An 86089-nucleotide genomic window follows, 5' to 3' on the forward strand; every position below is an offset into this window, starting at 1 on the left:
AAGAATCGAAAAACGGGGGAGCACTGGGGGACAGCTCCAGCAAGCAGTTGAAGCCAAACTCTTTTCCTTGCCTTCACACGGGAGGGGTCACAGGTTCAATCCCTGTCGCGCCCACCATTTTTCAAGGCAGATCCTGGAAATAGAGCAACGGCAGTGTCGTTCTGCCGCAAACGTTGTGGCCGCGACCCGGAGCGGGCAGCCGCATCGGTCACAGGCCGGTTGAAAACGGACGCGGCAGGCCTATCGTTCCAGGGACACTGACCGGACGCGGATGTGGACCTGCCGGATCGTACCGAACAGTTCTTCCCCGTTGCACTCGTTCCGCCGGTATCGTCCGCACACTTCCACGATCCGGGGGTGATCATCGTCTTGATCGACGATCGTCCGCAAGACAAACCTGAAACCCGACTTCTGGGCGCTTGCGTCTTCAAAGCATTGAAGGAAATGAGGGCGGTCTTCCGGATGGTAGTGCTTGGCGAGACGGACCAGGTTCACAGCCCCGGCCGTCGGCGGCATTCCCTGCAGAATGCAGGCATCGCGCGAAAAATAGGCAAGACCCTCGTCAAGATCGAAACGCCAGATGCCGTATTCTTCAAACTGGGCCAGGACATCAAGGAGATTGGCGTTGCGCAGTCCGACATCGCCCATCGACTGGGCATTCTCCCGTGTCGGCCTGATTTCGATTTTCAGGTGGTCGTGCCGGGGACTGGGATTGTTGCTGGACATTCTGCCGTTCAACCTCGTTGGTTATCGCAGGCCAGTTGAAACTGCGATTGCGGGCGAACAACGGCTCTCATTGAATTATCAAATGCTCATGAAAAGAGCAATTGCCGAATGTCCGGCCACGTCGGTGAAATGATCCGATCTTGACGTGTCCGGCGAGGCACCGGCCCCTTGGCGCACTGTCGCCGGGGGCATCGCGCCAAAGGCAGGCCCCCGGCCGGTCATCGACGCCTTCCGGCGGCGGCTGCGCAGCGATCGCTTTTATTTATTGCTTTATAAGCATTGTCACACGGACAAAACTATTGTCTGTATATTCACGCACCCACAAGCAAAGTGCCCGAAGCTTGGAGGTATGAAAATGAATGTTTCGGATGTCGAGGAACAAGTAGCTTCGATAGCAAGACTGACCGACGATCATGCCGCTGCGCATATGGCGGAAGAATTCCTTTACGAGCAAGTACTTAGAGCAATAGCCAACGGAATTTGCAAGGATCCCAGGGGATGCGCGCAAGCAGCGCTGGCTGTCGCTGAACTCGATTTCCCGCGCCTGTACGGCTAGAGCAATTCCAGCGAAAGTGGATCCCGGTTTCGCGTTCGGAATTGCGGCCAACAAGAGCAATTCCAGCGAAAGTGGATACCGGTTTCCCGTCCGGAATTGCGGCCAACAAGAGCAATTCCAGCGAAAGTGGGAAACGGTTTCGCGTCCGGAATTGCGCCTGACCTGCAGGATGGAGCATCGGAGCGTTTCGACGAAATGCAAAAATGCTCCGGCGGCCACCGAGGGTGAATGCCCTCACCACCGGAACCGACCGTCGCGAGGGGCAAGGACGGTCGAAGCCGGCCATTGCCTCTCCCGTCACACGGGAGTGCCTGTCAGTTTTTGCCAGGGTCCAGCCACTCTCCACCCGGCCGGCAGCGCCGGCAGGTGGCGGCAAGGCAGGCAATTGGGGGCCAGGCTGGCCGCCTGGCCGTTCGCTGAAAGGAGAGGCGCGGCGCTACTCCTGGAGGGATTCGATATAGTCGACCAGCGAGACCATCTTGGCCCGCACGCGCAACTCGGCGCCGTAGGGCGACCCCGTCTCGCCGATTTCCTGGGTGAAGACATCGCCCCAGATCGGCATCGGCCCGCCCGAATGCCCTCTCACACCTGTCCGTCCGTCGACAATGTGGAACACGTCGAGATAGGGAAAGACACCATGGTTGTTCTTGGTCAGGACCCGCAGGTTCGCAGGCTTGATCGTCAGGTATTGCGCAAAACCGCCATCGCCGAGCCCGGTGCTGCCATGGCACGTCTCGCAGGACGCGATGTAGAGTTCCTTGCCGAGAAGGTTTTCCTGGGCATGGGCAGCCGAAACCGCCGCGATCATTCCCAAAGTGCCGATGGCCACGCACGCCGCTTTTGCCTTGAAAGAACCAAGCATGTTTTCCTCCTGTGACGACCTGGACGTTCACGATCCCAGTCCTTGAAAAACCTGGCATTGACGGCCATCAATGAGCGGACCTGGGCGGTCCCGCACCGTTTCCGCATTGGAGGAGAGATGACGACAGCCCGGCTCGAACACACCAGGGCGGCAAGGCTGGGCATCATGCGCCCTGCCCCCGTCTTCGCGCCCGATGTCCTCGCGGCCCGTTTCATTGCGGCTCTTGTCCTCACGTTCTCCTGGCTGCTCGCCGCACCCGCCATCGCGCTTGCGGCCAAGGTGCCGCCGACATCGGTCACCGTCCTGACCCACAAGGAAAACGCGTCGATCGCCGCCGACACGCTCGTCATCCGGATCAGGGGGCCGATCCTGCCGCCGGTGACGCGGCGCTTCAACGAGGCGATGGCGTCCAGCGGTCCGGACCTGAAGACGGTGATCGTCGATATCGACAGTGACGGCGGCACGCTGGGCGAGGCGGAACGCCTGGCCGCAGCGCTGCACCCCCTGCGCGATCGATACGACCTGACGACCTATGTCCGCCATGGCGGGCATTGCCTGTCGGCCTGCGTTCTCGTTTTCCTCGAGGGCGAGAAACGGATCGCCGGAAGCGCCAGTTCATGGCTGTTCCACGGCGTCTGCCATCGCTATCGCGACCGCCCCTCCCCGAAGGAAACCCAGCGGTTCATCGACCTGATGATGCGATCCGGAATCAACAAGGACTTCGTCTGCCGGATGATCGAGAAGGGCTACTTTACCGATCCCGGAGATTTCTGGGCCAGCGGCTACGAGCTCTTCCATATCTACGATTCGAACATCATCACGCAGATGATCGAACCCTGGCAGCCGCGCTGAAGCAATTCCAGCAAAAGTGGTTTCCGGTTTTGCGTCCGGAATTGCGCGAGGAAAGAGCCAATTCCAGCAAAAGTGGCTCCCGGTCTTGCGTCCGGAATCGCGCGTGGAAAGAGCCAATTCCAGCAAAAGTGGTTTCCGGTTTTGCGTCCGGAATTGCGCGTGGAATGAGCCAATTCCAGCAAAAGTGGCTCCCGGTCTTGCGTCCGGTTCCCCCCGGGTCGGCACAGGGCGATGCCACGGCTGGCCACATCGCTTGCCGGGTCTATCCCACCCTGTAGCTTTTCTAAACTGGAGTCGTTGACGACAGTTTTTATAATCTTTACCAATTTTGTCTACTTTTAGAGGGGAACGCGGCTGGCACGGAAGCCCGGTGCCGGATCATGGCCGCCGTCTGCGACAGCGGACGGTCCGCCCCTTTTCGAGAGGGGTCCGGCCCTTTGCCGCGGCCCTTGGTTCCACCACCATGCAAAACAATCGGATGACCCCGGCCGGCATGGCGGGGCATCTTGAACGGAGAGACTGACGATGACATTCAAGAGCCTTCTTCTTGGCTCCGCGGCGGCGCTGGCTACCGTTTCCGGCGCCCGTGCTGCCGACGCGGTTGTCTACGAACCCGAACCGGTCGAATATGTGAAGGTCTGCGATGCCTACGGCGCGGGCTTCTTCTACATCCCCGGGACGGAGACCTGCCTGTCGATCAACGGCTATGTCTACTTCCAGGTCGGTGGCACCAGCGACCGCGACGGTGGCCTCGCCATCACCGACACGCCCGGCTACCACGGCTTCGGCTACGGCGGGTACAACGTGGCGACCCGCGGCCGCCTCAACATCGACGCCCGCTCGGACACCGAGTGGGGCACGCTGCGCAGTTTCGTCCGGCTGGAGGGAACGTGGGGTACCAATGCCGATGGCAACGTCGCCCTCAACCAGGCCTACCTCGAACTCGGCGGCCTGCGCATGGGCTACACCGAGTCGGCCTGGGTTGAGTCCATGAATGCCGGTGTCGCCGTCCTCGGTTCCCACTCGGACAGCGGCCTCTATTTCGCCAACCAGCTTCGCCACCAGGTCAACTACACCTTTTCGGCCAACGGCTTTGCCGCCACGCTCTCGCTCGAGCATGACGAAGGCCCGGCCGCGACGGACTGGGTTCCCGATGTTGTCGGCGTCCTGTCCTACAACGCCGGCTGGGGCGGTGCCTGGGCCAAGGTCGCCTACGACAACGACGACCTCATCCTGCCCGGCCGCCAGGGCGGCTGGTCCGCGCAACTCGGCATGCAGGTCAACATCCCCAACATGAACGGCTCGTCGCTGCGCCTGCTCGGCTTCTACGCCGACACGCCGAACGCCTATGCCGTGGGGTCCGAGTGGTCGGTCCTGGCCTCCTACAACCACGTCTTCACCGACACGTTCTCGGCCTCCGTCGGCTTCCAGTACTTCAACGACACCAACTATGCCCTGGCCGGCTCGCCGGATGCCTGGGCGGCCGAACTGTCGACGGTCTGGACCCCGGTCCAGAACTTCGAGGTCCGCACCGAGTCGGTCTACACCAAGGCGGACGGCCTTTCCGGCTCGCTGTCGAGCTTCGTGCGCTTCACCCGCTACTTCTGATCCCGGGCCCCACCCGTCTCGACGGCAAAAGAAAAGTGCCGGCCCGCGGGCCGGCACTCGGAACGGGGATCGCGATGCGGAGATTTCGTTCAGCCCGCCGCTTCGCGCGCTTCCTTCACCGCGTCCAGCGCCTTGAGCAGGTGCTCGTCGCGGCCGTAGACGTCGGAGAAGAAGCCGATGCTGCCGTCCTCTTCCGGCCAGGCCGTGAAATAGGCGACATAGACGGGGATCTTCACCGGCACCCGGCGGCTGGAATGCCCGTTCGCCAGTTCACGGCGGATCTCCGCGACGTTGGTCCCCAGCACTGCCGCCGCCATTTCACGCGGCTTCTGCAGGCGTACGCAGCCATGCGAGAAGGCACGGCTGTCCCGGTTGAACAGCGACTTGGACGGCGTGTCGTGCATGTAGATCGCATGCTTGTTGGGGAACAGGATCTTCAGTTCGCCCAGCGCATTGGCCTCGCCCGGCGTCTGCCGCACGTTGTAGGGAATGTTCGCGCCATAGGCGCCCCAGTCGATGCTCGACGACGGGATGTTCCGCCCCTTGGCATCCGTCACCTCGTAGCCGGCACGGTCGAGATAGCCCGGGTCGTTGAGCAGGCGCGGCAGCATCTCGTTGACGATGATCGACCGCGGCACGCCCCAGTAGGGGTTGAAATCGACCTGCTCGATCTCGTCATAGAAGAACGAGGTCTGGTTGGTCTTCTTGCCCACGACCACCCGCATCGACAGCTTCACGTCGTTGTTTTCGTAGTAGCGGACGATGAACTCCGGCTGGTTGATGAAGACGCGCCGCGCGCCGAGATCGTGCGGCAGCCAGCGCAGCCGCTCCAGCGCCAGCCGGATCTTCTCCATGCGCTCGACCTTGGACGCCGGGCTGATGGCAGCCACCGTGCGCGGGCCGATGATCCCGTCGGGATTGAGCCCCCTCGCCTTCTGCACCGCCTTGATGACCGGCACCAGGTCGTCGCTGTAGGTATCGCTCTTGCGCGCCTTCATGATGTCGAGCCCGTGCTCGGCCATGATGTCCGGATTGCCGTCGCGCCAGACGATCTCCATCAGCTTGCCGAATTCAGGGCTGCTGCCGCCGGGCCGCAGGAACAGCTTGCTGTCGACGACGACCTCGGCCTCGGTTTCCTTGCGGATACGCGCCATCGCGGCACGCAGCTTCTTGTATTCCGCGCCGTGCGGCGCCTTGTCGGCGAGCCAGGCGCCGGCATCGGTCGCGGCCGCCAGTTCGCCCAGCGCCTTGTCCGCGTCGAACGGCAGCACCGGCAGGTCATGGTAGCCGGACAGCTTGTCGGGATCGACCCGGCCCGACGCGACATCGCGCGAATAGCGCAGCACCCGCGCCGACAGCGTCATCTCGAAGCGGACCAGTTCCTTCAGCCGGCCCGCCATGTCGTTCATCGAGAAGGCCGCGTCCGGGGCAGTCACGGCATATTGCTGCGCGTCGAGCCCTTCGTCACCGGCACTGTCGAGAACCGCCAGCGCCGCCTGCGCCTTGGCATTGGGACCGAAACCGGTAACCCAGATGAAATCGGGGTGCTCCGCGTAATAGGCGGCGATCGCCTTGGCATCCGCCTTTTCCGCCGTCAGGTCGAAGCCCTCGAGCGCCGGGGCAGCCGCGGTGAAGCTGGCGCCACCCGGCAGCGTCATTCCCGGAACGGCCGCAGCGGCAGCGATGACCTTGGAAAAGTCCACCCGGACCGGTGAAACCGCCTGGTAGGAGAAGTAGCGCGGCGCCGAAACCTTCGGGATGGCAACGGTCCGCTTGGGCTTCACCGGCTCCTGCGGCACCTCCGGCCGGGCCTGCCACGGGCGCTGGCGGCCCCGGTCGAGATCCCGTTGCGGCCGGCGTGCGGACGTGTCGAAGCGGCCGCGAATCAGGTCGGACAGCCAGTTGGATTCCGCGTGGGCCTGGACCGGCGCGGCGACCGTGAAACCGGTCACCGACATGGCAAGCGCGAGAAAAAGGCGAGGAAAAATCGAGCGTTTCATCAATACAGGATCCTGGAGCGGGGCCCGGCGGCGCTTCGGGCGTATGTCATCGGCGACGGCACGCCGCCAGACGGACGGCTTTCCACAATGATACGGATTTGAATCAAATTCGTTAAGTCCGGCAAACGGAAAAGTCTTCCACCATGCTTAACGGGCGCGAAAAAGGCCGGCCCGCGGCGCGGACCGGCCAGTTTCCAAGTCCGGATATCCGGCCCGGGCGCGATCAGTGGGTCAGGCGCAGGGCCCGGATGTTCGTCGCGATATCCTGAAACGCCTTGTCGAGCGCCCCGGAATTGTTGGCATCGAAGAAATGCTGCGCCGTGCTGGCGCATTTCCGCATGATCTGCCGGGCAGTGGGCGTCACCGCGCTGCCGAAGGTCACCGTGTAGATCTCGGTGCCCTGCGTCTTTGCGAAGGCGCATGCCTTTTCGGTCCAGTCGTTGGCGCGCGCCACGTCTGTTCCCAGGTGATCGGGCGAGATGTCGAGCCGTGGCGACTGGAAGTTCTCGCCGTCGGTCATCAGCACGATCACCTTGCGGACCGGCTTCTTCGATGTCGCGATGTCCTCGCCCTCGGTGAACGGCGGCTGCGGCGAAAGCACCCGCTGGGCCCACATCACGCCGTCGGCGATGTAGGTGTTGTTCCTGGGCATCAGCACGTCGATCCCATTCAGGATCGCCGCGCGATCCGTGGTCAGCGGCTGAAGCGGGCGCGCACAGAGCACTTGCATGACGCCTGGAAACCGTGCCTTTTCCAGCCCGCTCGGATCGCTCGGCATGTCATCGGAGAGCGTCAGCATGTTCTGCAGCGTTCCGCGCGTTCCCACGCAGCCGTACCAGGTTCTGTAGACGGTGTAGTTGTAAGGCGTACAAACCTGCGTTTGGCCCCAGATCGGCGGACAATAGTCCTTGATGACGGTGACACCGTCCGTCACATATGCTTTCGGGTAGCACGTGTCGTAGCCGATAACCACGCTGACCGAGCGGCAGCCCGGCAAGCTATACTGCTTGGCGGTATCGTCCGGCACGTCCATCCATGGTTCCTTGCGATATTTCGCTGGCATGTTGACATACTGGTCGAAGGGAACCAGCCCGACCTTCACCGAGGTCCGGCCATCCGCCGCGTCGAACATCACGTTCGTGAAATTCGTCGCCGCCTTCTTGAGGCCATCGATCTTTCCGTCGGCGATCATGGAATAGGTCGTGTCGAGCGCCATGACCACCTCGAGCGCGATGCCCGAACCGATCTGGCTTGCCGAAAACACCTTCAGCGTCTGCGTGCCCGCGTTGACCAGGTGCATCAGGAGCGGATCGTAATTGCTCTGCGCCTCGATCTCGACCGCCTCCGCCCCGGTCTGGGGATCGGTCGTCTTTTCATACCGTGTCACCTCGACGGCGGCGAGCTTCGTGTTCGCCAGCAGGAATTGCTTCACCTCGCCCTGGTCGGGCAAGGCACCGTCCACCTCGTAACGCCGGGCGGCGAACAGCGCCGCCGCATCCGCCGCATTGTGCAACTCCGACGTATCCCGCGACATGGCCGCGTAGTCGAGCGCCAGCCCCATGAAGCCCGTCAGCGGCAGAACCATGAGCGCGAACGTCACCGCGATGTTCCCGCCGGACGACCGCAAGAATTCAAGACATTTCTTCATTTTAATCATCGATTGTATTCCGCACACATTACAACCTATGATGTCTTACGATGCGAAAGGTAAAGGTTTCGTTCCGCGCCGTGACTTGCCACTGGTCGGCCCCGAACAGGCCGGCGCTGCGTCGGGCGCACGCGGCACGGCCTGCCCGCTTCGTCCGTTCGGCGGACTGGATTTTGCTGCCTCTTGCGGTAAAGAGAGGCACCTGAACCCCGATTGCCAACGGAGCGCATGTCATGGCCGAGACCTTCACTGCCGATCTCTTCCCGCTTGCCAAGGACGAAACGCCCTGGCGCAAGCTGACCTCCGACTACGTCTCGGTTGACACGTTCAAGGGCCAGGAGGTTCTGACGGTCGATCCGGAAGGCCTGCGCCTGCTCTCCGAGACCGCCTTTGCCGACATCAACCACCTGCTCCGCCCGGGCCACCTGGCCCAGTTGGCGAAGATCCTGGAAGATCCCGAAGCCACCGAAAACGACCGTTTCGTCGCTTATGACCTGCTGAAGAACGCCAACATCGCCGCCGGCGGCGTGCTGCCCATGTGCCAGGACACCGGCACGGCCATCATCATGGGCAAGAAGGGCCGCCGCGTCTGGACCGAGGGCGGCGATGCCGAGGCGCTCGGCCAGGGCGTGCTGGATGCCTACGAGCGCAAGAACCTGCGCTATTCCCAGCTGGCGCCGCTGAAGATGTTCGAGGAAAAGAACACCAGGAACAACCTGCCGGCCCAGATCGACATCTACGAGGAAGGCGACGACGCCTACAAGTTCCTGTTCATGGCCAAGGGCGGCGGCTCGGCCAACAAGACCTTTCTCTACCAGGGCACGCCGTCGCTGCTGACCCATGACCGCATGATCGACTTCCTGAAGGAAAAGATCCTGACGCTCGGCACCGCCGCCTGCCCGCCCTACCACCTCGCCATCGTCATCGGCGGCACCTCGGCGGAGATGAACCTGAAGACCGTCAAGCTTGCCTCAGCGCGCTACCTGGACGGCCTGCCGACAGAGGGTTCGGAGACCGGCCACGCCTTCCGCGATCTCGAGATGGAAGCGGAAATCCACAAGCTGACCCAGCAAATGGGCGTCGGCGCGCAGTTCGGCGGCAAGTATTTCTGCCACGACGTGCGCGTCATCCGCCTGCCCCGCCACGGCGCCTCCCTTCCCATCGGGCTGGGCGTCTCCTGCTCGGCGGACCGCCAGGCGCTCGGCAAGATCACGAAGGACGGCATCTTCATCGAACAGCTCGAGAGCGACCCGTCGAAATACATGCCCGACATCGACGAGGGGGCTCTTTCCGATCACGTCGTGAAGATCGATCTCAACCGGCCGATGAGCGAGATCCTCGCCGAACTGACCAGGCACCCGGTGAAGACGCGCCTGTCGCTGACCGGGCCGATCATCGTCGCCCGCGACCTGGCCCACGCCAAGATCCGCGAACGGCTGGAAAACGGCGAACCCATGCCCGACTACTTCAAGGATCACCCGATCTACTACGCCGGCCCGGCCAAGACCCCGGAGGGCTATGCCTCCGGATCCTTCGGTCCGACCACCGCCGGGCGCATGGACAGCTACGTCGACCAGTTCCAGTCCTTCGGCGGCTCCATGGTCATGCTGGCCAAGGGCAACCGGTCCCGCCAGGTGCGCGATGCCTGCGGCCGCCATCACGGCTTCTACCTCGGATCCATCGGCGGCCCGGCCGCCCGCCTCGCCCAGGACTGCATCAAGAAGGTCGAGGTCGTGGAGTATCCCGAACTCGGCATGGAGGCGATCTGGCGCATCGAGGTCGTCGATTTCCCCGCCTTCATCGTGATCGACGACAAGGGCAACGACTTCTTCAAGGAGTTGAACCTGGGCTGAGGCGAGCCTGACAGGGCCCATGAACCAGCCATGAACGGGGGATTGCGCCCCCGTTCAGCCGGGCTGCGTCACTCTGGCTTCATCACCGAAGAGATGGAGACCGGTCATGTTGAACCCGCAGATTTCGCCGATCGTCGCCGCCGCCGCCCTGGCAGCCTCCCGCAGCCGCATCGGCGCCATGCCGCACGAGGGCAGTGTTCTGGCCAAGCGGGCCACGACGCATTACGCCTACAACGGCGCCGGCGACCGCATCATCGCCCGTGGCCGGTAGGAAAAGCGGAACGGCTCAGTGCACCCGCTTTTCCAGCCAGTTGCGCCAGCCTTCGCGCGTTCCGTTGAAGGCATTGAGGTCGATATGGTTGTCGACCCCGGAAGCCAGCCCCGTCCCGGTATATTGCCAGAAGGCGAAGTCGCGGCCCGGGTAGACGTTTTTCGGATGATCCGCCGTTGAGCGCAGCCAGAAGGAATGGCCGGTGAACTGGCCTTGCAGGTTGTCATCGTAGAAGTCCGGCGTGGTGTAGATCACCGGTTCCTGGCCGTAATGCCGTTCCAGCTTCTCCATGAAGACCTTCATTTTCGCCAGCACCACCGCGCGGGCCGGCCGCGTCGGACAGGTCTTGGAATGGGCATTCCATTCCACGTCGATCACCGGCGGCAGGGCGCCCTTCTCCTTCGGAACGTTCTGGATGAACCAGTCGGCCTGGACCTCGGCGACAGAGCACCAGTAGAAAAAGTGATAGGCGCCGCGCGGCACGCCGGCCCTGCCCGCCGCCTGCCAGTTCTTCAGGAAGCTCGGGTCGATGTGGTCGTCGCCCTCGGTCGACTTGATATAGGCGAAATTCGCCCCCTGCTTCTTCAGGCTCACCCAGTCGATGTCCCCCTGCCAGCGCGACACGTCCACGCCGTGCACCGGGTAGTCGTCCGGCTCGACCTTTCCGAAACTGACGGGCTTGGCATCTGAAAAGCGCGGCTTGCGGATGGTGCGGGTAATCGCCTTCACCACCTCGCGCGGCGCCGGTTCCGCCGACAGCGCCACCAGTTCGGCGCGGGTGCTGTCTGCCGGTTCCGCATGGGCGCCGGCGTTTGTCTCCACGGTCGGCGCGGCCGGAGCCGGCGCTTGCCCGACCGCGCGGGCCGGCACAGGTGCGCCGATCGACCCGGTGATCATGGACGAGGAATCCAGGGCGTCGACCCCGCCGGACGACGTGCAGCCGGAAACGAGAAACGCTGCCAGGGCAAGTCCGGCGACCGTGGAAAGCGGTTTCACGCCAGCAATCGCGCCAGAGGACCGGGATGGAGCCCCGGAGCGATTCGGCCGATGGCGGAACGGATCGAGGCAGACACTGGACGCGAAGATACGCACGCGGGCACCCGTTGATGTGAGCATTTCGCGGTCAGACAGAAAATGTCCGGCAACCGCGCAAATGCGGCAAAACACGCTCGTTCGGCCGTTTCGGGCCGGGCCTTACCCGGCAAGCGGGCAAACCGGGTAAAGGGCTAACGGGAAATGAATAACAAATCGCAAATGCCGCGCATCTCTTCCGCGCCTCCATCGTTCACCTGCGATCACGATCGTTCACGTTTTGTGATGAAGGGCATTGACTGTGCTGGCGAGCTTGGCGAGTTTGGGCCTCCACCGTCCCCCCAATTGTCTTGCCCCTGGACAGAACCATGCTGACCCGTTTCCTGACTGCTTTCGCCCTCGCCATCGGCCTTGCGGCCCCGGTTTCCTTTTCCGTGACGACACAGGCTCAGGCCGAATCCGGCTTCGCCAGTTTCATCCGCGGCGGCCAGCCGCGCGTGCGCCATGGCCGCTACGCCTCCGACAAGTCGCCGATCCCGCGCGAGACCGTCCGGTCCGACCTGCCGGCCAACACCATCCTGATCGACACCAGCGAACGCCGCCTCTACTACGGCCTCGGCAATGGCAAGGCGCTGAAATACGGCGTCGGCGTCGGCCGCGAGGGCTTCACCTGGCAGGGCCGTCACAGGATCACCCGCAAGGCCGAGTGGCCCGGCTGGACCCCGCCCAAGCAGATGATCGCCCGCGAGGCCCGCAAGGGCCGCAAACTGCCCGCCTACATGGAAGGCGGCCCGAACAATCCGCTCGGCGCGCGCGCCCTCTACATCGGCTCGACGCTCTATCGCATCCATGGCACGAACCAGCCCTGGACGATCGGCAAGGCCATGTCGTCGGGCTGCATCCGCATGGCCAATGACGACGTCGTCGATCTCTACAGCCGCGTCGACGTCGGCACCCGGGTGACCGTGCGCCACTGATCGCGGCCCCGCGGTTCCGCCACCGGACGTTTCCGCCGGCCCTGTGCCGGCGGTTTCGCGTTCAAGGGCGCATTCTCCCCAATCCGGAGCAATTTTGTTAACGCGCATGACCTAATGCAGCGTCATGCGTTCGATGATCATCCTCCTGTTCCGCTGGTTGCGCCTCGACAGGCCCGTCAACGTGCTGCTTTACACGTTGGCCTTCACCGCCTTCACCATCACGGTCACGGTCGCCTCGCTGACCATCGGCATGCTGTTCATCGCGCCGGACCTGCCCGGTTATGTCCTTGGCGGGGTCATCGGCATCGGAACGGCGATTTCCGGCTTCATCACCCTGCCGATCTCCTTCATCATCCTGTCCACCCTTCACCTCCAGCTCAAGACGTTGTCGGAGGTCCGCGCCACGGTCCGCTACGATTCGCTGACCGGCGCCCTGAACCGCTCCGCCTTCATGCGCTATGCCATCGGCAACTGGCGCGGCGGCGGAGCCTTCCTGATGGTGGACGCCGACCACTTCAAGCAGATCAACGACACCTATGGCCACGCGGCCGGCGACGAGGCGCTGAAACGGATTGCCGACACGCTCGTCGAACAGGTCGGCGAGACCGGTGAAGTCGGACGCCTCGGCGGCGAGGAATTCGCCATCTTCCTGCCCGGGCTCACGCTGGAGGAAGGGGAAACGCTGGCCGAAACGCTCCTCGAGGCCATGCGCCTGCAGGACCTGCCGGCGCTCCGGGGCGAGCGCCGGATCACGGTGTCCATCGGCGTTGTCGGCTGCGAGGGCAATGTCCGCATCGAGGACGTGATGAACCTCGCCGATGTCCTGCTCTACCAGGCCAAGCACAAGGGCCGCGACTGCGCCGTCTCGCCGCGCACGGTCACCCGCCCGGAGATCCTGCGCGACCTGCCCGCCTTCAGGGCGGCGTGACGCCCGCGCCTTGCCAGCGCCCGCGCCCGCACGTAGTTTCGTCCGGCTTTCAAAAACGTAGCCGGAGGAAATCGTGGGGATGAAACGCGGGATCAAGCAGATGATTGCCGAGGCCGATGCCGAGATCGTGGCGCTGAGCCCGGCCGAGGCCGCCGAGGCGGCACAGGATGAGAATGTCCTCCTCGTCGACATCCGCGACGTGCGCGAACTCCAGCGCGACGGCGTCGTTCCCGGTGCCTACCACGCGCCCCGCGGCATGCTGGAATTCTGGGTCGACCCGGAAAGCCCCTATCACAAGCCCGTCTTCGCATCCGGCAAGCGCTTCATCTTCTTCTGCGCCGGTGGCCTGCGCTCGGCCCTGACCACCAAGACCCTGCAGGACATGGGCCTGGACCCGGTCGCCCATGTCACCGGCGGATTCGGCGCCTGGCGGGAAGCAGGCCTTCCCATCGCCGAATACCAGAAAAAGCACTGAATCGATGCAAGAACCGGTCGATCGCCAGCAAAACCGGCGCATCGCAACATGTCGGAGTCGTAAATCGGGCCGCCTCTTGACCTGCGGCAAGGCATGCTGGCCGTCATCCGCTGATGATTTGAACGGATAATCATCGGATATGCATGAAATACGGAGAGGGAGGCACGGATGTACTCGAAAATTCTCGTCCCGGTGGACCTAGCGCACGCGGACAAGCTCGAGAAGTCACTGGAAACCGCGGCAAGACTGGCCCGGATGGAAAACGCCACGCTCGTCTACTGCGGCGTGACCGCGGGCACGCCGGGCGCCGTCGCGCACAATCCGGAAGAGTTCAAACAGAAGCTGTCGGATTTCGTGGCCGGACAGGCTGCCCGCACCGGCATCGAATCGACGGCGATTGCCATGACCAGCCACGACCCGGCCCGCGACCTCGACGACGCCCTGCTCGAAGCGATCCGCCAGTCCGGCGCCGATCTCGTCGTCATGGCCTCGCATGTGCCCGGCGTCGCCGATCACTTCTTCACGTCCAATGCCGGCTGGCTGGCGACCCATGCCAGCGTTTCTGTCATGGTCGTCCGCTAGCCGGCGGAATCGCGCAGGGCCCGCCCCGCGCCTGTGCTGCGGCGGGGCGCGCGCCTACCACATCGAGGACTTTGCCCGCTCCGGCCAGGCCGCGTCATAACCGGCACCGCCGGCGGCGCCGTTGCTGGCCGCCGCCAGCATCTCGCCCGCCGTCGGCAGGCTCGACGGATCCACCCGCGCCTCGTCGGCCCACAGGTTCGAACGCATCAGCGCCCGGGCACACTGGAAATAGACCTCGGCCACGTGGATGACGAGAACGCTGCGCGGCACCTTGCCGTCCACGGCGAAACGCGCGGTCAGCGCCCTGGCGACCGACACCTCCGCCCGCCCGTTGACCCGGAGCGTCGTGTCGGACCCGGGCACGAGGAACAGCAGACCGACGCGCCCGTCGGTCACGATGTTGGCGAGCGAATCGACGCGGTTGTTGCCCTGCCGGTCCGGCATCAGCAGCGTGCGCGGGTTCTCGATGGTCACGAAGCCGGGCCGGTCGCCGCGCGGCGAGCAGTCCAGCCCGCCCTCGCCCGCCGTTGCCAGCAACGCGAAGGGCGACGCCTTGATGAACGCGCCGTAGGCCTCGTTGACGTGGTCGAGAACCTTAGCCGTGGAGGCAAGGCCCGGCTCGCCGTAAAGCGCCTGCAGCTCTTCCAGCGACGTGATGATGCTCATGCGATGGTCTCCCTCGGCGGACGGATCGTTTCAGGAAAGGCTAAGCCGCCGGGAGGCATCCGTCTACCGTCGCGCCGGGTCGCGCGAGAGGCCCTTCTGCGCCAGTTCGTCCAGGTAGGCCTGCCATTTCTCGTCCATGGCGCGTCCGTGCTCCCGGAACCACGCCCAGGTGAAGATGCCCGTGTCGTGCATGTCGTCGAAGGCCACGCGGATGGCGTAGTTGCCCACCGGTACGATGGCCATGATTCCGACATCACGCTTGCCGGAAACCAGCTTGCGCTCGGACGGCGAATGCCCCTGGACCTCCGCGCTCGGCGACATGACCCGCATCATTTCGGCGCTGAACGCGTAGGCCGCGTCGTCGAATGTCACGGTCAGCGTGCGCTTGTCCTTTGACAACCGGATCTCGCTCGGTGCATCCATGGCGGCCCCCTGTCTGCCTGTTCGGCGGAAAATCTGCGCCCAGAAGTGAGGCGCTTTGCGCGAAAGAACAAGGCCCTGTCGCTCCCTCGCCCTTGAAAACCCGCCCCGGGTGGACAAAATGCGGGGAAAGAACATATGCGGCTGCCTGCCCGCGCGGAAACGCGGCGGTGAGCCGGAGGGAAGGAAGACCATGTCCGCCAACGACACCCAGATGATCGACCCGTTCGGCCGCGCCGTCACCTATCTGCGCGTCTCGGTTACCGACCGTTGCGATTTCCGCTGCACCTATTGCATGGCCGAGGACATGACCTTCCTGCCCAAGAAGGACCTGCTCTCGCTGGAGGAACTGGACCGGCTGTGCACGGCCTTCATCGACAAGGGCGTGCGCAAGCTGCGCCTGACCGGCGGCGAACCGCTGGTGCGCAAGAACATCATGCACCTGATCCGCCAGCTCTCCCGCCACCTCGGCACGGGCGCCCTGGACGAGCTGACGCTGACGACCAACGGCTCGCAGCTCGCCCGCTTCGCCGATGAACTGGCCGATTGCGGCGTGAAGCGCATCAATGTCTCGGTTGACACGCTGGATCGCGACAAGTTCCGCCAGATCACCCGCTGGGGCGATCTCGGCAAGGTGATGGAAGGCATCGAGGCCGCCGAGCGCGCCGGGTTGAAGATCAAGCTCAATGCCGTGGCGCTGAAGGGCTTCAACGACCGCGAGATCCCCGACATGCTGCGCTGGGCCCATGGCCGCGGCATGGACGTGACCCTGATCGAGACCATGCCGATGGGCGAGATCAGCGAGGACCGCACCGACCAGTACCTGCCGCTGTCGAAGTTGCGTGGCGAATTGGAAGAGCAGTTCACGCTGACCGACATCCCCTTCCGCACCGGCGGTCCGGCCCGCTATGTCGAGGTGAAGGAGACCGGCGGAAAGCTGGGCTTCATCACGCCGATGACGCACAATTTCTGCGAAAGCTGCAACCGCGTGCGCATCACCTGCACCGGAACGCTCTACATGTGCCTCGGCCAGGACGATGCCGCTGACCTGCGTGCCCCGCTGCGCGCCTCGGAAGGCAACGAGCTGCTGTCTGCCGCCATTGACGAGGCCATCGGCCGCAAGCCGAAGGGCCACGACTTCGTGATCGACCGGACGACGAGCCGTCCGGCCGTCTCGCGCCACATGAGCGTGACCGGCGGCTGATCCATCAGCCACGCCGTTCCGACGCATCAGTTTTCTGCGCTTTTCAAGCCGGCGCAACGGGTGTACCGGAGCGTTCAGGCTGACCGGACGGCAGGGGATCGCGTGGTGCGCCCCTCGGGGTCATGGCAGCGCCATGTCGGACAAACCCGGTGCCGCTCACGCCCAATGCCCGCGCCGCCCTGCTGATGACCCTGTCGATGGCCGCCTTCCTGGTCAACGACATGTGCACCAAGCTGGCATCCCAATCGGTCAACATGGGCCAGGTCATGCTGGTGCGCGGCTTCTTCGCGTCCGCCATGCTCGTCTGGCTTGCCCGCCGCAACGCGCCGGCCGCGCCCTGGCGGCGGCTGTCCCATCCCATGGCCGTGCTGCGCACCGCCGGCGACGTGCTGGCAACCGTCACCTATCTCATCGCGCTCGCCAACGCGCCGCTGGTCTCGGTCGCATCCCTGCTCCAGGCCCTGCCGCTCGCCATCACCATGGGCGCGGCGATCGTCTTCCGCGAACCGGTCGGCTGGCGCCGCTGGAGCGCGATCATCGTCGGCTTCGTCGGCGTGCTGATCATCCTGCGCCCGGGGTTCGGCGCCTTCTCTGTCTGGTCCGCGCTGGTGCTCGGCACCGTCTTCTTCTGCACGGTCCGCGACCTGGCCACCCGTGCCATCCCCGCCAATATCCCGTCGCTCCAGGTCTCGGCCTTCACCGCGGTCTCGGTCATGGTCACCGGCGGCGTGCTGATGTTCCCGATGGGCGGCTGGCAGGCGATGACGCCGGCCACGCTGGGCATTCTCGTGGCGGCAGCCGTCTTCGTCCTCATCGGCTACCAGGCGCTGACCCTTGCCATGCGCACCGGCGACCTGTCCTCGTCGGCGCCCTTCCGCTACACCGCGCTCGTCTGGGCGGCGCTGTTCGGCTACATGGTCTTCGGTGAAATTCCGGACGTCCCGACCGCCGTCGGCGCGCTCCTGATCATCGGGTCCGGGATCTTCACGATCTACCGCGAGCGCAAGCGCAAGGATGCAACGAACATCGTTGCCACCAGCACCGCGCGCGCCGGCGCGCGCGGCCTCTGAGACACGGCTTCAGGCAAAGCGCTTGGAATTGCGGAAGGCCTCCAGCGCGGTCCGGTCCGCCTCGATCTCGGCGAAGACGAAGTCGTGGAACGCCTTGACCTTCGGCGCGTCGAGCGTTTCCGGCAGGCAGCAGAAATAGAAGCTCGCCTGCGCCTTCATCATCAGGTCGAAGGGGGCGACCAGCCGCCCCGAAGCGATGTCGCGCTGCGCCAGGAACAGCCGTCCCAGCACCACGCCGGCGCCGTCGATGGCCGCTTCAAGCGCATGGTCGGCATGGGAGAAGCGCGGGCCGCGCGTGCTGTCGACGTTGTAGACCCGCATCCGCTTGAGCCAGTCGCCCCACCCGACGCTGCCCGGCAGGAATCCGGCCGAATCGTCGTGCAGAAGCGTCACCTTGCCCAGATCGTCCGGCGACGACATGCCGCCGATCTGTTCCAGCAGCCGCGGCGAGATGAGCGGCAGAACCGCTTCGTCGGTCAGCGGCTCGACGTGAAGCCCGGGATAGTTGCCGCCGCCGAAACGGATCGTCACGTCCACTTCCTCGGTGCGAAGGTCGGTCAGCTTGAGCCCGGCCGAAATCCGCAGCTCGATGTCCGGCCAGATCTCGATGAAGCGGTGAATGCGCGGCGACAGCCACTTCGACGCCGTCGCAGGTCCGGTGGAGACGGTCAGCACGTTGGGCGGCGTTTCGGGACGCAGCCGCGCCATGGTCGAATGCAGCCGTTCGAACGCATCGGAGATGCCCGGCGCGACACGTTCGCCGTGCTCCGTCAGTTCCACCGCCCGGTTGAGCCGCAGGAACAGCGGCGTCTGCAGGTAATCCTCCAGCTGCCGGATCTGGTAGGACAGCGCCGACGGCGTGACGTGCAGTTCTTCCGCCGCCTTCTGGAAGCTCATGTGGCGCGATGCCGCCTCAAAGGCACGCAACGCATTCAGGGGCGGCAGGCGATAGGCCATGGTTCACTTCAAATTTCCTGATCCGATTGAGGCAGATTACCCGTTTGCCGCCAACCCGGCAATCACCTAGTTTTCACGGTGTGTTCGCACGCTGGCCTCCCAAGCCATTGCCCCGCAGGAGAACCGCAATGCTCTACAATCCGATGACGAACCGGCTGATCGGCCCGAATGCCGTTGAATATTACACCCGCGAAGCCCGGCGCGAGCAGACCAGGGCCTTTGCCCACGCCCTCGACCGGGTCTTCGGCCGGCGCTGAAGCCGGTCCCTGTCCGCTCAACCAGCATTGCCGCCCGGGTCGCCCCGATCCGGGCGGCTTTTGTTGACGGGCTGCGGAAACGATTTTGGCGTGACGGTTCTCTTCAAGTGAGTTAAAGCGAAACCCATGACGTCGCTTGCAGAACCCGCCCCGGCCCCGGCGCCGCACATCATCATTCTCGTGCTCTGCGCGGCGGTCAGCCCGCTCGCCATCAACATCTTCATCCCGTCCATGCCCGGCATGGCGAAGGAATTCGGGGTTCCCTACGCGACGATCCAGCTCGGCCTGTCGCTCTACCTCGCCATGACCGCGGCGATCACCCTCGTCGCCGGTCCGCTCTCCGACCTGTTCGGCCGCCGGCCGATGATCATCGGCGGCTTCCTGCTCTTCGTTCTCGGCAGCGCCATGACGCTGCTGGCCGACAACGCGACGGTCTTCCTCGCCGGCCGCATCATCCAGGCGGCCTCGGCCACCGGCATGGTCCTGTCGCGTGCCATCGTCCGCGACCTCTACGACCGCGACATGGCCGCCTCCATGATCGGCTATGTCACCATGGGCATGGCGGTCGCGCCGATGGTCGGCCCGGCGATCGGCGGCCTCCTCGATGACCTCTACGGCTGGCGCGCCAGCTTCCTCTTTCTCGCCGTGCTGGGCACGCTGGCCACGCTCGTCGTCATGGCGCGCCTGCCGGAAACCAACTCGACCCGCGGCCAGCCGCTGTCGCGCCAGTTCGAGAGCTACGGCAGCCTGCTCTCCTCCGAGCCCTACTGGTATTTCGCGGGTTCCGGCGCCCTGGCCGCCTGCATCTTCTACGGGTTTCTCGGCGGCGGCCCGGTCATTGCCAGCCATCACCTCGCCATGACGCCGACCAGTTACGGCCTCTGGTTCGCCGCGACGGCCGTCGGCTACATGATCGGCAACTTCATCTCCGGGCGCCATTCCCGCCGCATCGGCGTCGCCCGCATGCTGCTTTTCGGCGCGTTGATTTCCCTGGTCGGCGCCCTGCTTCCCTTTGCCCTGCTCGGCTGGCTCGACCTGCGCCTGCCGGTCGCCCTTTTCGGCCCGACGATCCTGATCGGCATCGGCAACGGCATGACCATTCCCAACGCCACTGCGGCCGCCGTGTCCGTGCGCCCCGAAGCCGCCGGCGCGGCATCCGGCCTGATGGGCGCGATCCAGGTTGGTTTCGGCGCCCTCGCCTCGGTTCTCGCGGGGATCATGGCCGGCGACGGCAGCGGCATTTGGGGTTTCAGCGCGACGCTGGCCGCCTTCGCCCTCATCGCGTTTTTCCTTGCCTGGCGCGCCTGGCACCTGGCGCGCCATCCCGCCTGAGACGCGCGATGAGCGGAGACCGTCCCGAACAGGAAACGCCGCCGCCAGCGCCTTTGCCCGCCGGTCTCGTCCTCGCCGGCGGCCTCTCCCGGCGCATGGGCGGTGGCGACAAGGCGCTCGCCATGCTCGCCGGCCGCCCCATGCTGGCGCATGTCCTCGACCGGATCGGCACGCAGGCCCGGCCGCTCGCCATCAACGCCAACGGCGACCCGTCCCGCTTTGCCGCCTTCGCCCTGCCCGTCATCCCGGACACCATGGCCGGCCACCCCGGCCCGCTGGCGGGGATCCTCGCCGGGCTGGACTGGTGCGCCGCCCTGCGTCCCGCGCCGACCCGCCTGCTGACCGTCCCCGCCGACACGCCCTTCCTGCCGCGCGATCTCCTGGCCCGCCTGTCCGCGGCAGGCGAAGCGGACGTGGCGGCGATCGCGTCGTCGCAGGGGCGGACCCATCCCGTCGTCGGCCTCTGGCCCGTCACCGTGCGGGACCGGCTGGCCGCCTTTCTCGCCGACCCGGACAACCGCAGCGTCATGGCCTTCCTCGGCGGGTGCCCGCACCGGACCGTCGACTTTGCCGGACCCGGCGGCCAGGACCCCTTCGCCAATGTCAACACGCCGGACGACCTGCGCCGGGCGGAACGGCAGATCGCGGCGGGTGAATGACATGGCGCCACCGGTTTTCGGCATCGCCGGCTGGAAGAACGCGGGCAAGACCACGCTCACCACGCGCCTGATCGCCGATTTCGCCGCGCGCGGCCTGCGCGTCGCCGCCGTCAAGCACAGCCACCATGCGGCCATGGCCGGCGGCCCCGGCACCGACAGCGCGCGCCACCGGGCCGCCGGGGCCGCCGCCTCGGCACTGGTCTGGCCCGGCGGGTGGATGCTGGACGGAATGCGCCGTGGCGCCAGCGAGCCGATGCTCGACGAGGTCCTCGCCGCCCTGCCCGCCTGCGACCTCGTGCTGGTGGAGGGCTACAAGGGCGCGCCGCACGACAAGATCGAGACCCGCCGCGCAGACCAGCCGGACCCGCGCCGGCTCGAGGGCACCGTGCCCGGCGTCGTCGCGGTGGTCGCCGATCACGCCGTCGAAACGGCCCTGCCCCGTTTCCATTCCGACGACATCGCCGCTATCGCAGGTTTCATCCTCGAGAGGACCGGGTTGCGCCTTCCCTGAGGGAAGCCGGGCGGCGCCGCGCTTCTTGACCGGCCGTTCAAAAAACGCGGTTGCATTTGGCCGCCAAACCGGCTCACTATCAGGGTCAACGCGCCCACTGAAGGGCGCGGCACAGGCGGCCTCCCGGCTGCCGCAAAAGACAACCGCCAGAGAGGTTCAAGCATGTCCTTTTCCACCCGTTTCAAACTCGGTCTCGCCACGGCTGCCATCGCCCTCGCCATGGGCGCGGCCCATGCCGAAGACAGGATGAAGCTGAAGATCGGAACCGAAGGGGCCTACCCGCCCTTCAACAACCTGGAAGCCGACGGCACGCTGACCGGCTTCGACGTCGATATCGCCAAGGCGCTCTGCGACGAGATGAAGGCCGACTGCGAATTCGTCACCCAGGACTGGGACGGCATCATTCCCGCCCTCCAGGCCGGCAAGTTCGACGCCATCATCGCCTCCATGTCGATCACCGACGAGCGCAAGGAAAAGGTCGACTTCACCAACAAGTACTACAACACGCCGCCGGCCATCGTCGCGCCCAAGGACACCGACATCAAGGGTGTGACCAAGGAAGATCTCGCCGGCAAGGTGATCGGCGTGCAGGGGTCGACCACGCACTCCAACTATGCCGAGGCGACCTACACCGATTCCGACGTCAAGCTCTATCCGACCGCCGACGAGTACAAGCTCGACCTGGTCAACGGCCGTCTCGATGCCGTCAATGACGACATCATCGTGCTCAAGGAATTCCTGGCGACGCCGGAAGGCGCCTGCTGCAAGGTCGTCGGCACGATCAAGCCGGATCCCAAGATCCACGGCGAAGGCGCCGGCATCGCGGTGCGCAAGGGCGAAACGGAACTGGCCGAGAAGTTCAACAAGGCCATCGACGCCATTCGCGCCAACGGGAAGTACAAGGAAATCAACGACAAGTACTTCGACTTCGACGCCTACGGCGGCTGACCGGCAGGCATTCGCCGTCTGGAAACCGACCATGGCAGGCCAGCCGGACTGCCATGGTCCCTGAGGGGGCCGGCTGAGCATGGACAAAGTCGCCATATTGCTGTCCTGGGGCGACCAGGGATGGGCCGACGAGATCGCTTCCGGCGTCGTGGTCACGGTCGCGCTCGCGCTGGCCACGCTGCCGTTCGGCATGCTGCTCGGCTTCTTCATCGCGCTGGCCAAGCAGTCCCGCGAGCCGAGCCTGCGCCTGGCGGCGAACATCTACACCACGATCTTCCGCGGCCTGCCGGAACTCCTCACGCTGTTCCTGGTCTATTTCGGCGTGCAGATCGGCCTCACCCAGGCCCTGAAGGCAATCGGCTTCAGCGAGGGCATCGAGGTCAATTCCTTTGCCGCCGGCATGTTCGCGCTCGGCGTCGTCTTCTCCTCCTACGCGTCGGAAGTCTTCCTGTCCGCCTTCCGCGGCATTCCCCAGGGCCAGTATGAAGGCGGCTTCGCGGTCGGCCTGTCGTCGGGCCAGACGATGCGGCTCGTCGTCCTGCCGCAGCTCATCCGCATCGCCCTGCCGGGGCTCGCCAACCTCTGGCTGGTGCTGTTGAAGGACACGGCGCTGGTCTCCGTCGTCGGCCTGTCCGATATCCTGCGCCAGACCGGCATCGCCGCCCGCGTCTCGAAGGAAGCCTTCCTGTTCTACGGCATCGCTTGCCTGCTCTATCTGGTGCTGGCCATGATCTCGTCCATCGGCATCTCGGCCATCGAGCGCCGCGCGGCGCGGGGGAACGCCCGATGAGCATGGCCGCCGACACCACCCGCGTGGAACGCCCGCCCGCCCCGCCGAAACCCTGGACGCGCACGCGCATCATCGGCTGGCTGCTCGTTGCCTTCTGGGCGCTGGCCGGTCTCGGCTTCGTCATCTACCTCTACAACGCCTGGAACATCGACCTCGTCCAGAAATACGGCCCGCGCTACTGGTCCGGCCTCAAGACCACCATCGTGCTGGTCGGCCTGTCGCTGCTCGCCGGCGCCCTGCTTTCGGTTCCCGTCGCGCTGGCGCGCCTGTCGCGCAACCCGGTCGTCAACGGCATCGCCTACGCCTACGTCTACTTCTTCCGCGGCACGCCGCTGCTCGCCCAGGCCTTCCTCGTCTACTACGGCATCGGCCAGTTCTCCGCCGAACTGAAGGCCATCGGGCTCTGGGGCTTCTTCCGCGATGCCTGGAACTGCGCCTTCTTCGCCTTCACGCTGAACACCGCCGCCTACCAGGCCGAGATCCTGCGCGGCGCCATCCAGAGCGTGCCGAAGGGCCAGTGGGAGGGCGCCGACGCGCTCGGCATCCGGCGCTGGTACACTTTCCTGCGCATCATCCTGCCCCAGGCCCTCATCGTCGCGCTGCGGCCCTATGGCAACGAGATCATCCTGATGATCAAGGGATCGGCCATCGTCGCCATCATCACCGTCTACGACCTGATGGGCGAGACGCGCCGGGCCTATTCGCGCACCTTCGATTTCCAGACCTATCTCTGGGCCGCCGTCATCTACCTGCTGATCGTCGAGACCCTCCGCAACATCTGGGACCTGATCGAGAAGCGCCTGACCCGCCACCTGAAGCGCTAGAAGCAAGTCCAGCGAAAGTGGAAGCCGGTTTCGCGTCCGCAATTGCGAAAAGGCATCCGGTGAAAGGCTCGCGGTTTTCCGCCAGTCCGGACAATTCGATCCACGCCGGTTTGGCCGTCCGCCACAATGCCCGCCTGACCATTCGGGAGCGGGCATGGACTGGGAACCGGCAATCAGGCGAAACCGCGATGCGCTGCTGGCGGTTGTCGCATCGCTCCGGGCCATGGCGGCACAGGCAGGCGGCAACGTCCTTCCGCGTCTCGTCGTGCTTGCCATCCTGCGTATCCTTCGCCCGGCCGAATCGGCTGCGCGGCGGCTGATCGTCATCGTCGCGGCGGGGCTGAAGCAACGGAACCGGAGCGCACTCAAGCCGGGCCGGCCCTTGCCGGATTTTTCCCGCCTCCACGCCGGTTCGAGCGACCGGCCGCCGGTGTTTCCCCTGTTCGATCAGCCTTGGTCCCTGACCGCTCATCGCGAAAGACGGGGATCGGGCGGGGTTCCGCGCCTCTGGATGCCCGGGATGGACACACCGCCCGGCCTCCACCCGGCGACGGCCTGTCTGCAAGCCCGGCCCGAAGCCGGGGCCGCGCCTCTGCGGCGCCGGATCGCCGCCCTGCAGCACGCGCTGGAAACCCTGCCGGTGCAGGCCAGGCGGCTTCAACGCCTCATGAGGCAGCGCGACAGGGCGGTGGAGAAAAAGGCGAAGGCAGGTCGCTTGCCCGGCACGGCAGCCAATCCGCTGCCGCTCGGCCCCCTTCGTCCGGGCCGCCCGCCCGGTCACCGCGAACGGGCCCGCAACGAGGCCGATCTCATCCTGAAGGCGTGCCAGTCGCTGGCGCACTGGCGCCTGGGCGAAAGACGGCCGGACGCCCCGCCGTGATGCGCCGGGCCGAACCGCTCCGCAGGCATTTGACGCCGGCTTTCGCGGCCGGGCGGCAATTCCGCGCGCCTGCCGCCCTTCCCTCTGCCGCGCCCGCGCGCTAACAAACAGGCAAACGCAAAGAGGAAACGCGAAATGGCAAAAGTCGCATTCATCGGCCTCGGCGTCATGGGCTACCCCATGGCCGGCCACCTGAAGACCAAGGGCGGGCATGATGTCACCGTCTACAATCGCACCGCCGCGAAGGCCGAGAAATGGGTGGCCGAGTTTGGCGGCGCCCATGCGCCGACCCCGGCCGACGCCGCCAGGGACTGCGATTTCGTGTTCGCCTGTGTCGGCAATGACGATGACCTGCGCTCCGTGACCATCGGCGGGAACGGTGCCTTCTCCGCGATGAAGCCCGGCGCGGTCTTCATCGACAACACCACCGCCTCCGCCCACGTGGCCCGCGAACTCGCCGCTGCTGCCGCGGATGGCGGCTTCGGATTCATCGATGCGCCCGTGTCCGGCGGCCAGGCCGGGGCGGAGAACGGCGTGCTGACCGTCATGTGCGGCGGCGACGAGGAAACCTTCGCCCGCGCCCGGCCCGTGATCGACGCCTTTGCCCGCATGGTGGGCCTGATGGGACCGGCCGGTGCCGGCCAGCTGACCAAGATGGTCAACCAGATCTGCATCGCCGGCCTCGTCCAGGGACTGGCCGAAGGCGTGAACTTCGCCAAGAAGGCCGGGCTGGACGTCGAGAATGTCATCGACGTCATTTCCAAGGGCGCGGCCGGTTCCTGGCAGATGGAAAACCGCCACAAGACCATGAACCAGGGCAAGTACGACTTCGGCTTTGCCGTCGACTGGATGCGCAAGGACCTTGGCATCGTGCTGGAGGAAGGCAATGCCAATGGCGCCTCCCTGCCCGTCACGGCCCTGGTCGACCAGTTCTACAAGGACGTGCAGAACATGGGCGGCGGCCGCTGGGATACCTCCAGCCTGCTGGCCCGGCTGGACAAGTAGCGCCTGCCGCTGCCCTGCCGCGTTGATCCGCTCGCGACGGCGCAAAGGGTTTGACGCGGGCGCCGCCTTTGGCCAGACTTGCCGTCCATGATCAAAGGCGTATTGCTCGATCTCGCCGGCGTGGTCTACGAAGGGGACCACGTCATTGCCGGGGCTTCGGAGGCCGTCGCCCGCTTGCGCGGCGCCGGCCTTGCGGTGCGTTTCATCTCCAACACCACCCGCCAGCCGCTCTACGCCATCCTTGGCAGGCTGCATCGCCTCGGGCTCGACGTGAGCGACGCGGAGCTGCTCACGCCGGCCGTCGCCGCGCGGGGCTGGCTGGCGTCCAATGCCTGCTCGCCGCGCCTGCTCGTCCACCCGGACCTCGCCGAGGAATTCGACGGCCTGCCGGGCGACAGGGCACCGGCGGTCATCGTCGGCGATGCCGGAACCGCCTTCACCTACGATGCGCTCAACCGGGCCTTCCGCGAAATCGAGGCCGGCGCGGCCTTCCTGGCCCTCGCCCCGAACCGGGTCTTCCGCGATTCGGACGGGAAGTTGAGCCTCGATGCCGGCCCCTTCGTGAAGGCGCTGGAATTCGCCGCCGGCAGGCAGGCCATCGTGCTCGGCAAGCCATCGCCCGAGTTCTTCGCCCTTGCCCTCGATGACATGGACTGCGCGCCCGGTGACGCGGTCATGGTTGGCGACGACGCGGAGAACGATGTCGCCGGTGCGCTTGCGGCCGGGCTGGGCCAGGCAGTGCTGGTACGTACCGGCAAGTTCCGCCCCGGCGACGAGACCCGCTTCGAGCCGCGGCCGAGCCATGTCGCCGGCGATCTGGCAGCTGCGGCCGACTGGATCCTCGCCCGCAGCGGCGCGGCCGCGTCATGACGCTTGCGCGGTCGTCGACCGCCGCCGAGATCATCGCCGACCTGGCTTCGCTGGCAAACCCGGAGAACAAGGCCGGCATGGCCCGCTACGGCATCCGCACCGACCGGGCCTTCGGCGTCCCGAACGCGGTGCTGCGTCCGCTTGCCCGCCAGATCGGCCGCGATCATGCCCGCGCCCTGGAACTCTGGGAGTCCGGCTGGCGCGAGGCGCGCCTGCTGGCCGCCTTCACGGGCGAGAAGGACAAGCTGACACCCGACGAGGCATGGCACTGGGCGGCCGGCTTCGACAGCTGGGAGATCGTCGACAGTGCGACCGCGCTCTTCGCCGGGACGGAGGTCTGGCCCGATCTGGTAGCCGGCTTTGCTGCCGACGACCGCGAGTTCGTCCGCCGCGCCGGCTTTGCGACCCTCGTCTGGGCCTGCGTCCATCGCAAGAAGGAGCCGGACGCCACCTTCATCGCGTGGCTGCCGCTGGTCGAGGCACATGCCACGGACGGGCGCAATTTCGTCCGCAAGGCCGTCAACTGGGCGCTGCGGCAGATCGGCAAGCGGTCGCTGGCCTGCCATGCCCCGGCACTGGCCCTGGCCGAACGCCTGGCGGCAAGCGCGGACGCGACCGCGCGCTGGATCGGCAAGGACGCGGTCCGGGAACTGACCGCCGAGAAGACGCTGAAGCGCCTCGGAACCCGCGCGGCGAAACGCGTCAAGCCCGGGAAGCCCGCATGACCGGCGCCTGAGCCTTCATGCGAACGACCCGGGACGGATCGCTCCGTTCCGCTGCCTTATCGGCCGCCTTGTCCCCGTCCCGTCCGAACGGCCCTATGCTCTCACCGTGGCGCTGGTCCCGGCCAGGGGCGCAATGGGGCGGCCCGAGAAGCCACGACCCGCTCAGAACCCTTCGGCGGCTTCCTTGGTGATCTCGTTGAGCAGCGTGTTCACCGGGTCGCGGCCGGCACCCTCCGGGAGTTTGCGATGGCCGACGACCACCTTTCCGGGATTGTCGGCCGTCTCGTAGATGAACACCACGTAGGGGCAGTAGGCGATGTCGCCGATATCCTGTTCCATGACCTTGCGCGAGACCACCGCCGAGCAGAAGGTGAAGAACTCCGCGTCCTTGTACAGCGCCTTGGTGGCGCCGACGTCCCCGGCCGTGCGCTTCAGCATGTCGCCGATGAAGCCATGGTAATCGATCTTGAAGCCGCGGTTGACGATGGCGTCCTGGACCGCCTGCGCCGTGTCGGCAAACGCGTTGTCGGTCGTCATCGTGAAGACGTCGTCACCGGCTGCCAGCGCCGGCCCGGCAAGAACCGCCAGCATGGGGATGACGGCGGAAACGGCAAGCTTTCTCATGGCAGACCTCCCTGCGGAAAGAATTAGAAACATATGAAAATATGAATGTAAAACCGGTCAGGTCAAGTCACCTCGCCGGATCATCTTGGACTTTCGTACAATTTTGGCCACGCGCATTGAACGAAGGTCGAATCCGATGAATAATACTGCTCAAGCACTCCAAGAAGTGCACTATATTTCATAGGTCCAGACCCGAGGGAGGAAATCATGGACTTCAAAGCACTGGCGGCAAGTGCCGCTCTTTCCGTTGTCCTTTGCACCGGCGCCTTCGCGCAATCGGCTGAAGATCTCAAGATGGACGCCTCGACGCCGGGCGACATCCTCACCTACGGCATGGGCCAGGGCCAGCAGCGCTTCTCCCCGCTCGACCAGATCAACCGCGACACCGTGAAGCGCCTCGTCCCGGTCTGGAACTACTCGCTGAACGATTCCCGCGGTCAGGAGACCTTCCCGCTGGTGAAGGACGGCGTGATGTATGTCACGACCCACAATTCCACCGCCGCGATCGACGCCCACACCGGCAAGCAGATCTGGAAGACGATGGTGGAATACCCCGCCGAAACGCCGCGCGTGGCCTGCTGCGGCATCGTCAACCGCGGTGCGGCGCTCTACGAGGGCAAGCTCTTCCGCACCACGCTGGATGCCAACGTCGTGGCGCTGGACGCGGCCACCGGCAAGGAAGTGTGGAAGACCAATTCCATCGACTTCAAGACCGGCTACTCCATGACGGTCGCCCCGCTGATCGCCGACGGCGTGCTGATCGTCGGCGTGTCCGGTGGCGAGTATGGCGTCCGCGGCTACATCGAGGGCTACAATCCGGAAAACGGCGAGCGCCTGTGGCGCACCTACACCATTCCGGAGCCCGGCCAGCCCGGTTCGGAAACCTGGCCCAAGGACAGCGATGCCTGGAAGAACGGCGGCGGCCCCGCCTGGCTGACCGGCACCTTCGACCCGGAACTGGACACGGTCTACTGGGGCGTCGGCAATGCCGGCCCGTGGAACGCCAGCGTCCGCCCGGGCGACAACCTCTACACCGGCTCCATGCTGGCGCTGAACCCGAAGACCGGCGAGATCAAGTGGCACTACCAGTTCACGCCCAACGATCCGTTCGACTACGACGGCACCAACGAGCTGGTCATGGCCGACATGGACGGCAAGAAGGTCGTGATGCAGGCCAACCGCAACGGCTTCTTCTACGTCATCGACCGGACCAACGGGAAACTGCTCGCCGCCAACAAGTTCGTCGACCGGGTGGACTGGGCCGAGAAGATCGACCTCGAAACCGGCAAGCCGGTCCAGACGCAGCTGGCCGCGGACGCCCGTTCCGGCAAGCAGGTCGAGTACTGGCCGTCGGCCTTCGGCGGCAAGAACTGGTCGCCGATGTCCTACAATCCGGACATGAAGACCGCCTTTGCCAACACGCTCAACATCGGCATGAACTACAAGGCGGTCGAGCCGCAGTATCGTGCCGGCGTGTTCTACTTCGGCGCGGATTTCTCCTGGGCCTGGCCGGAGGGTGACCGCGGCTACCTGCGCGCCATCGACCCGATGACGGGCGCCACCAAGTGGAAGAACGGTACGGCCATCCCGCGCCTCGCGGGTGTCCTGTCCACCGGCGGCGGGCTTGTCTTCACCGGGCAGATGACCGGCGAATTCGAGGCCTTCAACTCCGAGACCGGCGACAGGCTCTGGCAGTTCCAGACCGGCTCCGGCATCGTCGGCCAGCCCGTCACCTGGGAGATGGATGGCCAGCAGTATGTCACCGTCGCATCCGGCGTGGGCGCCGTCTACGCGCTCTTCTCCGGCGACGAACGGCTGGCAAACATCCCCGCCGGCGGCTCCATCTGGACCTTCAAGCTGATGGGTGAATGACCCGATGAAGCGACTTGCTTGGGCAATCTGGCTTCTGGCGCTGCTTGCAGCGCCGGTTGCCGTGCTTGCAGCGGCCGATGGAACGGCCATACCGGACGTGTCGAAGGGGGCATCGCTGTACAAGCAGTTCTGCTCCCACTGCCACGGCATCAACATGGTCAATCCGGGCAATTCGTCCTTCGACCTGCGCAAGTTCCCGCAGGACCAGAAGGACCGGTTCGTCCACTCGGTCACCAAGGGCAAGGGCAACATGCCCGCCTGGGGCGACATCCTCCTGCCCGACGAACTGGAGAACCTCTGGCTCTACGTGGTCACCCGGGGCGGCAAGGAACCGCCGCCGGAGGGCACACTAGGCCAGGACGGACAGCCAGGGAGCGACAAGAAGGCATCCCTGGAAACGATAGAGGAAGGCAGGCTCACAGCCTGCCTTCCGTCCAATGGGGGGGCGCTTTCGCGCCGCCGCTACCAGGGTGGCGCGGGACTGGACTACGTTCTGTCGGAAGCCCTTGCCGCCAGGCTGGGGCTGACGCTTGAGGTCGTCTGGTACGAGAGCGAACCGGAGGAAGAGTCCGATCCCGTTCGCGAAACCTATGCCCTGCTCTCCAAGCCGGTCTGCGACATCGTCCCCGACCATCCGCTCTACGAATCCAACATCGGCGCTCCGCCCGCCGACCGTGCCGCGCCGCCACGCTGGAGCACCATGCCCCAGTTCTGGACGCAGGCCATGCAGGTGGACCTCGTGCCGGTTGCGGCCACCCGCCCCTATCGCCGCGCCGAACTGGGCATCGTCGTCGGTCCGAAGGCCGCAAACCGCACCATCGGTAAGCTCTCCGACCTGGCCGGCCTCACCGTTGGCGTCCAGCAGGGCACGCTCGGCGGCGTCATCCTGACCACGCAATTGCCGTCCGACATCAAGGCGAATTCCATCATGCTGCCGCCCGGCCCGCAATTTCTCTGGCGCATGGAAGAAGGCCGGTTCGACGCCACGCTGATCGATACCGGCGCCTTTGACAATCACAAGGTCCAGAACCGCATCACGAAGTTGCGCTTGACGGACTACCGCCACCCCATCGGCTTCAACATGGGCATTGCCTACCGGGAATCGGCCCGCGCGCTGGGCGCACGGCTCGATGCCGCGCTGAAGGCGCTCCTTGACGACGGCACGGTCGAGAAGATGGCCGAGGACACGGGCGTCACCTGGTCACCGCCGCGCGACCCGGTCGTTGCCCGCGCACTGACGACCAGCGACCTCTTCTCCATGCGCTGACGGGAACGGTCAGTCCTTGTCGAGCACCAGGTAGTCGAGCGGCAGTTCCGTCGTGTACTTGATCTGCTCCATCGCGAAGGATGACGACACGTCGCGGATCTCGATCTTGGCGATCAGGCGCTTGTAGAAGGCATCGTAGGCGGCGATGTCCGGCACGACGACGCGCAGCAAGTAATCCACGTCTCCGCTCATCCTGTAGAATTCCACGACCTCCGGGAATTCGGCGATGACTTCGGAAAAGCGCCGCAGCCATTCGTTGGAATGGGAATTGGTGCGAATCGAGACGAAAACAGTGACGCGTGCGTTGATCTTCTGCGGCTCCAGGATGGCGACACGCTTGCGGATCACCCCGTCTTCTTCCAGTTTCTGGATCCGCCGCCAGCACGGCGTCGTCGACAGACCGACCTTCTTGGCAATGTCGGCAACGGCCAGCGTGGCGTCTTCTTGCAGAAGACGCAGGATCTTTCTGTCGAGACGATCCATGGGAGACTCCTTGGAAATTCACTCCTCAATGCGCCTAAAACAACGCACCTTCAAGCAACCCTGTTCCAAGTTTTCCACGATCTATAGAATTACATGGCAACCAACCGCGATGGCGGCAGACAGCACTTCCCGGTCAGCCGATCACCAGGCGGCGCACCTCCGACCGCAGCACCGGCAGCAGGTCCCGCTCGAACCACGGGTTTCGCTTGAGCCATGCGGTGTTGCGCCAGGAGGGATGCGGCATCGCCAGCACCGCCGGCCCGCCCGGGCGGTTCCGGGTCGCGTCGAGAATGCGCTGCCAGTCGGCAACCGTCTCGGTCAGCGTGGCCTTCCGCAGGTCTCCCAGGTGCCATTTCTGCGCGTAGAGCCCGATGGCCAGCACCAGGTCGACCTGGTCCATCGACCCGATCAGGGCCGAGCGCCAGGCCGGGGCGCATTCCTTGCGCGGCGGCAGGTCACCGCCCTTGGCATCGAGACCGGGAAAGCAGAACCCCATCGGCGCGATGGCAACGCGCGCGGGATCGTAGAACGTGTCCCGCCCGATCCCCATCCAGTCGCGCAACCGGTCGCCGGAGGGATCGTTGAACGGTATGCCGCTGGCATGGACCCGCGTGCCCGGGGCCTGCCCCGCGATCAGCAGCCGCGCCGTGGCGGATTCCACGACCACCGGGCGCGGCTCGTGCGGGAGCGGCCTGCCCGCAGGCCGTTCCAGGCAGATGCGGCAGGCGCGGATGCGCGCTGCCACGTCCGCCGGGCTGTCCGGCCGCCGATCGGCCACGGCGTCAGGCGCCGTAGCTTGGGCGCGCCTTCATCGCCTCGTACCAGCGCGAGAAATTCGGCACGTCGTCGGGGATGGTGATGCGTGCCGGTTTCATGAAATCGGTGGCCACCGTCGCCGTGATGTCCGCGATCGAGTACCGGTCGCCGGCGATGAACTCGCGGCCGGCCAGTTCGCTGTCGAGCAGGCGGATGAAGTTGAGCGCCTTCGGCTTGTTGGCCTCGCCCCATTCCGCCACCTGCGGCACTTCCCAGGTCGCCATTGCCGGGTGGGTGTGCCGGAAGGCCTGGGCGACCGGCGCCAGGAAATGATGCTCGCAGCGCCGCTCCCACATCTCGATGATGGCGATGTCCAGCGGCGTCTTGCCCATCAGGTTGGGCTCCGGGTAGAGCGCCTCGAAGTAGCGGCAGATCGCCACCGATTCCGAGATCGCCGTTCCGTCGCCCAGTTCCAGCACCGGCAGCCGCTGCAGCGGGTTGCGCTTCGTCACCGCGTCGGACTTGTGGCCGAGCGCGCCCATGTCGACCGGCTCGAGCGGCACGTCGACGCCCTTTTCAGACAGGAAAATGCGCACGCGGCGCGGGTTGGGCGCCTTGCCGCCGTCGTAAAGCTTCATGTCAATCCTCCGGGAAAGCCGATTGTTATGATTCATCATTCTTGCCCGGCACCCTGCCCGCGGTCAAACAGGATTTGCCGGAGCCAGTTGACGAAAGTGCCGATGGCATCGTGCCGGCGCTCCCCGTGGTGGCCATGAAGCCGCCGCCACTCCTGCGGTCGCGTGAAGGTTCCCGCCCACAGGCCTTGGCGGGCCTCCCGGGCGGCAGCCTCCTCGTGCCGGTAGTCACCGTAGGCGACGGCCCAGCCGGCCGCGACCATGGCCCGGGAGAGGTCCTGACCGCCTGCCCGGCAGGTCGCGAGCAGGCGGCGATAGCGGTCGCGCTCCCAGCCGCTGCAATGAACCGGCGCGCTGCCCGCGATCCGCGCCAGGGCGGCGCTGGCCTCCTGTCCGCAGGCATACGGGCGCCCGTCCCTTTCGCAGGTCTGGTCGCGCTCCGGCGCATCGATGCCAAGCAGCCGCACCCGCTCGCCGGAAAACCGCAGCGTATCGCCATCCACGATCGCCGGACGGCCCTGGATGTCGAGCCGCGCGGCGCGCTCGCGGCCGGCGACCACCAGCGCCAGCAGGCCGAGCAGCGCGAACGCCAGCAGGATGTCGCGAAGGCGCCGCGATTTCGTCTCCCGATGCCGGGACCTGCGCCTTTTCATTAGGGTCCGTTAACCATTTGCGCATAATTTCCCGGAGCAAGTCTGCTTTTCCCCAAACCGGCCGAGGTCATGTCCGTCGCATTTTCCGACATTGCTGACAAGAACGTCCTCGACAAGCGCAAGGCCCATCGCAACTCCGAGGTGGCCAGGGCCGTGCGTTCGACCCGGGAAAAGCTCGCCACGCGTCCCGGCAACGTCAACTTCGACCGTGCGCTGCTGAAGATGCACGCCAATTCCGTGCTGGCGAGCAGCTTTTCCTTCCCCATCCTCATCGGCATCGTCACGGTCGCCGGGCTGGCCCTCAACATCGGCCTGCAGATGGTGATCTGGGGCCTGATGGCGATCCTGCTCTACGGCGGCGTGATCCTGACCGCCCGGAAGGTGCGCGCGACGCCGGAGGACCGCATCGACGTGCCCGTGGTGACGCGCCGTTTCCTCTTTGCCCACGCGATCGCCGGGCTGGGCTGGGCCGGTTTCGTCTTTCTGCCCTGCGAGACCTGCGGCCCCGACCAGGCGGCCATCATGCGGGCCGTCCTGCTCCTGCTGGCCATCGCCGCGACGGCGGTGATCGCCTGGGCGCTCAACGGGGCGCTGATCGCCTCTTTTGCCGCGCCGGTCGCACTCAATGCCTACATGAGCATTCTCGACTTCGACCCGGTGCGCATGTCCATGGGCGTGATGCTGATCGCCGCCCTGCCGTTCTTCGCCTATATCTCGCGGCACCTGCACCGCACGGCGGTCATGACCCTGTCGTTCCGCTCCGAGAACGATGCGCTGATCGCGGAGCTTGAAACCGCCAACGCGATCTCCGACGAGGCCCGCCGCCGCGCCGAGGAAGCCAACCTCGCCAAGTCCCGCTTCCTCGCCTCGATGAGCCACGAACTGCGCACGCCGCTCAACGCCATCCTCGGCTTCTCGGAGGTCATGGCCGGCGAGATGCTGGGGCCGCTGCGCAACGAGACCTACAAGGAATATGCGCGCGACATCCACGGCTCGGGCAAGCACCTGCTCGACCTCATCAACGAGATCCTGGATCTGTCGCGCATCGAGGCCGGACGGTACCAGATCAACGAGGAACCGGTCGCGCTGGTGGAGATCCTCGACGACTGCGTGCACATGCTGGACATGAAGATCCGCGCCAAGGACATCCGCATCGCGAAGCAGTATCATTCCGGCCTGCCCTTCGTCATGGCCGACGAACGGTCGGTCCGCCAGGTCGCGCTCAACCTCCTCTCGAACGCGGTCAAGTTCACGCCGCAGGCCGGCGAGATCGTCATCCGGGCCGGATGGACCCGCAGCGGCGGCCAGTACATGGCGATCATCGACAACGGGCCCGGCATTCCGGAAGAGGAAATCCCGGTCGTCCTGTCCGCCTTCGGCCAGGGCTCCATCGCCATCAAGAGCGCCGAACAGGGCACGGGCCTCGGATTGCCCATCGTCCAGGCGATCATGCAGATGCACGGCGGCCGTTTCGATCTGAAATCCAAGCTGCGCGTCGGGACCGAGGTCATCGCCACCTTCCCGGCCAAGCGCGTCCAGCCGGAGATGAACCAGGACAGGGAGAGCGCCTGATCCGGTCAGTGGGTCGGTACGGCAGCCGCATTCTTTTTCGCGGCCATGCCGGTCTGGCAGGCCAGTGCCGTGCGTACCAGGCCGGCACCAAGTGCAGCCGAAGCGCCCTCTCCGAGACCGATGCCGAAGTCGAGCAGCGGCTTCAGCCCGAGCCGACGCGCGGCGTCTGCCTCGCCCGGTTCGCCGGACAGGTCGGCCAGCACGCAATGGCCGGTCGCCAGCGGGTTGACCTTCCACAACACGGCGGCCGCGGCCAGCGGCGCAATGCCGCCAAGCACCACCGGAACACGTTCCATGCGAGCCGCGAGGATCGCCCCGGCCATGGCGGCAAACTCCCGCCCGCCGACACGGCGCAACGCCTCCAGCGGGTCGGCCAGGGCATCGCCATGCGTGGCGAAGGCCGCCTCGATGACGGCGCGGCGCGCCTGGCCTTCCGGCGTCGCCGGATCGCCCGCCCAGTCGGCAGGCTTGCCGCCGAACGCGCAGGCCATCAGGGCACCGGCCACCGCACCATTGCCGGCGCCGATGTCGCCGAGCGCCAGCAGGTCGACGCCGCCCATGATCGCTTCCATGCCGAAGGCCATCGTCGCGGCGCACTGGCGTTCGTCGAGCGCGGCCTCGACCGTGATGTCCCCGGTAGGATGCTCCAGGGCAAGATCGAGGATCTTGAGGCTGATGTTCTGGGCTTCGCAGACCTGGTTGACCATGCCGCCGCCGGCCGCGCACAGGTCGACCCGCCGCTGGGTTTCGGCCAGCGACCAGGGACCGCGGTTCGCGGCGACGAAGCCGTGGTTGCCGGCAAAGATCGCGGTCAGGGGCTTCATCACCGGCTGGCGCGCGTTTCCCCGCCATCCGGAATACCATTGCGCGATCGTGCCGATCCGTCCCAGTCCCTCGCCCGCCAGCAGCGCCTTGCGCGCTTCGCCGGCTTCCGCCAGCGCCTGCTTATCAGGATTTGGCAGGTTGCCGATCAGGGCGCGGAAATCGTCGAAGGGCGTGGTGTTGGCCATGAGGGTCGGTGCTCCAGGGACAGCGGATTTCGCACTTGCACATAGAGCATTTTTCCCGACGCGCAAAATACGACCTCCGTCGCCGCCTTGAAAAACGTGCCCCTCGAATCCATCATTATGAATGAGGCATGGCGCGACTGACCGGAAGGGTCGTCACGCAGTCTCGCACAGGCCCGAAAGCACCAGTGATGAACAGCATCCAGTCCCCTTGCATCCTCGTCTGCTCGATCGACCGCAAAACCGGCTACTGCTTCGGTTGCGGACGCACGATGACGGAGATCTCGAACTGGATCTTCATGTCGGATACCGATCGCGATGCCGTCATGGCCGATCTGCCCGCGCGGCTGGAAACCGTGGAACGGAAGCCCCGACGCGAGACCCGCCGGGCACGGATGGCCCGGGAGCGCTCCAGTCTGTCATGAGCCGCTTCGTCTGGGTTTTCATCGGCATCATCATCGCGACGCTGGTCTGGCTCCTGGTATCAGGCGAAAACGCCACGGTCTTCGGTCTCGACAATGACCGCTTCGCCCGCCTCGTCTACCTCGGGCTGCTGGGCACCGTGATTGGCGCTGCCGCGGTCGGTTCGAGCTTCCGCCTCGGCCATGCCGCACGCAATGTTGCGGTCTGGCTGCTGATCGCGCTGGCGCTCGTCGCGGGCTACCAGTACCGGTTCGAATTGCAGGACGTGGCAAGCGCCATCAGCGGCGGGCTCCTGCCGGGCAGCCCGATTGCGCTGTCCGGCGGCAACGGCAACGCGATCATGGTCATTCGGTCGGACACGGGCCATTTCGAGGTCGATGCCGAGGTCAACGGCAGGCCGGTCCGGTTCCTCGTCGACACCGGCGCGACCAGCACGGTCCTGACCGAAAGCGACGCGGCTTCCGTCGGTATCGATGTCGCGGCGCTGGCCTACACGATCCCGATCCAGACCGCCAACGGCACGGCGCGCGCCGCGCGGGCGCGCATCGACACGCTGGACATCGGCTCCATTCGCCGTCAGTCGCTGCCGGTGCTGGTGGCGGCCGACGGACAACTGGGACAGAGCCTGCTCGGCATGAATTTCCTCAACACGCTCGGCGGCCTCGACATCCGCCAGGACCGTCTCGTTCTGCACGACTGAACGGCGCAGCTCAGGCGAGGCTGTAGAAGAACCGGGCTGCGACGATCAGCATGAAGATGCCGAACGCGATTTCGAGCTGGCGCTTGCTTACCGCATGGGCGACGCGGACGCCGAGCGGCGCCGCCAGCATCGTCACCGGGATGATCATCGCCACGGCAATCCAGTTCACGAACCCGGTCGATCCGACCGGCAGGTTCGGGTCGCCCCAGCCGGCCCAGATGTAGCCGAGCATGCCCGGAACCGAGATCAGCACGCCGACCCCCGACGAGGTCGCCACGGCCTGGTGCATCGGCCGGCCGAAGACGGTCATGAACGTGTTGTTCAGCACACCGCCGCCAATGCCCATCAGCGTCGACAGGAAGCCCAGGATGAGGCCGATGATGGCCCGCACCGGGTTGCCGGGGATCTGCGAGCCGAGGCGCCAGTTCTCCCGGTTCAGGATCAGGCGCAGACCGACCAGGATGGCGATGCAGGCGAAGATGGCGCGCAATCCCGCGCTGGAAATCCCCGCGGCCACCAGCGAGGCCAGCACCACGCCGGCCGGGATGGGAACGAGAAAGCTCTTCAGCAGCGCCATGTCGACCGCGTTGCGCCGGAAATGAGCCTGGAAAGAGCGCAGCGACGTCGGCACGATGATGGCGAGCGACGTCCCGACCGCGATGTGCATGCGCACGCTGTCGTCCACGCCGAGGGCGCCGAGCGCCTGGTAGAACACCGGAACCATGACGGCGCCGCCACCGATTCCGAAAACCCCCGCAAGCACGCCGGCAATGCCGCCCACCGCCAGCGCCGCGACCGCGAAGGACAGGATTTCGGACAAAGGCAGATCGACCATGAGGCCCCCTCGTCGGCCGGAAAGGAAATGTGTTGCAGGTCCGCTAGCCGTTTCCGCCCGCCAAGTAAAGCTCAGGCGGCCGGCAGCCCGGCGCCCCGCCAGTCGACCGCGGCAAAGGCGGCCCTGAGCACCTCCGGCCCGGCCCCGGGCTTCACCGCCTCGGTGGACAGGATCTGCCGCCAGCGGCGGGACCCGGCCATGCCATGGAAAAGGCCGACCATGTGCCGCGTGACATGCGACATCCGGCCGCCGGCCGCCAGGTGCGCCGCGCAATAGTCAGCCATGGCATCGATCATTCCGGGATAGTCCGGCGCATCCGCCTCGCGCCCTTCCAGCAGGGCATCAACACCCCAGAGGAGATCGGGCTGCTGGTAGGCAGCACGTCCCAGCATCGCGCCGTCCACATGGTCGAGATGCCCCCTGGCTTCGTCGAGCGTCGCGATGCCGCCGTTGATGCCGACGAACCAGTCGCCATAGCGCGCCTTCAACCGGTAGACCCGGTCGTAGTCCAGCGGCGGAATATCCCGGTTCTCCTTCGGGCTCAGGCCTTGCAGCCACGCCTTGCGGGCATGGACCCAAAGTGCATCGGCCCCTGCCGCGTGCACCATGTCGGCCAGCCGGTCGAGTGCCACTTCCGGATCCTGGTCATCCACGCCGATCCGGCACTTGACCGTGACCGGGATCCGCACGGCGGCCTTCATCGCCGCCACCGACCGCGCGACCGTCTCCGGCTGCAGCATCAGGCAGGCGCCGAACGTGCCGGACTGCACCCGGTCGGACGGGCAACCGACATTCAGGTTGATCTCGTCGTAGCCGAAGTCCGCGCAGATGCGCGCCGCCTCGGCCAGTTTGCCGGACTCCGACCCGCCCAGTTGCAGCGCGACCGGATGTTCGCTCTTGTCGAACCCGAGCAGCCGCTCGCGCGGCCCGTGGATGGCGGCATCGGCAACCACCATTTCGGTGTAGAGCAGGGCCCGCTTCGTCAGCAGCCGGTGAAAGAAGCGGCAATGCCGGTCCGTCCAGTCCATCATCGGGGCAACCGCAAATCTATGTTGTTGATATTGCAAGCATTTTCCTTTAACTTCAGTGGACTAAAGGGAGAACGTGCACACACGTGTGCACTTTTTTTCTCACCTTTACGCAGCAATTTGAAGCTTCCCTGTGCACGTTTTGTGCACAAAAATCCAGAGCAGGTGGACCCGACCCATGGCTACCCTCACTAAGCTTCCTTCCGGCGCATGGCGCGCCCAGGTCCGTCGCAAGGGCCGTCATCTCTCCAAATCCTTTCGCCTGAAAAGCGAGGCTGAAGCCTGGGCGATCCAGGCCGAGCGCGCAATTCAACTCGACAAGAATCCGAATGGTCCTTCCATCAGTCCGAAGACCACATTCGGCGAGCTGATCGATCTCCACATCAGCGACCTGCATGAGGTGGGGCGACCATTGCTGCGTAGCAAGGCAAAATGCCTGGAGAAGCTGAAAGCCGACCTCGGATCAGAGCGGCTGAACAACCTGAATCGGGAACGATTGATTGCCTTCGGAAAGAGCCGCGCCAAGGAAGGCGCCGGGCCCGTCACGGTCGGCATGGATCTTGGCTACATCCGCACGATCCTGGTCCATGCATCGGCCGTTCATGGCATCGATACACCGACCGAAGATGTCACGCTGGCCCGCGTGGCTCTGCGACGTCTGGGCGTTGTCGGAAAAGGCATGGAACGCGATCGCCGGCCGACGCAAGACGAGCTGGATCGCATCATATCCTATCATGACAATAATCCACGACAGACGATCCCGGTCGGCCGCATCGTCAAGTTCGCTGTGGCAACGGCGATGCGCCAGGAAGAAATCTGTACGCTCCTGTGGAGCGACATTGACCTCAGGACATGCATGGCAACGGTGCGCAATCGCAAGGACCCGCGCCGCAAGCAAGGCAATCATCAACTCGTGCCACTGCTGGACGTGACCGGCTATGATGCGGTCGAAATACTGGAGGAGCAGCGCCGGCATGTTTCCCCCAAAGGACGCGTCTTTCCTTATAACGGACGATCACTTGGCACTGCTTTCCGCCGCGCCTGTCAGGATCTCGGCATCGATGACCTGCATTTCCATGATCTGCGCCACGAGGCGACAAGCCGTCTGTTCGAGGCAGGCTTCGACATTCCAGAAGTGTCGCTCGTCACCGGGCACAAGGATTGGAAAATGCTACGGCGCTATCTCAACCTCAAACCGCACCAGCTTCTGAGGCGCAAGGCGACAGCCGGGCGATATGGCAACCGATAGCGTCGCGCTTGTTCATGCTTCAACGAGAGCCGCTTGTTTTGGATCGTAGACAAAACGGCTGATCACGCCTTCCCGGATTTTCTCAACCGCGTCATCGATAACGAAGAGCGGAACGAGGAACCATTCACGCGGCACGACAGGGTTTCCAAAACGGTCCCTGATCTCAATATTCAGGCGTGCCGGTTCAAACACACGGTGGATCAGGTTCTCAAGCTTGGTCTGATTGATGTTATAGAGGACGTAGGTAGCGACAATCTCAACGTCAGCCATCAGGAAAGTTGGCTGGAGCCGCGCACCGGCGACGCGTTTGTCGACAGCCATGGTAGTAACACCGATCTTGTGGACCAGATCGCGGTTTTCAGCGACGAGCGGATGGTCTGACTTGCTGCGTAAGACATAGATCGTCCCGCTGGCCTCATCGCCATCCGCCGTCTGATTGGAAAAGAGTGGCCCGGCCGTTGGATCAGTGATGCGCCGCCCTGCTTCGTCCTTATTCAAGGCACGCTGAAGCGAACGCATCAGCATGTTGCTTTCGGTCCCATTGTCGAAAATCACGCGCAGGCGCGCGTCTGTCCGGCCGTGTTCGGTCGTCGTGATCTCTCCCATCTCGGCGACATAGGCTTTCTGCCCGCCAACGATGAAGAAGCGGCCTTGCTGAATTTCTGCCTTGAGCTCGAACGGTCTGGTTTCGCGGATCCCGCTGTCGAGCTCTTTCTGCACCTGATCAAACAGCGGCTTGAACGTGTCGAAATCTTCGCAGCGTTGCCGGTTTGCAATCTCCTCAGCTGCCTTCTTTTCCGCACTTGATCGGACATGCCGCAGCTCTGTGAGAGCGGACGCATCTGCATCAATGCCGAGTTCGGCGAGAAGTGCGTCATCATCCAGTTCATCAGCCGCAATTACGGGATCGGCCTTGGCTTCGCCTAACAGGCCCTGATGATCAAGCGGCTCGACAAGAACACGGCACTCTTCCTGCTCGCGAATACGATCGAGGCGCACCGCATAGAGGCGTTCGAAAATATCGCGACCGCCGCCATGCTGTGGTGGCCGGCCATGCTCTTCGACGAAACGTTGGATCTCCTCGAAGCCCGCGATGATCCGCTCTTCCCGCGGCGTACGGCTCGAAACGGTCTTGGTTTCGACTTCAACGCCAAGCTCGGCAAGCAGAGCATCATCATCATCGGTGAAGCCCTTAGCCATTGGCGGCCTCCTGCTTCATGCGCGCAAGGAAAGCTACACCTTCGGCCATGCGCTTTTCCCAGGCATCGGGAGATGTGATGGAGGGCAGACGGCCGCGTTCCTGCTTGAATTTGAGGGCGCGCTTTGCCAGATCGCGCGCCTCTTCCGGGGTCAGCTGGACCTTCTTTGCGGCGATGATCGATGCAACTTGCTTGAGGCTCTCCTCGCTCATCGTCTTGGCGAGGATCGCATAGGCTTCGCTGAAGGGATTGATCTGGTCAATCAGGTCGATATCGAGTTCACGGACGTCCATGGCAAACTTGCGCACGCCATCGATCAGCGCCGTATTGGCGCTCTTCTCATCGGTGTCGCTGGATAGTGCGATCTGTTTGGCCTTCTGGGTCAGGTTCAGCGCAGCTATGGCATTCTGGCGTACGGCTTCCTGATCACCATCATCAAGCTCGGGGTATTTGTCCTTGATGATTTTTCCAAGGCGGACCTGGGTAAGCTCTTGGGCGAGTGTTTCCCCTCCGACATGCTCACCGTCGAAGAGGCCCTTCTCCAAGGCGGTCTTGTCCTGGGCGAATGCTGCAATGACCTCGTTCAGGTCTTCCTTGCAAATGCGCTCGGCTTCCTTACTCTTCGGCTCAGACAGGCCCTTGATTTCAATCTGGAACTGGCCGGTACTTTCATTGAAGCCGACATTGCACTTGTCGGGATTATAGCCCCCTTCCCCATAGTCAAACCCTTCGACCGGTCCGCTCGCCTTGGCCTTGGGCGTGAAATTGAAACGCGGCGCCAGCACCTGTTCCATGAGGAGGCTGGCGGCGATCGCCTTCAGAGTGTCATTGACGGCCTCGGTGACAGCAGCTTCTGTCGCATCGGGCTCGGCGATCAGATTGGTGAAGCGGGCGTGCGTCTTTCCTGCGGCATCGCGGGTTGCCCGTCCGATGATCTGGACGATTTCGGTCAGGCTGGCTCGGTAGCCAACCGTGAGGGCATGCTCGCACCAGATCCAGTCAAAGCCCTCCTTGGCCATGCCAAGGGCGATGATGATGTCGACATAATCGCGATTGTTTTTCTGCGCGGGATCTTTCAGCGCTGCAGACACCTTCTCGCGCTTGGCGTCGTCATCGACCAGGTCCGCAATGCGCAGAACCTTGCCCTCCGCTGTCTTCACCAACTGAAAACCGGTCGCCGGATCAGTGCCCTGCCATTCGCCAAGCTCCTCGATGATGTGCTCGACTTCCCGGATCTTATCCTTGGTGCTCTCGCGTGAATTGACCGAGGGAATGTGGATAATGGTTTTCTCGGACGGATCGAGCACTTTGAGAATGTCGTCCGAATAGGCCCCCGAATAGAAAAAGTAGCCGATATCGAGTGATTTCAGATATTTGTAGCCGTTGAGCTGCTCGTAATAAGTGTATGTGACGGTTTCGAATTTCGCCTCATCATGAGGCATCAAAACCGGTTCCGCATCACCCCGGAAATACGAGCCGGTCATCGCGACGATGTGGACCTTGTCGCGAGCGATCAACTCGGTGAGCTGCGCGCCCAACTTGTTGTCGGGATTGGCCGAGACGTGATGGAATTCGTCCACAGCGATTAAACAATTGTCGAAAGCTTCGAGACCATATTTCTCAACCGCGTTGCGGAACGTCGCATGAGGGCAGACGAGGACCCGATCTTCCCCTTTCAGAAAAGCGCCAACCGATTCCGCCTTGCTGCCTTCTGAACCTGGCGCGTTACAAAGATTCCATCTTGGCTCGACATGCCAGTCAGCCCAGAACCCGAACTTGGTCAGCGGCTCATCGGCAAAGCTGGATCCGATCGATTTCTCCGGCACGGTGATGATGGCCTTGCGAAGGCCCTGATTGGCAAGCTTGTCGAGCGCGATGAACATGAGCGCGCGGCTCTTGCCAGAGGCTGGCGGCGATTTGATCAGAAGATACTGCTCGCCTCTTTTCTCATAGGCGCGCTCCTGCATCGGGCGCATCCCAAGCTCGTTGGACTTGGTGGATCTGCCGTTCTGAGCGTAAGTTACAGAGACTGACGGGACGGATTTCTTCGCTGTCATTTCTAGACCTCCGCCTTTCGCTTATCAGATGCTCCCGGCTTAGTTGCCATCTTCGTATACATCTCAAATAGCTTTTCCAGACGCTCCGTATCGTTCTTGAAGCGGCGGCCGATGTAGATGCGCTCAAGGATTTCGTCGTTGTGATCATGGGCGGCGCGCAGATCGGCGGGCATCTTTTCTGGGTCGTAGAGATCGGCGATGGTCGCTGGGAAATGCGCTTCACGCGCCAATAGAATGTCTTGAGCACTGCGAGTAAGGTCGGCCTTATTTTTCTCCGTCAGTTGCGGCATTGGAAAATTGTTCCAGCCAAGTGTGTTCGAGTAAGAAAAGTCGGTTCGCATACGAACACAGACGGCCCCGATCCAAGCCCAGTGGAGACGGGAAGCGATTACAGCTAAATTCCACAACGGAGCATCACAGAGCGCAAAATTCCTGTCTCCGACAATCGTATCTCGGTCAAAATAACCGACGGGAAGTACGTCTCTGTTCTCGGAACTGACGCGTGGAACAACGATACAACTGTCTTTACATATGCCCTGTATTTGCCGAAACTTGTGAGGGTATGCTGCATAGTCGCGCGTTGAGGCCGCAGTGCTCTCCAGGCGCATCCGTCGCACCCCCTCAACGCGAGCTTTCAGTTCCGGAATGGCGAGTGCGTCAGCGATGTCATCATCCTCGATCCAGATGCAATATCGTTGGATGCCATTGATCAGCTCTTGAGCTCCGACGAATTTTTTGACGAATACATCTGCTTGCGGAGCAGAGCCATTTAGTGATTGCTTTTCGGTTTCGTTAAGAAGAAGATTACCGCCATCGGTAGGCATGTTACCGCGTATCATATAACCGCGTTCATCAGCCGCCCTTGATATCGGCTCAACAATTATTCGCCTACCGGGAATGAGATAGGCATTAATATTGTTCACTTTTCGGACAGCCGTTTTACCTTCCGGATCAATGTGGAACAGACTTTTTGTACTGATTTCTTCTGATCCTACACCAACAATGACGACTGTAACCCCAGCATTGTGACTAGCGAGGTTAGCCCACTTAAACGAAGTGTGAGCAAAGTATATATCCATTCTCTTCTGGTAAATGAGAGGCCAAAGAATCGGAACCTGTTCACCTTGGCAGATGGAATTGGTGCTGACGAAGGCAAAAGTTCCTTCGGTACACTGAAAATAATCCGCCGCCAGTTTGAACCAGCAAGCTACAAGATCAAGTGAACGCCAAATTTTTGTGTGAGACTCAAAAACATGGCAAACGTCAGACTTTTGTTCCGCTGTCTGTTTTGAGCTGCCTACGTAGGGCGGATTCCCGCAAATATAGGTCTCGCCCCCCTCATTCTCGAAATCTATTTCCGACTGATTGAGTGGCGTATTGAATAGATCATCACCATGAATTTTGACACCTGTGCCAGTCGGGGGGCACACAGTAAGCCAATCGATTCTGAGTGCATTGCCGCAAGTAATCCAGTTCATGGCGTCAAGCGGTAGAAACTCCGCCAAAGCTTCCTGTTGGCCGCGATAAAGCACGTCACACTGATACTCGGCGATGATCAGCGCCAGTCGCGCGATCTCGGCCGGAAAGTCGCGCAATTCGATCCCGCGAAAATTGGTCAGCGGGATTTCTGTGCGCCGGTCGGCCTCGCCGCGCCTCTTGTTAATCTCGGCCTCGATCGCCCGCATCTGCTTGTAAGCGATGACAAGAAAATTGCCCGAGCCGCAGGCAGGGTCGAACACCCTGATCCGTGCCATGCGGTTGCGCAGGTTGAGGAGCTTGCGAGCGTTTTCGCCGGCCTCGTCCAACTTTTCGCGAAGATCATCGAGGAACAGCGGGTTCAGCACCTTCAGGATGTTCGGCACGGATGTGTAGTGCATACCGAGCGCGCCACGTTCCTCGTCATCGGCGACGGCCTGGATCATAGAGCCAAAGATATCGGGGTTGATCTTCGTCCAGTCGAGGCTGCCGATATGGATGAGATAGGTGCGCGCAATCTTCGAAAAGCGCGGCACGTCTGTGGAGCCGGAAAACAGCCCGCCATTCACATAGGGAAACTTCTCCGCCCAGCGGGGCAAGTTTGCCGCCACACGGTCTCTGGGCGGCGTATTCATCGCCCGGAAGAGTTCGCTGATCACTTCATGCGTATTTGAGGAATCGCTGGCACTCATCCGGCTGATGGTGCCGGTGAACAGATCCTCACCATTGAGGATGTCTGTATCCTCGGCGAAGAACAGAAAGATCAGCCGCGCCATGAAATGGTTCATGTCGTGGCGACGCTCAGCACTACCCCAATCGGGATTGTCCTTCAGCAACTCCACATAGAGCCGGTTCAGCCGGCCCGTCGCCTTGATGTCGAAGGCGCTCTCGCGGATTTGCTTGACGGTGGAAATGCCGGCCAGCGGCAGGAAAAAGCCGAAATGATCGGGGAAATCAGGATAATCACAGACTATGACCTCTCCGCTCGTGAGATCTTCGGCCTGGAAGACCTTGCCATCGGTCGCGAGGACGAATTTCGCCTTGGCCCTCGTCGTCGTCGGGCTTGCATTCAACGCGGCAAGCGCCTCGGTGACCGTCCCCTCCGGCGCGACTTTGATGTGGATATGATTGCGCTGCAGTACGCCGCCAGCATCAGAGCCATTCGACGCACCGGATTTCAGCTTCTTGATGGTCGTCGACTTGTTTCCGAACGCCTCCAGAAAGGCAAAGGGAAACTCTTCCGGGTCGAAAGGCTGCTCAGCCAGCCGTGATATGGCCTCTTCAATCTCGACAGCATTCATGGTGTAGACGCCTCCGGCGTATCGGATGACGGATACGGCCAGATCAGTGTCGCCAACTGGAACAGACGCCCTGCCCGCTCGGCTATGTCGGCTTCGTTCCAGGCGTCACGCTCGTCGGTGCGCAGCCAGGCATTCAGCCTCAGATCACTGTCTTCGATGATCTTCTTGCGTTTTTCATCGAACGGGCCATTGCTGACAGAGGTATTCAAGGCCTGGGTCAGCAATGTGAGATTGCCGACCGTATGAATGATCCGCATCCGAGCCGTTTCGGCCGTTTCGTCGTTCAGAAGGGCGATGGTTTCCGCATAAGGATAATCCTCTAGCGATCCCTTCTGTGGAAGGAGATGTTCGACCGTCAGATTGGTAGGGATGGAGACCGCCTCGTTCTTGGTGGTACGCAATTGCTCCTCAAGCGCGCGCAGAACCATGGCGCAGCGGTCGATGCGGGACTTCACATAGATTGGTTTCGTCAACCAACCGGCCTTGAATTCCTGGTCTGTTGGCCATTTTGCTGTCGGTTCGCTGGAGCGCAGAAGCTCGGCCCGTAGCGCATCAGCAATGTTCTCTCCCCCCTCGTCCGCACGTTTGAGCTTCACCAGAAGGCCCAGGAAGAAGCGGTTGTAATTCTTGTTGGTCCATTGACAGACGAAGCGGCGCACCAGCCAGGATTCAAGGTCGGTGAGGCAACGTTCGAGATCGGTACTGGAAAGCTTCGATTGGGGAAGGCCCGTCAAGAACAGCAAAGTTGGATAGACCGTGCTGGTGTCGAGGGATTTCAGGCGAGCGGCCAGTTTTGCCAGGCGAGAATTGCCCTCCGGCGCAACCAGTTTTCTGAACAGCGCGCTGTAGGTTTTGAGTTCGGAGAGAAACTCCTCAATCGATGATGACTGCTCATCCCGCCAGTCCTTGAATTCGCGGAACAGGCGCCCGATGGCGAGATCGGCTTCGGTCTTCATCACGAGGTAGTGGAAGATGAAAAGATCGATCCGCGGCCGCGTCAGGCGCCCCTGACGTTCCTGCACATGCCAAAAGCGGTCCTCGCCTGTAGTATCCGGACTCGCGAGTTTCAGATCATCGAAGTCGCGCCAATAGGTGTTATAGAGACGATCGGTATCCAATGTCGGCTGATTGGATGCCTGAAGGAAAATGAAGTTCCGGATCAGGTCCGATGGTAGCAATGGCTGGCCACGGGCGTTCAAAGTCTCGAAGATCACCTGCGGATCGTCGGAATCCTCCAATTCAATGACGACGAATTGCAAGGCGGTTCGCAACGCCTGGGCAATGCTGTGCAGCCGATCTTCCTGCTCCTCCTTACTGCCGCCCGCTTCGACATACGTGCTGATGGCATCGTGGAAGAAGAGATAGGCCTCCGCCATCCGCTTGAGCGGCGTGTTCTGGGTGTCATCGCGATCAAACTGGTCGCCGATCGCTGAAGGGCTTCCAGCCGTCATCACCTTTGAAAAGGTTTGACGATCGGCATTGGTGGGCCAGACCTTGAACCGTTCGTCGGAGGTTTCATCACGGACAGGATTCTTGGTGAGCCGGTCGAACGGTCCGTCACCCTCCGGGCTGCGGGCGTTTGCATAATCACGCAGAGCTGCAAGCAGAATCTGCAACGTCGTGAGACGCTGCTGCCCGTCGATGATCTCGGAGCGCGGCATGCTTCGTCCGACGATCTTGTTGACGTTGAGGACAACGGCACCAAGGAAATGCGTCTTTCCATTTTGATTGTAAGGGTCTTCGAGCGCTGCTTCCGCCTGCCGCTGAATATCTTCCCAGAGAGGCTCCCACTGTTCCTCGCGTGTCCAGACATAGGACCGCTGATAAAGTGGCACGACATAGCGGCGTTCCCGCTCAAACATTTCATGAACGGTCAGTTTGTCAGGCTTCATGGCAACTCTTTGGGTGTCGGTTTGGGTTTGTCGCTCGAATTGTGCTCGACATAACTGCGCATGAACTCCCGCAGGACCTGAGCAGCGGGCTTGTCCTGGGCACGACAGACATCAAGAAATCGCTGTCTGAGTGACCGATCAATGCGGATACGAAAGCCAACGTCTTTTTCCATTTGAAGAGTGTACACAATGGATACACCGGCAAACAGCTTTTCACAGGATTCATCCACGGCTATCTTCTATTGAAATTGAAATCAAATACACGCAATAGGACACAGAGGCCCAAAGGGTGGCTGGTAAGTTTCCCCCGTATCTGCCTTACACCCCCAAGGGGTCGAAGGGGATCGTCCTGCTCACCCGTGCAGAGCATGCGCTGCCTGGACGGGCTGAACTGAAACCTCGATCCCTGATTGGAATAAGCAGAAGGACCAAAGCCGCTCAATTCGGGCGCGGCGGAATATAGTCGTGTTTCGTGCCGCTGATTGCATTCATCAACGACTTCCATGTCCGAACCAGATCATGAGCGATCAGCGCGTCGGGCGCATCTGCTCCCCGGTCCATCGCTCTTGTGCCGATCTCGATGATCCTGTTTCGATGGTATGTGACATCGGTATAGAGCAACAGCACACCCGCTCGGTTGAACTGCTCCTCGCCCGCTTGCTTTCGCCTGATCTGCTCGTGATAGGCGCGGCACAACATGTCGAGGAATTCACGGGCCTCTGCCACATCGCGCCGTTCATCCTCGGTCATGCCGCAGCCTCGGGTGGTATGAACTTCGGCCTGTTGCCGTTCACTGCCGCCCAAAGCGACCGCCATGTCGAATCCATGAACAGCAGCTCAGCATTGGGCGGCTCTTTGCCCTCATCAAGGGCGTCAATAGCAATGCGCGCGATCTCGCGACGGTAATGCTCGCAATCGGCAAAGAGGACCATGACGGCTTTGGGCGATATCTCCGGAGCGCCAGAGGCGCGGCGGCGCCAAACCTCATGGTAGGCGCGCTGCATCATGACAAGGAAGTCGCGGGCTTCCCCTATGAGTGTCAGGTCGTGATCGGTCATGGCGCGATTCTAGCAAGGCCGGTGGCAATTCTGAATCCCTTGAAATCAGAAACCATTCAGACCGCCCCGCCCCGGCCATTTTCCATGAAGCCTGGGCGGAATTGGCGCTTTGGCCGGCTGGCCTTGGTCCGGCCGCATGAAATACGGGATCAGGATCCGGGCAACAACAATGCCGTCGCCGCGATAGCGAAAATAGATGTCGTGCTTGCGGGTTCGGAACCGCCAGAACGCAAAGCCATCGCAACTGTAGCGCCTGCTGATTCCTTTGCCATCAGCAATCATATCGATATAGGCCCGCGCGGCCCGCGCATCAGCTTCACCATAGGCTTGCGCCATCTGCCGCAGATCATCTTCTGCCTGGCGCGACAAGGCCACCCGGCCGCATAGCGCAGCCGTTTCCGCATCAGCGAAACCCTCTGCCAGGATTGCCGCGAAACGTGTGCTTCTTTCTGCGGGCGTGAGGGCATTCCAACGGTTTCGCTCGGCGTCGCCAGGAGCCGCGCGAGGCAGGATATCAGGTCCGATGGTCATGGAGTCCTTCCCCACGTTTCGGCCGCTAGTAAGGCACCGCACGCCAGTTTTCGAAATGCGGACTGTAGACGTCATCCAGCAATTCGCCAGCGATCTGTTCCACCGTCCAATGCGGCTCCTCGAAAGGCAATCCCAGACGCCGTGCGCCTAGAAAGGTGCGGTTGAGCGTGTCGGCCTTCAACCTGTCATAGGTATGTTCATCGATCTCAATCGTGAGCGTCACGGTTCTGGGTTTCTCGGTCATGGGTGTCCTTCGGCAAAATGAGAAAGCGCTCTTCCTCCCGCACAACCCGTTCCGCGCATCGACTTGTGATGGTCTGCGCGGCTCACGGGCGCCAGATCAATATGATCACCTGGCGCAATGGCCCTGCAAGAAGTCGATTGCGATACGCAATGAACCGATCCTATCGTACCAGTCGATCCCGGAAACCTACCCCTTTTCATGGCTACCGATATCGTCGGCTGCCAACAAAGGCTGTTTGCGCAATTCGCGCTCACCCTGGAGAATCCGGCGGCCAAGATCATCCTTCATCTTAGACATGGAGTCGCGCGCGGCGAGAATGGCGGCCAGCACCGACGCAACCGCAACGACCCAAAAAATGAGGTGCTGGTTTGTCATGAGGTGCGCTTTCGCATCGAAACCAAAAAGATAGCCGGACAGATAGCCGCTCGCCCCGATAACAAACACGGTCGCAATCGTCGTCGCGATGAGGACGCCTACACCAAGGAAGAAGCCGTAGAGGAATCTCATGACGGCGTTGAGCGCGGGCGATGTTGTGACAAGCTGGCGCGGCTCCAGCCGAGAAAGCGTGCGCCAATAGCAATCCTGAAGGTAGAAGCTGACGACGCCAAACACGAATCCGGCGAAGACGAAGATCGTGAGCCAGCCCGATCCGGATTGATCGGAGGAGAAAGAGGCCTTGCCGATCGGAATGCCCGTGGCGAGATCATGGATGATGGCGACGAAGACGATCCCGAAAATGATCATGACGACGATGGCCGCAGCCAGCCCGGACAGCCCCTCGGAACTGGTAAACTCCTCGTAGAAGGCCTCTCTGATATCCGCCGTCGAAAACATCGCGGCGGCGGCTCCGAGACCCATGACTGCAAAAACGCCAAACCAGAATAGCGGCGTGACGAGCGCGAACAAGCCAAGGCAGGTCAGGAAACCCCAAAAGAGATCGCTTTTGGCACTCGCACTGACATAGGAAAGACCACCGGGTGCAGTGAGCGCATCATAAGCGAATGGAGCGACCACGAAGAGCAGGAATCCAAAGAAGACGAACTTCTGCAGCGGATTGAAGTCGCTGAGGAGGTCAAGATCAGCTCCTCCACCGCCGCCGCCACGGGAACCATGAAGACGTTCCGCGGCCTCACTTGAACGACGAAGCCGCTCCCTTTCCTGTTGCTGCCGATGCTTTTCATGGCCGAGGTAACCGCCCCAACCTGGCGCGGACGAATCCCCCGACGATCCCCTCATATGATCCCAGTGAAAATTCGACATCGACAAGGCCTCCACAACGAAAGGGGTCCCTTTTGTCTAGGTTTCCATATTTCGACATTGTCGGGCTTGCCGGATCGGGTTTCCTGTGATTCCATTTACGCATACGTTTCCGGATCCGTTGTTTTCCGCGGGTTTCAAAAGGGACACCTTCTGATAGCTTATGAAGCGGGCTCAGACGGCAATTAAGTAATTGATATAATTTTATTTTTGCCTTGAGCCCGGCAAAACGGGGAGGCATACTTGAAGAATGAAAATCGGCTATGTCCGTGTATCGGATGATCAACAGCTTGAAACATTGCAGATCGATGCGTTGTTGGCGGCCGGATGCGAGGTAATCTACAGCGATCACGGCGTTTCCGGTTCTGCAGTTATGCGCAAGGGCCTGGATGCTGTATTGGCGGAATTGTCTGCCGGCGACACATTCATGGTCTGGAAGATTGATCGTCTTGGACGCTCGACCATCCACCTTTTATTGCTTCTCGACGGACTAAGACAGCGGGGGGTCGGTTTCGTATCGCTGACACAAGGCATTGATACGACAACCGCCGTCGGACGCATGGTCTACGGCCAATTAGCCGTTTTCGCGGAATTCGAGCGCGAACAGATCAGAGAGCGGACCCGCGCGGGGATGGCGGCAGCAAAGCGTCGGGGAAAGCATGTTGGCCGGCCGCCATTGCTGACCATCGGACAGGTTGATGCGGCAGTCTCTCGGCTCAATGCCCAGGAAAATACGATCACTGGAATGGCACGAGACTACGGCGTGGCACCTTTGACGCTCAGCCGGGCAATTAAGAAACGCCAGCAATCCCGCAAGCTTGGGAAGAACCTCGCCTAATTGTTTAATGGACAACTCCGGAAACCTTCATTCCACACTGGAGGGAAGCTTCGGCGACATTGCCGAATTCCCTGGCCAACTCCAGAACGTACCGACACTGTTGTGCCAACTTGCCGACGGCGTCACGCGGGATCGACTTCTTCCCTGTTGGTAATCGTCCCATGGGTCTTCCTCCTCCCCGCAAGACGCACGGTAAAAAAATTAAATGGACACACAGCCTTCCCAATCAGGCCTGTCTCCGGAGGTGACCAGGTTAAGTGGACACATGGAGGAAGTATGTTCTTGATTTTTCCGATTGAATGTAATCATCTTTGGAAAATTAGCATCGTGATATCGCGGGAGGTTTTTTAAATGCGGACACTCTCGTTTTCTTTTTTATTATCTATCCTAATTGTTTTCCCAGTTCGCCATGCATCTGCGGATTTGACCATCTGCAACAAGGCAGGACATACGATCAGCTTTGCAATTGTATCGGATTTTTGGAACAACTACTATCAGTCATACTTATACCGAGCTACAGGATGGCGCCATATCGGTGATGGTGTTTGCAGAAAAGTGGTCGAAAGCAGAGATCCAATCCAAGCATTTTTGTCTGTAAAAGCTATCCGCGATGACTACGAACCATATATGATCCCGACTGACGCAGTGAATTGGGATAACTTGCCCTGGAAAGAAGGCGTCTCCGGGATGGCAAAGTTTTTCTGCATTTCAAACAAGGATCCATTCAATTATGTGATCCGATATTTGTATCAGCTTGATTCTTGTCAAAAGAATCAGTACAAACAATTATTTAATATATTTATCGCGACCAAAAAGAATCAAAATCTTTCTTTAGACATCACATCACCGAAAGACCCCTAGTCTGAATCATAAATTTTTCCATCAGCATAAAACCATTCTTGGCTATCATAGCTAAAGATATACTTATCTTTTTCGACCTCCTTGCACTTAAGATAAGTGCACATAAAAAGATTTGTTTTTGTCCTTCTGATTTCGTCATCAATAAATTTTTGTATCGCCGACAGATCATTTTTTGAGATCTTTCGATTTCCCAAATTATCATAGCGCTTTGCTTTTTCAGTAGTATCACTTTTAGCACTCACACTAGGTTTTTGGACATCTTCCTTTTTATCATGCCGCTTCTTCGCCGAAGGGCATTTGGGCTGACCACAATTTTTCGTCGCAGCAACCATCTCGGAATATTTCGACGATGCACCTTCTACATCTAGATCTAAGACGTAAACCTCGGCTCCTAAATTCCCCAAAGAGATGGGAAGAAGCGGAAGTTTGCTGAGAGGCCCCAAACTCTTTATGTTGTAGTAGCCGTTTTCCTTCGTTGGCTTTCCTAAACCTGCCGCCTCGGAAATCTGCTCTACATTCAGCCAAAGCACTTTGAACGCGGGAGGGGTATCGTCAACTTCAGCATTTCCATCATTTGCAGGAACTCTTTGAAAATACAGATAGTAATATATTCCACTTGAACGGTCTTTAAATTGTGCAAGGACATATTTTTTGGAATCCTGTCCAGTTTGCTCTAAAAATATAATATCATCATATTCTTTAGTTTCGTAGACTGGACGATCTATATTCCTTTTTTTCCTAAGAATTCCATAGCGGTGAGTGAAAAATAATGCGACCTTATCTGGAAACAATTCTTCGGCATATTGATAGTCATTTTCAAACAAGGGGGTCTCGGAGCTCAAACATCCGGTAAGCGGCAACAATGAAGCGAACAACAAACTGGTTTGGATCAAACGGCGAAATGTTCTCATTATCTCGCTCTCATTGCATCTATTGCGCTTCGAGACTATCGACTTGGTTTTTTGATAGCAATCCTCTTCTGTATTGGATGCGCTACGCGTGATGACCTACCACGGATAATTTCCTCCATTTGGGATTAGAGTCCGGCCATGAATGTTCCGATTTGGCGGGAGAACGTCACATTTTATAATATCCCCGTATCTGCCTTACACCCCTTCCCTGCCAAGCCGGCTTGGTGCGGGTGGGATCGAAGGGGATCCTCTAGGGCAATGGCAGTTGACATTGCCCCGAAGCCGCGATCCCGAAAGGAGGGGCACGGCCTAAGCCGTGCCTTCTTGATCGCGCAACCAGTTGGCGGCCTGAGAGGCTTTGGAGGCGGCCGTGAAGACGGCCTTCTTGTCGTTCTTGAGAACGGTGAGCCAGTTCTTGATGTAGCAGGCATGGTCCGTGCGCGGCTCGGGCGTGATGCCGAGATCGCCGCACAGGAAGGCAGCGCCAAGTTCAGCGATCAGCTCTTCGACGGCATAGGCTTCATCACCGAAGCGGCCCGAGAGATCGCGGTCGAGGCGCGCCCCGTCGCCCGACCAATGGACCAGTTCATGAAACAGGGTCGAATAAAAGGCTTCGGCCGGCGTGGTGGTGTCGGTGCCGGTAAACCGGCGGCGTTCCGGCATGCGGATGATATCCTGTGAGGGAATAAAGCAGGCCTTGTCGCCGCCCTCGATGATGGTGGCTTTGGTGCCAGCGGCGAAGGCTTCTGCCCTAACGATCGGATCAAAGGCTGGTTGTTCGGGCAAGTCCTGTTCCAGGGTTTCGAAACCCTCGACCTGCGCGGCGTTGAAAACATGGCTGGCGCGGGCAAACAGGCGTTCCCCATTCGCGGTCTCGCCGGTTTCTTCGTCCTGCTGTTCAAAGGCAAGCGTCTTGTAAAAGACGACAAGCGAGGATTTTTCGCCCTTGCGGACCTGACATCCTTTCTCCTGCCACTGGCGATAGGTGCCCCAGAGATTGGAGGGGAAGTCATGGGCCTGGGCGGAGACCCAGAGGCTGATGATATTGACGCCGTTGTATGGGTTCTTGGACGCGACGTTGACCGGACGGGCAAAGCTGCCGCGTTTGTTCCTGATCCAGGGGAGTTGGAACTCACCTGCGGTTTCGAGTGCATCAATGATGCGATTGGTGATCTCCTGATGGACATCAAATTTCTGAGGGGTCTTGGACATGGCTGTCTCCTTCCTGCCGGTTTGACAGCCGCGACGCTCGCGGCCTGATGGCGTCCGGAGAGGCAGGCCAAAACAGCCCTTGCACCCCAAGCGGAGCGCCGGGGCGGGCGAAGCGAAAAGACGGCCTCTGGCCGTTGCAAGGGATGGGAGGGGCTGCCAGGACAGCCAGACAGGAAGGCCGCTACCGGCGCGGATCAAACACCGCCGGCATGGAGAAGCAGACGTGCCGCAAGAGCCCCTCCGGTAAGAATGTCGAAGAGATCAGTCTATTTGATGCGGGAGATGGTGGAGCGGGATACGCCCATGACGCGGGCAATTTCGGCATTGTCGATCCCGTCGCGTCGCATCTTCAAGGCCTGCTCGCGCTGATATTGTGTCAGCTTAAAGGGACGGCCCAGATGACGCCCTGCCTTTCGGGCACGCTCGCGGCCTTCGGATGTCCGTTCGCGGATGAGAGACCGCTCGAACTCGGCAAGACCGCCAAGAACAGTGAGAATGAGCCTGCCGGTCGGTGTAGTGGTGTCAGCCCATGAATCGGCAAGCGCCTTCAGCCGCGCGCCTCGTGTTTCGATCGTGTGGACGATATCGAGAAGATCCCGCGTCGATCGCGCCAGACGGTCCAGCCGCGTGACGACCAGGACATCGCTCTCAGAAAGATGTGCGAGCGCCTTGCGGAGTTCCGGCCGGTCAGATCGTGCCCCGCTAATCGTCTCCTTGAACACCTTGTCGCAGCCATGAGCCTTCAACTGCTCGATCTGGGCGTCGAGGGTCTGACCGGAGGTGGACACGCGTGCATAGCCGATCATCATGGGTCGAGCGCCCTCAAGAGAGCGTCCCAATCCTGGCCGCCGCCAAGGATGCGGATAATGAGGATATGATCGGCTTCGATCCGGTAGACGATATGATGCTGTCCGCTCGGGTGAATGCGCACCGGCGGCGTGAACTCGGCGCGCTCCCGCGCGATTTCCGGCATCGTCAAAAGCGTTTCGAAGGATTGCGCAAAGCTGTCGGTGTAGAGATCGGCCTGTCGCACCGACCAGGTTTCAGCCGTATAGAGCCAGATGGCTTCGAGGTCAGCGACGGCCTGTGGTGTAAGCCGGTATTGCGATGGCTTACTTGATGGCATGGCGTGCGTGCATACGTCCCTTGAAATCGGCGAAGTCGAACGGCTTGGCCTCGCCACTGGCCAGTCCCTCATCGATTGCCTGTTGAAGTGTTGCGATTGCGGCTTCGCGCTCCTGATCCTTTCGGATCAAATGTCGGACATAGTCGCTGGTATTGCTGAAGCGTCCATCCTTCAGACGCAACTCGACCCAATCTTTCATCGGGTCCGGCAGGGACACATTCATCGTTGCCATGGCATCGCCTCCTATAATTCAAGGATAGCGGAATTTGACAAATTTTGTCAACGAAATTGGCAATCTTTGCCATAACATCAATCATTTATGCACGCGAATTATGCACGATCCAACGGATTGAAATCATTGACTGAAATCCCGCGTACATAAGTCTTGATTTATGCGCGGCTTCAGTCTTGAAAGTGCTAATTCGTGTAACACTCATACGGGAGCTCTGCCGCATGGAGAAAGGCTGATTTCGGAGACGGGCATCGGCTATAAGGTCTAAATTACTAAAACAGTATCGGTCATTCCCATGAGAGCAAAACGGCAGGGAAATCTTGATGGGCTTTGTGGCGCCTATGCGATCGTCAACGCGATCAGCCAGGCACTTGATAGACCCGAATACATGGAAGAGCTTGCCGACCACTGGTTCCAGGCAGCTCTCCTTTCGCTTCCGAAGCGCGATTTTCCAGAAGTGATCTGGATTGGTACGAATCCTGGACAACTCCGCTTGATGGCAAATGGGGTTGTGAAGGCGATCCGGCGGGGTACCAATCGGGATTTGGAACTGGAGGTCGATCAGCCAATCAAGCGAAATACGTCGAAGACACTTGCTGAATATCTGTACAAGCTGGAAACCCTGCAAGGGCCTGCAACAGCGCTGATCCTCGGCATTGAATTCGCCCAGTCAACGGGCGGCGGGCACTGGACAGTACTGAAAAAAATTACCCCCTCGGAAGTCCATTTACTCGATTCTGATGGATTGCGAAAACTCAACCGGCAGGCGATCTCGCTCACCGGCAAGAAGGATCGGCTTGTCCCTAAGGAAACCTTGCGCATCCGGCTGACAAAGCTCGATGGGGAAGCGTTTTGATCTAACGAATGGTCTTCTTGATGACCGCAAGTGCGACGGACCCGCTGGGAAAGATCACGCTGGCGCTGGCAAAGGTCACAGAAGGCCCGAAAGGCCGGCAGAACACTTTTTCAGCATCCTATGAGAACAAGGCGCCGCGGGGTGACCGAGCGCCTTGATAATTTCTCACAAGCACGAGAGAGCCTTAGGCTGTCGGACGGCGGCCTTTTGCGCGGATGAACTGGCTTCCATGGCCCTGGCGCGACGTTCCATGATCTGAGCTGGTGTGGCACTGGACAGAACCGTCCCGGCTGTCAGTTCCACCTTGGAGCGAAACGTCTGGCCAAGCGTGTAGCCGCGGGTCTCGCTCAATTTGGAAGCGTCATCCTTGCTGAAGGGCGACGCCTGCTTGATGTTGGCAGCGACGACGTGGCGATCGGCGCCAATATTGACGAGGGCGACGCCCTGGCTGCGGATTTCGTCAAGCGTTTCCCGGGCAAGTTTTGTCGTCCGATCGGCAAACTGGATCGAGACTTGGAAGCCCTCGCCATCGATCCCGTAGCGATCGGCGATGCGAGAACGCTCCTCTTCTGACACAAGACGGATAAAACGAATGGTATCGACCGGAATAACCGTTCCGGAATTGATTTTGATAATATTAGTCATTGCAATACTCCAATAATTATGATTAAAAGCCTTCTTATATTTATGAAAAGACAATATGTCAATATTTATTGGAGGAAGAAATGATAGATCAAAATACAAACATGTTGATTGCTTATACGATCCGCGATGCCGGCGAAAGCAAGCATTGGGATCGGGTTGGCGCGGCTTTCGCACACAAGGACGGCCAAGGCTTTGACCTGGTTCTGGATGCGCTGCCGGTGAACGGACGCGTGACGCTGCGCGTGCCGAAAGAGAAATACGACGCAGCGGCTGAATAGCGCCGGATCTCACGCGTGTTTCGATGGAAGGCGGCTCTATCGCAAGCGTCGGCCATCCTCTTCCATATCGGCGGGTTTGACCGTATATCCGGCTTCCATCAGGGCGCTCAGCACGATGTGGCGCAGCGTCACCGCCTGGGTTGCGGCAGCGATCTTGAGTTCGCGGGCCAGATAATCGGGAATCTCGATGCTGAGCGGCTTGCGCGGTGCTTGGACCGGGCGCTCCTTGGCCGCCGGGATCGGCGCTTGCGGGGCGGCATCATCGGGCAGAATGGCAGACACGCTCAAGGACGGGATGCGCTTGCGCGTTGCCGTCTCGGCAAGCTTGCGGTCGACTTCATCGATCTCGACGGGCTGAAAGGGATTGGCATTCTCGCTCATGCGGCCCTCCCCTTGCCGGCCGGCGCGTCGGCGGCGATATGCTGGATCTCCTCGATCAGCCTTTCGATCTCGCGGGCGGCCTTTCCCTTTGGCTCGGCTTCGCTGGGGCTTTTGCCCGTCAGGAACATCTCCCGGTAGATGGCCCGCTCGACCAGGCCGGCCTTGAAGGTCGGCAGGCCGTGGCGCTTGATTTCGCGGTGCGCAAATAGGGTCACGCGGGTTGGCAGCGGAAACAGCTTGGTGAGCAAGACGCGGTAGCGCACCTTGTCGGCGCCGGCTTCGATGACGTCCTTGATGTCATCGACAATAACGAGCGCCTCGCGCAGGTCCGGCTCCGAGGCCTGTGCCGGTATGATGACGAGATCGGACCGCGCCATGGCCTTGAGCATCGTGGCTTCGCGGGTTCCGGCCAGATCGATCAGGATATGGTCGAAATCGCCACCGCCCGTTTTCTCACGAAAGGTCTGGGTAAAGGCATCCGGCTCGATGGCTTCGACCACAAGGCTGGCCAATGTGGACTTGCGGCCCCAGCGGGCAACGGTCTGGTTGAGATCGAGATCCAGCACCAGGACGCGAGCGCCATCCTGGGCCAGTTTTGCGGCGATGGCGGCACAACATGTCGATTTGCCAACCCCGCCTTTTGATGAAGCAAATGAGATAATCATGGTCTTACGCATGATCGTGCCAGAGTGGCAAAAACAATCAACAGCGCATTTGCCCAAATCAACACTTATCCAGATCAATATTTCTGGAGTCGCGAATTTGATGATTTGGACAAGTCTGTATAAATTGAATTACTGAAGATGACAGTTGCACACTTGCCGATCGACGCATTTGCTCAAGTGAGCAAATCCATATTTGCCTATGTGGGACAAGCCTATCGGCAACGCCGACGGACCTATTTTGTTTTCCAGAATGCTGATCGCCGCAAACGGGCCTGAGAGCCCTCTAGAGAGGCCTTTCCAGACTGATGCGGCGGGGCAAGCAAGAATGACGCTTCGCCCACCAGCGGCGGCGAAATCGCCGGCAAGACCGCTTTCGGCCACAACCCTTGCTCACCTGGCGCCCTGAATGTGGTGTCAGTCAGTCCTGGCAAGCAAACAGGCTGTCGCGGCTCTTGGAAACGCTGATCGGGCGGATTGGCTGTGCCGCCGTCAGACAGGCGCGGCGACCGAGCGGATCGCGCGAGGGAGGGTGAGGAAGCATTATGGCGCGTCCGGCAAGCCGGCGCGTCTATTTTCATAATGCCTGTGATCCGACGGTATGGGTGAGGCCGTCTCACCGTTCTAAGATTCATAATGTTCTAGATTCTTATTCAGGGCGGCTGAATCCCGCGCTGACTGCGGCTTGGCGGGGCCTATGGTGAGAAAATGGGCGGAGTAGGTGAGAAAACGGGCGGCTATCGGTGAGATATTGGGCGGGCTGCAGTGAGAAAATGGGCGGCCAAAGGTGAGGTATTGGGCGGCTGCGCCGGCGGCGGCTGTGGATAAGCCTGTGGGCAAGTCCAGGATTATCCCGCGTGCTCCGAATGGTGAGAAAATGGGCGGCCGACAGGCTGGGGATAAGTGAGAGCAGATTATCTATTTATAACCCTAAGATCATGTTTTTGTGTATCTTTTCTTCATGGAATCGAGCCGAATAGAGGATGGAACACGTTTAGGGACTGGCCCTGCAGAGCCTCGGGATGTCGCGACCCTGGCACTCAAGGTGACAGGCGATCCGTTGGATCCGGACACGGCAAGCTCCTTCATCAAGCCCGGCGAATTGGTTCATGCCGTCGAGATCACACCGCTCAACCGCTCGGAACTGGTGCTCTACAACCAGCTTCTGGCGCATGCCTGGAATGATATAGCCCCCGGAAAGATCTATTCGGTCGCCAAGGCGCGGCTCCGCGGCACGCATGAAAGCAATGATCGCCTGCATGACGCCTTTGACCGGCTGATGGGGGCATTTGCCAAGATCAAATATCGCGACCCTGCCACTGGCCTGGCAAAGACGGTGCGGATCAGCCTTCTTGGGCCCAATGCTGAGGAGGAAGGCGACCAGGGCCGGTTTCACTATACGCTAGACCCGATGCTGCTGAAGGTCCTGCAGACCAGCCGGACCTGGGCACGGCTGCGCTCGGAAATCCTTTACCTGCTGCGCTCGAAATATTCGATCCGGCTTTACGAGGCGATCGAGCAGCGCATCAACATGCGCCGCCAGCACGAGAGCTTCACCATCGATGGATTGCGCGAATTGCTGGGCGTGCCAAAAGACAAGCTGACGCGCTTTGCTGACCTGAACGGCCAATGTCTGAAGCCGGCGATCGCCGAGGTGAACCAGCTGACCGATTACGAAGTCGCAGCCGCGCTGAAGAAACGCGGCCGCCGGGTCGAGACCATTACCCTGACCTGGCTCAAGAAATGCCCGGAAGAGCGCGTCGCAGCGGCGCGGGAGCGGGCGCAATCGCGCATCGGCCGCGTGGCACGCCGCAAGGCCACGATCGAGACCATCACCTGACCGCCCAATTTCTCACTTTTGCCCTGCAAAACTTCGGCACAACTCGCCCGTTTAGCACATATTGCGCGACTGAACTGCCATTGGCGCCGCCTTTTTCGCCCCGCAGCCGCTCCACAACGAGCGGAGGGGCGGAAAAGCGCGCGCCCTGCCCTATTCCAGCTTGCGGGTCTTGCCTCTTGGCCGATGGCGCTTGCGCCGCTGACGATCGGCTGCTTCCAATTCGCGTACACGCTTTGCGATCCGATCATCCCGCTCGCTGCTCGATCGGGTTGTCTGTTCGGCGTCTTTCGAGTGGTCCGACCCGATCTCGGTCTGCTTGACGGTTTCGGATGGCCGAAGGATGTCTGCCGGCGCGTGTGGTCTGACCTGGCTCAGCGACGTGTCGGATGCAACCGGGCCGCCACCCATTTTCCGGGACAGCCGCTCCAGTTGATGGCGCTCGCCGGCCGTCCGGGCCGAATTCGGGTCGGCAGCTTTTCGCTGCTTGGCAGCGACTTTTGGTAACGCCTTGGCGGCCGCAAAATTGCGCCCCGTTTCGGCTTGCCCCCGAACAGCAAAATTCGTTCGGGCACGCGAGGCGGCGGCATCGGACCGGCCGGAGCGTGCCCGCGCAGCGATGCGCTCTTCATCGCGGCGGCGCTCGGCGGCATGGCGGGCTTCCAAGCGCCGCCATAATTCGCCGGTCTTGTCACGCGCCTGCTTGTGTCGCTGGTCGATAAGGCCGGTGAGTTTGTCTTCGGCGCGGATCATTTGGCCAATGGCCCGGCGCTCGATGAAACGCCGCGGCGAAAGCAGCGCCGCCACCTTGGCAAACAGGCTTGGAATGGCCTGGGGCCCATGCCGGTTTGTGGCCTTATCGAGGGCTGCCTGGCGTGCCTCGCGGTGCTTGCGCAAGGCATCGAGATCCCTGCCCGGGCCGGCCCGCAGGCGGGCATCGATGCGCGCCAGAAAACGGGTCTGGCGCAGCGCAAAGTCGCGCAATTCCTTTTGCTGGCGATCAGCGCGCGCCTGCCGGATGGCCTCGTCGTCGAGATGGGCATGGGCCCTGAACCAGTCGTGATCGCCGCGTGGTGTCTGCTTGTGCCGGACATAGCGTCCCTTCGCCTGCGGATCGGCCTTGCGGCGCGCTGCCTTGTCGGCCCGCATGGCGTGGCGCTGTTCCCAGTTGAAAACCCGTTCATGGCACAGGATGAAACCGGTTTTCCGCTCGTGCTGCATGGCCCACCAGGACAGTTTCAGCCAGTCATTGCTGACCGAAGCATATTTGCCGTTGATGGGCGAGATGCGGTTGACGATCAGATGCACATGGGGATGCGCGGTGTCCGTATGCTGGACGATCAAGGCCTGGCGGTCCTCCAGCCCAAGGGCGGTGAGCACCTCGTCGGCGGCCTTGAGCATGTCGGCCCGGCTTGGTGTCCTGTCCTTGGTCGGATGCCAGGCAAGGCTGAGCGTATAGACCGGCTTGGACCCCTGACGGCCACGAAACGGATTGGCGCGCCGGACATAGTCGGCATAGCCCATGCCGGCCGCCTTGGCGGCGGCGGCAACGGCGGCCTGGCGGACATTATGGGCGTTGGCGGAAAGCCAGGACATGCAGCGCAGCGCCTTGTCCGGATCGGTGGTGGGCAAATTGCGGGTCGCGGTGAATCCCACCCGGGTAGCGGTCGCCGCTCCCTTGTCGTGCAGCATGTAGTCATTGGCGGCCGGACGCGCTTGCGCCTTGGCATCGCCGGCCTTGCGGATGTCATTGAGGTAATAGAGGCCGGCGCCGTGAAAGCTTGAACCGAGGCTGGCAACGCGCGGGATCATGACGGCAACAGGCGATCGAGCACCGCGTCGAGCCGGTCGAGCAGGCGCTCGAATTCATTCGGTTGGTGACCCGTCTGCAAGATGATGGGGGCGAGAAGCTGCAGAGACATGCCAATGCGGGTCAGCGCATCGATCAACTCAAAATCGGAGCCTCCGGTCTTGCGGTGATTGTCATTGACGCCGTCATGGCAAAGCTGAGCGCGGGCAAAATCGGATCCGGTCAGGCCGGCATCGGCCGCATTGATCAGGAAGCGCGCCTGTTCGCGCGGATTGACCCAGATGACGATACGCGCAGTGCGCGCCTCGCCGGGCGGCTTTGTGGGTCGTCCTGTTTTCGCTCTGTCTGTCATCCTACGTCGTCATACTCATGGGCCGCTGATTCACAGGCGCTCGATGTCACTCAAGCGACCAGCTCACGCTGGGGTGAATTTGATCCCGGCTGCGCCGGGTCAAAGAGGGGCGGCGGCACGAGGCCCCCCTTGCCAGAGTTTTTCGGCACCGAAAAACATATCTGGCTACTACAGGCGCAGAAACAAGCACAAAATAATCTGAATTTCCAGATTAAATTCATCAATTGCTTCATTTTTAATGAGAAATACTTGCCGTTATTAGCAATCACATCGAACAAACGGTGATAAAAAGGTGGTTCCAATGGCAGATGCGCAATCAAAAACACATGCCACCGCGCGCCCTGGAGCCCGCCTTAAGGCGGTGCGAAAGAGTAGCGTGCGGTGTCCATAAAGACGCCTGCAAAAAGGTCCGGCGCGACAGGCTTTTGGGAGAGGACGATGATGAACCAGGAACCCGCAACAGAAGAACGAACACCGCGGCCTCGCGATGTTCGTTGATCGGTTCACTCAGATGGACCCCGCGTCCTCAAGCGACGAAGGGCAGGATCTCGTCGACGGTCCACAGATCGGTCTCGGCGAGGAAGGCGGTGATGTCGTCGCCTTCGGCCCAGCTTCGTCCGGCAATGCGGCGGGCTTCATGGGGGGATCGTGCGGCGATCTGCATCTGGCAATCGTCAAGGGCATCGAGCGAAACGTGGAAAAGGCGTCTGGCGTGTTGGCTCTGTGTGTTGTTGCGTCTGTTGGTCATGATGTTTGTCTCCTTCATGGTTTTTTAAGTTGTGGCGGACCTCGTCCAGCCGATGCGCGTCCCGTAACGCGGCGCCGTGAGGCGCCTGGTCAAGGCACCGAAATGCTAGCGCGCCCGGCGGCTTAGCCGCCGGTAGGCTGCGCTTGTGTTTCGCAGGACTTCGACCAGAGCCGGCGCCGCGGTAAGCGTCATCGATTGGCTGGCGAGCGTTCGCGCGGCAACGGGCATGAAGGGGCACAATGACCGACGGCACGACAGACCATGCAAACGGAAGCGGATGGCTTTCATTGGCAGAGCGTGCCCAGGAGTGGCGAGGTCGGCGCGACCGGCACCCGAAGCCCGAACCTCGCGGGCGGGCTCCGGTGGAAAGAAATCATGGGCTGTCGGCAAAGGCCGTATCGAACGGCCGGAGAGCAGAGGCGATCGGCGCATCGGGATCGCTCCATCGCAGCCGACATGCGAGGCGGGTCTTGACCGTCGTCATGTGCCGCTGCCTTGGCCGGGATCAGCAGGCCGAAGCCGGTGCAGCGCAATCAGGACATCGATAAGCTGGACGGCGAGCGCAAGGCGCTCGCGCATCGGCAGAATGGTGCCGATGGCGAGATTGCGATTGTTCTCGACCGTCATCGCTTCGAGAGCGAGCGTTGCCTCATGGGAGAGCCCGAAACACTGATCGCTCAAGAGCTGCAAGTGATGGACGAGGGTCTGATCATTTGGACTCAGCATGGCGTCGCCTCTTCTTCGCTCCGATCGGACTCGCTGACAAAGGCGAAGCCGTTTTCGGCAGCGAGCTTTTCGAGCGCCGGCAGACAGGCGAGATAGACCTCGTCATTGGCAAAGCGGGCGACGGCTTCTGAGTACCAATTGTCGGTCTCGAAGAAGACATGGATGGGAAGGCGCTTCATTGCACACCGCCCTTCCCGGCGTAAGGCGCCGTCGACAGCCAGTGAAAGGTGGTCGTGACCTTGGGCACTTGATCCCAGACCATCCAGCAATAGCGATGGCGCCGCGTATAGGGACCGGCTTGGCCCGGATCCCCATTGGGATAGCAGACACAGTGATCAAGCGCGTAGATGCGGGCGGGTGGCCTGGCCAGATAGCTGAAATGGCGCGCCGGATCACACAGGCTCGACAGGTTGAGGAGCATGGCGACCTTGCCGCCGGTCTTGGCGGTGATGCTGAGCGCCTGGCGGACGAAGCGGTCGGCAAGCCCGCGGCCATAAGGCGGATTGGTCACGATATGCTTGGCGCGCGGGGTGTCGGATTTCAGGAAATCGCGACCGGCTTCACCATAGCCGTAATCGGCGAGATCCGTGGCGACAACCTCGTATCCGGCGGCTTCGCATTCGCGGGCGATCGCGCCGTCTCCGCAGGCAGGTTCCCAGATAGAGCCATCGAAGCGTTCGGCGGCAAGCAGCGCGCGGATCGCTTCAGGCGGGGTCGGATAGAATTCGAACGGCGCGCGGCGGTTCGAAATGCGTCCGTCCGCCCGGAAGGGCAGACGGCTTGAGTGGGCGAAGGCTGCTCTCATGCGAAACCTCGCTCTGAAGCGTCCTGGGCTTCGACTTCGGTGATGAAGAGCACGCCTTCGTGGCGGGTCAACTCGACGGGGATGTGATCGAAGCGGATGATGCCGCCGCCGGCCTTGCGTGGCCATACGGAGGCGACCTCCCGGGCGCTGCCCAGCTGGTCGTTGCCCTTCTCATCTTGTCCGATGATGCGGGCAAAGCTGATGCGATGCGTCGGACGATTGGTCTGGCGATTGTTTTTCATGGATTGTCTCCTTTGGTTTGAGAGTTGCGGGCTGAACCATTCAGCCCATGCGCTTGGACTTTGCAGACGTTTCAGCCGGGGACTGTCCTGCCCAACACGGTCGGGCGCCAGCCCGAGTGGTGCGGGCCGGGCATGGACAGAGCGGCACGCGGTCCGCGGCGCGTCTGCGACAAGCACATGGCAAAGGATGAATGGCGTTCGCTCCGCGCGAAAATCAGCATCGGGAGAGAAGCGAAAATACGCGCAAAGACGGGCAAACAGGCGTCATTGCCTCAATCGCGAGCGGCATCGATCGTGGATAGCGACAATGAACAGGAGCGCTTCCATGGGAGTATTCGACGACATTCCGCGCGGGGTTTCTGAGCGACGCGGCCGCGAACAGAGACTGGAAGATCAGGCCATGCCATCGGCGGGCTTCATGCCGTTGGCGCCCTTGCGCAACCCCAGGAGCTTGAGCTTCGAACCGGGCAAGATCTTGCTTGGGGCAAGCGAGGCGGAGATCGAAGTGAGGCGTCTGCCATCCGATGAGATCGATGCCCATGCGCTTGGCGGCAATCTGATCGGTGCGGGCGATGATCGCCATTGTGTGACGACGGCCGGCACGCGCGGCGGCAAGGGGCGTTCGGTGATCGTGCCGACCTTGTTAAGCTATGCCGGGTCGGTTGTGGTGTTCGACCCGAAGGGCGAATTGGCGAGCATTACCGCTCGCTATCGCGCCGAGACACTCGGCCAGGATGTCCATGTCCTCGATCCTTTTGGCGTGACGACGGGGCCGGCCGCGCGCATGCGGTCCCGCTATAATTTTCTTGCACCGCTCTCGCCAGACAATCCGAGCCTGATCGAGGATACCGGCCTTCTTTCCGATGGCTGTGTCGTACCTGCCGAAGGCGGCAAGGACCCGCATTGGGATGAAAGCGCGCGCAATATCATTGAGGGCTTGATCCAGCACGTCGTGACCTTTGACGGCTATCGAGAACGCCGCAGCCTGGCGACCGTTCGCGATCTCCTTGCCTTCAGGGATGAAGTGATCGCGACGGGAGGAAGTGCCAAGCCCGTCAATCGGTTGCGTGCAGAGATGGAGGCCAATGATGCGCTTGACGGTATCGTCGCAGACGCAGCCGAAGATTTCTTTTCCAAGCCGGATGATGAGCGCGGATCGGTCCTGTCGACGGCCCGGCGGCATCTGAAATTCCTGTCCTATCCGGCCATCCGGGAGAATGTCTCGGGCCATGATCTCGACCTGGCCGATATCAAGCGCAAGCCGACCACCGTCTATCTGTGCTTGCCGGCGATGCGCATGGGAACGTGTAATCGCTGGGTCCGGCTCTTCATCAATCAGACCCTTGCCGCCTTCGAACGCGAGCGCCGGAGACCGCCGATCCCGGTCCTGATGATCCTCGATGAATTTGCCGTGCTCGGCCACATGAAAACCGTCGAGGATGCGGCGGGACAGGTTGCCGGCTTTGGCGTCCGGCTCTGGCCGATCATCCAGGATCTGGGTCAGTTGAAGACGCTCTATCGCGATCGCTGGCAGAGCTTCATGGCCAATGCCGGGGTGCTGCAATTCTTTGCCAACAATGACGTGACGACGCTGGAATGGATCTCGAAGCGATTGGGCACGACCAGTCTGATTGTCGCCAACCAATCGGAAGTCGGCGATCAGGACCGCACCTCGACCGGCCGGATGGGACAGAACTGGTCGCTGCAGACACGCGAATTAATGACGCTGGAGGAAGTTGGCCGTTTCTTTGCCCGCGACGACCCGGAGCAGCGCCAGCTGGTGCTGATTGCCGGCAAGGACCCGATCATCTGCCAGCGGATCAAATATGATTCCCATGCCTATTTCAGGGGGCGGTTCGATGCGTCCGACCTCTAAGATCATCGTTGACGAGATTGCGCCGCGCAGGACGCGCATTGCGATCAGTTACCGGACGCCGGCCTGGAGCCGCGCCATGGCGGCATCGGCGCATGGCCTGCGCAATCTGATCTGGCTGGCCGGCTCGGTGCTCGCGATACGGGCCGCCTATGTCGGACAGATCGAGATGACCTGGCCCAAACAGATGGTCGTCGTCACGCTCGCTTCGACCGGCGCCTATGTGGTCGGAGAAGCGTTGCGACAGAGCTTGATCTGGTTCTGGGAGCGCGGCCACGGACCGCATGTCGCTGTCGTTGCGGACATCACACCTGATCGAATCGTGGTGGAGGATGGCAATCGGACGGTCGTGTTGGACCGGGTGGATTCGTTGACGGTAACGGCGCTGCCGCATCGCATGGGGCGCCGGGAAGAGCGCGACGAACGGCGCAAGGATCCCGATATCGGCTATGCCTATCGCGACGCGTTCGAGGTCTGGCTACAGATGGGGCACCGCTTCGAGCGCCTGGCCTCGGTCGCTAGCGAAGCCGATGCGCGCGCCATTGTCCGCCATGTCCAGGAGGCTGATGCCAGGGCGGTCCGAACGGCCCAGCAACAGGATGCGCTGCACCGCCGCGCACCGGTCTTCTAGAGGCCCGCCATGCAGGACAAACCATCGGGCAATCTGAGCTTTTTTCTTGCCGTGCTGTTCTTCATCCTGGCGTGGTGGATGGCGCCCGGCGACGGCGATCGTTATGACGGCAATGTTCTGATTGCGGGCCTGTTCGGCCTCGTCGGACTTGGCCATACGGCGCAGGGGTGGCGTCATGCGGTGCACCACCCCTCCCCGTTCCACTCTCCACTCGGCCGTCTTTTGTGGGCCTTGCGACCACGGGCCTGGATGGTGGCCTGGGCGATGATCGTCGCCGGCATCTGGATCTTCGGCAAGCCGCATATCCTGTTTGACTATCCGGTCGGCTATCCGGGCACCTGCACCTATCTGGGATGGGATGGTTTCAGACAGGTTGGCGGACAAGGCTTGGGGCCACGCGGGGGCTGTCCGCTCATTAGTATGCTTCCCTAGCTCGGGCAAGTGAACTCACAAGAAGAAAGCCGCAATAATTATTGCGCCCTTAAAGTTGCGGCATTTTTTTGGTCATGGTAATTCTGAGGCATGCCCCACCCGATCAATTCAGGCAAGAGCGCCATGGCGAAGACAAACGAGAGTGATGCGACATCCGATGAGGCAGCCAGTAGCGAAGAGATAAGGTCAAGGCTTCGCAGCCTGTCCGGGTGGTTCGAAACGCTTCCCCACCGTGATCTAATGATCTTCGCGGATACGATTTCCTATCTGATCCGGCATGGGGTGCCGGAAGCGCTCTTGGTCCGCTTGGCCGAAAAATACCAGGATCACTCGGGTCGTCAGCCACGGAGCAAGGCGATGGAGATGGTCAGGTCCGTTCATGCGCGCCTGGCGGCCCTGTTCAAAGTTCTCGATGGCGTCTCGCCCGTCGTGGCGAGCGTTGATGACGAGTTGCGTGTTCTGGAGGCGGTAGCCAAGGCGGAATTTCCAAAATCGAACCGTTTCATCATCGCCGCCGAGCTCGGTATGGCGCAGGGCGAGGCGCATGCCATCATCGCCCAGCTGCTGGATCTCGGGCTGCTGCGGATCGTGTCTATAGATGGCGTCTTGCAGCTCGCGCTGCCGAAATCGCGCCGCGGACTGGATACCTATGTTCGGAGCCGAAACGGCTTTGATCCGGTCCGCCACGGAAATTTGCTTCATAAAAGCTTTTACAGTAATAATAAGAAGATTGAATTACTTCAAAATGATAATCTAGATATTGAATATATGGAACATGATGAAATACTGGAATCGATTAAAAAACTCGATGCCAATCGCAAGACGCTGGTTGAAGCCTATCTGAAAGCCCTGACCGCGGATCAGAAGATTTCTGAAAACCTGATACCGACGACACCGCCGGGCGACCGATATTATGGTGGCCATAATGTCGACGGGCCGATCGTCGAGTTCATTCAGCTTGTCTATGGCCATCTTCTTGACGGTGTCAGCTTCGGACGCGTGGAACTGCGCGCTTGCGATCCAAAGGCATACAGTGCGCTGAACGCTCATGAGGCCCGGTATGGCAAGGTGCCGCTGGAGCGGTTGAACCTGCCCACTTTGGCAGAAAAGAACGATGCGCTCGTTGCGGGATTGACCAAGCAGCAGATTACGGCGGCCAGCACGGTCGCGCGATCGCGACGCGGACGTGAGCGCGAACCCGGAGCGTAGCGTTTCGTAAACCTGACAATATTTATGCCGGAATTTTTTTACCGACATAATTGACACTCTGAAAATAACACAGGAATATGGGCCTGCTGGTAGCCCCAGCGTGAGCGTAGCGCGCGCCATGCTCTCTGTTTCAACCGCCTGCCGCACCGATCGGCAGGCAAGCAGGGAGTTCCACCATCATGGCCTACACCCCTCCGGTCGACGATGCGGCCGAAACCCATGCGGCGCCCGGCGGCCTGCCGGAAAAGCCAAAGCGGTCTGTCGAACAAGTCGCGATCACCCTCCTCTCTCTTCTCGGCGCAGGCGCTTTTGCGCTTGCTCTGCCCAGTCTGATCAGTGATCGCGGCCCGGGCGGCTACGGCAAGATCATCGTGATTGCCCTCGGCGCCGGCCTGGTCTCGTTCACAATCAATTATCTCGCGCTCGAGACCGGGACCATTCAGGCGTCGCGAGGCTATCTGACGAGCCGCCTGTTCAGCCTGGTGTCGATCCTGTTTGTCGGCTCCTCACTCGCGTGCGCCACCTATGCCGGATTTTCCATCAGGGACGTGGAGGCACTCAGCCTCGCGCAGCATGCGCAGGTGGTTGGCAGCGTCGTCGCCGACCGCAATCGCCGGGCGGTCGAGGCCAACCAGACAGATGCCGGGCTGCAGACCATCGAATCAGGATTAAGCCAGCACCTGAACGGCGAACTGACGAACGCAACCATCAGCGGCAAGACGCCGGGACCGGGACCGATCACCCGGCTTCTGGAAGAAAAGCTTGCGCAGGCACGAGACATACGAGCGGCCAAACAGCAAGGCGAAGCAAGGCGCGTAGCCGCCGTTGCCACGATCAATCGGCTGATGACACGCTATCGCAACCTCTTGGCAGACCGCACGATCGATATCCATGAGCGCCGGCGCGATCTCCAGGGCATTCACATGGAAATCGCCCAGCAGATTGCGATCCTCGATGAAGCCCAGCCCGTCGCACTGATGAAAGCCTATGCCGATGAGCTCAAGCGCGGCGTCGACATCCCCGGCCGCCCAGAGGTCACGGCCCGACTGAATGCAATCCTTGCCGGCTATGGTGTGTCACTGAGCAACCTTCTGGATCATGACGCCGAAGCGCCAGCCCCCATGCCCAGGTATCCGAGCGAAGTCGGTGTCGTCGAAACATTGAACTACGTCGGTCATTTCTGGCCTCTCGCAGCGGTTGTCATCTGTATCGAACTCCTCGTTCCGGTCAGCGTCTGGCTCTATGCGAGCAATGGACACCATTGGGGCCGGTTTACGCGGGAGCATCAGCAGCAGGCTGCTGCGGACGGTCCGGCAACACAGATGCCAGCTGTCACACCGGCAGACACTGCGCCTGCACGTCCAACGGCATGGCGCAGCCATGACCTTGCCGATGACGCCTTGATTGGAGCGCATCCACACCCCCACGCGACACGGGCGCGGCAGGCCAATGGCCGCGCCGGCAAGACCGGGGCCTCCAGCGACAGGGAGGGGCATGATGATCGGTGATCTCGATATTCTCCCCAAGGCTCTGGTCCTGCCGGTGCTCGCCTATGGCGCCCTGTCCTGGATCCTGGGCGATGTGTTTTCGGACAGGATCGCCGCCCAGATCCATGTCCCGGCCTGCATCGCGGGCCGGACAGCCGGGATCGCCCGACCCGAATTCGATGTCGCGCGGCGTGAGGAGACGGCGCGTCAGATCCTGCGCGAGATGCTGAACGCGACCCCCGGCCTGTCTGACATTCCTGGCATCGAGGCGCTGTCGCGCCTCGCTACCGAGCCAGAGGCTGCGCGCATCTCCGCGTCGCTGCGCGATCGATGCGCATGCCTGGCCGAGGCGGCTCGAAAGGAGACGCGGACCGACCACGCGATCTGGGTCGCCACTCTGCGGTTCTATGAACCGTCGGGCGTCCGGAATTTCGAGGGGGTCATGGCCCGGATCGCCCAATCCGGCCTATGCGGGAGGGGCAGGCCATGAGCGATGCACCTATTTGCTGGCAGCGCGGCTCCTGCAGCGTGACGAGCGAAGCCGTCAGGACACGCTTTGTGTCGATCGCGCTCGCCGACATCGACCTGGTCCAATTGCGGCTGCCACTTGCCGCCGCAACGTTTGCCGGAGCAATCGGCACGTCGTTTCTGGCCCTGCGCTTCCGTGATGTTGCCACCGCGCCGGAGCTTCTCGCCCTGCTCGGCCTTGGCTGGGGCGCGGCGCTTCTGGGCATCGTCACGGCGCAGCTGAAGCTATCCAGCTACAGCATTCATGGCGTGACGATCCTGCTGCCGATCTGGCGGGCAATCGCCATGCGCCGGGCCATCGACGAGACGCTGAGCCGTCAGCGCCCCTCGCTCATCCACGACCACAGAAGGAGGACCGCATGAAACATCGCCATTTCCATCCGATCTGACGGCCTTTTCGAAATGTGACACTTGAAGGAGAACTCACCATGTCCGACTACCCTGCCCCATCAACCGGCAATTCTCCCAGGCCCGCAGCCCGCACAAGGCCCGAACATGAATGGCTGACGACACCGGAGGCCGCCCATTTCCTGCGTCTTTCGGCCCGCACGCTCGAACGGTTTCGTGTCGAGGGAACCGGACCGATCTATACCAAGGCCGGTCCCGGCAAGCGCTCACGCGTTCTCTATCATCGCGAAGCTCTGATCGCCTGGCTGACAGGCGCACAACATGAAAGCACTGCCGATTATGCCTGATCAAAACAGTGATACGGCCTCAGGGGAGCCGTCCAAATACGGCGCCCGCAGCAAGTCCGCTGCGGGCGCGTTCGATTGCGGATCATCCCTTCGGGAACGGATCATACCCGACTGTCTGGTCAAAGCGACAACAGGCTGGACCCCGAGGGAGTTATTCATATCAATGCCGAGCAGCACCCAAGAACCGGCAATGAAGGGTTGCTATTGATTGAAGGCCCGCTCGCCTTTCTTCAAGGCTCCACAGGCTTTCCAGCTTTTGCTCCTGGCATATCGCTTTGATTGCAAATCCAGGCGTGAAACCTCTGTGCAGTGATCGTTGGTTCCACCATCTTGGGAACGACCACATGATAGGCAAAGGACGTATCGAAAGCCTGTTCGAACGGATTGATAAGAATGCCCTTTTCAAGTTCGTCTCGTACCAGCCAGGATGCAAACAGAGACACGCCTATTCCATTGATCGTGGAACTCAACTGAAAATGGCGATCCTCAAGAATCATCTGTGATTGCTTCGTCTCAAGTGCCAGATGGTTGCCTGAGAGCCATTCTTCCCACATCCGCGTGTCGTCGACATGCAGGAGGGTACAGCCCAAGATATCGGAGGGTTGGCGGATGGGATGAGATTTCAGATAGGTCGGGCTGCACAGGACGACCAGTTTTTCTTTCCACAATCGGGTGACGTGAAAGCTGTCCCAGTTGCCACGGCCCCACTGAATTCCGAGGTCGGCAAAGCGCTCGGGATTGTTCATGCGCACATAACTGTTGTTGTGATTCTGGATCGACAGGTTCATGTCCGGATTGGCCTCGAGGAGGTGGCCCAGACGCGACGACAGCCAGCGGCTCGCAAACATCGGCAACAGGGCGATCCGGACCGAAGCGGGTGCATGGGCAATCCGGTCAAGGCCCGTCCTGATGGCGCCAAGCCCGCGCTCGACATGTTGCGCCAATTGCGTACCCTGCTCAGTCGGCTGAAGCCCGCTGGCGGTCCGGCGGAAAAGTGCGACCGAGAGATCCTCTTCCAATTTTTTTATGTGATAGCTGACAGAGCTTTGACTGATGTTGAGCAAACGTGCTGCGCGGGTGACATTTCCGGCATCGAAAACAACCATAAATACCTGAATTGAATATATGTTCCGGACAATCTCCATCGATTTGAACCGTTCCTTCGAACTCGACCGCTACAATTACATTATCGAATAATTCGAAATAGCCCAAGAATCTTTGAATTTTTCCTGAAATTTGTCAGCCGCTAGCCTTCCCTCGTCCGCATCGGGGGTGCGGCAGGGAGGAAACATGACGGTCGCTGTTCTGGAAGTGGACCAATTGTGCAAGTCGTTCGGAGGCGTACATGCCATCCGCAACCTGTCCTTCTCGGTAGCGGCCGGGGAAATCCTGGGGCTTATCGGGCCGAACGGATCGGGCAAGTCGACCACCGTGAACGCACTTGCCGGCGTGTTTCCGGTGACGTCTGGCACCATTCTGCTGGGTGGCGCCCACGTTCAGGATCTGCCCGAATATGAACGGGTCTCGATGGGGCTGGCGCGCACGTTCCAGACCGCGAGCGCCTTTTCGGAGTTCACGGTCCGGGAACAGGTCGCACTGGGTGGATCGGTGACGCTGAAATCGCACCCGGTCTCGTCGATCTTCGGCACCGGACGCCACCGGGAAGAGACCGAAGCCCTCGACGCCCGTGTTCGGGATATCCTGGAACTCACCGGGCTGGATTCTGTTGCGAACCAGACAATCGGCACGATCTCCTCGGCCCAGCAACGCTTTCTGATGATCGCCACCGCGCTGTCCGCCGGTCCAAGGATACTCCTTCTGGATGAACCAGCCGCAGGCCTTGTCTCAAGCGAGCGGCAAATGCTTTCTGACATGATCAAGGCAATCCGCGACCGGGGCATCTCCGTGCTGGTGATCGAGCATCACATGGCGCTGATCATGGAGGTTTGCGACAGGATCGTTGTGCTGAATTTCGGCTCCAAGATCGCCGAGGGCACGCCATCGGAAATCCGAAACAACCGGGCCGTCATCGATGCCTATCTGGGCGAGGCCGTCTGACATGCTGAACATCCGGGACCTAAAAGTCAGCTATGGCCCGATCGAGGTCATTCACGGCATCAGCCTCGACGTCAACGAAGGCGAATGCGTGGCCCTGATCGGCGCCAACGGAGCGGGAAAGTCGTCGACACTCAAGGCAATCTGCGGACTAGTCCCCGTCAGCGGCGGCAAGGTGACTTTCGAGGGACGTGACATCACCAACCTGAGCGGTCATGCCGTGGTCAAGGCGGGCATCACCATGTGCCCGGAAGGCCGCCAGGTCTTCCCGCAGATGAGCACGCTGAAGAACCTGCGGATGGGCGCCTACACCCGCAACGACGACGAACAGGACGCAGACCTCGAGCGGATGATGGGCATGTTCCCGATCCTGCGCGAACGGGCCCACCAGGCGGCGGGCACGCTGTCCGGCGGCGAGCAGGAAATGCTCGCCATCGCACGGGCTCTCATGGCGCGGCCGAAACTTTGCATTTTCGACGAGCCGTCGCTGGGGCTGGCGCCCAAGATCGTGGCCGATGTCGCCGCAACAATCGCGCGGATCAAGGAAACGGGCATGACCATTCTCCTGGTTGAACAGAACTCGCTCATGGCGCTTCGGCTTGCCGACAGGGCCTATCTGTTCGAGGCGGGAGAGATCGTTCTCAGCGGCACCGGGGAGGAGCTGCAATCGCATCCGGAGGTGGTCAAGGCATACCTAGGCCATTGAAAGACAATGCATATCTCAAGGGAGGAAATGCAATGAAACTTGGAGTTTCGTTCGTGACGGCGGCAATGATGCTCGCCGGTTCTGCCGCATTCGCGGCCGAGAAGACACTGGACATCGGAGTGTCCGATGCCCTTACCGGGGGGGCAGCGGTCTATGGCCTGCCACAGGCCAACGCAGTGAAAATGGCTGCCGACGAGATCAACGCCAAGGGCGGCATCAAGGTCGGCGAAGACAGCTACAAGCTCAATGTCATCGCCTATGACGACCAAGCCAATCCAACCGAGGCGACGAATGCGGTACGCAAGCTGATCGACCGGGATGGAGTCAAGTTCATCCTCGGCTTCTGCTGCTCCGGCGCAACTGGCGCCGTTGCCTCGTTCATCGCGAACGAGGATGCGGTGATGCTGGTCGGCAATGCCGCCGAACGGTCGATCACCACGCGGGAAATTCCGAACCTGGTGAGGACCCGCCCGCCTGCCGATTACACCGGCGCGGCGGCAGGAACCTTCGTGGCCCAGAAGGGGCACAAGAAGGTCGCCGTCCTTGGCGCGCTCGATGTCGGCTTCTACGCCAGCTATGTCGATGCCTTCGAAAAGGAACTGAACAAGGCCGGTGGCGAGATCATCACACGTGAATCCTTTGGCCTGAAGGATCGCGACATGACCCCTCAGCTCACGAAGATCCGCGAACTGAACCCGGACGCGATCCTGGTCGTCGGCTATGTCGAACCGGCCGCCTTCATATATCGTCAGGCGACGGAACTGGGCATCGACGTTCCACGCTACGGTTTCACGAGTGGAAGCGAGGAGCAGTTCCTGCGTGTCGCCACCTCCGAACAGATGGAAGGCGTCTGGGATCTTCGCCCGACCGAGCTTACCCTCTTGTCGGCCAGCGAGAACGGCAAGGCCTATCATGCCAACTACACGGCGAAATACGGGATCGCACCATCGCCAAGCTCGCCCTATGCCTATGACCAGACCTATGCCCTGAAACATGCACTCGAAGCGGCCGGCACGGTTGAGGATACGGCAGCTGTCGCAGCAGCCCTGCGGGAGCTTCCTGTGCCAGAGGAAGTGGTCATGCAGTACCTTCCGGTCGGCGGCAAGATGTTCGACGTCAATGGCCAGGCCTATACATCGAACGGTGCCTTCCAATGGCAGGGCGGCAACTGGGTTTTCGTTCAGGACCTGCCCTCCGATGCTGAGGCTTACTCCAAGTTCCTGAGCACGATCGACTGAGATCCTCCCGGCGGTGCGGAACCTTCGGGGACCGCGCCGCCAAATCCGCCGCGACCGCCGCAACCGTTTCCATGCGCCGCCACTGAGAGTTCGCCACATGATCGAGATCCTGCAACAGATCGTCAACGGCCTGGCGATCGGCGGCGTCTACGTCCTGATCGCCCTTGGCCTTACCACCGTGTTCGGCATCCTTGGCATCGCCCATTTCGCACATGGCTCGGTGTCGATGTTCGGCGGCTACCTGACGTTCTTTCTTGTTGCCTCGCTTGGCTTTCCATTGCTGCTGGCCATCCTGGTGGCCCTTCTCATCGGGCTTGTCCTCGGCGTCCTGATCGAATGGCTTGCCTACCGGCCGGTCCGGAACGCCAGCCATATCAATGCTTTCATCGTGGCCCTCGGCCTGACGATGATGGTCGAGGGGCTGAACCTTGAATTCTTCGGACACGAACAGGTCGTCATCCCGACGAACCTGTCGCGCATCTTCGATATCGGCGGTGTCACCATCCCCGAACTTCGGCTTTACGTGATCATGGCAGCCGCCCTTCTCATCGTTGCGATGACGCTCTTCGTCGAAAAGACCAAGACCGGACAGGCCATTCGAGCAGTGGCCGAAAACCGCGACGCGGCGATCCTCATGGGTGTCAACGTCAAGACAATTCCGATGATCGTCTTCTCCATTTCGACTGCGTTGGGCGTTTGCGCCGGCGTAATGGTGGGTTCCCTGTTCGCCATCGCCCCCGGAATAGGCCAATGGCTCGTGGTCAAGGGGTTCGCAGTTCTGATCCTGGGGGGGCTCGGCTCGATCCCGGGCGCGATTGTCGGCGGTCTCGTCCTCGGCGTGACCGAGGCCCTGGCGGCGGGCTTCATCTCGTCAGCCTACAAAGATGTGATCGCCTTCGTCGTGATGATTGCTGTGCTCTTGCTGCGCCCGCAGGGATTGATGGGGAAATCGTGATGACCTTCAGTGCCAAACACCTTGTCTATGGCGCGGCATTGATCGGTTTCGCGCTCTTGCCGCAACTGATCACGGTGAAATACTACCTTCACCTGAGCGTGCTCGCTCTCGTTTGGGTGATTGCCGCCCAGGGACAGAACCTCATCCAGGGCTATACCGGTTACGTCTCCATCGTGCAGGCCGGTTTCATGGGCATCGGTGCCTACAGCACGACGCTGCTGGGCCTCCATTACAACCTGCCGGTCTGGCTGACCATCCTGCTGGCGCCTGTCGTCTCGGCCCTCTTTGCCCTGTGCACCGGCTATCCGAGCCTGCGTGTGAAGGGCCACTACTTCGCGATCGTGACGCTCGCCTTCAACCTGGTCATCTTCATCGTTCTGATGAACTATTCCGAACTGACGGGCGGAGAGGCCGGGATCACGGGCATTCCGAAGCCGGGAAGCAAGGGGGGCTGGCTGAATTTCGCCAACCGAGAGGTCTACTACTATTTCGTCCTCATCATCGCCGTGTTGATGACCAGTCTCGCCGGCCTCATTGTCCGGTCCCGGATCGGCCAGGCCTTGCTGGCCATCCGCCAGAACGAGACACTGGTTGGCGCGATCGGCATAGCGGCCTGGAAATACAAGCTCTTCGCCTTCGTGGCCGCAGCCATGTACGCAGGCCTCGCCGGGGCGCTCTACGCCCATTATCAAAGCTTCATCAACCCGGACGTCTTCGGCCTGGCACAATCCCTGGATGCCATCCTGGCCGTGATCATCGGCGGCTCCGGCACCATTCTCGGTCCCGTTATCGGTGCCTTCGTGGTGGTCTTCCTGCCCGAATATCTGCGCTTCGCCGACAGTTTCCGGCTCATTCTCTACGGCCTTGTGCTGGTGCTGGCGACAATCTTCATGCCGCGCGGCATCGCCGGCGTGACGAGCGACCTCTGGACGCGTCTCACCAGAAGGGCCGCGTGATGACTGAGCGGAGCGCGTTTCTGGCCAGCGTCAAGGACTTTGCCAGGGAAACGGTCGCGCCCGCCGCGGCGCTCTGGTCGCAGGGCCGCGCCCCGGACGCGGGTGTTTTCCTTGCGGCTGCAAAACTGGGGCTGTTCGGCATCGAACTTCCGGTGCACGCGGGTGGCCTCGGCCTCGACTTCAAGCATAAGGCGGCGGCCTGCCGTATCCTCGCAGCGGCCGATTTCGGTTTCGCCATGGCGGTCGTCAACACGCACAATGTGGCACTGCGCCTTTTCCTGAGCGCGCCGGACCTGGCCAACGGGCATCTTGCCGCACTGCTCAGCGGTGAGACATGCGCCTGCACCGCCCTGACGGAGCCGGATGCGGGCACGGATGCAGCAGCGATGCGCACCCGCGCCTCGGAAACCGATGACGGCTGGGTCCTGAACGGCGAAAAGACTTGGATCGTCAACGGGCGGCGCGCCGGTCTTGCCATCGTCTTCGCCAAATGTGGCGACAGCGACGATCATCGCTCGATCGGCGCCTTCCTCGTCGATCTGACAGCACCGGGCGTCGAGCGCCACGCCATCGACTCCGCCTTCGCACAGACAAGCACCGGAACCGGCGGGTTCACCATGCGGGACGTCCGCCTTGCGCGCGGCAACCTGATCCTTCCCCCGGGCAAGGCTTTCCGTTCCATCCTTTCGGAAATCAACGGCGCCCGCGCCTATGTCGCGGCGATGTGCTGCGGCATGCTGGAGGCGGCCGTCGCAACGGTAGCGGCCCATGGGCACCGCCGCTTCAGTTTCGGCAAGCCACTTATGGAGCACCAAGCATGGCGGCTGGCCCTCGCGCAGGCCGGCACGGACCTCGATGCATCGGCGGCACTGACAGACAAGGCGATTGCCGCCATTCCCGGCGATCACTCCGTGCAGCGCCTCGCCGCCCAGGCCAAGATTCACGCCGTCCAGACCTGCCAGCAGCATCTGCCCGGGCTACTTCACGCCATGGGCGCGGAAGGTCTGCGTCCGGAACATTGCCTGGCCCGCCATCTCGCAGCCGTGCAGAGCGCTGCCCTGACCGATGGGGCCCAGACGCCCCTGCTTGAACGAGTATCCAAACTCTCATTCCCCTCCCAGCCAGCACTTGAGGATTGATCCATGCGTGTTTTCCAGATCGAAGGTGACTGGGGTTTTGACAACCTGCGCCTTGCCGAAAGGCCCGAACCGCAGGCCGGCGCCGGTCAGGTTGTCGTGCGCATGCGCATGGCGTCCCTCAACGCCCGCGACCTCATCGTGCCCGAACGAGGGTATGGCCGCGCCACGGGTGAATTGCCCCTGATACCGATCTCCGACGGCGTGGGCGAGGTCGTCGAGACCGGTGAAGGCGTGACCCGTGTGGCCGTCGGCGACCGGGTGTGTCCGACTTTTTTCCAGAACTGGATTTCCGGCGATCCGACGCCGGAGCGGTTCGCTTCGTCGCTGGGCGGACCGCTGGACGGCGTCATGGCCGAATACATGTGCCTGCCGCAGCAAGGCGTCGTGAAGGTCCCTGAATATCTGAGCGACGCCGAGGCGGCCAGCCTGCCATGCGCGGCGCTCACGGCATGGAGCGCGGTTGTGACCCATGGCAAGACCAGGGCCGGCGACAGACTGCTCGTACAGGGCACCGGTAGTGTAGCACTGTTCGCCCTTGCCTTTGCAAAACTCCACGGTGCACATGTCACTGTGATCTCTTCTAGCGACGAAAAGCTGGAAAGGGTCCGTGCCATGGGAGCCGATTCAACCATCAACTATGTCACCAGCGAGGATTGGGCCCGTTCCAGCCGCGAGATCACGGCCGACAGGGGCGGCTATGACAACATCATCGAGCTCGGCGGCGCCGGAACCCTGCCGCAATCCCTGCGCGCGGTGCGCCCGGGTGGAACCCTTTCAATGATCGGCGTTCTGTCGGGCCTGACCGTCGAGGCTTCACTCGGTCCGATCGTCGCGCGCCAGATCCGGCTTCAGGGCGTGACCGTCGGTCATCGCGACGGGTTCGACGCCATGCTCGCCGCGATGACACAACACCAGGTGCACCCGGTGATCGGAGAGGAATTCGCCTTCGACAACCTGAAGGAGGCAATGCGCCATCAGCGCGACGGGAATCATTTCGGCAAGACGATCATTCGGCACTGAATCCACGATGTCCATGACCCATCCATATCAGCCGCGCTGCCATGCGCTGAATGATCCGGAGGCAACCGCTTTCGTCATGTGCGCAACAGGCGAGGCCGTGTCGTTCGCAGCGCTGGAGCGGCGCGCAAATCAGGGCGCCCACTTGCTGCGCCGCGCCGGGATCATGCGTGGCGACCATATCGCCATCCTGATGGAAAACCGGCGTGAATTCCTGGAGGTCTGCTTTGCTGCCGACCGGTCCGGCGTCTACTACACCACGATCAGCACGCAGCTGACCGCTCCGGAGGTTCACTATATCCTGCGCGATTGCGGGGCGCGTGTCTTAATCATCTCCGACATGATGCGGGAACTGCTGGAAAAGCTTGCCCCCGATCTGGACGCCACCTGCACCGTCTTCGTCGTCGGCGATGCCACATTGGGGTTTCCTTCCTGGAACAGCACGGCGGCCGGGATGCCCGGGCAACCGGTTGCGGACGAGGCGCAGGGCCTCGACATGCTCTATTCTTCGGGAACCACCGGGCGGCCCAAAGGGATCAAATGGCCATTGCCGGATGACCTGCCGGGCGGGCGAACCATGCTGATAGACCTTTTGTCATCCCTTTTTCACTACAGTTCCGACACGCGTTATCTCAGCCCCGCGCCGCTCTATCACGCTGCGCCCCTGCGCCACTCCATGGTCACGATCAAGATGGGTGGCACCGTCCATGTCATGGACCGGTTCGATGCACTCGATGCGCTGCGCCAGATCGAAACATATCGCATCACGCACAGCCAGTGGGTGCCAACGATGTTCGTTCGCCTTCTCAAGCTGCCGCCGGAAGAGCGCGCCCGTTACGACCTGTCTTCAATGGAGATGGCCGTTCATGCCGCAGCCCCCTGCCCCATCGACATCAAGCGCCAGATGATCGATTGGTGGGGCGACATCATTCATGAATACTATGCCGGCACCGAGAACAACGGGTTCACAGCGATCACCACCAAGGAATGGCTTCGCCATCCGGGATCGGTTGGCAAAGCCAAGCTTGGAATCATCCATATCTGTGACGAAGCCGGGCGCGAGTTGCCGACCGGCGAGGAAGGCGAGATCTATTTCGAGAACGGCCACCAGTTCGTCTATCACAATGACCCGGAAAAGACGGACGCCTGCAGAAATCAGAAAGGCTGGACAACGCTGGGCGACATCGGCCGGCTCGACGAGGACGGATATCTCTACCTGACCGACCGCAAATCCTTCGTCATCATTTCCGGCGGCGTCAACATCTACCCCCAGGAGGCCGAGGACATCCTGCTCGGCCATCCTGCAGTTCTCGATGCGGCGGTCTTCGGTGTGCCCAACGAGGACTTCGGCGAGGAAGTGAAGGCTGTGGTGCAGCTCGTCCCCGGCCTGACTGGAACACCGACCCTTGCTGCCGAACTCATTGGTACGTGTAGGGAACGGCTGTCAGGCATCAAATGCCCGCGGAGCATTGATTTCCGCAATTCCCTTCCCCGTTCGGCCACGGGCAAGCTCTACAAACGCAGACTAAAGGCGGAATATTGGCCGATTGCAGACGCTGGCGCACGGGGCGCTGACAGATCGGAAAAACTCTAATCTTACCTCCAGGAACTTAACCCAGACAGGTTTGAGAAGCCCTTTCGTTCTGACGGGTTCGGGGCCGACAGTTGACTGACCGCTTACAGGTGCTTCCCTGTCAAATCGCACATTGACACAGACCACATGTTCTGCCCGGCTTCATCTCCGGTGAGTGCACAAATCAAGAAATATGCAACGGCCCGTCGAGGTCTGGATGTGAAGCCAGACAGGCGGCAGATCGCACGAATGGGACCATAGTACGCATAGAATAACATTGGTTCAGATTCTTCGCTTGATTAGAAAGCCTAATAGGGGATTAATTGATTCAGACACATAGACCAACTCGGGGGGATGGATCCATGAATATGTTCGCAAGCCTGTCATTGAGCACTTTATTTCAGCGTTGCATCTCGCGCTTTTCGATCGCGTTGGTTCTTCTGCCGCTTTATCAAGTGTCGGCATATGCCCAGTTCGGTGGCGGTGAGATCGCGGTACCGACCGATGCGGCGAGCGTTCAGATCGATGCCATCCACGGTCAAGTGGTGAATGCGGCTCGGTCGTTAGGACTTCCGGAGGCGGCTGGTCCAGAACAACCGATGGATCGCAGTACGTATGAAAAGCTGGAATACCCGCTGCGGCTGACACCACAGGCCAAGGGAAACTCCACATTTCACATTTCGAACTTCGTAGATTTGGATGAATCGGCTGGGTTGCAGGATTTTGTCTGCGGCTCACGGACTTACAACGGCCACAGAGGAACGGACAATTTTTTGTCGGTTGGTACGTGGTGGCGCATGGATCAGGGAACCCACGAGATCGTCGCGGCGACTGATGGCACAATCGTCGCGAAACATGATGGGGAGAATGATCGCACGTGCGGCCAACTGTCCAACGTGCCTAACAATCCGGCCAACTATGTCACGATCCTGCAGCCTGACGGACTGTACGCCTACTACTACCACATGAAGAACGGCTCGGTGACGCCAGCCGCTGTGGGGTCTACGGTCAAAGCTGGTGACTACCTTGGAAAGGTCGGTAGCTCGGGTTTTTCAACCGGGCCGCATCTGCATTTTGAATTGAGGACGCAGGCAGGCCAGACGGTGGATCCATTTTTCGGTTCGTGTACCGCTGCACCCAGCCTTTGGAAGCATCAGTGGCATGCGGAAAACGACTTTAGGATCACTGAGGTTTCGACCCATTCTGCACCGCCGCAATTCGCGACTTGCACTAATAATGTTGCCGGTACCGATACGACATTTTATAAAAGTAGCTTTAACGCTGGTGAAACCGTATATTTTATTGTTTATTTACGAGATTTATTTACAAGCGGCATAGATGTTTCGATTGAAGTATTATATCCGTCGGGAGCTCAAGCTTGGAACAGGCAATTTAATACAGGTTCAAGGAGTTGGGCATCGTCCTACTGGTACTTCTGGTATACACCGTCAAATGGTGCGCCAACGGGAAGATGGCGATATAAGATAACGGCAGGAACTCAATCGGCTGAAGGCGCCTTTTTTGTCGGCGCAACTCCTGAAAATGCCGAGTTATTCGCCGCGTCGCTTCCGGGCGGGCGAAGCATTCAAACGGGTACGACAGCGACTGCGTTTGTTAGCATTCTCAATTCCTCAAGCAACACCGCCTATGGTTGCGGCATCTACATGCAAACGCCAGTGGCTGGCGAGTTCTGGTTTCAGGAAACAAACCCGTCAACCAATATGTTGACTGGTACGCGCAACATGCATGTCGATATCCCTGCTGGCGCTGTCCAGACATTCGCCGTGGGGTACACGCCCGACGTTGGAACGAGTTCGACCGGAGTGACGACGTCCCTCCGCTACAAATGTGCCAATAGCGATGCTGCGCAGGTCTTCAAGGGTGTCAATACCCTTACGTTTTCTTTTGATGACAATCCTGTTCCCGATATCATTCCTATCGGCGTGACGCCGACGCAAGACGGCGTATTACGAACAGGAGGAGTGAACACACCTGCCTCGTGGTTTGCAGCAGCAGTCAACATCGGTAGCAGCGCGACGCTGAACGTCCGATCTCAACTCCCCCAGATCAATGGCGTTTCTTCGGCGATCTGCGAACTGGATACGGGCGGAAACTGCACCGGCCCGACCGGCAGCACCATTAGTGTCCAGTTCCAGCCTAACGTTCCAAAAACTTTCAAGATAACCGTGCAGTCATCGACACAAGTCCCATTTGATCCTGCGAATAACCGCTCTGCACTTAGGTTCGAGGACGCTGGCGGTTTAAGAGGCGAAACGAGTGTCGCGTTGACAACGGAATAAGAGAGCTTCGGCATCGTCACGAAAAATGCACTGACGATGATGCCTTTCAAGCTGAATTTTTAATGGAGGTATTGATGCACTCCGCCGAGTGGGAGGCTGCGGATCTACTCCTATAAAGTCAATCTCGAGGAGGGAAGCGTATGATGAGGGCAATCAGGCCCCCCCTAGCTATCATGCTATTATGTGTTCTGGGCTTCATGCCAGTTCAAGCTTATGCGTCATCGACGGGTTGGATGTCGTATAAAGAAGCGCTGCGTTACCGACCTTTCACTTCAAGAAAAATATACGCAACCAGTGTTCGGTGCAGAGAGGGGCTCAAAACAAAAACGGTTGAGCTGAAGTTCTCCACGAAACCGATCAACACAAGTACGAAGCCATTTCACAAATGGTGGATCGTTGCTGCGCGACAGGCCGATATTCGAAGAGCGATTTCCAGTATCCGGAAAAAAGACCACCCGGAATTGAAATGGCGGGTCGTCAGTAGCGATACCTATCGAGCATCGTCAGGAGAAAAATGGACATGCGCCGTAATCTATCGAGGACATGGGCCAGTATGAAAATTTCTATGATGGCCGCATCGGTTGGACAGAAGCCAATTCCTATGCTCGCCACCTTTTTCGCAATATGCATATCGGCAGCTTCGACCGCTCATGCTGCGCCAATAAATGCCACCTGTCGTGCCAAGTTCAATGATGGTTACACGGGCACACTAACTTTTAGAAACGGAACACCGGTATCTTATCGTTGTAGCTGTGGTTACAGAGCCCGAAACGTTCGAATGAGTGGCAATACGATTTATATCGATCGGGCCGTCTTCAAAGTAACAAGAGCGACTTCCAAAATTCTTAGTGGGTCATGGCGACTATACGGAAGGGAAGACCTGACATTCAGTTGCCGCTAGTTTTTTGAAGCAGAAGGCTATGGTGCCAGTGGCGATTTCTCGCCACTGGCACGTGTCAACATAAAGAGACATTGCATCTAACGGCAAGTCAACGTTGCGTGAGAAGGACGCGAACCCGACATATAAACACCTGCGTAATTTGAGCCTGTATCGACCCAGTGGAATCTGCACAGGTTAAGCCGCTAAAGCGAATGCCTGAGCGGGTGTTTTCATGTTCAGCGCCTGATGAGGACGCCGATTGTTGTAGAACGCGATCCAGTCTCCA

The 86089-nt window shown here is 61.4% G+C and carries 93 protein-coding genes; 51 read left to right on the forward strand and 42 right to left on the reverse strand.

Annotated elements, in window-relative coordinates; genetic code table 11:
- Nucleotides 1–273 precede the first annotated feature (273 nt).
- On the forward strand, nt 274–765 hold the full coding sequence (locus tag CSC94_RS24315) for a hypothetical protein (protein WP_133122967.1): 492 nt from the start codon (nt 274–276) through the stop codon (nt 763–765).
- Nucleotides 766–1081: 316 nt separating this feature from the next.
- Nucleotides 1082–1282, forward strand: coding sequence for a hypothetical protein (locus CSC94_RS24320; protein ID WP_133122970.1), 201 nt, complete (start codon nt 1082–1084; stop codon nt 1280–1282).
- A gap of 436 nt (nt 1283–1718) precedes the next feature.
- Here CSC94_RS24320 and CSC94_RS21490 read toward each other — a convergent pair whose 3' ends face one another.
- Complete coding sequence (locus tag CSC94_RS21490) at nt 1719–2144, reverse strand: c-type cytochrome (protein ID WP_099308439.1); 426 nt, start codon at nt 2142–2144, stop codon at nt 1719–1721.
- A gap of 117 nt (nt 2145–2261) precedes the next feature.
- Between CSC94_RS21490 and CSC94_RS21495 the strand changes: the two genes are divergently transcribed.
- Both CSC94_RS21495 and CSC94_RS21500 read left to right on the forward strand, forming a co-directional pair.
- Nucleotides 2262–2996, forward strand: a complete 735-nt coding sequence (locus CSC94_RS21495) for a S49 family peptidase domain-containing protein (RefSeq protein WP_133122972.1) — start codon at nt 2262–2264, stop codon at nt 2994–2996.
- 525 nt (nt 2997–3521) lie between these two features.
- Nucleotides 3522–4604 carry a porin gene (locus CSC94_RS21500; protein WP_099308441.1) on the forward strand — a complete coding sequence of 361 codons (1083 nt, stop codon included), beginning with the start codon at nt 3522–3524 and terminating at the stop codon, nt 4602–4604.
- A gap of 89 nt (nt 4605–4693) precedes the next feature.
- On the opposite strand, the gene CSC94_RS21505 is transcribed toward CSC94_RS21500, so the two are convergent.
- Nucleotides 4694–6604, reverse strand: coding sequence for a L,D-transpeptidase family protein (locus CSC94_RS21505; RefSeq protein ID WP_099308442.1), 1911 nt, complete (start codon nt 6602–6604; stop codon nt 4694–4696).
- A gap of 223 nt (nt 6605–6827) precedes the next feature.
- Complete coding sequence (locus CSC94_RS21510) at nt 6828–8204, reverse strand: pilus assembly protein TadG-related protein (RefSeq protein WP_165784548.1); 1377 nt, start codon at nt 8202–8204, stop codon at nt 6828–6830.
- A gap of 281 nt (nt 8205–8485) precedes the next feature.
- Here CSC94_RS21510 and CSC94_RS21515 point away from each other — a divergent pair, with 281 nt between their 5' ends.
- Together CSC94_RS21515 and CSC94_RS24710 are read left to right on the forward strand one after the other, a co-directional pair.
- Entirely contained in the window at nt 8486–10105 is a 1620-nt protein-coding gene (locus CSC94_RS21515; RefSeq protein ID WP_099308444.1) for a fumarate hydratase, read from the forward strand.
- 106 nt (nt 10106–10211) lie between these two features.
- On the forward strand, nt 10212–10376 hold the full coding sequence (locus tag CSC94_RS24710) for a hypothetical protein (RefSeq protein ID WP_165784549.1): 165 nt from the start codon (nt 10212–10214) through the stop codon (nt 10374–10376).
- A gap of 15 nt (nt 10377–10391) precedes the next feature.
- Here CSC94_RS24710 and CSC94_RS21520 read toward each other — a convergent pair whose 3' ends face one another.
- Nucleotides 10392–11372, reverse strand: a complete 981-nt coding sequence (locus CSC94_RS21520; RefSeq protein ID WP_245408456.1) for a glycoside hydrolase family 25 protein — start codon at nt 11370–11372, stop codon at nt 10392–10394.
- Nucleotides 11373–11776: 404 nt separating this feature from the next.
- On the opposite strand from CSC94_RS21520, the gene CSC94_RS21525 reads away from it, so the two are divergent.
- The 4 genes from CSC94_RS21525 to CSC94_RS21540 all read left to right on the forward strand — a co-directional run bounded on the left by CSC94_RS21525 (nt 11777) and on the right by CSC94_RS21540 (nt 14370).
- The gene (locus CSC94_RS21525; RefSeq protein WP_099308445.1) at nt 11777–12385 is read left to right on the forward strand and encodes a L,D-transpeptidase; all 609 of its coding nucleotides are present in this window, start codon (nt 11777–11779) and stop codon (nt 12383–12385) included.
- Nucleotides 12386–12509: 124 nt separating this feature from the next.
- Complete coding sequence (locus CSC94_RS21530; RefSeq protein WP_099308446.1) at nt 12510–13313, forward strand: GGDEF domain-containing protein; 804 nt, start codon at nt 12510–12512, stop codon at nt 13311–13313.
- A 79-nt stretch (nt 13314–13392) separates the two neighbouring features.
- Nucleotides 13393–13788 (forward strand): rhodanese-like domain-containing protein, encoded by a 396-nt coding sequence (locus CSC94_RS21535; RefSeq protein WP_099308447.1) that lies wholly within the window; start codon nt 13393–13395, stop codon nt 13786–13788.
- A 168-nt stretch (nt 13789–13956) separates the two neighbouring features.
- Nucleotides 13957–14370, forward strand: coding sequence for a universal stress protein (locus tag CSC94_RS21540; RefSeq protein WP_099308448.1), 414 nt, complete (start codon nt 13957–13959; stop codon nt 14368–14370).
- 54 nt (nt 14371–14424) lie between these two features.
- Here CSC94_RS21540 and CSC94_RS21545 read toward each other — a convergent pair whose 3' ends face one another.
- Together CSC94_RS21545 and CSC94_RS21550 are read right to left on the reverse strand one after the other, a co-directional pair.
- A complete protein-coding gene (locus CSC94_RS21545) occupies nt 14425–15036 on the reverse strand; it encodes a pyridoxamine 5'-phosphate oxidase family protein (protein ID WP_099308449.1) in 612 nt (203 codons plus the stop codon).
- A gap of 63 nt (nt 15037–15099) precedes the next feature.
- Nucleotides 15100–15459 carry a gamma-butyrobetaine hydroxylase family protein gene (locus CSC94_RS21550; protein WP_099308450.1) on the reverse strand — a complete coding sequence of 120 codons (360 nt, stop codon included), beginning with the start codon at nt 15457–15459 and terminating at the stop codon, nt 15100–15102.
- A 190-nt stretch (nt 15460–15649) separates the two neighbouring features.
- Here CSC94_RS21550 and moaA point away from each other — a divergent pair, with 190 nt between their 5' ends.
- Together moaA and CSC94_RS21560 are read left to right on the forward strand one after the other, a co-directional pair.
- Nucleotides 15650–16660 carry a GTP 3',8-cyclase MoaA gene (gene moaA / locus CSC94_RS21555; RefSeq protein ID WP_099308521.1) on the forward strand — a complete coding sequence of 337 codons (1011 nt, stop codon included), beginning with the start codon at nt 15650–15652 and terminating at the stop codon, nt 16658–16660.
- A gap of 149 nt (nt 16661–16809) precedes the next feature.
- A complete protein-coding gene (locus CSC94_RS21560) occupies nt 16810–17730 on the forward strand; it encodes a DMT family transporter (protein ID WP_099308451.1) in 921 nt (306 codons plus the stop codon).
- 9 nt (nt 17731–17739) lie between these two features.
- Here CSC94_RS21560 and CSC94_RS21565 read toward each other — a convergent pair whose 3' ends face one another.
- Nucleotides 17740–18687, reverse strand: coding sequence for a transcriptional regulator GcvA (locus CSC94_RS21565; protein ID WP_099308452.1), 948 nt, complete (start codon nt 18685–18687; stop codon nt 17740–17742).
- Between the two features lie 128 nt (nt 18688–18815).
- On the opposite strand from CSC94_RS21565, the gene CSC94_RS25195 reads away from it, so the two are divergent.
- From CSC94_RS25195 to CSC94_RS21615, 11 genes are all read left to right on the forward strand, one after another.
- A complete protein-coding gene (locus CSC94_RS25195) occupies nt 18816–18944 on the forward strand; it encodes a hypothetical protein (protein WP_280950005.1) in 129 nt (42 codons plus the stop codon).
- 126 nt (nt 18945–19070) lie between these two features.
- Nucleotides 19071–20276, forward strand: coding sequence for a multidrug effflux MFS transporter (locus tag CSC94_RS21570; RefSeq protein ID WP_099308453.1), 1206 nt, complete (start codon nt 19071–19073; stop codon nt 20274–20276).
- An 8-nt stretch (nt 20277–20284) separates the two neighbouring features.
- A complete protein-coding gene (gene mobA / locus CSC94_RS21575) occupies nt 20285–20935 on the forward strand; it encodes a molybdenum cofactor guanylyltransferase MobA (RefSeq protein ID WP_099308454.1) in 651 nt (216 codons plus the stop codon).
- Nucleotide 20936: 1 nt separating this feature from the next.
- Entirely contained in the window at nt 20937–21446 is a 510-nt protein-coding gene (mobB, locus tag CSC94_RS21580; RefSeq protein ID WP_099308455.1) for a molybdopterin-guanine dinucleotide biosynthesis protein B, read from the forward strand.
- A gap of 162 nt (nt 21447–21608) precedes the next feature.
- Entirely contained in the window at nt 21609–22394 is a 786-nt protein-coding gene (locus CSC94_RS21585) for an ABC transporter substrate-binding protein (RefSeq protein WP_099308456.1), read from the forward strand.
- A 79-nt stretch (nt 22395–22473) separates the two neighbouring features.
- Nucleotides 22474–23184 carry an ABC transporter permease gene (locus tag CSC94_RS21590; RefSeq protein WP_099308457.1) on the forward strand — a complete coding sequence of 237 codons (711 nt, stop codon included), beginning with the start codon at nt 22474–22476 and terminating at the stop codon, nt 23182–23184.
- Nucleotides 23181–24008 (forward strand): ABC transporter permease, encoded by an 828-nt coding sequence (locus CSC94_RS21595; protein ID WP_099308458.1) that lies wholly within the window; start codon nt 23181–23183, stop codon nt 24006–24008. Before CSC94_RS21590 ends, CSC94_RS21595 begins: the two co-directional genes overlap by 4 nt.
- A 154-nt stretch (nt 24009–24162) precedes the next feature.
- A complete protein-coding gene (locus tag CSC94_RS21600) occupies nt 24163–24888 on the forward strand; it encodes a hypothetical protein (protein WP_099308459.1) in 726 nt (241 codons plus the stop codon).
- Between the two features lie 84 nt (nt 24889–24972).
- A complete protein-coding gene (locus CSC94_RS21605; RefSeq protein ID WP_280950006.1) occupies nt 24973–25893 on the forward strand; it encodes an NAD(P)-dependent oxidoreductase in 921 nt (306 codons plus the stop codon).
- A gap of 87 nt (nt 25894–25980) precedes the next feature.
- Complete coding sequence (locus CSC94_RS21610; RefSeq protein WP_099308461.1) at nt 25981–26763, forward strand: TIGR01458 family HAD-type hydrolase; 783 nt, start codon at nt 25981–25983, stop codon at nt 26761–26763.
- Complete coding sequence (locus tag CSC94_RS21615; RefSeq protein WP_099308462.1) at nt 26760–27488, forward strand: DNA alkylation repair protein; 729 nt, start codon at nt 26760–26762, stop codon at nt 27486–27488. The genes CSC94_RS21610 and CSC94_RS21615 overlap by 4 nt, the downstream gene beginning before the upstream one ends.
- A 162-nt stretch (nt 27489–27650) precedes the next feature.
- On the opposite strand, the gene CSC94_RS21620 is transcribed toward CSC94_RS21615, so the two are convergent.
- On the reverse strand, nt 27651–28112 hold the full coding sequence (locus CSC94_RS21620) for a DUF302 domain-containing protein (protein ID WP_099308463.1): 462 nt from the start codon (nt 28110–28112) through the stop codon (nt 27651–27653).
- Nucleotides 28113–28319: 207 nt separating this feature from the next.
- On the opposite strand from CSC94_RS21620, the gene CSC94_RS21625 reads away from it, so the two are divergent.
- Nucleotides 28320–29984 carry a PQQ-dependent dehydrogenase, methanol/ethanol family gene (locus tag CSC94_RS21625; protein ID WP_099308464.1) on the forward strand — a complete coding sequence of 555 codons (1665 nt, stop codon included), beginning with the start codon at nt 28320–28322 and terminating at the stop codon, nt 29982–29984.
- 4 nt (nt 29985–29988) lie between these two features.
- The gene (locus CSC94_RS24715; RefSeq protein WP_165784551.1) at nt 29989–31251 is read left to right on the forward strand and encodes a c-type cytochrome; all 1263 of its coding nucleotides are present in this window, start codon (nt 29989–29991) and stop codon (nt 31249–31251) included.
- Nucleotides 31252–31260: 9 nt separating this feature from the next.
- Here CSC94_RS24715 and CSC94_RS21635 read toward each other — a convergent pair whose 3' ends face one another.
- From CSC94_RS21635 to CSC94_RS21650, 4 genes are all read right to left on the reverse strand, one after another.
- The gene (locus CSC94_RS21635; RefSeq protein ID WP_099308465.1) at nt 31261–31734 is read right to left on the reverse strand and encodes an Lrp/AsnC family transcriptional regulator; all 474 of its coding nucleotides are present in this window, start codon (nt 31732–31734) and stop codon (nt 31261–31263) included.
- 133 nt (nt 31735–31867) lie between these two features.
- A complete protein-coding gene (locus CSC94_RS21640; protein WP_342585970.1) occupies nt 31868–32479 on the reverse strand; it encodes a uracil-DNA glycosylase family protein in 612 nt (203 codons plus the stop codon).
- Between the two features lie 37 nt (nt 32480–32516).
- Nucleotides 32517–33128, reverse strand: a complete 612-nt coding sequence (locus CSC94_RS21645; protein WP_099308467.1) for a glutathione S-transferase — start codon at nt 33126–33128, stop codon at nt 32517–32519.
- Nucleotides 33129–33163: 35 nt separating this feature from the next.
- Nucleotides 33164–33778, reverse strand: coding sequence for a thermonuclease family protein (locus CSC94_RS21650; RefSeq protein WP_099308468.1), 615 nt, complete (start codon nt 33776–33778; stop codon nt 33164–33166).
- 69 nt (nt 33779–33847) lie between these two features.
- On the opposite strand from CSC94_RS21650, the gene CSC94_RS21655 reads away from it, so the two are divergent.
- Nucleotides 33848–35350: a sensor histidine kinase gene (locus CSC94_RS21655; protein WP_099308469.1), complete on the forward strand. Its 1503-nt coding sequence runs from the start codon at nt 33848–33850 to the stop codon at nt 35348–35350.
- Nucleotides 35351–35355: 5 nt separating this feature from the next.
- Here CSC94_RS21655 and CSC94_RS21660 read toward each other — a convergent pair whose 3' ends face one another.
- A complete protein-coding gene (locus tag CSC94_RS21660) occupies nt 35356–36360 on the reverse strand; it encodes a nicotinate-nucleotide--dimethylbenzimidazole phosphoribosyltransferase (protein WP_099308470.1) in 1005 nt (334 codons plus the stop codon).
- Nucleotides 36361–36548: 188 nt separating this feature from the next.
- On the opposite strand from CSC94_RS21660, the gene CSC94_RS21665 reads away from it, so the two are divergent.
- The gene (locus CSC94_RS21665; RefSeq protein ID WP_099308471.1) at nt 36549–36782 is read left to right on the forward strand and encodes a DUF1289 domain-containing protein; all 234 of its coding nucleotides are present in this window, start codon (nt 36549–36551) and stop codon (nt 36780–36782) included.
- The gene (locus CSC94_RS21670) at nt 36779–37480 is read left to right on the forward strand and encodes a TIGR02281 family clan AA aspartic protease (RefSeq protein ID WP_099308472.1); all 702 of its coding nucleotides are present in this window, start codon (nt 36779–36781) and stop codon (nt 37478–37480) included. Before CSC94_RS21665 ends, CSC94_RS21670 begins: the two co-directional genes overlap by 4 nt.
- A gap of 10 nt (nt 37481–37490) precedes the next feature.
- On the opposite strand, the gene CSC94_RS21675 is transcribed toward CSC94_RS21670, so the two are convergent.
- Both CSC94_RS21675 and dusA read right to left on the reverse strand, forming a co-directional pair.
- On the reverse strand, nt 37491–38315 hold the full coding sequence (locus CSC94_RS21675; protein ID WP_099308473.1) for a sulfite exporter TauE/SafE family protein: 825 nt from the start codon (nt 38313–38315) through the stop codon (nt 37491–37493).
- A 71-nt stretch (nt 38316–38386) separates the two neighbouring features.
- Entirely contained in the window at nt 38387–39382 is a 996-nt protein-coding gene (gene dusA, locus CSC94_RS21680) for a tRNA dihydrouridine(20/20a) synthase DusA (protein ID WP_099308474.1), read from the reverse strand.
- Nucleotides 39383–39521: 139 nt separating this feature from the next.
- Here dusA and CSC94_RS21685 point away from each other — a divergent pair, with 139 nt between their 5' ends.
- On the forward strand, nt 39522–40592 hold the full coding sequence (locus tag CSC94_RS21685) for an integrase (protein WP_099308475.1): 1071 nt from the start codon (nt 39522–39524) through the stop codon (nt 40590–40592).
- A gap of 12 nt (nt 40593–40604) precedes the next feature.
- Here CSC94_RS21685 and CSC94_RS21690 read toward each other — a convergent pair whose 3' ends face one another.
- The 10 genes from CSC94_RS21690 to CSC94_RS21735 all read right to left on the reverse strand — a co-directional run bounded on the left by CSC94_RS21690 (nt 40605) and on the right by CSC94_RS21735 (nt 51610).
- On the reverse strand, nt 40605–41792 hold the full coding sequence (locus CSC94_RS21690; protein WP_099308476.1) for a GIY-YIG nuclease family protein: 1188 nt from the start codon (nt 41790–41792) through the stop codon (nt 40605–40607).
- Nucleotides 41785–43848, reverse strand: a complete 2064-nt coding sequence (locus CSC94_RS21695) for a pseudomurein-binding repeat-containing protein (RefSeq protein ID WP_099308477.1) — start codon at nt 43846–43848, stop codon at nt 41785–41787. The genes CSC94_RS21690 and CSC94_RS21695 overlap by 8 nt, the downstream gene beginning before the upstream one ends.
- A 2-nt stretch (nt 43849–43850) precedes the next feature.
- The gene (locus tag CSC94_RS21700; RefSeq protein ID WP_099308478.1) at nt 43851–46625 is read right to left on the reverse strand and encodes a class I SAM-dependent DNA methyltransferase; all 2775 of its coding nucleotides are present in this window, start codon (nt 46623–46625) and stop codon (nt 43851–43853) included.
- Nucleotides 46622–48517 (reverse strand): DUF262 domain-containing protein, encoded by a 1896-nt coding sequence (locus tag CSC94_RS21705; protein ID WP_099308479.1) that lies wholly within the window; start codon nt 48515–48517, stop codon nt 46622–46624. The genes CSC94_RS21700 and CSC94_RS21705 overlap by 4 nt, the downstream gene beginning before the upstream one ends.
- Entirely contained in the window at nt 48514–48747 is a 234-nt protein-coding gene (locus CSC94_RS21710; protein WP_133122975.1) for a hypothetical protein, read from the reverse strand. The genes CSC94_RS21705 and CSC94_RS21710 overlap by 4 nt, the downstream gene beginning before the upstream one ends.
- Nucleotides 48748–48955: 208 nt before the next feature.
- A complete protein-coding gene (locus CSC94_RS21715; protein WP_099308481.1) occupies nt 48956–49267 on the reverse strand; it encodes a hypothetical protein in 312 nt (103 codons plus the stop codon).
- The gene (locus tag CSC94_RS21720; protein WP_099308482.1) at nt 49264–49575 is read right to left on the reverse strand and encodes a hypothetical protein; all 312 of its coding nucleotides are present in this window, start codon (nt 49573–49575) and stop codon (nt 49264–49266) included. The genes CSC94_RS21715 and CSC94_RS21720 overlap by 4 nt, the downstream gene beginning before the upstream one ends.
- A 45-nt stretch (nt 49576–49620) precedes the next feature.
- Nucleotides 49621–50106: a type II toxin-antitoxin system RelE/ParE family toxin gene (locus CSC94_RS21725; RefSeq protein WP_133122978.1), complete on the reverse strand. Its 486-nt coding sequence runs from the start codon at nt 50104–50106 to the stop codon at nt 49621–49623.
- A 25-nt stretch (nt 50107–50131) separates the two neighbouring features.
- Nucleotides 50132–50350 carry a hypothetical protein gene (locus CSC94_RS21730; RefSeq protein ID WP_099308484.1) on the reverse strand — a complete coding sequence of 73 codons (219 nt, stop codon included), beginning with the start codon at nt 50348–50350 and terminating at the stop codon, nt 50132–50134.
- 186 nt (nt 50351–50536) lie between these two features.
- Complete coding sequence (locus CSC94_RS21735) at nt 50537–51610, reverse strand: hypothetical protein (protein WP_133122980.1); 1074 nt, start codon at nt 51608–51610, stop codon at nt 50537–50539.
- Nucleotides 51611–51857: 247 nt separating this feature from the next.
- Here CSC94_RS21735 and CSC94_RS21740 point away from each other — a divergent pair, with 247 nt between their 5' ends.
- Nucleotides 51858–52445 (forward strand): recombinase family protein, encoded by a 588-nt coding sequence (locus tag CSC94_RS21740; protein ID WP_099308486.1) that lies wholly within the window; start codon nt 51858–51860, stop codon nt 52443–52445.
- Nucleotides 52446–52796: 351 nt separating this feature from the next.
- Nucleotides 52797–53306 carry a DUF1036 domain-containing protein gene (locus CSC94_RS24095; RefSeq protein WP_114647871.1) on the forward strand — a complete coding sequence of 170 codons (510 nt, stop codon included), beginning with the start codon at nt 52797–52799 and terminating at the stop codon, nt 53304–53306.
- On the opposite strand, the gene CSC94_RS24325 is transcribed toward CSC94_RS24095, so the two are convergent.
- The 5 genes from CSC94_RS24325 to CSC94_RS21760 form a co-directional block, all read right to left on the reverse strand.
- Nucleotides 53303–54217 carry a hypothetical protein gene (locus CSC94_RS24325; RefSeq protein WP_133122982.1) on the reverse strand — a complete coding sequence of 305 codons (915 nt, stop codon included), beginning with the start codon at nt 54215–54217 and terminating at the stop codon, nt 53303–53305. The two genes, CSC94_RS24095 and CSC94_RS24325, sit on opposite strands and share 4 nt — an antisense overlap.
- 309 nt (nt 54218–54526) lie before the next feature.
- Complete coding sequence (locus CSC94_RS21745; protein ID WP_099308487.1) at nt 54527–55429, reverse strand: ArdC family protein; 903 nt, start codon at nt 55427–55429, stop codon at nt 54527–54529.
- A 266-nt stretch (nt 55430–55695) separates the two neighbouring features.
- A complete protein-coding gene (locus CSC94_RS21750; RefSeq protein ID WP_099308488.1) occupies nt 55696–56238 on the reverse strand; it encodes a recombinase family protein in 543 nt (180 codons plus the stop codon).
- Nucleotides 56235–56555 (reverse strand): type II toxin-antitoxin system RelE/ParE family toxin, encoded by a 321-nt coding sequence (locus tag CSC94_RS21755; protein ID WP_099308489.1) that lies wholly within the window; start codon nt 56553–56555, stop codon nt 56235–56237. Before CSC94_RS21755 ends, CSC94_RS21750 begins: the two co-directional genes overlap by 4 nt.
- Complete coding sequence (locus CSC94_RS21760; RefSeq protein ID WP_099308490.1) at nt 56542–56787, reverse strand: type II toxin-antitoxin system ParD family antitoxin; 246 nt, start codon at nt 56785–56787, stop codon at nt 56542–56544. Before CSC94_RS21760 ends, CSC94_RS21755 begins: the two co-directional genes overlap by 14 nt.
- Nucleotides 56788–57082: 295 nt before the next feature.
- Between CSC94_RS21760 and CSC94_RS21765 the strand changes: the two genes are divergently transcribed.
- The gene (locus tag CSC94_RS21765) at nt 57083–57643 is read left to right on the forward strand and encodes a hypothetical protein (protein ID WP_133122984.1); all 561 of its coding nucleotides are present in this window, start codon (nt 57083–57085) and stop codon (nt 57641–57643) included.
- 165 nt (nt 57644–57808) lie between these two features.
- Here the strand turns inward: CSC94_RS21765 and CSC94_RS21770 are convergent, their stop codons facing one another.
- Nucleotides 57809–58288, reverse strand: coding sequence for a hypothetical protein (locus tag CSC94_RS21770; RefSeq protein ID WP_099308492.1), 480 nt, complete (start codon nt 58286–58288; stop codon nt 57809–57811).
- A gap of 80 nt (nt 58289–58368) precedes the next feature.
- On the opposite strand from CSC94_RS21770, the gene CSC94_RS21775 reads away from it, so the two are divergent.
- A complete protein-coding gene (locus CSC94_RS21775) occupies nt 58369–58566 on the forward strand; it encodes a hypothetical protein (protein WP_099308493.1) in 198 nt (65 codons plus the stop codon).
- A gap of 36 nt (nt 58567–58602) precedes the next feature.
- On the opposite strand, the gene CSC94_RS21780 is transcribed toward CSC94_RS21775, so the two are convergent.
- On the reverse strand, nt 58603–58947 hold the full coding sequence (locus tag CSC94_RS21780; RefSeq protein ID WP_099308494.1) for a hypothetical protein: 345 nt from the start codon (nt 58945–58947) through the stop codon (nt 58603–58605).
- Nucleotides 58944–59669: a ParA family protein gene (locus tag CSC94_RS21785; RefSeq protein WP_133122987.1), complete on the reverse strand. Its 726-nt coding sequence runs from the start codon at nt 59667–59669 to the stop codon at nt 58944–58946. Before CSC94_RS21785 ends, CSC94_RS21780 begins: the two co-directional genes overlap by 4 nt.
- Nucleotides 59670–60555: 886 nt before the next feature.
- Here CSC94_RS21785 and CSC94_RS21790 point away from each other — a divergent pair.
- The gene (locus CSC94_RS21790) at nt 60556–61449 is read left to right on the forward strand and encodes a replication initiation protein (protein ID WP_099308496.1); all 894 of its coding nucleotides are present in this window, start codon (nt 60556–60558) and stop codon (nt 61447–61449) included.
- Between the two features lie 150 nt (nt 61450–61599).
- Here the strand turns inward: CSC94_RS21790 and CSC94_RS21795 are convergent, their stop codons facing one another.
- The 7 genes from CSC94_RS21795 to CSC94_RS21820 form a co-directional block, all read right to left on the reverse strand.
- A complete protein-coding gene (locus CSC94_RS21795) occupies nt 61600–63138 on the reverse strand; it encodes a relaxase/mobilization nuclease domain-containing protein (protein WP_165784552.1) in 1539 nt (512 codons plus the stop codon).
- Nucleotides 63139–63254: 116 nt separating this feature from the next.
- A complete protein-coding gene (locus CSC94_RS21800) occupies nt 63255–63608 on the reverse strand; it encodes a hypothetical protein (RefSeq protein ID WP_099308498.1) in 354 nt (117 codons plus the stop codon).
- A gap of 526 nt (nt 63609–64134) precedes the next feature.
- Entirely contained in the window at nt 64135–64356 is a 222-nt protein-coding gene (locus tag CSC94_RS21805) for a hypothetical protein (RefSeq protein ID WP_133122989.1), read from the reverse strand.
- A 480-nt stretch (nt 64357–64836) separates the two neighbouring features.
- Nucleotides 64837–65082 carry a hypothetical protein gene (locus CSC94_RS24330; RefSeq protein WP_133122992.1) on the reverse strand — a complete coding sequence of 82 codons (246 nt, stop codon included), beginning with the start codon at nt 65080–65082 and terminating at the stop codon, nt 64837–64839.
- Nucleotides 65076–65261 (reverse strand): hypothetical protein, encoded by a 186-nt coding sequence (locus tag CSC94_RS21810; protein WP_099308500.1) that lies wholly within the window; start codon nt 65259–65261, stop codon nt 65076–65078. Before CSC94_RS21810 ends, CSC94_RS24330 begins: the two co-directional genes overlap by 7 nt.
- Nucleotides 65258–65887: a TRM11 family methyltransferase gene (locus CSC94_RS21815; protein ID WP_099308501.1), complete on the reverse strand. Its 630-nt coding sequence runs from the start codon at nt 65885–65887 to the stop codon at nt 65258–65260. The genes CSC94_RS21810 and CSC94_RS21815 overlap by 4 nt, the downstream gene beginning before the upstream one ends.
- Nucleotides 65884–66129, reverse strand: coding sequence for a hypothetical protein (locus CSC94_RS21820; protein WP_099308502.1), 246 nt, complete (start codon nt 66127–66129; stop codon nt 65884–65886). Before CSC94_RS21820 ends, CSC94_RS21815 begins: the two co-directional genes overlap by 4 nt.
- A gap of 325 nt (nt 66130–66454) precedes the next feature.
- Here CSC94_RS21820 and CSC94_RS21825 point away from each other — a divergent pair, with 325 nt between their 5' ends.
- From CSC94_RS21825 to CSC94_RS25225, 8 genes are all read left to right on the forward strand, one after another.
- Entirely contained in the window at nt 66455–68005 is a 1551-nt protein-coding gene (locus CSC94_RS21825; protein ID WP_099308503.1) for a type IV secretory system conjugative DNA transfer family protein, read from the forward strand.
- Nucleotides 67989–68633, forward strand: coding sequence for a hypothetical protein (locus CSC94_RS21830; RefSeq protein ID WP_099308504.1), 645 nt, complete (start codon nt 67989–67991; stop codon nt 68631–68633). The genes CSC94_RS21825 and CSC94_RS21830 overlap by 17 nt, the downstream gene beginning before the upstream one ends.
- Nucleotides 68634–68642: 9 nt before the next feature.
- Nucleotides 68643–69065, forward strand: coding sequence for a hypothetical protein (locus CSC94_RS21835; RefSeq protein WP_099308505.1), 423 nt, complete (start codon nt 68643–68645; stop codon nt 69063–69065).
- A gap of 123 nt (nt 69066–69188) precedes the next feature.
- Nucleotides 69189–70274, forward strand: a complete 1086-nt coding sequence (locus CSC94_RS24720) for a hypothetical protein (RefSeq protein WP_099308506.1) — start codon at nt 69189–69191, stop codon at nt 70272–70274.
- 179 nt (nt 70275–70453) lie between these two features.
- Nucleotides 70454–71782 carry a hypothetical protein gene (locus CSC94_RS21845; protein ID WP_099308507.1) on the forward strand — a complete coding sequence of 443 codons (1329 nt, stop codon included), beginning with the start codon at nt 70454–70456 and terminating at the stop codon, nt 71780–71782.
- The gene (locus CSC94_RS21850; protein WP_133122997.1) at nt 71769–72251 is read left to right on the forward strand and encodes a hypothetical protein; all 483 of its coding nucleotides are present in this window, start codon (nt 71769–71771) and stop codon (nt 72249–72251) included. Before CSC94_RS21845 ends, CSC94_RS21850 begins: the two co-directional genes overlap by 14 nt.
- Nucleotides 72248–72652 carry a hypothetical protein gene (locus CSC94_RS21855; protein WP_099308509.1) on the forward strand — a complete coding sequence of 135 codons (405 nt, stop codon included), beginning with the start codon at nt 72248–72250 and terminating at the stop codon, nt 72650–72652. The genes CSC94_RS21850 and CSC94_RS21855 overlap by 4 nt, the downstream gene beginning before the upstream one ends.
- Nucleotides 72653–72717: 65 nt before the next feature.
- Complete coding sequence (locus CSC94_RS25225) at nt 72718–72984, forward strand: helix-turn-helix domain-containing protein (RefSeq protein WP_099308510.1); 267 nt, start codon at nt 72718–72720, stop codon at nt 72982–72984.
- A gap of 230 nt (nt 72985–73214) precedes the next feature.
- Here CSC94_RS25225 and CSC94_RS21865 read toward each other — a convergent pair whose 3' ends face one another.
- A complete protein-coding gene (locus tag CSC94_RS21865) occupies nt 73215–74129 on the reverse strand; it encodes a LysR substrate-binding domain-containing protein (RefSeq protein WP_099308511.1) in 915 nt (304 codons plus the stop codon).
- Between the two features lie 145 nt (nt 74130–74274).
- Here CSC94_RS21865 and CSC94_RS21870 point away from each other — a divergent pair, with 145 nt between their 5' ends.
- The 9 genes from CSC94_RS21870 (at nt 74275) to CSC94_RS21910 (ending at nt 84923) form a co-directional block, all read left to right on the forward strand.
- A complete protein-coding gene (locus tag CSC94_RS21870) occupies nt 74275–75042 on the forward strand; it encodes an ABC transporter ATP-binding protein (RefSeq protein ID WP_099308512.1) in 768 nt (255 codons plus the stop codon).
- Between the two features lies 1 nt (nt 75043).
- On the forward strand, nt 75044–75745 hold the full coding sequence (locus tag CSC94_RS21875; RefSeq protein WP_099308513.1) for an ABC transporter ATP-binding protein: 702 nt from the start codon (nt 75044–75046) through the stop codon (nt 75743–75745).
- A gap of 32 nt (nt 75746–75777) precedes the next feature.
- On the forward strand, nt 75778–76983 hold the full coding sequence (locus CSC94_RS21880) for an ABC transporter substrate-binding protein (protein WP_099308514.1): 1206 nt from the start codon (nt 75778–75780) through the stop codon (nt 76981–76983).
- A gap of 97 nt (nt 76984–77080) precedes the next feature.
- On the forward strand, nt 77081–77938 hold the full coding sequence (locus CSC94_RS21885) for a branched-chain amino acid ABC transporter permease (protein ID WP_099308515.1): 858 nt from the start codon (nt 77081–77083) through the stop codon (nt 77936–77938).
- The gene (locus CSC94_RS21890) at nt 77938–78894 is read left to right on the forward strand and encodes a branched-chain amino acid ABC transporter permease (RefSeq protein WP_099308516.1); all 957 of its coding nucleotides are present in this window, start codon (nt 77938–77940) and stop codon (nt 78892–78894) included. Before CSC94_RS21885 ends, CSC94_RS21890 begins: the two co-directional genes overlap by 1 nt.
- A complete protein-coding gene (locus tag CSC94_RS21895) occupies nt 78894–80033 on the forward strand; it encodes an acyl-CoA dehydrogenase family protein (protein WP_099308517.1) in 1140 nt (379 codons plus the stop codon). The genes CSC94_RS21890 and CSC94_RS21895 overlap by 1 nt, the downstream gene beginning before the upstream one ends.
- 3 nt (nt 80034–80036) lie before the next feature.
- A complete protein-coding gene (locus tag CSC94_RS21900; RefSeq protein WP_099308518.1) occupies nt 80037–81053 on the forward strand; it encodes a zinc-dependent alcohol dehydrogenase family protein in 1017 nt (338 codons plus the stop codon).
- Between the two features lie 13 nt (nt 81054–81066).
- Entirely contained in the window at nt 81067–82644 is a 1578-nt protein-coding gene (locus CSC94_RS21905; protein WP_099308522.1) for an acyl-CoA synthetase, read from the forward strand.
- 341 nt (nt 82645–82985) lie between these two features.
- The gene (locus CSC94_RS21910; protein ID WP_099308519.1) at nt 82986–84923 is read left to right on the forward strand and encodes a M23 family metallopeptidase; all 1938 of its coding nucleotides are present in this window, start codon (nt 82986–82988) and stop codon (nt 84921–84923) included.
- Nucleotides 84924–85998: 1075 nt separating this feature from the next.
- On the opposite strand, the gene CSC94_RS25295 is transcribed toward CSC94_RS21910, so the two are convergent.
- A partial coding sequence (locus CSC94_RS25295) for an integrase core domain-containing protein (RefSeq protein WP_165784541.1) occupies nt 85999–86089 on the reverse strand: 91 nt, incomplete at its 5' end.

Origin of the sequence: Zhengella mangrovi (assembly GCF_002727065.1) — a bacterium.
Classification (GTDB): Bacteria; Pseudomonadota; Alphaproteobacteria; order Rhizobiales; family Rhizobiaceae; genus Zhengella; species Zhengella mangrovi.

Excerpts from the sequence above, each read along its gene's own strand:
- CSC94_RS24320 (WP_133122970.1), top strand. The coding sequence starts at position 1,082 with ATGAATGTTTCGGATGTCGAGGAACAAGTAGCTTCGATAGCAAGACTG.
- CSC94_RS21490 (WP_099308439.1), bottom strand. The coding sequence starts at position 2,144 with ATGCTTGGTTCTTTCAAGGCAAAAGCGGCGTGCGTGGCCATCGGCACT.
- CSC94_RS21495 (WP_133122972.1), top strand. The coding sequence starts at position 2,262 with ATGACGACAGCCCGGCTCGAACACACCAGGGCGGCAAGGCTGGGCATC.
- CSC94_RS21500 (WP_099308441.1), top strand. The coding sequence starts at position 3,522 with ATGACATTCAAGAGCCTTCTTCTTGGCTCCGCGGCGGCGCTGGCTACC.
- CSC94_RS21505 (WP_099308442.1), bottom strand. The coding sequence starts at position 6,604 with ATGAAACGCTCGATTTTTCCTCGCCTTTTTCTCGCGCTTGCCATGTCG.
- CSC94_RS21515 (WP_099308444.1), top strand. The coding sequence starts at position 8,486 with ATGGCCGAGACCTTCACTGCCGATCTCTTCCCGCTTGCCAAGGACGAA.
- CSC94_RS24710 (WP_165784549.1), top strand. The coding sequence starts at position 10,212 with ATGTTGAACCCGCAGATTTCGCCGATCGTCGCCGCCGCCGCCCTGGCA.
- CSC94_RS21525 (WP_099308445.1), top strand. The coding sequence starts at position 11,777 with ATGCTGACCCGTTTCCTGACTGCTTTCGCCCTCGCCATCGGCCTTGCG.
- CSC94_RS21530 (WP_099308446.1), top strand. The coding sequence starts at position 12,510 with ATGCGTTCGATGATCATCCTCCTGTTCCGCTGGTTGCGCCTCGACAGG.
- CSC94_RS21535 (WP_099308447.1), top strand. The coding sequence starts at position 13,393 with ATGAAACGCGGGATCAAGCAGATGATTGCCGAGGCCGATGCCGAGATC.
- CSC94_RS21540 (WP_099308448.1), top strand. The coding sequence starts at position 13,957 with ATGTACTCGAAAATTCTCGTCCCGGTGGACCTAGCGCACGCGGACAAG.
- CSC94_RS21545 (WP_099308449.1), bottom strand. The coding sequence starts at position 15,036 with ATGAGCATCATCACGTCGCTGGAAGAGCTGCAGGCGCTTTACGGCGAG.
- CSC94_RS21550 (WP_099308450.1), bottom strand. The coding sequence starts at position 15,459 with ATGGATGCACCGAGCGAGATCCGGTTGTCAAAGGACAAGCGCACGCTG.
- moaA (WP_099308521.1), top strand. The coding sequence starts at position 15,650 with ATGTCCGCCAACGACACCCAGATGATCGACCCGTTCGGCCGCGCCGTC.
- CSC94_RS21565 (WP_099308452.1), bottom strand. The coding sequence starts at position 18,687 with ATGGCCTATCGCCTGCCGCCCCTGAATGCGTTGCGTGCCTTTGAGGCG.
- CSC94_RS25195 (WP_280950005.1), top strand. The coding sequence starts at position 18,816 with ATGCTCTACAATCCGATGACGAACCGGCTGATCGGCCCGAATGCCGTT.
- CSC94_RS21570 (WP_099308453.1), top strand. The coding sequence starts at position 19,071 with ATGACGTCGCTTGCAGAACCCGCCCCGGCCCCGGCGCCGCACATCATC.
- mobA (WP_099308454.1), top strand. The coding sequence starts at position 20,285 with ATGAGCGGAGACCGTCCCGAACAGGAAACGCCGCCGCCAGCGCCTTTG.
- mobB (WP_099308455.1), top strand. The coding sequence starts at position 20,937 with ATGGCGCCACCGGTTTTCGGCATCGCCGGCTGGAAGAACGCGGGCAAG.
- CSC94_RS21585 (WP_099308456.1), top strand. The coding sequence starts at position 21,609 with ATGTCCTTTTCCACCCGTTTCAAACTCGGTCTCGCCACGGCTGCCATC.
- CSC94_RS21590 (WP_099308457.1), top strand. The coding sequence starts at position 22,474 with ATGGACAAAGTCGCCATATTGCTGTCCTGGGGCGACCAGGGATGGGCC.
- CSC94_RS21595 (WP_099308458.1), top strand. The coding sequence starts at position 23,181 with ATGAGCATGGCCGCCGACACCACCCGCGTGGAACGCCCGCCCGCCCCG.
- CSC94_RS21600 (WP_099308459.1), top strand. The coding sequence starts at position 24,163 with ATGGACTGGGAACCGGCAATCAGGCGAAACCGCGATGCGCTGCTGGCG.
- CSC94_RS21610 (WP_099308461.1), top strand. The coding sequence starts at position 25,981 with ATGATCAAAGGCGTATTGCTCGATCTCGCCGGCGTGGTCTACGAAGGG.
- CSC94_RS21615 (WP_099308462.1), top strand. The coding sequence starts at position 26,760 with ATGACGCTTGCGCGGTCGTCGACCGCCGCCGAGATCATCGCCGACCTG.
- CSC94_RS21620 (WP_099308463.1), bottom strand. The coding sequence starts at position 28,112 with ATGAGAAAGCTTGCCGTTTCCGCCGTCATCCCCATGCTGGCGGTTCTT.
- CSC94_RS21625 (WP_099308464.1), top strand. The coding sequence starts at position 28,320 with ATGGACTTCAAAGCACTGGCGGCAAGTGCCGCTCTTTCCGTTGTCCTT.
- CSC94_RS24715 (WP_165784551.1), top strand. The coding sequence starts at position 29,989 with ATGAAGCGACTTGCTTGGGCAATCTGGCTTCTGGCGCTGCTTGCAGCG.
- CSC94_RS21635 (WP_099308465.1), bottom strand. The coding sequence starts at position 31,734 with ATGGATCGTCTCGACAGAAAGATCCTGCGTCTTCTGCAAGAAGACGCC.
- CSC94_RS21645 (WP_099308467.1), bottom strand. The coding sequence starts at position 33,128 with ATGAAGCTTTACGACGGCGGCAAGGCGCCCAACCCGCGCCGCGTGCGC.
- CSC94_RS21650 (WP_099308468.1), bottom strand. The coding sequence starts at position 33,778 with ATGAAAAGGCGCAGGTCCCGGCATCGGGAGACGAAATCGCGGCGCCTT.
- CSC94_RS21655 (WP_099308469.1), top strand. The coding sequence starts at position 33,848 with ATGTCCGTCGCATTTTCCGACATTGCTGACAAGAACGTCCTCGACAAG.
- CSC94_RS21660 (WP_099308470.1), bottom strand. The coding sequence starts at position 36,360 with ATGGCCAACACCACGCCCTTCGACGATTTCCGCGCCCTGATCGGCAAC.
- CSC94_RS21665 (WP_099308471.1), top strand. The coding sequence starts at position 36,549 with ATGAACAGCATCCAGTCCCCTTGCATCCTCGTCTGCTCGATCGACCGC.
- CSC94_RS21670 (WP_099308472.1), top strand. The coding sequence starts at position 36,779 with ATGAGCCGCTTCGTCTGGGTTTTCATCGGCATCATCATCGCGACGCTG.
- CSC94_RS21675 (WP_099308473.1), bottom strand. The coding sequence starts at position 38,315 with ATGGTCGATCTGCCTTTGTCCGAAATCCTGTCCTTCGCGGTCGCGGCG.
- CSC94_RS21685 (WP_099308475.1), top strand. The coding sequence starts at position 39,522 with ATGGCTACCCTCACTAAGCTTCCTTCCGGCGCATGGCGCGCCCAGGTC.
- CSC94_RS21690 (WP_099308476.1), bottom strand. The coding sequence starts at position 41,792 with ATGGCTAAGGGCTTCACCGATGATGATGATGCTCTGCTTGCCGAGCTT.
- CSC94_RS21695 (WP_099308477.1), bottom strand. The coding sequence starts at position 43,848 with ATGACAGCGAAGAAATCCGTCCCGTCAGTCTCTGTAACTTACGCTCAG.
- CSC94_RS21700 (WP_099308478.1), bottom strand. The coding sequence starts at position 46,625 with ATGAATGCTGTCGAGATTGAAGAGGCCATATCACGGCTGGCTGAGCAG.
- CSC94_RS21705 (WP_099308479.1), bottom strand. The coding sequence starts at position 48,517 with ATGAAGCCTGACAAACTGACCGTTCATGAAATGTTTGAGCGGGAACGC.
- CSC94_RS21715 (WP_099308481.1), bottom strand. The coding sequence starts at position 49,267 with ATGACCGAGGATGAACGGCGCGATGTGGCAGAGGCCCGTGAATTCCTC.
- CSC94_RS21720 (WP_099308482.1), bottom strand. The coding sequence starts at position 49,575 with ATGACCGATCACGACCTGACACTCATAGGGGAAGCCCGCGACTTCCTT.
- CSC94_RS21725 (WP_133122978.1), bottom strand. The coding sequence starts at position 50,106 with ATGACCATCGGACCTGATATCCTGCCTCGCGCGGCTCCTGGCGACGCC.
- CSC94_RS21730 (WP_099308484.1), bottom strand. The coding sequence starts at position 50,350 with ATGACCGAGAAACCCAGAACCGTGACGCTCACGATTGAGATCGATGAA.
- CSC94_RS21735 (WP_133122980.1), bottom strand. The coding sequence starts at position 51,610 with ATGTCGAATTTTCACTGGGATCATATGAGGGGATCGTCGGGGGATTCG.
- CSC94_RS21740 (WP_099308486.1), top strand. The coding sequence starts at position 51,858 with ATGAAAATCGGCTATGTCCGTGTATCGGATGATCAACAGCTTGAAACA.
- CSC94_RS24095 (WP_114647871.1), top strand. The coding sequence starts at position 52,797 with ATGCGGACACTCTCGTTTTCTTTTTTATTATCTATCCTAATTGTTTTC.
- CSC94_RS24325 (WP_133122982.1), bottom strand. The coding sequence starts at position 54,217 with ATGAGAACATTTCGCCGTTTGATCCAAACCAGTTTGTTGTTCGCTTCA.
- CSC94_RS21745 (WP_099308487.1), bottom strand. The coding sequence starts at position 55,429 with ATGTCCAAGACCCCTCAGAAATTTGATGTCCATCAGGAGATCACCAAT.
- CSC94_RS21750 (WP_099308488.1), bottom strand. The coding sequence starts at position 56,238 with ATGATGATCGGCTATGCACGCGTGTCCACCTCCGGTCAGACCCTCGAC.
- CSC94_RS21755 (WP_099308489.1), bottom strand. The coding sequence starts at position 56,555 with ATGCCATCAAGTAAGCCATCGCAATACCGGCTTACACCACAGGCCGTC.
- CSC94_RS21760 (WP_099308490.1), bottom strand. The coding sequence starts at position 56,787 with ATGGCAACGATGAATGTGTCCCTGCCGGACCCGATGAAAGATTGGGTC.
- CSC94_RS21765 (WP_133122984.1), top strand. The coding sequence starts at position 57,083 with ATGAGAGCAAAACGGCAGGGAAATCTTGATGGGCTTTGTGGCGCCTAT.
- CSC94_RS21770 (WP_099308492.1), bottom strand. The coding sequence starts at position 58,288 with ATGACTAATATTATCAAAATCAATTCCGGAACGGTTATTCCGGTCGAT.
- CSC94_RS21775 (WP_099308493.1), top strand. The coding sequence starts at position 58,369 with ATGATAGATCAAAATACAAACATGTTGATTGCTTATACGATCCGCGAT.
- CSC94_RS21780 (WP_099308494.1), bottom strand. The coding sequence starts at position 58,947 with ATGAGCGAGAATGCCAATCCCTTTCAGCCCGTCGAGATCGATGAAGTC.
- CSC94_RS21795 (WP_165784552.1), bottom strand. The coding sequence starts at position 63,138 with ATGCTGCACGACAAGGGAGCGGCGACCGCTACCCGGGTGGGATTCACC.
- CSC94_RS21800 (WP_099308498.1), bottom strand. The coding sequence starts at position 63,608 with ATGACAGACAGAGCGAAAACAGGACGACCCACAAAGCCGCCCGGCGAG.
- CSC94_RS21805 (WP_133122989.1), bottom strand. The coding sequence starts at position 64,356 with ATGACCAACAGACGCAACAACACACAGAGCCAACACGCCAGACGCCTT.
- CSC94_RS24330 (WP_133122992.1), bottom strand. The coding sequence starts at position 65,082 with ATGCTGAGTCCAAATGATCAGACCCTCGTCCATCACTTGCAGCTCTTG.
- CSC94_RS21810 (WP_099308500.1), bottom strand. The coding sequence starts at position 65,261 with ATGAAGCGCCTTCCCATCCATGTCTTCTTCGAGACCGACAATTGGTAC.
- CSC94_RS21815 (WP_099308501.1), bottom strand. The coding sequence starts at position 65,887 with ATGAGAGCAGCCTTCGCCCACTCAAGCCGTCTGCCCTTCCGGGCGGAC.
- CSC94_RS21820 (WP_099308502.1), bottom strand. The coding sequence starts at position 66,129 with ATGAAAAACAATCGCCAGACCAATCGTCCGACGCATCGCATCAGCTTT.
- CSC94_RS21825 (WP_099308503.1), top strand. The coding sequence starts at position 66,455 with ATGGGAGTATTCGACGACATTCCGCGCGGGGTTTCTGAGCGACGCGGC.
- CSC94_RS21830 (WP_099308504.1), top strand. The coding sequence starts at position 67,989 with ATGCGTCCGACCTCTAAGATCATCGTTGACGAGATTGCGCCGCGCAGG.
- CSC94_RS21835 (WP_099308505.1), top strand. The coding sequence starts at position 68,643 with ATGCAGGACAAACCATCGGGCAATCTGAGCTTTTTTCTTGCCGTGCTG.
- CSC94_RS24720 (WP_099308506.1), top strand. The coding sequence starts at position 69,189 with ATGGCGAAGACAAACGAGAGTGATGCGACATCCGATGAGGCAGCCAGT.
- CSC94_RS21845 (WP_099308507.1), top strand. The coding sequence starts at position 70,454 with ATGGCCTACACCCCTCCGGTCGACGATGCGGCCGAAACCCATGCGGCG.
- CSC94_RS21850 (WP_133122997.1), top strand. The coding sequence starts at position 71,769 with ATGATGATCGGTGATCTCGATATTCTCCCCAAGGCTCTGGTCCTGCCG.
- CSC94_RS21855 (WP_099308509.1), top strand. The coding sequence starts at position 72,248 with ATGAGCGATGCACCTATTTGCTGGCAGCGCGGCTCCTGCAGCGTGACG.
- CSC94_RS25225 (WP_099308510.1), top strand. The coding sequence starts at position 72,718 with ATGTCCGACTACCCTGCCCCATCAACCGGCAATTCTCCCAGGCCCGCA.
- CSC94_RS21865 (WP_099308511.1), bottom strand. The coding sequence starts at position 74,129 with ATGGAGATTGTCCGGAACATATATTCAATTCAGGTATTTATGGTTGTT.
- CSC94_RS21870 (WP_099308512.1), top strand. The coding sequence starts at position 74,275 with ATGACGGTCGCTGTTCTGGAAGTGGACCAATTGTGCAAGTCGTTCGGA.
- CSC94_RS21875 (WP_099308513.1), top strand. The coding sequence starts at position 75,044 with ATGCTGAACATCCGGGACCTAAAAGTCAGCTATGGCCCGATCGAGGTC.
- CSC94_RS21880 (WP_099308514.1), top strand. The coding sequence starts at position 75,778 with ATGAAACTTGGAGTTTCGTTCGTGACGGCGGCAATGATGCTCGCCGGT.
- CSC94_RS21885 (WP_099308515.1), top strand. The coding sequence starts at position 77,081 with ATGATCGAGATCCTGCAACAGATCGTCAACGGCCTGGCGATCGGCGGC.
- CSC94_RS21890 (WP_099308516.1), top strand. The coding sequence starts at position 77,938 with ATGACCTTCAGTGCCAAACACCTTGTCTATGGCGCGGCATTGATCGGT.
- CSC94_RS21895 (WP_099308517.1), top strand. The coding sequence starts at position 78,894 with ATGACTGAGCGGAGCGCGTTTCTGGCCAGCGTCAAGGACTTTGCCAGG.
- CSC94_RS21900 (WP_099308518.1), top strand. The coding sequence starts at position 80,037 with ATGCGTGTTTTCCAGATCGAAGGTGACTGGGGTTTTGACAACCTGCGC.
- CSC94_RS21905 (WP_099308522.1), top strand. The coding sequence starts at position 81,067 with ATGACCCATCCATATCAGCCGCGCTGCCATGCGCTGAATGATCCGGAG.
- CSC94_RS21910 (WP_099308519.1), top strand. The coding sequence starts at position 82,986 with ATGAATATGTTCGCAAGCCTGTCATTGAGCACTTTATTTCAGCGTTGC.